General features: G+C 40.5%; 107 protein-coding genes (2 of these 107 cut by a window edge). 59 read left to right on the top strand and 48 right to left on the bottom strand.

Annotation, left to right across the window (positions count from 1 at the left end):
- From DMZ48_RS05945 to DMZ48_RS05935, 3 genes are all read left to right on the top strand, one after another.
- Positions 1–232 carry the end of a hypothetical protein gene (locus DMZ48_RS05945; RefSeq protein WP_242009136.1) on the top strand. It extends 401 nt beyond the left edge of the window, so the window shows 232 of its 633 coding nt (coding positions 402–633); its start codon lies beyond the left edge, outside the window; it ends in the stop codon at positions 230–232.
- Positions 233–938: 706 nt separating this feature from the next.
- Positions 939–3,410 carry a zinc-dependent metalloprotease gene (locus tag DMZ48_RS05940; protein WP_422395436.1) on the top strand — a complete coding sequence of 824 codons (2,472 nt, stop codon included), beginning with the start codon at positions 939–941 and terminating at the stop codon, positions 3,408–3,410.
- Positions 3,411–3,558: 148 nt separating this feature from the next.
- The gene (locus DMZ48_RS05935; protein ID WP_143954194.1) at positions 3,559–4,248 is read left to right on the top strand and encodes a hypothetical protein; all 690 of its coding nucleotides are present in this window, start codon (positions 3,559–3,561) and stop codon (positions 4,246–4,248) included.
- 60 nt (positions 4,249–4,308) lie between these two features.
- Here DMZ48_RS05935 and DMZ48_RS05930 read toward each other — a convergent pair whose 3' ends face one another.
- Positions 4,309–5,142 carry an OmpA/MotB family protein gene (locus DMZ48_RS05930; RefSeq protein WP_143954193.1) on the bottom strand — a complete coding sequence of 278 codons (834 nt, stop codon included), beginning with the start codon at positions 5,140–5,142 and terminating at the stop codon, positions 4,309–4,311.
- 409 nt (positions 5,143–5,551) lie between these two features.
- Between DMZ48_RS05930 and DMZ48_RS05925 the strand changes: the two genes are divergently transcribed.
- Positions 5,552–6,241, top strand: a complete 690-nt coding sequence (locus DMZ48_RS05925; RefSeq protein ID WP_143954192.1) for a fibronectin type III domain-containing protein — start codon at positions 5,552–5,554, stop codon at positions 6,239–6,241.
- A 325-nt stretch (positions 6,242–6,566) separates the two neighbouring features.
- Here DMZ48_RS05925 and DMZ48_RS05920 read toward each other — a convergent pair whose 3' ends face one another.
- Positions 6,567–7,478: a DUF5694 domain-containing protein gene (locus DMZ48_RS05920; protein WP_143954191.1), complete on the bottom strand. Its 912-nt coding sequence runs from the start codon at positions 7,476–7,478 to the stop codon at positions 6,567–6,569.
- 184 nt (positions 7,479–7,662) lie between these two features.
- Between DMZ48_RS05920 and DMZ48_RS05915 the strand changes: the two genes are divergently transcribed.
- Positions 7,663–8,691 (top strand): sensor histidine kinase, encoded by a 1,029-nt coding sequence (locus DMZ48_RS05915; protein WP_143954190.1) that lies wholly within the window; start codon positions 7,663–7,665, stop codon positions 8,689–8,691.
- Positions 8,681–9,373 (top strand): LytR/AlgR family response regulator transcription factor, encoded by a 693-nt coding sequence (locus tag DMZ48_RS05910; protein ID WP_143954189.1) that lies wholly within the window; start codon positions 8,681–8,683, stop codon positions 9,371–9,373. Before DMZ48_RS05915 ends, DMZ48_RS05910 begins: the two co-directional genes overlap by 11 nt.
- Before the next feature lie 16 nt (positions 9,374–9,389).
- On the opposite strand, the gene DMZ48_RS05905 is transcribed toward DMZ48_RS05910, so the two are convergent.
- From DMZ48_RS05905 to DMZ48_RS05890, 4 genes are all read right to left on the bottom strand, one after another.
- On the bottom strand, positions 9,390–11,525 hold the full coding sequence (locus DMZ48_RS05905) for an outer membrane protein assembly factor BamB family protein (protein WP_143954188.1): 2,136 nt from the start codon (positions 11,523–11,525) through the stop codon (positions 9,390–9,392).
- 68 nt (positions 11,526–11,593) lie between these two features.
- Positions 11,594–12,475 carry a helix-turn-helix domain-containing protein gene (locus DMZ48_RS05900; RefSeq protein WP_143954187.1) on the bottom strand — a complete coding sequence of 294 codons (882 nt, stop codon included), beginning with the start codon at positions 12,473–12,475 and terminating at the stop codon, positions 11,594–11,596.
- A 111-nt stretch (positions 12,476–12,586) separates the two neighbouring features.
- Positions 12,587–13,648, bottom strand: coding sequence for an NAD(P)-dependent alcohol dehydrogenase (locus tag DMZ48_RS05895; protein ID WP_143954186.1), 1,062 nt, complete (start codon positions 13,646–13,648; stop codon positions 12,587–12,589).
- Positions 13,649–13,866: 218 nt separating this feature from the next.
- Positions 13,867–14,214 carry a hypothetical protein gene (locus DMZ48_RS05890; protein ID WP_143954185.1) on the bottom strand — a complete coding sequence of 116 codons (348 nt, stop codon included), beginning with the start codon at positions 14,212–14,214 and terminating at the stop codon, positions 13,867–13,869.
- A gap of 145 nt (positions 14,215–14,359) precedes the next feature.
- Between DMZ48_RS05890 and DMZ48_RS05885 the strand changes: the two genes are divergently transcribed.
- The 9 genes from DMZ48_RS05885 to DMZ48_RS05845 all read left to right on the top strand — a co-directional run bounded on the left by DMZ48_RS05885 (position 14,360) and on the right by DMZ48_RS05845 (position 22,143).
- Positions 14,360–15,079 carry a response regulator transcription factor gene (locus tag DMZ48_RS05885; RefSeq protein ID WP_143954184.1) on the top strand — a complete coding sequence of 240 codons (720 nt, stop codon included), beginning with the start codon at positions 14,360–14,362 and terminating at the stop codon, positions 15,077–15,079.
- On the top strand, positions 15,063–16,430 hold the full coding sequence (locus DMZ48_RS05880; protein WP_143954183.1) for a sensor histidine kinase: 1,368 nt from the start codon (positions 15,063–15,065) through the stop codon (positions 16,428–16,430). Before DMZ48_RS05885 ends, DMZ48_RS05880 begins: the two co-directional genes overlap by 17 nt.
- Before the next feature lie 69 nt (positions 16,431–16,499).
- Positions 16,500–16,976: a hypothetical protein gene (locus DMZ48_RS05875; protein WP_143954182.1), complete on the top strand. Its 477-nt coding sequence runs from the start codon at positions 16,500–16,502 to the stop codon at positions 16,974–16,976.
- Between the two features lie 4 nt (positions 16,977–16,980).
- Positions 16,981–17,451, top strand: a complete 471-nt coding sequence (locus DMZ48_RS05870) for a hypothetical protein (RefSeq protein ID WP_143954181.1) — start codon at positions 16,981–16,983, stop codon at positions 17,449–17,451.
- Entirely contained in the window at positions 17,435–18,187 is a 753-nt protein-coding gene (locus DMZ48_RS05865; protein ID WP_143954180.1) for a YoaK family protein, read from the top strand. The genes DMZ48_RS05870 and DMZ48_RS05865 overlap by 17 nt, the downstream gene beginning before the upstream one ends.
- A gap of 274 nt (positions 18,188–18,461) precedes the next feature.
- Positions 18,462–19,664: a multidrug effflux MFS transporter gene (locus DMZ48_RS05860; RefSeq protein WP_143954179.1), complete on the top strand. Its 1,203-nt coding sequence runs from the start codon at positions 18,462–18,464 to the stop codon at positions 19,662–19,664.
- A 288-nt stretch (positions 19,665–19,952) separates the two neighbouring features.
- Positions 19,953–21,251 (top strand): dipeptidase, encoded by a 1,299-nt coding sequence (locus tag DMZ48_RS05855; protein WP_143954178.1) that lies wholly within the window; start codon positions 19,953–19,955, stop codon positions 21,249–21,251.
- 173 nt (positions 21,252–21,424) lie between these two features.
- A complete protein-coding gene (gene hpf, locus DMZ48_RS05850) occupies positions 21,425–21,727 on the top strand; it encodes a ribosome hibernation-promoting factor, HPF/YfiA family (protein ID WP_143954177.1) in 303 nt (100 codons plus the stop codon).
- Positions 21,728–21,741: 14 nt separating this feature from the next.
- Positions 21,742–22,143 (top strand): arsenate reductase family protein, encoded by a 402-nt coding sequence (locus tag DMZ48_RS05845; protein WP_143954176.1) that lies wholly within the window; start codon positions 21,742–21,744, stop codon positions 22,141–22,143.
- 8 nt (positions 22,144–22,151) lie between these two features.
- Here DMZ48_RS05845 and DMZ48_RS05840 read toward each other — a convergent pair whose 3' ends face one another.
- The 6 genes from DMZ48_RS05840 to DMZ48_RS05815 form a co-directional block, all read right to left on the bottom strand.
- On the bottom strand, positions 22,152–22,754 hold the full coding sequence (locus DMZ48_RS05840; protein ID WP_143954175.1) for a nitroreductase family protein: 603 nt from the start codon (positions 22,752–22,754) through the stop codon (positions 22,152–22,154).
- Between the two features lie 14 nt (positions 22,755–22,768).
- Positions 22,769–24,742, bottom strand: a complete 1,974-nt coding sequence (locus DMZ48_RS05835) for an aconitate hydratase (protein WP_143954174.1) — start codon at positions 24,740–24,742, stop codon at positions 22,769–22,771.
- 154 nt (positions 24,743–24,896) lie between these two features.
- Positions 24,897–25,742: a dienelactone hydrolase family protein gene (locus DMZ48_RS05830; RefSeq protein WP_143954173.1), complete on the bottom strand. Its 846-nt coding sequence runs from the start codon at positions 25,740–25,742 to the stop codon at positions 24,897–24,899.
- A 75-nt stretch (positions 25,743–25,817) separates the two neighbouring features.
- A complete protein-coding gene (locus DMZ48_RS05825) occupies positions 25,818–26,507 on the bottom strand; it encodes a YiaD family glycine zipper/OmpA-like lipoprotein (RefSeq protein WP_242009135.1) in 690 nt (229 codons plus the stop codon).
- 4 nt (positions 26,508–26,511) lie between these two features.
- The gene (locus tag DMZ48_RS05820) at positions 26,512–27,003 is read right to left on the bottom strand and encodes a lipocalin-like domain-containing protein (protein WP_242009134.1); all 492 of its coding nucleotides are present in this window, start codon (positions 27,001–27,003) and stop codon (positions 26,512–26,514) included.
- A gap of 223 nt (positions 27,004–27,226) precedes the next feature.
- Positions 27,227–29,230 carry an alpha-ketoacid dehydrogenase subunit alpha/beta gene (locus DMZ48_RS05815; protein ID WP_199287941.1) on the bottom strand — a complete coding sequence of 668 codons (2,004 nt, stop codon included), beginning with the start codon at positions 29,228–29,230 and terminating at the stop codon, positions 27,227–27,229.
- Positions 29,231–29,368: 138 nt separating this feature from the next.
- Here DMZ48_RS05815 and DMZ48_RS05810 point away from each other — a divergent pair, with 138 nt between their 5' ends.
- From DMZ48_RS05810 to DMZ48_RS05790, 5 genes are all read left to right on the top strand, one after another.
- Positions 29,369–30,319, top strand: a complete 951-nt coding sequence (locus DMZ48_RS05810) for an isopenicillin N synthase family dioxygenase (protein ID WP_143954171.1) — start codon at positions 29,369–29,371, stop codon at positions 30,317–30,319.
- A gap of 14 nt (positions 30,320–30,333) precedes the next feature.
- Positions 30,334–30,663, top strand: a complete 330-nt coding sequence (locus DMZ48_RS05805; RefSeq protein WP_143954170.1) for a translation initiation factor — start codon at positions 30,334–30,336, stop codon at positions 30,661–30,663.
- 70 nt (positions 30,664–30,733) lie between these two features.
- A complete protein-coding gene (locus DMZ48_RS05800; RefSeq protein WP_143954169.1) occupies positions 30,734–31,669 on the top strand; it encodes a DUF1835 domain-containing protein in 936 nt (311 codons plus the stop codon).
- Positions 31,669–32,532 (top strand): nucleoside phosphorylase, encoded by an 864-nt coding sequence (locus DMZ48_RS05795; protein ID WP_143954168.1) that lies wholly within the window; start codon positions 31,669–31,671, stop codon positions 32,530–32,532. Before DMZ48_RS05800 ends, DMZ48_RS05795 begins: the two co-directional genes overlap by 1 nt.
- A gap of 152 nt (positions 32,533–32,684) precedes the next feature.
- Positions 32,685–33,536, top strand: coding sequence for a substrate-binding domain-containing protein (locus DMZ48_RS05790; RefSeq protein WP_143954167.1), 852 nt, complete (start codon positions 32,685–32,687; stop codon positions 33,534–33,536).
- Here the strand turns inward: DMZ48_RS05790 and ung are convergent.
- A complete protein-coding gene (gene ung, locus DMZ48_RS05785) occupies positions 33,523–34,188 on the bottom strand; it encodes a uracil-DNA glycosylase (RefSeq protein ID WP_143954166.1) in 666 nt (221 codons plus the stop codon). The two genes, DMZ48_RS05790 and ung, sit on opposite strands and share 14 nt — an antisense overlap.
- Positions 34,189–34,281: 93 nt before the next feature.
- Here ung and DMZ48_RS05780 point away from each other — a divergent pair, with 93 nt between their 5' ends.
- The 3 genes from DMZ48_RS05780 to DMZ48_RS05770 all read left to right on the top strand — a co-directional run bounded on the left by DMZ48_RS05780 (position 34,282) and on the right by DMZ48_RS05770 (position 38,046).
- A complete protein-coding gene (locus DMZ48_RS05780; RefSeq protein ID WP_143954165.1) occupies positions 34,282–36,453 on the top strand; it encodes an endonuclease MutS2 in 2,172 nt (723 codons plus the stop codon).
- Between the two features lie 33 nt (positions 36,454–36,486).
- Positions 36,487–36,906 carry a thiol-disulfide oxidoreductase DCC family protein gene (locus DMZ48_RS05775; RefSeq protein ID WP_143954164.1) on the top strand — a complete coding sequence of 140 codons (420 nt, stop codon included), beginning with the start codon at positions 36,487–36,489 and terminating at the stop codon, positions 36,904–36,906.
- Between the two features lie 78 nt (positions 36,907–36,984).
- Positions 36,985–38,046: a VWA domain-containing protein gene (locus DMZ48_RS05770; RefSeq protein WP_143954163.1), complete on the top strand. Its 1,062-nt coding sequence runs from the start codon at positions 36,985–36,987 to the stop codon at positions 38,044–38,046.
- A 54-nt stretch (positions 38,047–38,100) separates the two neighbouring features.
- Here DMZ48_RS05770 and DMZ48_RS05765 read toward each other — a convergent pair whose 3' ends face one another.
- Positions 38,101–39,603, bottom strand: a complete 1,503-nt coding sequence (locus DMZ48_RS05765; RefSeq protein WP_143954162.1) for a DEAD/DEAH box helicase — start codon at positions 39,601–39,603, stop codon at positions 38,101–38,103.
- 313 nt (positions 39,604–39,916) lie between these two features.
- On the opposite strand from DMZ48_RS05765, the gene DMZ48_RS05760 reads away from it, so the two are divergent.
- The 5 genes from DMZ48_RS05760 to DMZ48_RS05740 all read left to right on the top strand — a co-directional run bounded on the left by DMZ48_RS05760 (position 39,917) and on the right by DMZ48_RS05740 (position 45,107).
- A complete protein-coding gene (locus tag DMZ48_RS05760; protein WP_143954161.1) occupies positions 39,917–40,780 on the top strand; it encodes a sigma-70 family RNA polymerase sigma factor in 864 nt (287 codons plus the stop codon).
- A gap of 89 nt (positions 40,781–40,869) precedes the next feature.
- Positions 40,870–43,131: a transglycosylase domain-containing protein gene (locus tag DMZ48_RS05755; RefSeq protein ID WP_143954160.1), complete on the top strand. Its 2,262-nt coding sequence runs from the start codon at positions 40,870–40,872 to the stop codon at positions 43,129–43,131.
- A 66-nt stretch (positions 43,132–43,197) separates the two neighbouring features.
- Positions 43,198–44,469, top strand: a complete 1,272-nt coding sequence (locus tag DMZ48_RS05750; protein ID WP_143954159.1) for a mechanosensitive ion channel family protein — start codon at positions 43,198–43,200, stop codon at positions 44,467–44,469.
- Between the two features lie 72 nt (positions 44,470–44,541).
- On the top strand, positions 44,542–44,760 hold the full coding sequence (locus DMZ48_RS05745) for a hypothetical protein (protein ID WP_143954158.1): 219 nt from the start codon (positions 44,542–44,544) through the stop codon (positions 44,758–44,760).
- A 152-nt stretch (positions 44,761–44,912) separates the two neighbouring features.
- Positions 44,913–45,107: a hypothetical protein gene (locus DMZ48_RS05740; protein WP_143954157.1), complete on the top strand. Its 195-nt coding sequence runs from the start codon at positions 44,913–44,915 to the stop codon at positions 45,105–45,107.
- A 72-nt stretch (positions 45,108–45,179) separates the two neighbouring features.
- Here the strand turns inward: DMZ48_RS05740 and DMZ48_RS05735 are convergent, their stop codons facing one another.
- Entirely contained in the window at positions 45,180–46,535 is a 1,356-nt protein-coding gene (locus tag DMZ48_RS05735) for an NAD-dependent succinate-semialdehyde dehydrogenase (protein WP_143954156.1), read from the bottom strand.
- A gap of 141 nt (positions 46,536–46,676) precedes the next feature.
- Here DMZ48_RS05735 and DMZ48_RS05730 point away from each other — a divergent pair, with 141 nt between their 5' ends.
- Complete coding sequence (locus DMZ48_RS05730; RefSeq protein WP_143954155.1) at positions 46,677–47,084, top strand: glyoxalase; 408 nt, start codon at positions 46,677–46,679, stop codon at positions 47,082–47,084.
- A 17-nt stretch (positions 47,085–47,101) separates the two neighbouring features.
- Here DMZ48_RS05730 and DMZ48_RS05725 read toward each other — a convergent pair whose 3' ends face one another.
- The gene (locus DMZ48_RS05725; protein WP_242009133.1) at positions 47,102–47,746 is read right to left on the bottom strand and encodes a DUF2461 domain-containing protein; all 645 of its coding nucleotides are present in this window, start codon (positions 47,744–47,746) and stop codon (positions 47,102–47,104) included.
- 136 nt (positions 47,747–47,882) lie between these two features.
- Here DMZ48_RS05725 and epsC point away from each other — a divergent pair, with 136 nt between their 5' ends.
- Both epsC and cysM read left to right on the top strand, forming a co-directional pair.
- Positions 47,883–48,671: a serine O-acetyltransferase EpsC gene (gene epsC / locus DMZ48_RS05720; protein ID WP_143954153.1), complete on the top strand. Its 789-nt coding sequence runs from the start codon at positions 47,883–47,885 to the stop codon at positions 48,669–48,671.
- Positions 48,661–49,548 (top strand): cysteine synthase CysM, encoded by an 888-nt coding sequence (gene cysM / locus DMZ48_RS05715; protein WP_422395435.1) that lies wholly within the window; start codon positions 48,661–48,663, stop codon positions 49,546–49,548. Before epsC ends, cysM begins: the two co-directional genes overlap by 11 nt.
- Here the strand turns inward: cysM and corA are convergent, their stop codons facing one another.
- From corA to hisG, 9 genes are read right to left on the bottom strand one after another with little or no spacing between them, the layout of a single operon-like run.
- Positions 49,549–50,643 carry a magnesium/cobalt transporter CorA gene (gene corA, locus DMZ48_RS05710; protein ID WP_143954152.1) on the bottom strand — a complete coding sequence of 365 codons (1,095 nt, stop codon included), beginning with the start codon at positions 50,641–50,643 and terminating at the stop codon, positions 49,549–49,551.
- Between the two features lie 44 nt (positions 50,644–50,687).
- Positions 50,688–51,287 (bottom strand): bifunctional phosphoribosyl-AMP cyclohydrolase/phosphoribosyl-ATP diphosphatase HisIE, encoded by a 600-nt coding sequence (gene hisIE / locus DMZ48_RS05705; protein WP_143954338.1) that lies wholly within the window; start codon positions 51,285–51,287, stop codon positions 50,688–50,690.
- Positions 51,288–51,292: 5 nt separating this feature from the next.
- Positions 51,293–52,048, bottom strand: coding sequence for an imidazole glycerol phosphate synthase subunit HisF (gene hisF / locus DMZ48_RS05700; protein ID WP_143954151.1), 756 nt, complete (start codon positions 52,046–52,048; stop codon positions 51,293–51,295).
- Between the two features lie 47 nt (positions 52,049–52,095).
- On the bottom strand, positions 52,096–52,833 hold the full coding sequence (gene hisA / locus DMZ48_RS05695) for a 1-(5-phosphoribosyl)-5-[(5-phosphoribosylamino)methylideneamino]imidazole-4-carboxamide isomerase (protein WP_143954150.1): 738 nt from the start codon (positions 52,831–52,833) through the stop codon (positions 52,096–52,098).
- On the bottom strand, positions 52,830–53,435 hold the full coding sequence (gene hisH / locus DMZ48_RS05690) for an imidazole glycerol phosphate synthase subunit HisH (RefSeq protein ID WP_143954149.1): 606 nt from the start codon (positions 53,433–53,435) through the stop codon (positions 52,830–52,832). The genes hisA and hisH overlap by 4 nt, the downstream gene beginning before the upstream one ends.
- Positions 53,435–54,568, bottom strand: a complete 1,134-nt coding sequence (hisB, locus tag DMZ48_RS05685) for a bifunctional histidinol-phosphatase/imidazoleglycerol-phosphate dehydratase HisB (protein ID WP_143954148.1) — start codon at positions 54,566–54,568, stop codon at positions 53,435–53,437. The genes hisH and hisB overlap by 1 nt, the downstream gene beginning before the upstream one ends.
- A 2-nt stretch (positions 54,569–54,570) precedes the next feature.
- Positions 54,571–55,620, bottom strand: coding sequence for a histidinol-phosphate transaminase (hisC, locus tag DMZ48_RS05680; RefSeq protein WP_143954147.1), 1,050 nt, complete (start codon positions 55,618–55,620; stop codon positions 54,571–54,573).
- A 12-nt stretch (positions 55,621–55,632) separates the two neighbouring features.
- Entirely contained in the window at positions 55,633–56,922 is a 1,290-nt protein-coding gene (gene hisD / locus DMZ48_RS05675) for a histidinol dehydrogenase (RefSeq protein ID WP_143954146.1), read from the bottom strand.
- Between the two features lie 17 nt (positions 56,923–56,939).
- Entirely contained in the window at positions 56,940–57,803 is an 864-nt protein-coding gene (hisG, locus tag DMZ48_RS05670; protein WP_143954145.1) for an ATP phosphoribosyltransferase, read from the bottom strand.
- Between the two features lie 365 nt (positions 57,804–58,168).
- On the opposite strand from hisG, the gene DMZ48_RS05665 reads away from it, so the two are divergent.
- Positions 58,169–58,705: a hypothetical protein gene (locus tag DMZ48_RS05665; RefSeq protein ID WP_143954144.1), complete on the top strand. Its 537-nt coding sequence runs from the start codon at positions 58,169–58,171 to the stop codon at positions 58,703–58,705.
- A 28-nt stretch (positions 58,706–58,733) separates the two neighbouring features.
- On the opposite strand, the gene DMZ48_RS05660 is transcribed toward DMZ48_RS05665, so the two are convergent.
- From DMZ48_RS05660 to DMZ48_RS05610, 11 genes are all read right to left on the bottom strand, one after another.
- Complete coding sequence (locus tag DMZ48_RS05660; RefSeq protein ID WP_143954143.1) at positions 58,734–59,549, bottom strand: prohibitin family protein; 816 nt, start codon at positions 59,547–59,549, stop codon at positions 58,734–58,736.
- Between the two features lie 84 nt (positions 59,550–59,633).
- Positions 59,634–60,437, bottom strand: a complete 804-nt coding sequence (locus DMZ48_RS05655; protein WP_143954142.1) for an SDR family oxidoreductase — start codon at positions 60,435–60,437, stop codon at positions 59,634–59,636.
- Positions 60,438–60,453: 16 nt separating this feature from the next.
- The gene (locus DMZ48_RS05650) at positions 60,454–62,490 is read right to left on the bottom strand and encodes a cupredoxin domain-containing protein (RefSeq protein WP_162558673.1); all 2,037 of its coding nucleotides are present in this window, start codon (positions 62,488–62,490) and stop codon (positions 60,454–60,456) included.
- Positions 62,491–62,575: 85 nt separating this feature from the next.
- Positions 62,576–63,322: a 3-oxoacyl-[acyl-carrier-protein] reductase gene (gene fabG, locus DMZ48_RS05645; RefSeq protein WP_143954140.1), complete on the bottom strand. Its 747-nt coding sequence runs from the start codon at positions 63,320–63,322 to the stop codon at positions 62,576–62,578.
- A gap of 129 nt (positions 63,323–63,451) precedes the next feature.
- Entirely contained in the window at positions 63,452–64,324 is an 873-nt protein-coding gene (gene sucD / locus DMZ48_RS05640; protein WP_143954139.1) for a succinate--CoA ligase subunit alpha, read from the bottom strand.
- A gap of 135 nt (positions 64,325–64,459) precedes the next feature.
- On the bottom strand, positions 64,460–65,389 hold the full coding sequence (locus DMZ48_RS05635; protein WP_143954138.1) for a UDP-3-O-(3-hydroxymyristoyl)glucosamine N-acyltransferase: 930 nt from the start codon (positions 65,387–65,389) through the stop codon (positions 64,460–64,462).
- Between the two features lie 13 nt (positions 65,390–65,402).
- The gene (efp, locus tag DMZ48_RS05630; protein WP_143954137.1) at positions 65,403–65,969 is read right to left on the bottom strand and encodes an elongation factor P; all 567 of its coding nucleotides are present in this window, start codon (positions 65,967–65,969) and stop codon (positions 65,403–65,405) included.
- A gap of 13 nt (positions 65,970–65,982) precedes the next feature.
- The gene (gene lpxA, locus DMZ48_RS05625; RefSeq protein ID WP_143954136.1) at positions 65,983–66,771 is read right to left on the bottom strand and encodes an acyl-ACP--UDP-N-acetylglucosamine O-acyltransferase; all 789 of its coding nucleotides are present in this window, start codon (positions 66,769–66,771) and stop codon (positions 65,983–65,985) included.
- 3 nt (positions 66,772–66,774) lie between these two features.
- The gene (locus DMZ48_RS05620) at positions 66,775–68,178 is read right to left on the bottom strand and encodes a bifunctional UDP-3-O-[3-hydroxymyristoyl] N-acetylglucosamine deacetylase/3-hydroxyacyl-ACP dehydratase (protein WP_143954135.1); all 1,404 of its coding nucleotides are present in this window, start codon (positions 68,176–68,178) and stop codon (positions 66,775–66,777) included.
- Positions 68,171–69,196, bottom strand: coding sequence for a UDP-3-O-(3-hydroxymyristoyl)glucosamine N-acyltransferase (gene lpxD / locus DMZ48_RS05615; RefSeq protein ID WP_143954134.1), 1,026 nt, complete (start codon positions 69,194–69,196; stop codon positions 68,171–68,173). Before lpxD ends, DMZ48_RS05620 begins: the two co-directional genes overlap by 8 nt.
- A 32-nt stretch (positions 69,197–69,228) precedes the next feature.
- Positions 69,229–70,449, bottom strand: coding sequence for an HD domain-containing protein (locus tag DMZ48_RS05610; protein ID WP_143954133.1), 1,221 nt, complete (start codon positions 70,447–70,449; stop codon positions 69,229–69,231).
- A gap of 43 nt (positions 70,450–70,492) precedes the next feature.
- Here DMZ48_RS05610 and porX point away from each other — a divergent pair, with 43 nt between their 5' ends.
- Positions 70,493–72,040 (top strand): T9SS response regulator signal transducer PorX, encoded by a 1,548-nt coding sequence (gene porX, locus DMZ48_RS05605; protein ID WP_143954132.1) that lies wholly within the window; start codon positions 70,493–70,495, stop codon positions 72,038–72,040.
- Positions 72,041–72,280: 240 nt separating this feature from the next.
- Here porX and DMZ48_RS05600 read toward each other — a convergent pair whose 3' ends face one another.
- Positions 72,281–72,589, bottom strand: coding sequence for a hypothetical protein (locus DMZ48_RS05600; protein ID WP_143954131.1), 309 nt, complete (start codon positions 72,587–72,589; stop codon positions 72,281–72,283).
- Between the two features lie 91 nt (positions 72,590–72,680).
- Here DMZ48_RS05600 and DMZ48_RS05595 point away from each other — a divergent pair, with 91 nt between their 5' ends.
- A complete protein-coding gene (locus tag DMZ48_RS05595) occupies positions 72,681–73,067 on the top strand; it encodes a hypothetical protein (RefSeq protein WP_143954130.1) in 387 nt (128 codons plus the stop codon).
- A gap of 12 nt (positions 73,068–73,079) precedes the next feature.
- On the opposite strand, the gene DMZ48_RS05590 is transcribed toward DMZ48_RS05595, so the two are convergent.
- On the bottom strand, positions 73,080–74,285 hold the full coding sequence (locus DMZ48_RS05590) for a hypothetical protein (protein ID WP_143954129.1): 1,206 nt from the start codon (positions 74,283–74,285) through the stop codon (positions 73,080–73,082).
- Between the two features lie 83 nt (positions 74,286–74,368).
- Between DMZ48_RS05590 and tsaE the strand changes: the two genes are divergently transcribed.
- The 5 genes from tsaE (at position 74,369) to DMZ48_RS05570 (ending at position 77,357) form a co-directional block, all read left to right on the top strand.
- A complete protein-coding gene (tsaE, locus tag DMZ48_RS05585) occupies positions 74,369–74,776 on the top strand; it encodes a tRNA (adenosine(37)-N6)-threonylcarbamoyltransferase complex ATPase subunit type 1 TsaE (RefSeq protein ID WP_143954128.1) in 408 nt (135 codons plus the stop codon).
- Between the two features lie 140 nt (positions 74,777–74,916).
- Positions 74,917–75,075: a hypothetical protein gene (locus tag DMZ48_RS18665; RefSeq protein WP_199287940.1), complete on the top strand. Its 159-nt coding sequence runs from the start codon at positions 74,917–74,919 to the stop codon at positions 75,073–75,075.
- A 138-nt stretch (positions 75,076–75,213) separates the two neighbouring features.
- Positions 75,214–75,744: a hypothetical protein gene (locus DMZ48_RS05580; RefSeq protein WP_143954127.1), complete on the top strand. Its 531-nt coding sequence runs from the start codon at positions 75,214–75,216 to the stop codon at positions 75,742–75,744.
- A 37-nt stretch (positions 75,745–75,781) separates the two neighbouring features.
- On the top strand, positions 75,782–76,981 hold the full coding sequence (locus DMZ48_RS05575; protein WP_143954126.1) for an alanine dehydrogenase: 1,200 nt from the start codon (positions 75,782–75,784) through the stop codon (positions 76,979–76,981).
- Position 76,982: 1 nt separating this feature from the next.
- Positions 76,983–77,357 carry a DUF4258 domain-containing protein gene (locus DMZ48_RS05570; protein ID WP_143954125.1) on the top strand — a complete coding sequence of 125 codons (375 nt, stop codon included), beginning with the start codon at positions 76,983–76,985 and terminating at the stop codon, positions 77,355–77,357.
- Between the two features lie 7 nt (positions 77,358–77,364).
- Here the strand turns inward: DMZ48_RS05570 and DMZ48_RS05565 are convergent, their stop codons facing one another.
- Positions 77,365–78,531, bottom strand: coding sequence for a proline dehydrogenase family protein (locus DMZ48_RS05565; protein WP_143954124.1), 1,167 nt, complete (start codon positions 78,529–78,531; stop codon positions 77,365–77,367).
- A 99-nt stretch (positions 78,532–78,630) separates the two neighbouring features.
- Here DMZ48_RS05565 and aroB point away from each other — a divergent pair, with 99 nt between their 5' ends.
- The 6 genes from aroB to DMZ48_RS05540 all read left to right on the top strand — a co-directional run bounded on the left by aroB (position 78,631) and on the right by DMZ48_RS05540 (position 83,603).
- A complete protein-coding gene (gene aroB / locus DMZ48_RS05560; protein WP_143954123.1) occupies positions 78,631–79,698 on the top strand; it encodes a 3-dehydroquinate synthase in 1,068 nt (355 codons plus the stop codon).
- 62 nt (positions 79,699–79,760) lie between these two features.
- Positions 79,761–79,922, top strand: coding sequence for a hypothetical protein (locus tag DMZ48_RS18530; protein ID WP_162558672.1), 162 nt, complete (start codon positions 79,761–79,763; stop codon positions 79,920–79,922).
- Between the two features lie 73 nt (positions 79,923–79,995).
- The gene (locus DMZ48_RS05555) at positions 79,996–81,393 is read left to right on the top strand and encodes an arginine decarboxylase (protein ID WP_143954122.1); all 1,398 of its coding nucleotides are present in this window, start codon (positions 79,996–79,998) and stop codon (positions 81,391–81,393) included.
- The gene (gene speB, locus DMZ48_RS05550; protein WP_143954121.1) at positions 81,386–82,267 is read left to right on the top strand and encodes an agmatinase; all 882 of its coding nucleotides are present in this window, start codon (positions 81,386–81,388) and stop codon (positions 82,265–82,267) included. Before DMZ48_RS05555 ends, speB begins: the two co-directional genes overlap by 8 nt.
- Complete coding sequence (locus DMZ48_RS05545) at positions 82,260–83,237, top strand: deoxyhypusine synthase family protein (protein ID WP_143954120.1); 978 nt, start codon at positions 82,260–82,262, stop codon at positions 83,235–83,237. The genes speB and DMZ48_RS05545 overlap by 8 nt, the downstream gene beginning before the upstream one ends.
- 69 nt (positions 83,238–83,306) lie before the next feature.
- On the top strand, positions 83,307–83,603 hold the full coding sequence (locus DMZ48_RS05540) for a hypothetical protein (RefSeq protein ID WP_143954119.1): 297 nt from the start codon (positions 83,307–83,309) through the stop codon (positions 83,601–83,603).
- Positions 83,604–83,701: 98 nt separating this feature from the next.
- On the opposite strand, the gene DMZ48_RS05535 is transcribed toward DMZ48_RS05540, so the two are convergent.
- A complete protein-coding gene (locus DMZ48_RS05535) occupies positions 83,702–84,250 on the bottom strand; it encodes a type 1 glutamine amidotransferase domain-containing protein (RefSeq protein WP_143954118.1) in 549 nt (182 codons plus the stop codon).
- 103 nt (positions 84,251–84,353) lie between these two features.
- Positions 84,354–84,875 (bottom strand): DinB family protein, encoded by a 522-nt coding sequence (locus DMZ48_RS05530; protein ID WP_143954117.1) that lies wholly within the window; start codon positions 84,873–84,875, stop codon positions 84,354–84,356.
- 157 nt (positions 84,876–85,032) lie between these two features.
- On the opposite strand from DMZ48_RS05530, the gene DMZ48_RS05525 reads away from it, so the two are divergent.
- The 3 genes from DMZ48_RS05525 to DMZ48_RS05515 all read left to right on the top strand — a co-directional run bounded on the left by DMZ48_RS05525 (position 85,033) and on the right by DMZ48_RS05515 (position 91,744).
- Positions 85,033–87,858 (top strand): gluzincin family metallopeptidase, encoded by a 2,826-nt coding sequence (locus DMZ48_RS05525; protein WP_143954116.1) that lies wholly within the window; start codon positions 85,033–85,035, stop codon positions 87,856–87,858.
- Positions 87,859–88,062: 204 nt separating this feature from the next.
- Positions 88,063–90,474 (top strand): alpha-ketoacid dehydrogenase subunit alpha/beta, encoded by a 2,412-nt coding sequence (locus tag DMZ48_RS05520; protein WP_143954115.1) that lies wholly within the window; start codon positions 88,063–88,065, stop codon positions 90,472–90,474.
- Positions 90,475–90,697: 223 nt separating this feature from the next.
- On the top strand, positions 90,698–91,744 hold the full coding sequence (locus DMZ48_RS05515; protein WP_143954114.1) for a GMP reductase: 1,047 nt from the start codon (positions 90,698–90,700) through the stop codon (positions 91,742–91,744).
- A 3-nt stretch (positions 91,745–91,747) separates the two neighbouring features.
- On the opposite strand, the gene holA is transcribed toward DMZ48_RS05515, so the two are convergent.
- On the bottom strand, positions 91,748–92,752 hold the full coding sequence (gene holA, locus DMZ48_RS05510; RefSeq protein WP_143954113.1) for a DNA polymerase III subunit delta: 1,005 nt from the start codon (positions 92,750–92,752) through the stop codon (positions 91,748–91,750).
- 81 nt (positions 92,753–92,833) lie between these two features.
- On the opposite strand from holA, the gene DMZ48_RS05505 reads away from it, so the two are divergent.
- The 3 genes from DMZ48_RS05505 to DMZ48_RS05495 all read left to right on the top strand — a co-directional run bounded on the left by DMZ48_RS05505 (position 92,834) and on the right by DMZ48_RS05495 (position 95,349).
- Positions 92,834–93,280: a type I restriction enzyme HsdR N-terminal domain-containing protein gene (locus DMZ48_RS05505; protein ID WP_143954112.1), complete on the top strand. Its 447-nt coding sequence runs from the start codon at positions 92,834–92,836 to the stop codon at positions 93,278–93,280.
- 66 nt (positions 93,281–93,346) lie between these two features.
- Positions 93,347–94,351 carry a glycosyltransferase family 2 protein gene (locus DMZ48_RS05500; RefSeq protein ID WP_143954111.1) on the top strand — a complete coding sequence of 335 codons (1,005 nt, stop codon included), beginning with the start codon at positions 93,347–93,349 and terminating at the stop codon, positions 94,349–94,351.
- Between the two features lie 134 nt (positions 94,352–94,485).
- Complete coding sequence (locus DMZ48_RS05495) at positions 94,486–95,349, top strand: OmpA/MotB family protein (protein ID WP_143954110.1); 864 nt, start codon at positions 94,486–94,488, stop codon at positions 95,347–95,349.
- A gap of 240 nt (positions 95,350–95,589) precedes the next feature.
- Here the strand turns inward: DMZ48_RS05495 and DMZ48_RS05490 are convergent, their stop codons facing one another.
- A complete protein-coding gene (locus tag DMZ48_RS05490) occupies positions 95,590–96,213 on the bottom strand; it encodes an L-threonylcarbamoyladenylate synthase (protein ID WP_143954109.1) in 624 nt (207 codons plus the stop codon).
- 64 nt (positions 96,214–96,277) lie between these two features.
- Positions 96,278–98,605 carry an ATP-dependent helicase gene (locus tag DMZ48_RS05485; protein ID WP_143954108.1) on the bottom strand — a complete coding sequence of 776 codons (2,328 nt, stop codon included), beginning with the start codon at positions 98,603–98,605 and terminating at the stop codon, positions 96,278–96,280.
- 385 nt (positions 98,606–98,990) lie between these two features.
- Here DMZ48_RS05485 and DMZ48_RS05480 point away from each other — a divergent pair, with 385 nt between their 5' ends.
- From DMZ48_RS05480 to DMZ48_RS05470, 3 genes are read left to right on the top strand one after another with little or no spacing between them, the layout of a single operon-like run.
- Positions 98,991–100,268 carry an amidohydrolase gene (locus tag DMZ48_RS05480; protein WP_143954107.1) on the top strand — a complete coding sequence of 426 codons (1,278 nt, stop codon included), beginning with the start codon at positions 98,991–98,993 and terminating at the stop codon, positions 100,266–100,268.
- 12 nt (positions 100,269–100,280) lie between these two features.
- Entirely contained in the window at positions 100,281–101,873 is a 1,593-nt protein-coding gene (locus DMZ48_RS05475; protein WP_143954106.1) for an FMN-binding glutamate synthase family protein, read from the top strand.
- Between the two features lie 12 nt (positions 101,874–101,885).
- Positions 101,886–102,401 carry a DUF7935 family protein gene (locus DMZ48_RS05470; RefSeq protein ID WP_143954105.1) on the top strand — a complete coding sequence of 172 codons (516 nt, stop codon included), beginning with the start codon at positions 101,886–101,888 and terminating at the stop codon, positions 102,399–102,401.
- Between the two features lie 6 nt (positions 102,402–102,407).
- Here the strand turns inward: DMZ48_RS05470 and DMZ48_RS05465 are convergent, their stop codons facing one another.
- Genes DMZ48_RS05465 through DMZ48_RS05455 form a run of 3 tightly spaced genes read right to left on the bottom strand, consistent with a single transcriptional unit; the run spans position 102,408 to position 106,386 of the window.
- Positions 102,408–103,331, bottom strand: coding sequence for a patatin-like phospholipase family protein (locus DMZ48_RS05465; RefSeq protein ID WP_143954104.1), 924 nt, complete (start codon positions 103,329–103,331; stop codon positions 102,408–102,410).
- A 1-nt stretch (position 103,332) separates the two neighbouring features.
- The gene (locus tag DMZ48_RS05460; protein WP_143954103.1) at positions 103,333–104,232 is read right to left on the bottom strand and encodes a patatin-like phospholipase family protein; all 900 of its coding nucleotides are present in this window, start codon (positions 104,230–104,232) and stop codon (positions 103,333–103,335) included.
- Positions 104,233–104,241: 9 nt separating this feature from the next.
- Positions 104,242–106,386 carry a M1 family metallopeptidase gene (locus DMZ48_RS05455; RefSeq protein ID WP_143954102.1) on the bottom strand — a complete coding sequence of 715 codons (2,145 nt, stop codon included), beginning with the start codon at positions 106,384–106,386 and terminating at the stop codon, positions 104,242–104,244.
- Positions 106,387–106,505: 119 nt separating this feature from the next.
- Between DMZ48_RS05455 and recG the strand changes: the two genes are divergently transcribed.
- The 4 genes from recG to DMZ48_RS05435 all read left to right on the top strand — a co-directional run bounded on the left by recG (position 106,506) and on the right by DMZ48_RS05435 (position 112,594).
- Positions 106,506–108,608, top strand: a complete 2,103-nt coding sequence (gene recG, locus DMZ48_RS05450; RefSeq protein WP_143954337.1) for an ATP-dependent DNA helicase RecG — start codon at positions 106,506–106,508, stop codon at positions 108,606–108,608.
- Between the two features lie 160 nt (positions 108,609–108,768).
- Complete coding sequence (gene pheT, locus DMZ48_RS05445) at positions 108,769–111,195, top strand: phenylalanine--tRNA ligase subunit beta (protein ID WP_143954101.1); 2,427 nt, start codon at positions 108,769–108,771, stop codon at positions 111,193–111,195.
- Between the two features lie 371 nt (positions 111,196–111,566).
- The gene (locus DMZ48_RS05440; RefSeq protein WP_143954100.1) at positions 111,567–112,283 is read left to right on the top strand and encodes a hypothetical protein; all 717 of its coding nucleotides are present in this window, start codon (positions 111,567–111,569) and stop codon (positions 112,281–112,283) included.
- A gap of 74 nt (positions 112,284–112,357) precedes the next feature.
- Positions 112,358–112,594, top strand: a complete 237-nt coding sequence (locus DMZ48_RS05435; protein ID WP_143954099.1) for a putative signal transducing protein — start codon at positions 112,358–112,360, stop codon at positions 112,592–112,594.
- Between the two features lie 70 nt (positions 112,595–112,664).
- Here DMZ48_RS05435 and DMZ48_RS05430 read toward each other — a convergent pair whose 3' ends face one another.
- Positions 112,665–114,290 (bottom strand): ABC-F family ATP-binding cassette domain-containing protein, encoded by a 1,626-nt coding sequence (locus tag DMZ48_RS05430; RefSeq protein WP_143954098.1) that lies wholly within the window; start codon positions 114,288–114,290, stop codon positions 112,665–112,667.
- 186 nt (positions 114,291–114,476) lie between these two features.
- On the opposite strand from DMZ48_RS05430, the gene DMZ48_RS05425 reads away from it, so the two are divergent.
- Positions 114,477–115,343, top strand: the 5' portion of a protein-coding gene (locus DMZ48_RS05425; RefSeq protein ID WP_143954097.1) for a TlpA family protein disulfide reductase. 558 nt of this gene lie beyond the right edge of the window; 867 of the gene's 1,425 nt are visible here — the first part of the coding sequence; it begins with the start codon at positions 114,477–114,479; its stop codon lies off the right edge, out of view.

The raw sequence follows: 115,343 nt of genomic DNA, 5'->3' as shown, positions 1-115,343 counted from the left end.
TGATATAGTCGTACAACCAAACGTATTGCTCGATGCTACCTATCGTGGCATTTATGTCGATCTTGAAAAAGGATTCAATAAAATAGAATTCCAGGCGCTCAATCAGGGAAGCTCGGGTCCAAATACTGCTGCATTGGCCGTCTTCGATGACCAGGGACAACTGATTTCCGCTAATGAATGGAATCTTTCTACCGGCGTAAAGGCCACAATGATCATCGTAAAAGATAATTAATATAGTCGCTTCTTCGATCACTCCCCACTCATCACTTACTTACTTTATCACTGACTAGCACTATCAGGTTTCTACACACCCATCACTAAGTCACAATGTTGACGTTGCAGAGAACTGTGTCACAACTAACCCAGTGTCGATCTCCTTTGCTGCGCATTCGTCGAGTGTCGATTCTCTGGCTTCGCCCGCGAGAAGTGTCGCCGCGATCATAGTGCTGACGCACGATGATGCTTGAGTGACGTTTTTTGTTATGTAAATTTATTAATGTTGGGACATGCTGACTAAAACTTATTATAAATTGCGATGCAAGGATCGCTATTTATAGTATTTTTTTGATTTTTTCAAAATGTTGCCTTTGGTAACATAATAGATACACAAAGTTGATCAAACTTATAGCCGAAGGCTAAAGGGCCTGAATAGCGAAGAACCCGACACCGCTGCAAGCAGGAGTCCCGATTGCTATCGGGAGACATTCCCCCTTCGCCGCAGGCTGAAGGCGGGATCCACACTGGGTTAGTAGTGAGCTAATTCTGTGCGACGGTGATATTGTGACTTAGTGATGGGTGCGTAGTATTATGGTTATATGTCCTATATAACGTTAAGAGTAACGGATTTATATTTCTTAAATATTAATAAGTTAAGAAGATATTAACAATTTTTTTCCGTAAAAAAGAAGTTATTTGAATAACTAAAATTTAAAGTATAAATGAAAAGAAATCTACACTATGTGTTTTTTATGGTTTGTTTTCTTTTAGCTGCTACTCCTGATGCACATGCTCAGTTGTTCGGGAAGAAGAAAAAGAAAGAAGCCGAAAAATCAGAACAAAAAAAACAACCTCCAAAAGACGGAATTCTACCTTATGGTCAGGTCATTACGAAAGATGCAAAAAGTGATGACGGACTCTTCACCGTTCATGAAGTAAAGGATAAATACTACTACGAGATTCCGGACAGCTTATTCAACAGAGATATGCTGATGGTAAGCCGTATAGCCAAGACTGCGAGTAACCTTGGTTTCGGTGGAGGTAAGGCCAACACACAGGTCTTGAGATGGGAAAAGAAAAATAAGAAAGTTAACCTAAAGGTGATTTCTTATAATGTCTATGCGGCAGATTCACTTCCTATCCACGAAGCGGTGAACAATTCTAACTTTGCGCCGATCCTTTACAGTTTTGATATCAAAGCGCTGGGTAAGGATTCTACAAGTACTGTAGTTGAGGCAACTCCTTTCCTAAATGACGACGTTCAGGCATTGGGTATGCCGGGTTACTACCGTGAGAATTTCAAAGTAACCCGTCTTGATAAGAACAGAAGTTATGTCGAAAGAGTAAGTTCTTATCCGATCAACGTTGAAATGCGTCAGGTACTGACTTATGAATCCAGAAATCCTCCTAGCAATTCAAGTGTTGGATCTATTACTATTGAAATGAGTAACTCTATGATTTTGCTTCCAAAAGAGCCGATGAAAAGACGTTATTTCGATCAGCGTGTTGGATGGTTTGCCAGAGGACAGGTAGATTACGGTCTGGAGGCTCAGGAAAGTAAAACGATCACCTATCTGGACAGATGGAGACTGGAGGTAAAGCCAGAGGATATTGAAAAGTTCAAAAGGGGAGAACTGGTAGAGCCGGTTAAACCGATCGTTTATTATATCGACAGAGCAACTCCTGAAAAATGGAGAAAATATATCAAAGAAGGTATCGAAGACTGGCAGGTTGCTTTTGAAGCTGCCGGATTCAAAAATGCAATTTTAGCTAAGGATCCTCCAACTGCAGAAGAAGATCCTGACTGGTCTCCGGAAGATGCACGTTATTCAGTAGTACGGTACCTCGCATCACCAATCCCAAATGCGAACGGTCCACACACCAGTGACCCGCGAAGTGGAGAGATCATCGAGTCAGATATCAACTGGTACCACAATGTAATGACCTTATTGCGTAACTGGTATTTTGTACAGACTGCTGCGATCAATCCTGATGCCAGAGGTGTGGCATTTAAAGATGAGATCATGGGGCGTTTGATCCGTTTCGTTTCTTCACACGAAGTAGGACATACACTGGGTCTGCCTCACAATATGGGAAGTAGTGTTGCTTATCCTGTTGACAGCCTAAGATCAGCTTCCTTTACCAATAAGTACGGAACTGCACCATCGATCATGGACTACGCACGTTTTAACTATGTGGCACAACCAGGTGACGAAGGAGTTTCGATGATGCCAAATATCGGTATCTATGATAAATATGCAATCAGTTGGGGGTATCGTCCGATACTGGATAAATCACCTACAGAAGAAAAACCGGTTCTTGACAGCTGGATCATGGAACACAACGGCGATCCGTTATATCGTTTTGGAAGACAGCAGCGTTTCGTAATCGATCCAAGCTCACAGACCGAGGATCTGGGTGACGATGCGGTAAAAGCAAGTGAATACGGTATTGCAAACCTGAAGAGAATTGTTCCGAACCTTATCGAATGGACGAAGGAAGACGGAAAGAACTATGATGATCTTGCGGCTCTATATGAGCAGGTATTTGCGCAGTATAACCGTTATATGGGACATGTTTCCAGTAATATAGGTGGTGTTTATGAGTATTATAAGACTTATGATCAGGATGGTGCAGTATATACGCATGTACCTAAGGAACACCAGGAGAAATGTATGGAATTCCTTCAGGATGAATTGTTCAAAACTCCGGAATGGATGATCGTTAAGGATATCACCGATAAGATCGAGCACGACGGTAGTGTGGAAAGAATTCGTACGCTTCAGGTACGTACCCTTGGTAATCTTTTAGAGCCGGGTCGTCTTGCCAGAATTATTGAAAACGAAACGTTGAACGGAAAAGAAGCTTATTCTCTGATCGAGATGATGAGTGATCTTAGAGGGGGTATCTTCAGTGAACTCAGCAGAGGAAGTGCGATAGACACGTATAGAAGAAACCTTCAACGTGCCTACGTGGATGAATTAGGAGCGCTTTTAGCTCAGAAGGATTTACGTTTTTCATCCAGTAAAGTTGACGTAAGTCAATCGGATATCAAAGCGGTGGTAAGAGCAGAACTGAATAACCTTAACAGACAGGTTTCTTCAGGTATCGCTCGTACTTCCGACAGAATGAGCAAGTATCATTTACAAGACCTTAAAGAGCGAATCGATCTTATTCTTAATCCTCAGGGATAGGTAAGTCTTCTTGAAAAGATTCAAATTTCAGAGCCCGGAAGTAATGCTTCCGGGCTTCTTTTTTTCCGGAATGTCCTCAAAATTATGTATCTTACGTATAGCGATTTTTCCCTTGCTATACCGCATAAACACTCAAATACACTTAAAAATGGAGACTGATTTCAAGCAATTAAGTGATGTGGATTTCGGCAAGATGGTATTACGTGTAGTACCTGATATCTATCCTTATATCAAACATCGTCTTTTCCTTGCAGAGACTTCTGGAGTGGTGCCAAAGAATATGTATAAGGCAGGCGGACTCCTGGATGATGCAATCCTCAGATTATATGAAAAAAGAGAAACCGTAAATAACCTTAAGGAACTTAAGATCCTGTTATTTACCTGTGTTGAAAAACGGCTGAACAAACTTTACAAACAGGAATCCTTTCACAAGGACACGGTCAGTACCAGTAAAATCCTCAAAAAAGAACTGCAGATGATGGATGAACAATATTTTCTGGATGCAGAGGAGGATATAGTGATGAAGGATGAACTCGATGATATCTCATACCATCAGGAAGGAGGGGAGCGCCCAGTATTTCTGTATGATGACACCGAAAAGAACATCGTCAGTATGATCGCCGAAAAAGATCATACGATCAAACTTGATACTGAAAAGCGACTCGCGATTCATCGGGTGTATAAATGGTTGCCCAGAAAAACTTCTAATATTCTGGATCTTTATTTGTTCGGCAAAATGGACTTCGAGGAGATCGCATTGGTACAAAAAGTAACCATCGATGAGATTCGGGAGATCATGATGTCGGTACGGAAGAGCTTTCGGAAGAATCTGGAATAAAAAAAGGCTGCCTTCCAAATAGAAGACAGCCCTGACATATAATCAAAATCAATAAAATACTTATTCGTTTGAAGCCATAAGCGCAAAGAACTTATCGATATTCGGAAGGATCACGATACGAGTTCTTCTGTTTTTAGAACGATTCTCTTTGGTTTCATTGTCAGCAACCGGATGGTAGCTGCTACGACCAGAAGCGATCAGTTTAGCCGGGTCAACACCGAACTCATTCTGCAACTTACGAACTACAGAAGTCGCACGAAGAACACTTAGATCCCAGTTATCAGAAACTTTTTCATTGTGGATAGTACGGGCATCGGTATGCCCTTCAACCATTACTTCAACACTTGGCTCAGAGTTGATCACGTCAGCAAGTTTCTTCAAGATATCATCAGCTTTATTACTAACTCTGTAGCTGGCAGTATTGAAAAGCAGCTTGTCAGAAATAGAGATCATTACTACGGTCTCTTCGATATTGATAGCGATATCCTCATCTTCATTAAGTTCATTGCTATCGATACTTTTCTGGAGGTTATAAGAAACAGCAAGATTCATAGAATCTTTAAGAGTTTTAGCTTGACTAAGCGCAGCAGGATCTACGTTTTTAAGAGTCTCTCGCATTCCTTTTTTAGCGTCTTCAGACATCACGGCTACATCTTCAACAGATACAAGCATTCCGTTCTTTTCTTCAGTAAGGGAATTGATACGAGAGTTATAGTCATCTACACGAGCCTGAATTGCTTCGAATTTACGTTCCAGTTCTTCTTTTTCAACGGTGGTTTTAGTCAATTCACTTTTAATTTCACCGTTTTCCTGCTGAAGGGCCACGTATTTCTTCTTCGATACACAAGATGCTAGCAAAACAACTGCAAGCAATGAGATTGATAGTTTTTTCATAATGATATTTATAGTTTGTTATACTTACGGTCAAATCGGAAGATCAGATCATATTGAAAGTCCAAAATCCCGGATTATATGGGGTTTTGTCAGATTAATCCACCGATAACACTATTATAATCAAAGTTCTACGGCGTTTGATTGAGGTGTTAAAATTTTTATAAAATTTCATCGATTAAGTGTTATGTATAGCCGATAAACGTCATTTGGTACAGAAAATATACCTTAAAAATAGTGCGAACAGGAGGGAAGGTTGACACATTAATGGAAGACTTTGTAATGCTTTAAATATCAGTTTATTCCGGATTTAATGCATTTTGACTGAAATTTATGGCAATCGCGTACTGAATGTTTATTTTGCTGGAAATAAGTCACTTTAAAGCTGTGTAAAAGCATTATACCAATCAAAGTGAAACAACCTAAACTACTATACCTGGTAATTTCTGCCATGCTTTTTTCATGTGCGGATGATGGCAATACGGGAGTGGTGGAAAATTTACCACCAGCGATCCCAGAATTGAACACTCCTGATAACTATGAGCTTATCAAAGGGGGTAATGTCGAATTCAGTTGGGATGAGTCGTTAGACCCGGAGCATGAGAGTGTTTCTTACAATCTACAGATATCCAGAAATATTGACTTCACGGATCTGTTTTATTCAAATCGATCTGAAACAAATTCCTATGAAACAGAACTGAAACGAGGAGTTCCGTATTACTGGCGTGTTCGTGCCATGGATCAAATGCGCAACACCAGCGATTTTTCAGGCTACCGGCAAATCTATCTCGATGATCCGACTTTAGCGAACTATAAGCCATTTGCACCGGAATTGATAAGTCCGGTTTTAAATGATACGCTTAGTTCAAATGCTGTATTGTTACAATGGAGTTGTTATGATATCGATGATGATCCGCTGACGTACGATATATTTCTTTCAGAGAATTATCCGCCGGATTATCTGATAAGCACCGGACAAAGCGGTACGAGTTTACATTTAAGTCTGGAAAGCAAACCGGTGTATTATTGGCGCGTAGTCGCAAAAGATCTTGACGGTGCAGAAAACAAAAGTCCGATCTGGTATTTTAAAACTGATCTTTAGTTTATTGATACGAATTACAATAAGGATACTGGTGACAATGGTGAAGGAAGGGTGTTATTTCCGTTACTTTCTAAATTTTCTATTTTACATAATATAAATTATAGGACAAAACAATAATCCCTCAAATACCACTAATAATTGTTCGAAAACAGAAATGCAGAAAACAGAAAGTTGTTTACTGCATCACTGCTCACTGCCTTAAATAACATGTATTGAGAATTGAGAATTGAGAAATGTGAATTGAATTCAGAAAACAGCTTCACTATGTCACTATTTCACACTGTAACAAGTAATTCAGAAAACAGTTTTCTGCGTTACTGTTTACCTAATTATAAGATTCCTTTACCAACGATTCCAGCGTTACTACTTTGAATTTCGGTGCGGCTTTAAAGCATTGGTTTAAGATCGACATATGACCGTTTCCGAATAAGACCAGGATTCTGTCGTTCTCTGTGGGTTGTGTTTTCAGAATATTGTTGAAGATCCTGAGATTACGGCTGTACCACCACATGGCCAATGCATCGGGACCCTGGTCATCTGTGGTATTGAAACCAGATGATAGATAATGACCATGCATACGTGTAAGTACGTCTGGCTTGGCCATCATCAAGAATGTTTCCAGCAGAGACATGTTCTTTTCCATTTCATCACTGGCATCATAAAGTTTTCGGTATCTGGCGTTCCAGAATATATCGGAGTCATCATTAACCGATTCTGAAGTGGTTCCATATAATTTTTCCGTAAAAGATGCCTGTTCCTCCTTGGTCAGATTATTACTGAATGCTGAAATCAGATTCGAAGCATCTACGGCATATAACTTTTTATGTCCCAATGCTGCACCTAAGCGATAGGCAACCTGGTATACTTCACTTCTTTTCAGTTCAAAATTTCCATTCAAATATGCTGCATACAATGAATCATGATACGATTGTTTAAAAGATTCGATATAGATCTTTGTGGGTTTGAACTTCTCGATCACCTCCAGCATCTCTTTTAATTCCTTTTGCTTTTGGTCTGAAAGGATATCCATTTTATCTTCTTCGGCTGTTTTATGGGAATCCAGGCCGGGATAGTTAAAATGGAAAGTTCCTAATAACAGTACCTCCGTAGGTTTTGTTCCTGCTACTAAAATTTTGTCCGGATCCGCATTTTCAATCTTTTCCCAGTTGACATTCTGAGCGCAAAGGCTCGCAGTAAGTAACATGGCTAAACTGATAATAATTAAATGATGTTTCATAGTTCGATTATTTTAATTGATACTGCAAGCTGTCACAAACTCTTATCATTATCAAATAAGTTCTGTATAACCATTAAACTACCCTGTAAACCTTAAAACTCGCTATTTCCGGATTCACCGACCGATTTTCAGGGTTTACAGATTTTATTAGTTTAATTTGACCTCACCCCTTATTTTTAGGGTTATGACCAAAAATCAAAGAATCGTCCTTTACAGTATCTGTATTCTGCTTTTCCTTTTCGGATTCGATCTGTTGAATAGCTTAAATTCGGGGAAACCTATTGTTTGGACTCGAATATTTAACTATTTCATACTAACGCAACTCCTCTATATTTCCGCCATCTTTTGGTTGAGCTATATGCTTTGGAATAACGTCTGGCCGCGGCGAAAATGGTATAAAATCGTTGGGGTGATCCTATTTCTCTTTACGTTCTTTATAAGCTTTCGGTATGTTATTGAAGAAGTGATAAGTCCGTTAGTTCTCGGTCATGGAAATTATTTTGAGGGTGTTTCCTTCCAGTATTATGTCAGTGATAATCTTTACTATGCCAGCATCTATATCGTGGTTGGGTTTTTACTGTTTCTACTCGATTATCAGATAAGGTTGCAAAAGGAGAAAGCTGAACTGGAGATCACTACCAAAAATGCTGAACTCGATTTTCTGAAATTACAGGTGAGTCCGCATTTTCTTTTCAACGCATTGAATTCGATCTACGGACTGGCTTACAAAAAATCAGATCATACCCATGAAGCTATTCTTCAATTGAGTAATTTAATGCGGTATATGCTCTATGAAAAGAATCAAATGGTCAGCCTGGATAAGGAATGGGAAATGCTCGAAGATTTTATTGCGCTTCAGGCTATTCGCCTGAATCTCCCATTACAGCTGGATATTCAAAAAAATGGAGATACTTCTCCGATCATGGTACCCCCCTATCTCCTGATCACCTTTGTTGAGAATGCTTTCAAGCACGGGAAATTAACCGGGACAGCTATGCCGTTTAAAATATTACTGGAAGTTAAAAATAATAATGTCCACTTTATTTCTGAGAATAGTAATGGCAAGATCAACAAGGATGAACAAAAAGGAATCGGATTGGACAATATTAAAAAGAGGTTGGAGCTATTATATCCGAATCGTCATACCTTGAAGATAGACCAATCGGAAGCGTTTTATAAAATCGACTTAACATTACAAGGGAATGAAAATTAGAACCGCCATACTGGATGACGAGCCCATAGCCTTAGAAATATTAAAGGACTATGTGGAGAAGACTACCGCACTGGAATTGGTTGCTGCTCAAACGGATGCTTTTGAAATTCTCGAATTGGTTCAGAATAATAAGGTCGATCTGGTGCTTCTGGATATTCAGATGCCTGAACTCACAGGTATTCAGTTTATGAAGATCATCGGCGATAAGTGTGCTGTGATCTTAACCACAGCCTATTCGGAATATGCGTTAGATGGCTATGAATTCAATGTGATCGATTACCTTTTAAAACCTATATCCTATGATCGTTTTGTGAAAGCGATCGACAGGATCAATCCTGTTGGTCGGTCTCAGTCTGTCGCAGGGAACAATGCTGATTTCATCTTTGTGAAAACCGGTTATATAACCTTAAAGATCAGTACTCAGGATATTGTTTATATCAAGGCAGCCAGTGATTATATCGAATATTATCTTTCCGATCAAAAAAAGATTTTAAGTCTGGATAATTTAAAGGATGTTCAGGGCCGCTTGCCTGAAAATTTCCATCGAATCCATAAATCCTATATCATTAATTTAAAGCATATCATTTCGATTGAAAGGCATCGTATCACTACGAAATTGACGCATCTCATTCCGATCGGAGACAGTTATAAAGATGGTTTCTTTGAACGCATTCAGTCCTGACCATGAATCGTGTGTATCAGAGTCCGAATACCATGATACTTCCGGCTGGATGGACATCGGTACCCCCCACACTAATTACGACATATTGTTTTTCGTCCCATTCATAGGTAGATGGCGTAGCATTTGCGATGGCCGGTAAGGGATACTCCCATAGCATTTCGCCGCTGCGTTTATCATACGCTTGTAATTTCCGATCCTCACCCCCACTGATAAATATAAGTCCGCCAGCGGTAACGATGGGTCCTGGCCTTCCTTCCAGTCCGGTCGCAGTTGTACCAGTTTGTAAGGAATCAATGGAACCTACCGGTACTTTCCAGAGGTATTCACCGGTAGCGACATTTAGCGCCTGTAAAGTGCCCCAGGGTGGTTTAATAGTTCGGTTCCCTTTATCATCCGTCCATATTCTATATGCGGTCTTATTGATGAAGTTTAAATTTTCACCAGAAGTGGCTACCTCGTGTTCTTTTGATTGTGTTTCGCTGATCACACGGCGGTCATCATAAACGAAATCGAGCAAAGCGTCTAATTCCTCCTCTAAAAATACATTTCCGAAAGCGGGCATAATCCCACTTCCATTTTCGATCCGTTTTTTGGCCTCCTCTCTGGAAAGGCGGCTATGGATTCCAGTAAGGGCTGGGGTCGTAGTACCTACCCCCTGTTTTTGCAGTCCGTGACAACTCGCGCAATGCCATTGATAGATTTCACTTGCCAGTTTGTCGGGGGGAGTATTTTTATCGTTTTTAACTGGTTGTCTGACCAGTGTGATCAGTTCCGGTGCATTATTACCTCTTATATATAAGATCCCGGTCTCTTTGTCATAGGCAGCACCACCCCATTCACCCCCGCCAAGGCTTCCCGGTAACGAAAGCGTACCTTTTAGATCCGGAGGGGTAAACAACCCTTCATGTCGGTAACTCCTGAACTTTTGAAGTAGGGAATCAAATGAAATCGCCGTTGAATTTTGAAGATCTGTTTCCCTGATTCCTTGTTTAACAAACGGATCTGGTTTTTCCGGAAAGGGTTGTGAAGGCCAGGCTTCTTCTCCCGGCAAATTTGAGGAAGGAACCGATCTTTCATGAATTGGATATAAAGAGACACCGGTTTTGCGATCAAAGATAAAGATGAAACCATGTTTGGTGATCTGGGCGACAGCCGGGATTTCCTGCCCGTCTCTAACAACAGTGACCAGATTGGGCGCTGCCGGCAGATCATAATCCCACAAGTCATGGTGTACGACCTGAAAATGCCATTTATAGGATCCGGTGGCTGCATCGAGTGCCAGTAATGAGTTTCCGTAGAGATTCGCTCCCTTCCTGTCGGCTCCATAATTATCATAGGTAGGAGAGCCCAATGGAATATAGACTATTCCCAATTCATCATCGAGGCTCATTCCAGCCCAGTTATTGACGCCTCCGGAAGTCTTCCAGGCATGTTCCGGCCAGGTTTCATTTCCCGGTTCACCGGGTAAAGGGATCGTATGAAAAGTCCATTCAAGCTTCCCGGTCAGGCAATTGTAGGCCCGGATATAACCCGGTGGTGCTCCCTTTTTATCCTGCAGACGATTTCCGAGTATGATCAGATCTTTATATATGATTCCGGGTGTTGATACGGTCATAAACATTTTATCCGGATCATCTCGTAATCCGATCCTGAGGTCAACTTTACCCTGGTTTCCAAAGGAAGAAATGGATTTTCCGGTGATGGCATCCAGTGCATAAAGCTGGTTGCCTCCGGCAAAAAGAATACGTTTATCAGATTTCTTTTCCCAATAGGTGACCCCCCGGTTTACACCACTACCCGCCCCTCCTTCAAAGGTCCATAACCGCTTGCCTGAAGTAATATCGATGGCATAAACCACAGCATTAGCAGATAGAGTATAGAGGATTTTACCAATTATAATGGGGTTACTTTGACTCATCCCGGACTTCTTTCCCTTGGGCAGATCGTCCATTGTGAATTCCCAGATCTTATGCAGTGAATCTACATTTTCTGAGGTGATTAGGTCTAAAGAAGAATATTTAGAGTTTTCCCGATCTGCATTATAAACAGTCCAGGAATTATTTTCATGAAGTTTTTCTTTACATGAGTAACACCAGAGTATTATCGGTGTACCTATCAAAATGATAGAAATAATTTTCCGGTTCAAATTCATACATACGTTTCTTCAAGCTGTTAAATTACTGAATTTGAATGATTTGAAAAACAGGTAATGTATTAGTTTCAGGCAAGGTCTAGTCTTGCTGCTCTGGGAGTGTTTCCGGTGGCTTTCTTAAAGTAATTGTTGAAGTAAGTGGCATATTCAAATCCAAGTGCATAAGCGATATCACTGATACTCCAGTCGGTGTGCTGTAAAAGTGCTTTTGCTTCAGTGATTATTCGTTCGGTTATCAATTCAGAGGTCGATCGTCCGGTGATCTCCTTTACTGATCTGTTCAGATGATTCACGTGTATGGAAAGATTATTGGCAAAATCTTTTGGAGTCCGGATGGCTAAGGGCTGTGTAAGATTATCAATCGGAAATTGACGTTCCAGTAATTCCATAAATAAGGAGGTAATCCTTGAAGAGGCATTACGGTGTTTAAAATACTGATCAGAGGGTTCCATTTTCATAGCTTCATGAATGATAAGTCCGATGGAATTCCGAATAAACTCATCCTTATAATGATAATCACCATTCTGCTCATCGAGCATCTTTTTAAAAAGGGAAGTCAAAAATATGCGTTGTTCTTCATCGATCTGAAAAATAGGCGTTCCCCCAATCTTGAATAGCGGAGAGTCTTGTACACTTTCAGACCTGTCGGAGATCTTTAGGAAATCTTCCGTAAAAACACAGGCATAACCATTGTAATCACTGGAGATTACTTCCCAGGAATAAGGAATGTAAGGGTTTCCAAAAAACAGGATACTTCCGGTAGTTTCAATTCCACGGTTCGCATAATGTATCCGGTTTTCACCGGTATTCATACATATTTTATAGAAATCTCTTCTACTGTAGTTGGGAACTGAACAGATTTTACTACCGATCTCGTAAACTTTAAAACCCTTTAACTGCTGCTCTTGTTGTCCTGTACCAGAAGCCTTCTTCTTTTCCAATTTGCTCATGGGTACAAGTTAATAAAATCAAACATAAAGATGAGGTTTCTAAATCTAAAAAAGGATCGTTCGGATTAATCTCTAATCCGAACGATCCTTTAAAATTTTAAAATCTTTTGATCAGGCTTTTTTGAGGGAAGCCATATCGATGACGAAACGATATCGTACATCACTTTTTAACATACGTTCGTAAGCCGTGTTGATATTCTGGATATCGATCAATTCGATCTCTGAGGTAATATTATGTTCACCACAGAAATCCAGAAGTTCCTGAGTTTCTGCTATTCCACCGATAAGTGAACCGGCAACTGATTTACGTCCCATGACCATCGGAGCTGTATTCAATAAAGGATCCAGGGGACCTAGGTATCCTACCAGTACGATGGTACCACTGACATTCAGCGTTGGGATGTAATGATTGATATCGTGTACATAAGGAACCGTATCCACGATCAGGTCAAAATATGCATTTACTTTCTTCATTTCTTCAGGGTCTGTGGAAATGATCACCTGATCGGCTCCCAAATCCAAGGCATCCTGGGTCTTTCCGGGAGATCTGGAGAAGAGTGTTACATGGGCTCCCAGTGCCTTTGCCAGTTTGATGGCCATGTGACCTAATCCGCCCAGACCTACCACAGCAACCTTACTATCCGGACCTACATTCCAATGACGCAGGGGTGACCATGTAGTGATCCCGGCACATAAAACAGGAGCAACTCCTGCGGGATCCAGATTTTCCGGTACTTTTAGTACAAAATGCTGGTCGACGATCACACGTTCAGAATACCCTCCGAAAGTGTGGGTGTTCAGGTGTTTATCCTTTCCATTGTAGGTGCCTACAAATCCATTTTCACAATATTGTTCAAGATCCTTTTTACAATTCGGACAAGTTCCGCAAGAATCCACTAAACAGCCTACTGCAACCAGTTCGCCTTCTTTGAATCGGGATACCTTGTCTCCGGTTCGTAAGACCCTACCGACGATCTCATGACCAGGTACTGAAGGATATCTGGTTCCTCCCCAGTCATTCCTCGCCGTATGGAGATCTGAATGGCAGACTCCGCAATAGAGAATATCGATCTCCACATCATCCGGTGTGGGTTCTCTCCGATCGATCTGCATCTGCTCGAGATCTTTTTCAGGAGCTTCCGTTCCATAAGCTTTTACATTCGTGACTTTCATCGTTCTTGTGATTTAGTTATTAATAAAAGATAGCCAAAGGAGTATGAGCTATACCATACAAAAGTAAGTGTAACGATCTGCAGAGGATAATACTATTCAAGTTAGAAATTATACTATTCAAACAATGGAGAGAAATGGCGGTAATCTGATATTAAGATAAGAAAAAAGCCGGATTCTTTTCAAAATCCGGCTCGGTAAATATGTGATATTTTAGGAGGCTATTGCCTGTTCTTCATGCCTTCCCGCATACGTTTACGGTTCTGTTCCTGTAATTCCTGGTATTTAGCGAACTGGTTTTCGTCCAGTATTCCCTTAATTTCCTCATCCCTTGCTTCCATCATGGAACGCATTTTATCGAAATCACGGGAACCGCGTTGTTCCATCATTTGATTATGATATTTTTCCTGGATAGCAATAAACTGATCTTTGGTCTCCCCTTCCAATCCGAGAGTGGTAACCTGTTCTTCGATCATTTTATTGAATCGTTCCTGAGGATCGCCTCCCCTTTGCTGTGCTATGGCCACCCCTTGTATAAGCAGTACCATAATAAATAATATTCTTTTCATTTTTAGCTGTTTAACATATTGATTAAAGTAAAGTTATAGGAATTGATTCGGACGATATATTTATTAACAAAATTTTTAGGATTCGAACATTTCATGCGGTCATCCTTATAATTTTTTATTCTGTATTTTAGCAAGCCGTGAAAAAATGGAAAAGAAAAAGATCAGAATATTATTAGTCGAAGACGACACTCGCGTTTGCTCCTTTATCAATACCGGACTAACCGAAGAAGGGTTTGAAATCACTATCGCACTGAACGGTCAGCAAGGTTATGCCATGGCCGCCACTGGCGATTTTGATCTGCTCATTCTTGACATCATGTTGCCTGAAATGAACGGACTCGATATCTGTAAAGCGATACGAGAACGTAAATCGGATATCCCCATTCTTTTCTTAACCGCGCTGGGAAGTAGTGAAAATATAGCTATGGGACTGAATAGTGGCGCCGATGATTATCTCACTAAACCTTTTAAGTTTATCGAATTGATCGCAAGAATCAATAGTTTACTACGAAGGTATAAGCAATACAGATCCGTTCCATCGCAAACCAACGATCAGTATGAGTTTCAGGATATCCTTGTAAATGATGCTGCAAAGACGGTTACTAAGAGCGGGATTAAACTCAATCTAACCAGTACAGAATATAAATTATTACTGGCATTTATAAAAGCTCCGGGTATTGTACTATCAAGAGCAGAACTACTGGAAAAAGTATGGGGTGTGGATTATGATATAGGAACCAATGTGGTAGATGTTTATGTGAACTATTTACGGAAGAAACTCGAAAAAGGCCATAGTGAAAGGGTGATACAAACCGTTTTCGGAATGGGTTATATTCTAAAAGACGGCGATGAAGACACCCAATAGGATCATATTACTGCTAACCGGACTCTTTTTTCTCATGCTTCTTGGTTTTGGAGGGTTCGTCTATTTTTTCATCAATAATTACCGATACACGGATTTCTATAAACGGTTAGAAATTCGTGCGATCACCATGGCAAAGCTAGAGCTCGAAAAGGATGAGGATCTCGATGTGGTAAAAGAGATCAGACAGGACTTTCTGGAACACCTGCCTAATGAAAAGATCATCGTTATCGACCTTGATGACCGGGATGAGGCAGAAATGGTTCGTTTAAAATATAATATTCCGGATGATTTTATCGAGGAGGTCAAACAAAAGGACCGTGCCTTTTATAAAAAACAGAATACATTCTATTCCGGAATCCATTATGTACAGTCGAATAAGAATCATGTTGTGATCGTTTCTGCTGAAAATTATGCGTCTCAAAACCAGCTGATCAAATTGAGAAACCTGTTGTTTATTTCGCTGATCATATCGGTTCTTTTCATCGCCTTTATTGAATTCTATTTTTCTAAAATGGTGATGAAACCTTTGCAGCGCATCATCGATGGTGTTAAAAAGATCGGCACAGAGAGTCTTAACTACAGGATCGAGGAATCCAAGCATAATGATGATATGCGTAGTCTGACGAATACGTTTAACGATATGCTGAACCGCCTGGAAACTTCTTTCGAATCTCAGAATAATTTTATCAGCAATGCTTCTCACGAATTGAATACTCCCCTAACCTCCATCATCGGAGAGGCGGAGGTTACTTTATCGAAACCCAGAACAGCTGAAGTGTATACCCAATCATTACAAACCATTCTGGAAGAAGCTGAAAAACTGAATAGAAAGACGCATGCCCTATTATTACTGGCACAAACCGGTTATAATGGAATGATCGATCAGAATTCCATATTACGAATGGATGAATTAGTGATCGAAGTTAAAGCAACGGTCACCAAATTATACCCGGAATCGGTCATTCATTTGGATTTTAATCTTCTCCCGGAGAATCCGGATAATCTTAAGGTCAAAGGAAATGAACAATTACTCTATCTTGCGATCTCAAATGTAGTTATGAATGCCTGTAAATATTCGGGTAACAAGCAGGTTGATGTAGTTCTCGGAGCTTCATATGAGAATGTGATCCTGGTGGTTAAGGATCAGGGGATCGGCATACCGGAACAAGATCAACCTTATATTTTCGACCCTTTCTACAGAGCTTCGAATACCATGGATTATTCGGGATATGGCATCGGTCTTCCTATCACCAGAAATATAGTAAAACTACACCGGGGAAGACTGATCATCAGTTCTAAGGAAAATGAAGGAACAACTGTTGAGATCTCTCTTCCTATAAATTCTAATTAAATTCTAATCTTATTTTAATTCGGTTCTAAAATCGGAAAAATAGTTTTGGTTAAAAATTGATCAAAGACTATGAATAAGATATTAGTACCAACCGACTTTACCGTAAAGTCGTTGTCATTGCTCCGGGAAACCATAGCTCGTCAGACCGAAAAAGTAAATATTGTATTGGTTTATGGAACCAATCTGTCGGACTGCACGGTAGATATGCTTTTTTATACCCGTACCGAGCAGATCGACAAATTACTGGAACCAAATTTCCTGGAATCCCTAAACATACTGAAAAATAAACATGCCTCTGTAATCAATGGTGTTTGCATGGATATCTATCATGGATATTCAGGAAATGCCTTCGAAAATTATATAACCGCACATGGCATTACCGATGCCTATATTCCCCTGGATAAGAGTTCGAGAGCTAAAAACTCCCGGTTGATCTCTTCTATAAAAAAATCAAAACTTCCGGTCTGTGAGGTCGCACTTCCTATGGAAGTAGTATATCAGACTTCCGGATCTTTCGCCAAACTCATGACTTCTAAAACTAATTAGAAACATGAACAGGATACTTGTCTTGTACCTATCAGGATTTTTGGTGATGTCAGTACTTGTCTATTTCACCTTCACCCGGTCTGAGGCCCCCGGTCAGAACATTCTGGGTGTTTGGGTTGAAAGTGAATGGAATTATGAAAAATTCCCGGATAAGGATACCCCCAACCTCGATCTAAGAACAAAGGAACGCATCACCAAAGACTTGATTATCCATAAAGCGGAAATCTGGGAGATCCATCCCAACGGTACCTTAACGTTACATGGAGAAACCAGTAAAAAACTCAACTGGACTTTAAAGGGTCGCGGACATATATTGAAAATAGAATACCCGGATAAGCGTCGGGAGCATTACACACTCCACAGGCTGAACCCTAATGAGATGGAGCTTCACTTTCATTCCGATATTGAAGCAAGGGGCATCGTTAAACTGGTTTTTAAGAAAAAAGAAAAGATTAGTTATGCTCAGAAAATTTGATAATAACCGAACGCTTAAAGATAATATACAGTTGGGAGCCCTTTCTGCCTTTTCTGCAGGGATGGTGAACGTTACCTCTGTGATCATTTTCTTTGCCTTTACATCTAATGTCACCGGGCATTATGCAATTCTCGCCGAGGAGATCGCCAAGGGAAACTGGAATGAGGTGATGGTGGTTATGACCTGGATATTTTTATTCTTTATGGGGAATTTTGTATCTAATCAGATCATTATCAATTTCGATAGGAATTCCTATGTTGCACACGCTCTCCCATTGCTACTTGAAATACTTTGCCTTTTTTCAGTAGGGACTTATGGGGCTTTCTTTTATGCCGAATCCCTTTGGGAAACCGAGGTAATGGTAGGACTGATGTTGTTTGCGATGGGACTGCAGAATGGCTTAACCGCAAGTATTTCCAATTTTTCCGTTAAAACCACACACCTTACTGGGTTGACGACCGATGTAGGCATACTGGCCTCCATGTATACCAAAAGAAGATATCGCGAAAATCCACATTTGGTAGCGAAAGGGAAAATTCTCCTTTCGATAGTAGCTTCTTATTTAAGTGGAGGGATTATTGCCGGGATCATTTATCTCAAAATAGAATTTCTGGTATTCTATGTGGTTTGCGGTGTGATCATGGTCATTATCGGTTATGAATATTATAAGTTAAAGATCAATAAACTTATGAGAAGCCAGCGCAGAATACTGCGTACACAATACAACAATCTTTAATTTTTTTTACAATAATTTTTATCTGGTTAGGTTTTGTACTTCGATCCCCCTTTTGCAGGTATGCAGGAGGGGGATTTTATCTGACTGTAACGCAGTGAATAGTACAGCAGTCTACTATGATTAATCATTAATCACTCATCGCTTACTACGCGAAACTCTCAACTCATAACTACAAAATTTATATAATTCCTATAGATCGTTATGCAATATTATCAGATGCTTAAATAATAGTGATCCGGATATAGGAACGGAATATTCGACTTAACTTTGCAGGATGCTTTTAAAGAAAAATCCCTCTCAACTTGAATTTATAACCCTGATGGCATCTTTGATGTCTATCGTTGCTTTAGCTATCGATGCTTTATTGCCTGCACTCGATATGATAGGTAAAGACATCGGGGTTACCGATACCGCAGATAATCAACTATTTATAACGATGATATTTCTGGGTTTGGGTCTGGGGCCGATGGTGTTTGGTCCGCTTTCAGACAGCCTTGGACGTAAACCTGTAGTTTTTATGGGCTTTGCACTTTTCTTTGTGGCCAGTCTCATCTGTGTTTTCGCGCACAATCTGGAAGTGATGATCGTAGGTAGGATTCTTCAGGGAATTGCATTATCTGCTCCAAGAACGATCAGTATTGCAATGGTCAGGGATAGTTATAGCGGCGATTTCATGGCGCGAATCATGTCATTTATCACAGTGGTATTTCTCCTGGTGCCTATTGTAGCACCGGCTTTCGGAAAACTTGTTTTAGATCATTCGAACTGGAAGTTCATTTTTTATATTCAACTATTTTTCAGTGCGCTGGTATGTTGGTGGTTCTGGAAAAGACAACCAGAGACTCTCCATGCAAAGGATAAAAAGCGACTTACGTACCGGATTTTTATCGATGGTACCCGAGAAGTCCTGAGCCATCGCAGAACCATGGTATTCACTTTGATTTCAGGGTTCATCACCGGATCATTTATGGTTTATCTGAGCTCATCTCAATATGTGTTTCAGGTTCAGTACGGCCTGAAAGAGGAGTTTCCCTTTATATTTGCCGGTTTGGCAATATCGATCGGTTTGGCAACCTTACTGAATGGAAATCTTGTGATTCGGTTTGGAATGCAAAACCTGGTTCGGGTAGCGCTAAAGCTATATTTTCTGGTATCTTGCTTATACATAATCATGTTTCATGATGCTGCAAATCCTCCTGTGTACATTCTACTTGCATTTTTTGCAATTCAGTTCTTTGCAGTTGGTTTTCTTTTCGGAAATCTTAGGGCTCTGGCTATGGAACCAATCGGACATATCGCAGGTATAGGTGCAGCAATAACTGGCTTGATCTCTACGTTAATGGCGGTACCCATCAGTACATACATCGGTAAATTTGTCACTCATGATACGGTATTACCGCTATTCATCGGATTTTCCGTATGTAGTTTTCTTTCTATTCTGCTTTTTTGGTATGTCAAGCTCTATCGAAAAGGCTGAAATATCTGGAAAAACGCGGTGAAGGTGAGTTATTGAAATGAGCATGGATATCAAAAAAACATTTAAAATCAATCTGCTCTAAATTTCGATCCTAATGAAAGTTTATAATGCCAAAAGGTGGGATAAGCGATAATTGCTTCACTGAACACTAATATTTGTATTATCGTAAAAAGTATATTGAAATTTATACGAATAATTCAATTCTGCAGACTCCCCTTATGGTTCATTTTTATTTATTCAACTAAATTCTTTATTTTCCGCTAAACAATCAAACCAATCCAATTACTAATGAAAAAATCTATTTTTTTTGTTTCTGCACTGGCTGCTCTGACCGGATGTAAAGAAGAACCTAAAACGACCGGAGAAGACGATCTTGTTGCAAAGGCGAAAGCAATTCATGAAAAGGTGATCACTCTGGATACCCATTGTGACATCAATGTATCTAATTTTACAGACAGTATAAATTATACACAGGATCTGAATACACAGATCACTTTGCCGAAAATGAAGGAAGGTGGACTGGATGTAGCCTGGTTCATCGTATATACCGGCCAGGACACACTTTCTCCGGAAGGTTATCAAAAGGCTTATGAGAATGCGATCAGTAAATTTGAAGCGATCCACAAATTGACGGAGGAGATCGCTCCGGAAGAGATCGGACTAGCCTTAACACCAGCGGAAGCCCGAAAGATCCATGCTGAAGGTAAAAAAGTTGCCATGATAGGAATCGAAAACGGGTACCCTGTCGGTGAAGATATCAGCAATGTGAAAAAGTTCTATGATCTGGGTGGACGTTATATGTCACTTGCACATAATGGACATAGCCAATTATCGGATTCAAATACCGGGGAGGCTGATGATGTATGGTTACATAACGGACTTAGTGAACTTGGAAAAGAAGTAATCGTAGAGATGAACAAAGTAGGGATGATGATCGATGTATCCCATCCATCCAAAGAAGCAATGAAGCAAATGCTGGAGATCTCTAAAGCTCCGATCATCGCTTCTCACTCTTCGGCAAGAGCTTTATGCGATCACAGCAGAAACCTTGATGATGAACAACTCGAATGGATGAAAGCTAATGGTGGTGTCGTACAGACGGTTGCTTTTACCTCCTATTTAAATACCGAAAAGGCTGAAAAATTCAATGAATTGAGCAAATCGGTATATGAGAAAAAAGCAAAAGAAATGGGCTTTGAAATGATCCCTCGTGACAGCGTAAACAAATTACCAGGTGATGAGAAAGAAGCATATTATGAAAAATTCATGGCGATGCGAGGTGCAGCAACTGCGGAAATCGATTCTTTAAAAGCGGTTTCGGATCCGGTTTCCGTAAAAGATTTTGTTGATCATATCGATTATCTTGTCGAAAAAATCGGAATAGATCATGTAGGTATCAGTTCTGATTTTGACGGTGGTGGAGGAATCTATCAGTGGAGTGATGCTTCTGAAACGTTTAATGTAACGCTTGAATTAGTAAAAAGAGGATACACAGAAGAACAGATCAAAAAATTATGGGGAGATAACCTTCTCAGAGTGATGGAAGAAGTTCAGAATGTAGCCAAAGAATTAGCGGCCTCTTCATAGAGACTTTATAGAAAGTAAAGGTCCTTCCCGGTTGAACACAGGAAGAATCTTAAAAAAAAGCCTGTTGGGAATTTTCTCCACAGGCTTTTTTTATTGTATAAATCAGATTTAAAAATCCTGAAAAACAGTGAGTTATCATAATTATAATCAGTATTTTTATAAAAAAGAATACGATGCAGTATAATTTTGAATATGATGATGTTTCTGCAAGTAGCCGCCTGGAGGATCTGGTCTCAAAGAAACTGAACAAACTGGTTGAAAAGTATGATTTTATAGTTCGTGCTGACGTTGCCTTCAAGAAGGAGAACACCTCCTCCACCGATTCCGGTAAGATTTGTAAAATAAGTTTAAGTGCACCAGGACCAAGGCTCTTTGCAAGTGCAAATTCAAAGAATTTTGAAACCTCGATCGCAGAGGTCACCGATGATCTGGCCATACAGTTACGCAAGCGAAAAGATAAATTCAATTCGAGATAATCAATTTTAAACCCATGGGAATTATCGCAACGAACGACCGACAAATTACCCTTATATATGATTCTTCTACCAAACTGGGTAGAGAATGCCAGGCTTATGCAGCCTCCTCAGATAAGAGGTTACTGACCATTGACATAAATAAAACCAAAATCGCTTCCACAGAATGGGCTGAGATCGCCCAAAAATTAGGGCTGTCAGTACCAGAATTGATTGCGACCAAACATCCTGCCTTCACCAATATTTATGGGGTTGATGTTGATATTGACGAAGAAAGCGCATTTAAGATTCTGGAAAAGCACCCTGAAACCGTAGTCTATCCGATCGCGATCAGGGGTGATAGGGCTATTATGGCTCATATATTTACAGATATTTTAAAACTGGTGGATCCGGATTCAGGAGAGGTGCCTATCCCCTGAAATCTGCGCTATTTCCATTCTTGATGATATACAAATTCCTTCTGTGGTTTCCTGACGCGTTCTGAGTTTTCCATTTCCTGGAGTTCTTCATTAAGAGTATCCATATCTCCTCCGTAATATCCCGCTGCGATTGCGGTAGCAACATGATATCCCTGTGGAATATCGAATTCTTTCTGTGCCTTTTTCCAGTCGATTCCTGCCATTTGATGCAGTGCGATACCCATGTATTGTGCCTGAATCGTCATATTACCCACACTGAGTCCGAGATCATGTAATGCATGGAAATTCTCCTGTCCTTCTTCTGTTTTTTCTTTATAGGCAGTGATTATCAGCAAAGGTGCATGAATCACCCAACTTTTATTAAAATCACTGAGACAGGATACTATCCGGTCAAAGGCTTTCTCTCCTTTATTTGCATACAGGAAACGCCATGGTTGCCTGTTAAATGAACTCGGTGCCCAACGGGCTGCTTCAAATAATTGATGGATTTCATCCTTCGGAATCGGTCGCTCACTGAACATCCTCGGACTCCACCGTTGCTTTAACAGCGGATAGATCTCATGATCTGGTCTTATAATTTTATCGAGTTGTAATTGTTCTAAAATATTCATCTTTGTAAATTGATTTAAATAGTTAATTCTTCTTTATAGGTATTAATGATTCCTCCTTTTAACAGAATCGCGATCTGTCGATCACTCAGACTGTGTTTTACCGATATGGTGATCAGGTCCTTTCCGTCAGATAATCCAATATCAAAAGTGCTGCTGTTGTGTATATGTTCTCTGAGGTTGACCGCGGTGATCATGTATCCTTTTTCGATTCTTTCATAATCATCCGGATTCGTGAATTCCAGTGGGATTATTCCAAAATTCACCAAATTCTGCCATGCGATACGGGCATAACTTTTCGCGAGTACAGCGATCTGTCCAAGATATTTTGGTGCAAGGGCAGCATGTTCCCTGCTACTTCCCTGAGCATAATTATCACCGGCAACCACTACATGACCTCCAAATTGCTCTTTTGCCTGCAAGGCCCTGTCATAGAAAGTTTCATCTATTACGGTATAGGCATATTTACTTATGGCAGGAATATTACTGCGATATGGTAGAACTTCAGCTCCTGCTTTAAGAATTTCATCAGTGGATATATTATCTCCCATTTTTAAAAGTACAGGAACATTGAATTTATTGGTCATAGCATCAAAATCAGGCAGTGATTTTATGTTAGGTCCTTTCTTTAAAGCTACTTTGGCATCCTCAGCAGGCTTTATAAGGAGTTCATCTTTGATAAGATCTCGCGCTGCTGCTTTGAACTGAGGGTAGGCCATTCCGTACAGTGATTCAAGCTTACGGGGATCAGTGATCTTTCCGGTTAAAGCCGAAGCCGCAGCGGTTTCCGGACTACAGAGATAAACCTGATCATCTTTGGTTCCCGATCGGTCCGGGAAGTTTCTGGGCATTGTCCTGAGACTTATCGTATTGCTTGCTGGTGCCTGTCCCATCCCTATACAACCCATGCAACCGGACTGGTGAAAACGTGCGCCTGCCTTGATGAGGTTGGCAAATGCCCGGTTTTTAATCATGTTCTGTATGATCTGTCGGGAAGTCGGATTGATATCAAAGGAAACTTCCGGAGCTATATTTTTATCGGCTACGATCGCACCGGCGATCCAGAAATCTCTAAGCCCTGGATTCGCTGATGAACCGATAACAACCTGACTGATAGATTTTCCGGACACCTCAGAAACTGGCACAACATTACCCGGACTGGTGGGTTTTGCGATCAGGGGTACCAGATCATCAAGAACAATTACTTCCTGAAGGTCATAGTTACAGCCCGGATCGGCTTTTAGTTCAATCCAGTCATGTTCTCTGTGCTGAGACCTGAGGAACTTCCTGGTTTCTTCATCACTCGGAAAAACGGTGGTTGTAGCCCCGAGTTCGGCGCCCATATTAGCGATCACATGTCGGTCCATTGCCGATAAATGACGAAGCCCTTCCCCATAATATTCAATGATCTTACCTACACCTCCCTTAACATCATATCTCCTTAACATTTCCAGGATAACATCCTTCGCACTTACCCATTCCGGGAGTTTTCCCTTTAGTTCAACGCCCATTATCAGCGGCATTTTTACAAAATATGGCTTTCCTGCTAAAGCTGCAGCCACATCTAATCCACCCGTACCGATCGCCAGCATACCCAGAGAACCTGCGGCCGGAGTATGACTATCAGAACCGACCATGGTCTTACCGGGGATTCCAAAACGCTCCATATGAACAGGATGGCTTACCCCATTACCAGGTCTGCTGAACCATAAACCGAACCGGGCAGCTGCAGTCCTAAGGAATTCATGATCATCCGCATTTTTATAATCGGTTTGTAAAAGATTGTGGTCAACATACTGTACTGCGACTTCTGTTTTTACCTGATCTATTCCCATGGCTTCAAGTTCCAGTTGAACAAGCGTTCCTGTCGCATCCTGAAGTAATGCCTGATCGATATGAATTCCTATCTCTTTACCCGGAATCATTTCACCTTGCAAAAGATGTGATTCGATCAGCTTTTGAGTTACGTTTCTTGGAAAATTGCTTTGCATGAACAGTGATTTTAAATTAGGATAATCAGTTCTTTATAAGTTACAAATCCAAATACGGAACTAAAGCCTGTTTTAGAGTATTTAACGCGTATTTTAAATTGTATTAACAAAAAAAGGCGCCCGCAGGCACCTTGAATAGAAAATTTAAGAAGGTTCAGAAAACCGATCGTAACAATTCTTTTAATGCTTCCCATGATTTCTCATCGGCTTCCTGATTATAGGCCAGTGGCATATTGAACTTTTTGCCTAGTGAATCTGCAGCCTTACTGGTAAAGGAATGCACTGCATTTTCATATGCGATATATTTATAATCGGCATGTATGCTATCCATGGCTTTTTTAAAGGCAGTTACGGTTTCCGGAGGAATGAAGGAATCGTTAGCACCGTTGCAAACCAGGACCTTTGCTTTGAGTTTTTCGTTAGGCATGATCGGCAGTTGAACCCCACTGTGAAATGCAGCAACAGCAGCGAGATCAGCACCTGCATCGGCCATAGTCAATACTACGGAACCACCGAAACAATAACCGATGGCTGCGATCTTTTGAGGGTCAACATGAGCGTCATTCTTCAAAACTTCCATCGCGGCATTGAACCGGGCTTCTGCTTCCTCCATATTCTTCATGACCATACCTGCAAATTTACCGGCTTCATCCGGGTGTTTTGCCTGTTTACCATCGCCATACATGTCCAGAGCAAAGGCAACATAACCAAGTTCTGCAAGCATTTCCGCTCTTTGCCGGCTATAATCATTATGCCCCCACCATTCATGAACTACCAGAATGCCCGGCGATTTTCCTTTTTTATTTTCATCCCATACAAGATATCCTTTCAGTTCTGTTGTATCCGCTGAATAAGTTACTTCTCTGGAACGAATATCCGGCGTCTCCTTTTGGATATCGTTGGGTTCACTCACTGCTGAACTTTCTTTTTTCTCCTGCTTGCATGCGATAAAACAAAGAAATAACAGTGATAGTATCATGAAATTTTTACTTGTCTTCATATGAAAAGGTTTTAAAATTTATTAGACAAAAAAAGCCCGAAATGATTCGGGCTTTTTAAAATATTCACTTGATTTTTATTGTTCGTTCTTAGCTTCGTTGATCATTTCCTGACTGGCAACGATACCTAATTCAACCCTTCTGTTCTTAATACGTCCTTCTTCGGTTCCATTATCATATTTAGGTTGAGTTTCACCATACCATTTGGTGGTTAGCCTACTCGAAGCTACACCTTTTGACTGTAGATAGTTCGATACTGATTGCGCGCGTTTTTGGGATAGCGACATATTATATTCCGCTGCCCCTGAACTATCGGTATGTCCTTCTACGAGAATGTTCGTATCATCATATTCTCTGAAAACTTCAGCCATTTTATCGAGGGTTCCTTTACCTTCCGTAGTAAGGTCAGCAGAATTAATTTTAAATTGTACACCGCTGTTCTCATCAAAGGTAACATTGATCCCCTCTCCTATTCGCTGTACTTCTGCTCCAGGTACTGCTTCAGAAATAGCTTCCGCCTGACGATCCATTTTATTACCGATTCGATTACCTACGGCACCACCTACGGCTGCACCGATTATCGCACCGAGAACGGAATTGTTCTTATCCCCTACATTATTACCGATAATTCCCCCGATCACAGCACCGGAGGATGCCCCGATCGCGGTACCTTTTTGTGTGTTATTGGAATTCTTGATAGCTTCACAACCGGTAAACATCATGGTTGATACTGCCAGTGCTAACCCTATACTTAATATTTTCTTCATGATCTTAATACGTTTTTTTGTTGAATTGGTATACTAGCTGAATGGATTCACCATCCACATTTTCGTTACTTGTTAATGTCATGCTGTTTTCGCTCAAGGAAGTAATGTCTAACACATAACCGACACCGCCATACAGATCATTCTTTTTCTCATCTATATATTTAAAGGTGAACTTTGAAGGTTGTCCATTGGCATCATCCTGTACTGACCATCGGATATTTTGGGTCCCTCCTGCGCATTCTCCCGCCGGCAAAGTATAGTAGCCGGTACTATTATTGGAACGGAAAAACCATTCGGAATTCTTAAAGCATTTGGAAGTTGCCATTCCGAACAATTCAGACTTGAAATATCCTTCATTTCCCTGATAGGAAATACTGGCTAATTCCCAGGTTCCGTTTATGGTGTCTCTGGAGGAACGATTATCCTTGCTTAAGCCACATGACAAGACTGTAAACAACACTGTCACAGCCATTAAAGTTTTAAAATGTTTTTTCATAATGTAAAGATTATCAGTAGGATAAAGTTAAACTATTACCAATCAAGAACAAAACACTTAATCTGTTCAGGAAAGACAAATCCTGTTAATTTTATGATAATTTTTTGAATTATGATTAAGACGTATTTAACAACTTTAGTGAAGGTAAGATTGTCTTACTTCCCTCTGAAGATTTGAACTTCCGTTACTTACAGGAAATACGTATGTCGTTAAGGCTTGAATGTTAATAATTCAATAATTCCTGAATTGCATTTACAATTTTTTTAACAGGCAGGTATTGATTCTCCAATACTTTGGCAAAGGGTATCGGTGTTTCCAGGGCTCCCAGTCTCTTAACGGGCGCATCGAGAAACTCGAAACAATGTTCTCCGATCTGAGCGGCTATTTCGGAAGCAAGACCACAAAAAAGACTGTCTTCGTGTACAATGAGCACCTTTCCGGAAATTTTTGAATAGCTAAAAATACATTCGGTGTCCAGTGGCTGGAGGGATCGCAGATCGATCAACGTCACGGAAGACTCTGAAAACTCCTTTAAAGCATCAGAAACCCAATGAACGGCAGCGCCATAGGTTATTATGGTCAACTGATCACCTTCTGATAAAACAGCAGCTTTTCCCAGAGGAATATTGTAATATCCTTCAGGGACTTGTTGACTAAGACTTCGATACAATGCCTTATGTTCGAAGAAAAGTACCGGATTAGGATCTTCAATGGCACTGATCAATAAACCTTTAGCATCTTTAGGAAATGCAGGATAAACCACCTTAAGTCCCGGTGTTTTCAAAAACCAGGCTTCATTGGTCTGGGAGTGAAAAGGCCCGGCACCCACCCCTGCTCCACAAGGCATACGTACTACTACATCTGCTTTTTGTCCCCAACGATAATGTGATTTTGCAAGATAGTTCACGATAGGATTGAAACCAGAGGAAACAAAATCAGCAAATTGCATTTCTATTACCGCTTTCATACCGTTTATGGACAGTCCCATGGCTGCAGATACAACCGCAGATTCGCATATAGGGGTATTTCGAACCCGCTCTGTACCGAAGGTCTTATAAAAATCTTTGGTAACCTTAAATACTCCTCCATATTCTGCAATATCCTGTCCCATGATCACCAGTTCCGGAAAAGCTTCCATCGCCTGAAATAAGCCTTCTGAAATGGCATCTACATAACGTTTTTCAAAGGTTTGCTCCTCTTCTTTTTTCAACACAGACTCGAAAGGATGATAGACGTCAGAGAGTTCGGATACTTCACTTGGTGTCAGCTCCTTTTCGGCATAGGCTACCTGAAGTTCTTCGTCTATACTAGCCTTGATTTTATTGCGCATTTTCTTTTCTTCCTTTTCAGTAAGTATCCCCTCATCGATCAGGAAGTTCGCAAAATTCGTCACCGGATCACGTTCTTCCCAATAGCTGATCAGGGAATCGGGTACATAAGCAGTGCCACTTGCTTCCTCATGCCCTCGAATTCGGAAGGTTTTAAATTCCAATAGCACAGGACGCGGATTTTTGCGGATAGAATTCAGAATTTCTGAAACTTTACGGTAAACAGCGACAACATTATTACCATCGATGATATGTGATTCCATACCGTAACCTATTCCTTTATCTGCAATGTCCTTACATCGGTATTGTTCTTCCGTGGGCGTTGAGAGTCCGTACCCATTGTTCTCCACACAGAATAATACGGGTAAATCCCAGACAGAGGCCAGGTTCAAAGCCTCATGAAAATCTCCTTCACTGGTACCCCCTTCTCCTGAAAAAACGGCAGTTGCCAGTGATTCACCCTTTAGTTTATGAGCCAGTGCAATTCCGTCTGCTACTCCCAATTGGGGACCTAAATGAGAGATCATACCTATGATTTTGAATTCCTGTGTACCGAAATGGAAACTTCGATCCCTCCCTTTCGTAAATCCGGCTTCCTTACCCTGCCATTGCGAGAATAACCGGTTCAACGGTATTCCTCGGGCAGTAAATACTCCTAGATTCCGGTGCATCGGTAAAATATATTCCTCAGGATGCATGGCCAGTGTCACTCCTACAGAGATCCCTTCCTGTCCGATACCACTGAACCATTTGGAGATCTTACCCTGTCTGAGCAGGATCAACATCTTTTCTTCGATGAGCCTCGACAACAACATATGGTAATAGAGTGACAACATTTGATCGTTATCGATTAGCCGATCATTATAGTCGAAAGTGAACGGAGTGGCTGTTCCTGACATAGATTTGAATATAGTTATTTCAAATGTAGGAAAATTTACGGTTTACCTATTTATACCCATATATTTTTAAACGGTTGATAAGTTCTCGTATACATAAGCCTTATAATTCCCTATTTTTGTATTAAACACATTTAAAAAATGAAGCAAATACCCAGTGTTGATCTCCGAGATTTCCTGTCGGACGATCCCGTTAAAAAACAAAATTTCACAGATGCCATAGGAAAAGCCTATGAGGATATCGGTTTCGTAGCACTAAAAGGTCACTTTCTTTCAGATGAACTCATTACTAATCTTTATGATCAGGTAAAACGATTCTTTGAATTACCTGAGGATGTAAAATCCAAATATGAGATCGAAGGAATCGGTGGACAACGCGGTTATACTTCATTTGGTAAAGAACATGCAAAAGGTCGTAAAGAAGGTGATCTTAAAGAATTCTGGCATTTCGGTCAATATGTTGAAGACAATCCGAAGCTGGAAAAGGAATATCCGCCAAATGTAATGGTATCGGAGGTTCCGGAATTCAATGAAGTTGGAAAGGAGACCTATAAAATGCTGGAAAAGACAGCAAAATATGTATTGAGAGCCTTATCATTACATCTCGGCCTCGAAGAGTATTATTTTGATGATTATATCAAGAATGGGAATTCAATTCTTCGTCCGATACATTATCCTCCGATAACTACAGAGCCTAAAGAAGCGGTAAGAGCTGCTGCTCATGGCGACATTAATCTGATCACCCTTCTGATGGGGGCTCAGGGTAAAGGACTTCAGGTTCAAAATCATCAGGGAGAATGGATCGACGCTATTGCCCAACCGGATGAGCTGATGATCAATGTGGGAGATATGCTTTCAAGACATACGAATAATCGTTTGAAATCTACCATCCACAGGGTTGTCAACCCACCTCGTGAACTTTGGGGAACTTCACGTTACTCTATACCTTTCTTTATGCACCCCGTCAGTAATATGCCGTTGGATGTACTCGATAGCTGTGTGGATTCCGATCATCCTAAACAGTTCGAAGATATTACGGCTGGTGAATTTTTACATGAACGATTAGTAGATCTCGGACTGATCAAAAAATAGTTAAATCTTACCCTATGGATTTAAAAGACCAGTTACGCAATTTATTTCCGGAACATGAGTTCCAGGAAGAGAGTGAAGCACCGGAAAATGATCCGGGTATATGGATACAGGATGATCCGCTATTGTGCAAATATGAAAAGCGAAAAGGCAAACCGGTTACGATCATAGCCGGATATAATGGCGCACAAACGGATTTCAAAACCCTGGCAAGCGAACTTAAAAGTAAGCTTAATGTTGGTGGTAGCTTTAAAAATGAAGAACTGATAATACAGGGAGATTACCGTGACCGTATCATGGAAATGTTAAAGGCTAAAGGCTTTAAAGTGAAGCGAGTCGGGGGATGATTTTATGAAAATATCTATTGCATTTTATAAGTTTATTTATACATTAGCTGCATAAACCTAACTAAGAAAAATGTCTAAGACCCTACACATTACTAACGGCGACAGCTTCACCAAAATGCTGGAACGCCTGGAAATTCAAGGTGAAATTATTACCTGGAGAGAGATGCTGTGTGAAGGAAAAACCACGAATGACGTGGGGAGTGAAAGTTTCTGGCGCAATCGCTTCGAGTTTCTTAACTCCTCCTATAAGGTAACCAAAAACACTTTTATCAATTTCACCTTAAAGGAATACAGAAATTTATGTAATCAGAAGAGTCAGGATGAGATCGTACTTTGGTTTGAGTACGATCTTTTTTGTCAGATCAATATGATCGCCGTACTGAGCTGGCTTAAAAAACACCGAAAGAATGCGGATATTTTCCTCGTTTGTTCCGGTAAGGAAGATGACTCTGAGAAACGCTATGCCCTTTCTGAACTTTCAAAGGAAAGAGTGAAAGAACTATACGACAATAGAGTTTTGTTGAGTAGTGACGACATTGAATATGCCGATTTTATCTGGCAGTTATATTGTGAAAATAATCCGATCCGTTTACAGAAAGCCGTTGCCAACAAGTCAAATACCAATCTCGACTATCTGGCTGATGCAGTAAATGCTCATATTTTACGTTTTCCAAGTGTAAAGAACGGATTGAATTTTATGGAAAACCGAATGATCGACATCGCATACGCCGATAAACCTGAATCCAAAGAGCAACTGGTCGCTACCATGCTAAAGAATCAGGGAATTTACGGATTTGGAGACAGTCAGTATTTCCATATGGCATCGCGCCTTAAACCGCTTTTCCGCTCGTTCAACCCGGTCAAATTGACCAATCTCGGCAAGAACGTCATGAATAAGGTTGAAAATTCATATCCTGTTTTACGAAATGAGAACGAATATCTTGGAGGAACACCAAAATATTCGTTTTTATTTTTTGAGGATAATGCTCAATTACTGAAGCTTTAATGAAAACATCTTCGGAATTAATCTTAAATCAGGATGGTAGTATCTACCATCTTGATCTTTTTCCGGAGGATATCGCAACTACTATTATTCTTGTCGGGGATCCCGATCGTGTCCCTGAAGTTTCCCGTCATTTCGATACCATCACAGTAAAAAAAGGGAAACGCGAATTCATCACTCATACCGGAACATTACGCGGAAATCGAATTACGGTGATCTCGACCGGAATCGGAACCGATAACATCGATATTGTTTTCAATGAACTCGATGCATTGGTAAATGTGGATCTCAAGACCGGAATCGCACATGATGAATTAAAATCACTGAATTTTATCAGGATCGGGACAACGGGTACCATGCAGCCAGATATTCCTGTCGATAGTTATTTACTCAGTGAATTTGGGATTGGGTTTGATAATCTTCTCCATTTTTATCAGAGTGAAAGGGTAAGAATGACCGAGTTGGAGAAAAAGTTGCTCGAACATATCAGTAGAAGTTCCTCAGAAAACAGCATACCCTACGCAATACCTTGTAGTAAAGAACTTTCCGAACGATTCATTTTTCCAGAACTACTTCGTGGAATTACCGTTACCAATAGTGGATTTTATGGTCCCCAGTACAGGAAATTGCGACTAAATCCGGTTGATATCGACATGCCGGCACGTTTACAAAGTTTTAAGTTCAACGACCTTCAAATCACCAATTTTGAAATGGAAACTTCCGGAATCTATGGTCTGGCAGCGTTGATGGGACATCATGCAATTTCACTGAATTGTATCCTGGCCAACCGGGCAACCAATACCTTTTCTGAACAACCCAAGACAGCGGTTAAAGAACTTATCAAACTGATTTTGGAGCGGATATAATCAGAGACATCAATCTCGGCCCTGCTGGGAATCCTATTATTTCGAAAAAATTGATCTTAGAAAAGATCAATTATAGTAAAATCCCACTAAACAAATCCGTACAACACTTTATTTTGTCAGGAAAGTGACTTAATTTTATTTAAAAAAGCAAGGTGAAGAAGGTAAATATCATCGGAGTCCCTGAACATTTTAACCTTCCATGGCATCTGGCCATTGATGAAGGTGCTTTCCGAGAAAGAGGATTCGATCTGGAGTGGACCGATATTCCGGAAGGAACCGGAAAAATGTGTGAAATGCTCAGAGAAGGATCTACAGATCTAGCCGTAATTCTTACGGAAGGGATTGTTAAGGATATCATTAATGGAAATGACAGTTCGATCATACAGGTGTATGTCGAGTCGCCCTTATATTGGGGTATTCATGTTGATTCACATTCAAAATTCAAAAACATCGAAGACCTGAAAGGAGCTACTGCAGCGATTAGTCGTTACGGAAGCGGCAGTCATCTCATGAGTTACATCAATGCCAGTGAACATGGCTGGCCTGTATCGGAATTGAAATTTAAGGTGGTTAACGATATCCAGGGCGCTGTGAAGGCTTTACAGGAGCAGGAAGCGGATTATTTTATGTGGGAGCATTTTACGACCAAACCCCTGGTTGATAAGGGAGTCTTTAGAAGAATCAGTGACTGCCCTACCCCATGGCCCTGTTTTGTTATCGCAGCCAGGAATGAATTCATAAATAATAATCTGCCGGTATTGAAACATCTGCTGGAAGTGATCAACGTATTTACTGCTGAGTTCAAATTTATCCCGAGTATCGACCGAATGTTGGCGAACCGTTATGAGCAGGATGTTAGTGATATCAGGGAATGGCTGGCTATAACTCGCTGGAGTCAGGAAGCCATGGATCCATTAACGCTTAAGAACATTCAGGAACAGCTGTTAAAACTTGGTATTATAGAAGACACCTTTGAATACAGTAGAATAGCTACCATATTATAGGAGCTTTCCCCATTTCCTTTAAAATAGTATTACATTTCGTGAAATGACCATTTCCGAACCAGAATCCTCTGTTGGCACTCAGCGGAGAAGGATGTCCGGAGATCAGTACATGGTGCTTCTCAGCATCGATAAGCTTTGCTTTTTTAGCGGCGTAACCACCCCATAAAAGAAATACGATACCTGAATTTTGCGATGAGATCTTTTTGATAACATTATCGGTGAACTTCTCCCACCCTTTTCGCTGATGGCTTCCAGCCTGTGATTGACGAACACTAAGCGTAGCATTTAATAACAGGACTCCCTGTTCTGCCCAGCGCTCAAGATTTCCGCTTTCCGGATATGATATACCTGTATCTTCACTGACTTCCTTGAGTATATTCTTTAAGGATGGAGGGTGTGGTATCCCTTCATTTACGGAGAAACATAAACCATTTGCCTGTCCCTCTCCATGATACGGGTCCTGCCCGAGAATCACTACCTTCAGTTGCTCCGGAGAACAGTGGTCGAAAGCAGCGAATACCTGCTCTTCAGGCGGATAGCATGTGTGTTCTCTATACTGAGTGTTCACGAAATTTTCAAGTTCCTTATAATAAGGAGCAGAAAATTCTTCTTTAAGACAGGGAAGCCAGCTTTCGGCGATTTTTACTTGCATCGGTTTCAGATTCAGATGGAATGATTCCTTACTGTTATCAATCAATAAAGTTGTGTAAATTTGTGCTGCTCAAATTTAGAGCAAATTGGCGCTATGAACAAAATTCACGATAAGACTTTAAGAGATCTGGAACTTTCAAAAGTACTTTTGCAGGTTGCAGATTTTTGTATTACAGAGCCGGGAAAGGAAAAAACGATGGCGATCAAACCTTTTACAAAGAGAAATGCTTTGTTTCGTTCGCTAAACCTTACCAATGAATACCTGGCTTCCTATGACAATAATAACCGAATCCCAAATCACTATTTCGATCCGGTTAACCGTGAGATTCGTTTGCTGGAGGTTGAGAATACTGTTATCGAGGTGGAAGGTTTTCGAAGAATTGCAGCTATTGCTCAAACGGTGAATCAGCACATCCTTTTCTTTAGGAAATTTGAAGAATACTACCCCTCCTGGACTCGCACTACCGAGAAGATCGAACTGACCAGGGAGCATGAGGATGCGATCAACAGGATCATCGATAAGTTTGGGGAGATAAGAGATGATGCTTCAGATCTGTTACAGCAGATCAGAAGACAGATCAATTCTGTACGCTCAAAGATCAACCAGAGCTTTAACAGTGCACTGAGTTCTTATGGAACCGCTGGATATCTCGATGATATTCGGGAAACCGTGATCGATAATCGTCGTGTACTTGCGGTTAAGGCCATGTATCGCAGAAAAATTAACGGGAGTATCATGGGAAATTCCAAGACGGGAAGTATCGTTTATATGGAGCCTGATGCTACGCAACAATACAGCCGCGAACTGAATAACCTTGAATATGAGGAAAAAGAAGAAATACAGCGTATTCTTAAGGAACTGACCAATTTTTTGCGACCCTTTCAGCCTTTGCTGGAAACCTACCAGAAATACCTGACTCTGACCGATTCAACAGCGGCCAAGGCTAAATATGCCGAAAGCATGAATGCCCTTTTACCGGAGATCACCGAAGAAAAAACAATGGAACTGCTGGAAGCCTATCATCCTCTCCTCTATCTTACCAATAAGAAAAGTGGAGCTAAGACCTTTCCGCAGTCCATAAAATTAAATCCGGATAACCGAATCATTGTAATTTCAGGACCCAATGCCGGAGGTAAGAGTATCACCCTGAAAACCGTCGGTCTTTTACAACTGATGCTGCAAAGCGGACTCCTGATTCCTGTGCATGAACGAAGCAAGACCTGTCTGTTCGATAGAATTCTTACGGATATCGGGGATAATCAATCTATAGAGAATCATTTGAGCACTTATAGCTATCGATTGAAGAACATGAATTATTTTCTTCGTAAATGCAACGAAGGCACTCTTTTTCTGATCGACGAATTCGGTACCGGTAGTGATCCGGAACTGGGAGGTGCCCTGGCGGAAACTTTTTTGGAAGTATTCTACGAAAGGGAGGCTTTTGGAATCATTACGACTCACTATGCAAATCTGAAAATGTTGGCGAATGAACTTCCGAATGCCACCAACGCAAATATGATGTTCAATAGTCGGACATTGGAGCCTGAATTTCGACTTATTCTGGGGGAAGCCGGTAGCTCCTTTACTTTTGAGGTAGCCCAGAAAAATGGTATACCCTATAGTCTGATCAATAAGGCTAAAAAGAAAATCGAACGCGGTAAGGTGCGTTTCGATGCCACTATCGCAAAACTCCAAAAGGAAAGAAGTAAGATGGAGCGCACTTCCGATCAGCTTAAAGAAGAGGAAACCCGTAAACGCGAAGAGGCCAGAAAACTGGAAGAACTCAACAGTAAAGTAAAAACCAAACTGGAAAGTTATCAGGAAATGTATGATCATAATCAACGAATGATCTATCTGGGTAATAAGATCAATGATATTTCTGAAAAATACTTTATCAATAAACAGAAGCGTCCGTTGATATCGGAATTCCTAAGAATTGTGGAAACCGAGAATTCTAAACGAAAAAAGGAATCTGCCGCTATAAAACGTGAGGAACGACAAAAGAAAGCTGCTGTAGCCAAAGAACTGGAAAAAGAGGTGAAAGTGATCCGGGAGAAAAAGAAAGAAGCGAAGGTTGCAGCCAGTAAATCTGCAAAGCCAAAACCACGTCCGATTCTTAAAATTGGAGACCGGGTAAGATTGATGGATGGGAAAGCTGTGGGCAGTATCGATGCTATCGAGAAGAATAAAGCGATCGTGAATTATGGTATGTTTACCACGAATGTGAATCTCGATCAACTGGAATTGGTCGAAGCAAAAAAATAAGGCTAAATTTGGAATACTAAACTCCGGTGACTCATGGATCTACCCGAAAACAAAAAGATAATCTTGTTTGATGGCGTCTGCAATCTTTGTAACGGCGCGGTAAATTATGTGATCAAGCGCGATAAAAAGGATGTTTTCAGGTTTGCCTCCTTGCAGGGGGAATTTGGAAAAAAATTCCTTACTGAACGCGGTTTAGACTCTGAAGAACTGGATTCCATCGTTGTTTACGAGCCCGGGGTAGCCTATTATAAGAAGGCCGATGCTGCCACTGAAATTGCCAAAGAGATCGGAGGTGGCTGGCAAATACTCGGACTTTTCAATTATATACTTCCACCGGTGTTTCGAAATGGTATCTACGACTTTATCGCGCGTAACCGCTATCGCTGGTTTGGAAGAAAAGATCAGTGTATGATCCCCACACCAGAATTACGATCCAAATTTCTTGAAGCGTAACATTCCTCTTTCTATTTAACGGTTCATATAATTTTTTGGATTCTCCTCCGTTTTAATGGAAACTCAAAATCAATTTTTATGCGTTTAATCAAAACCCCTTTGAATTTATTGATCCTGCTTATCCTTTTGGTAGCCTGCGGTAATGCCGATGACGATTTTGGTGGTGATGCGGGCATCGATAAATGTCTTGATCTGGGGACACAAGAGCTCAAGCTGACCATTCAGGATTCCTATACAACCCTTCCGGGAAAGGTTTCTGTTTTCTTTAAGGTAAATGATACTGACGGTAATCCTGTGCCCGGATTGACGGCAAGTAATTTTACGATCTATGAAAAAGGAAGGAATGATAATTGTTTCAATGTGATCTCTAATTCTGAATCCAATGGCAGAATTTCTCCTAACACGCAGATCTTTAATAACAATACCTTGTTGGTACTCGACCTTAGTAACTCTGTATTAAGTTCCAGTTTACAGGAATTAAAGAGTGCTTCGGTAAGCTTTATTCAAAATGTGATGCCTGATACAGCGAGTGATTCTTTTAAAATGGCGATCTACTGGTTTGATGGTGAGGATGTATTACATGAATTACATCCGTTATCTACCGATAAATCAGAGTTGATCAATTCAATCGAGGGAATTACCGCAGATATCAGCAACGACCCTTCGACCGACCTCTATGGTGCTGTAATAAAATCTACAGAGATAGCTTCTGATATCGTCGATGAATACGAACAGCAGGAGATCATTGCTGCTGCCTCTATCGTGATCTTTACCGACGGTACAGACCAGGCTTCGAGATATACCCGGGATGCTGCTTTAAATGCAGTGAACAGTGCAGATGAGAATATTTCTTATTTTACCATTGGACTTGGGTCTGAGATCGACGAAGCGGTGCTTGCGAACATCGGTAAGACCAGCAGTGTCTTTGCAGAGAATAAAGATGAACTTGAAGGAATCTTTAACGAGATCTCCATTGCGGTTTCCGGACAGGCACGCAGTTATTATCTATTTGAATATTGTAGTCCGAAACGGGATGGTAGTGGTATTAACCAGTTGGTGATACAGGCTACGAAAAGCGATAAAACCGGAGCGGTTCAGACCGAATTCGATGCGACCGGATTCACATCAGGCTGTAATTAGAATATAAAACTCACATATATAAAAAAAGCACCATTCGTGGTGCTTTTTTTATTTCTATTGATATTCTTTGACGATATTAATTCTGAGTTTACGGAAATAATCTTCGGCAAGCCAATCTCTGTAGTTTTTGGTACTCTTACTTATACATTGAGAGTATCTGCTGATACGACATTCTATGTCATCCTTGAGTTCCATGGCCAGCATGCGTGCCTCATAAGCATCTTCACTATTATCCACACACATTCTGGTATGTTGTTCCAAAGATTTTTCAAGGATCAGTTTTGATTTCTGCCCTCGCTTGAGAACCAGGTCATATTCTTTCTCTACATCAAACGTCACGCTATCTGTGTTCCCAAACTTCTCACGCAGTTTTGCGGGCATCTCATACATGAAATTACGTTCGATCTCCTCATCATCCTTGATGCTTTCCAGATAGAAATCCGGAAATTTGAAGATATGTTGCCAATCGACCGGTTCACTCCATACTCCGAAACGGGCAACATTGTTACCAAGGTCGATCACACTAAAGGTTTCTTTGTTGGGCAATACACGTGAACCTCTCCCGATCATTTGAAAATATAAGGTCAGGGAGCGGGTTGCACGGTTCAGGATGATACTTTCCACCGTAGGTTCATCGAAACCAGTGGTCAGGATGCTTACGGAACTGAGTATTGCGTCAGGCGTATTTTTGAACCATTTGAGGATCTCTTTACGGTCTTTATTACTATGTGTATTATCCAGATGTCTTACCGGATAACCTGCTTCCCTGAATAGTTCGTAGACATACCAGGAAGTATTAATACCATTGTTAAAAATAAGAGTCTTTTTTCCTTTACACTGCTCTTCATATGCGGTGAGTAATTTTTCCTGCATATCGAGATTGGAATAGAGGGCTTCGGACGATTTTACCGTATAATCTCCATTGATCCCTATTTTCAGGGAGGTAAGCCCTACATCATAGGTATGTGTTTCAGCTTTTGCAAGAAATCCTTTATCGATCAGGGTTCTTATCGCCTCACCAGTAATAAGTTCATTGTAATTGTCCTTCATGGGCAATTTGATATTTGAACTTAACGGGGTTGCAGTAACTCCCAGGATAAAGGATTTTTTAAAAAAACTTAATAATTTTCTGAAAGAGTTGTAATGCGCCTCATCGATAATGACGAGTCCAACATCTTTGATCTCAAGTTTTTTGTCGTATAAACGATTTTTAAGGGTTTCGACCATCGCGACGAAACACATATATTCATCCTGATCAGGAAGTTCTTTAACATGGCTGTTGATGATCTTGTTCTTTACTTTGAACCCTCTCAACATTTTGGAGGTCTGTTTGCTCAATTCAATTCGGTGCGTCAGCACAACCACCTTTTTTCCTCTTTCCTGAATATACCGTCGTACGATTTCAGAGAATATAACCGTTTTCCCGCCACCAGTGGGTAATTGATAAAGCAGGTGATAATTGGGAGGACAATTATTGATACGATCAAAGATCTGGTCTATCGCCCCTTTTTGATAGTCATACAGCTCTTTTTTCTCCTCTTCCTCGATCGTATACATAAGTCACTTTTGATAAAATTCCTAAACCAGCAAAAATAGAGAGAAATAACCTTTATCTGAAATTTTGACCCCTTAAATAAGCTATTTAACAGATGAAATGCGTTTTTGACATTGTAATGAATTGAAACCAGTGGTTTTGGCGTTGAAAATTAGTGTGATTTACCCGCTGCATATTCTGAACACAGTACATTTTGTTTGTTTTTTCTTAAAATATTATTAAAGTTTCGGCAATCACCATCATTCAGAAGCTTAATACTTGCTAATTAAGGAAAAAAATGTTATAAAGGGTGAGAGAAAACCTAATAGTGTATATATGAGACAACTCAAAATAATTAAGCAGGTAACCAACCGCGAATCCAAATCCCTTGACAAATACCTTCAGGATATCAGTAAGATCGACATGATCACTGCTGATGAGGAGGTAGAACTGGCGCAACGTATCAAGCAGGGCGATCAGGTAGCACTAGAAAAACTGACGAAAGCAAATCTTCGTTTTGTGGTTTCTGTAGCAAAACAATACCAGAATCAGGGTTTGAAACTTCCGGATCTGATCAATGAAGGAAATATGGGGTTGGTTAAAGCAGCCAAACGTTTTGATGAAACGCGAGGCTTTAAATTTATCTCATATGCCGTATGGTGGATCCGTCAGTCTATTTTACAGGCACTCGCCGAACAATCCCGTATAGTCAGACTCCCTTTGAACAAAATTGGTTCCATCAATAAGATCAATAAAGCTTACTCCTTTCTGGAACAGACGCATGAACGTGCTCCTTCTGCGGAAGAGATTGCGAAAGAACTGGATATGACTGTTAAGGATGTTCGTCAATCGATGCGAAGTTCCGGGCGACATCTTTCGATGGATGCTCCGCTCAAAGAAGGCGAAACTTCCAGTTTATATGATGTGGTTAAGTCGGGTGAATCACCGAACCCGGATAAAGAACTGCTGCACGATTCTCTCCATATCGAGATCAATCGCGCATTGGAAACCCTGACCACCCGGGAAGCGGATGTGATCAAGCTTAATTACGGGATCGGTAGTCAGCAACCCATGACACTGGAAGAGATCGGTGAGATCTTCGACCTTACCCGCGAACGTGTTCGTCAGATACGGGAAAAAGGAATCAGAAGGCTTCGTCATAATTCAAGAAGTAAAATTCTCAAGATGTATCTGGGATAAAATGAACTTTAACATGATTTTACAAATGTCAGGCAGAATTTAAACGTAAATTAATCGTTAGTTATGTTTGATCATTTAATGATTCGTCCATGTTAAAGAGGTTATTTAAGAAATATTGGAAAATACTGGCTATCATCACAGGTAGCCTTTTCTTTTTGGTTGTTGCTTTATTCATCAGTATCTATGCCGGCATGTGGGGCAAACTTCCCAGTGAAGAGGAATTAAAGCATATAAGACTTGATCAGGCAACTGAAATACTGGATGTAAACGGCGAATTGATCGGAAAACTTTTCATCAACGACCGGCAACCAGTACAGATGGACCAGATCCCCGAATCGATTACCAATGCATTGATATCTACCGAAGATGTGCGCTTCTACGAGCATGATGGCGTAGATAACCGAAGCCTGATGCGTGTTCTGTTTAAATCTATCTTAATGGGCGATGAATCATCCGGAGGTGGAAGCACAATAACACAGCAGTTGGCTAAGAATCTTTTTCCGAGGCAAAATCTTGGGAAGGCAGGCATTGTGATTCATAAGATAAAAGAGTCAATAATTGCCAAAAGGCTGGAAAAAGTCTATTCCAAAGATGAAATCCTGCTAAATTATCTCAACACGGTTCCTTTCGGAGATAATACTTTTGGGGTTGAGAGTGCTGCCAAACATTTTTTCAACAAACCGGTTAGCAAACTAGATATTCCAGAAGCCGCTACTCTGGTGGGTATGTTAAAAGCTACCTATACCTATAATCCACGTATCAATCCGGAAAAAAGTATTGAAAGAAGGAATGTGGTCATGTCGCAAATGGTTAAATATGACCGATTAGCTGAAGATTCGCTTGAAATACTTAAGAAAGACAGTCTTGGACTGGATTTGCGGAACTACAGTTATGATGAGGGAATTGCACCCTATTTTCGGGAACAGATACGAAAGGATCTTCAAAAATGGGCTAAGCAATATGAGGAAGAAAACGATACGGTTTTTAATATTTACACCGGTGGCTTTAAAGTGATCACTACTTTAAATTACGATATGCAGGTACTTGCTGAAGATGCGATGCAAATACATATGGAAAAACTTCAGGAGCAGTTCGAAAAAAGTTACGGCAAAAATGCGCCCTGGTCCGAGAGTTCGACCCTGATGAAATCAGTTGTCCTTCAGAATCCGATGTATAAGAAACTGATAAAAGATGGCCTATCAGAGAAAGAAGCGTTAGATTCACTTAAAGTAAAACATCAAGTATCGTTATTTAATTGGAACAAAAACAAAGAAATACAATACAGTACTATTGACAGTATTGCAAATTATCTTAAGATGTTGAACTGTGGCTCTGCTTCCGTCGATCCTCATACGGGGGCTATAAGAACCTGGATAGGCGGGATCAATTATAAGTCCAGAAAGTATGATCATGTTTCACAGAGTAAACGTCAGGTGGGATCTACTTTTAAACCTTTCGTTTACACGACTGCACTGGAACAGGGAATCAATCCTTGTACCTATTACGCGGTTAGGGCGGTGGAATATGAAAACATGGAGGGTTGGACTCCATCCAATGCATCCGATAAGGAAGACGAAGAATACATGAACTATTCTATGCAATATGCGCTGAGTCACTCGATCAATACCATTGCCGTGAAAGTTCTGGAGGATGCCGGAATAACAAATGTTATTGAGCAGGCAGAAAAAATGGGGATTACCTCTACGCTTCCAGAGGTTCCCTCACTGGCACTGGGTACTGCAGAGCTCGGTTTACTGGAAGTTGCGAAAGCTTATACCACTTATGTAAATGATGGTGCGCCTGCAACTCCCTATTATCTGGAAAGAATAGAAGACGAATCAGGTAAGGTGCTTTGGCAGAAGGAAAAATCAGAAAACGCCGCAAAGGTCTTGAGTGACATGAACCGCGAGATTATGCTGGAAATGCTGAAAAGCACGATTGATGAAGGAACTGCCACGAGAATTCGAAATACTTATGGCCTGAAGAATGACATTGCCGGTAAAACGGGAACCACGCAGTTGAATAAAGATGGATGGTTCGTAGGAATAACACCGGAGCTTGTAAGTGTGAGTTGGGTTGGTCTTGATGATCATCGTATAGGATTTAAAAATACAGCTATCGGACAGGGAGCCAATTCTGCTTTACCTCTCTTTGCACTTTGGTATCAAAAACTCAATGATTCTACCGAATTCGATGCGATCACTTCTGCAAAGTTTCCGGAACCTTCCGAAGAGGTACTCGAAGCGATGGCTTGCGATACGGAGAAAAGAGATGGCTTTTTCAAAAGGTTATTTTCAAATCCGGAAAAAACCAAAAAACGAAATTTCAAGACAAACAAAAGGGGTGAATAATCAGGCTTCATACTTTTTTTTCGGTACTAAAATTGCCTTATTTTTGTAGCGATTTTTAGTAGTATTATGGAATTAGAAAATTGGTTAAAGACCGCCTCCTGTTATATTCATGATGTTTTACTTGAAAACGGATATTCTCAGGATACCGCCGCTTATTTAAACCTGCTGGTAAATGTTGCGGTTGTTCTTGTTTTGATCTTTGTTCTTGATTATGTCCTGAGGCGTGTGATCATTCGCGCGTTTAATATTTTTTCTAATTCAACAAAGACTTCTTTCGATGATCATCTGGCGCAGAGTAACTTCCCGAAGTATACAGCTCATGTAATACCGTTCATTATCTTCGATCACCTGATCCCCTATACGTTCAGTGGTTTTCCTGCGCTTGAATTGTTCTTCAGAAAGGCTACGGATATTTATCTGATCATTTTGGTGGTCTGGATCATTCGGAGTATTATAAAATCAACCAAAGCCTATCTCCGCACCAAGCCCTACTTCCACGACAAACCTTTGGATAGTTATTCCCAGATCGTGATCATGGTGGTATGGGGCTTCGCAATTCTGGTGATATTTTCAGAGCTTGCAGATCAATCGATAAGAACCTTCCTAACTACTCTGGGAGCAGCTTCCGCGATTCTCCTATTGATCTTCAGAGATACGATACTGGGGTTTGTAGCGAGTATACAGGTTTCGGTAAACGACATGGTTAGGATCGGTGACTGGATCACTCATGAAAAATTCGGTGCCGATGGAGATGTGATAGAGATCAATTTAACCACCGTTAAGGTGCAGAACTTCGACAATACGATCACTACCCTTCCTACCTATTCACTTATCTCTGATTCCTTCAAAAACTGGAGGGGAATGCAGGTAAGCGGCGGAAGGCGAATCCGAAGAGCGATCTACCTCAAATCATCAAGTGTAAAATTTCTATCTGAAGAAGATCTCAACAGGTTTTCAGAGATTCAGGCGATTAAAAGCTATATCGATCACCGGCAAAGAGATATCGATAAATTTAACCGGGAAAATGAGATCGATAAACATCTATTTGTGAATGGAAGAAATCAGACCAATTTGGGTATCTTCAGAAAGTATTGCGACCTGTATCTTAATAATCATCCTGCTATCAATAAGGAACTGATGATTATGACCAGACATCTGGCTCCCACTCCACAAGGAATTCCACTTGAGATCTATGCTTTTTCTGCAGACAAGCGATGGGAGAATTACGAAAGGATTATGGCTGATATTTTTGAACATATCATTGCCGCTGTACCCTATTTCGATCTTGAAATTTTTGAATCACCTGCCGGCAGTGACCTCAAAGGTTTTAATGGCTGACATTGAATGTTAGCTGAACATTAACAGTATAAGTCATGGGTTTTCATTACTTTAATAATAAAAGAAATACTCATGAAAAGTTCTGTTATTCCACTGGTTGTGGTCGTGACTGCATTTCTGATCTGCTTTGTCTTTATGATACAGCTCAACCTGGCATTCGACCTTATGTTCTACATGATGGTTGCCGGACAAATCCTGATCATTTATATGGTGTACCGGGTTTTAACCGATAATTATACCACGACCCGTAACTTCGATGACTGGTATGAGGATCATCCGATGAACTCTTAAATTTGAATACCTTAAAGTTTTTATAATTATTTCCTAAAAAGATTATAAATACCTGAACTGCTGCGTTAATCTTTTGGTAAATAAATCTTAAGTAAAAGACTGTGTAACCAAAGAAGGAATACCTTTAAGTTGCTGACTAAAACTTAAATACGATGAAGACTATCATTTATTTACTCATCCTTCTGATGACCGCAGCCCTGAATTACACTCTTAAAATTACCGATTGTTCGGAATCGGAACTTGTAAAAACCGAAGCGATAAATAACAGTTCACAGGTATGTCCGATAGAACCCCAGCGTACAGGGTGTGAGATTTCTTGTCTAAAAAGAGAGATTACCTGCTCTTAGCGGCCAATTGTATTTCGCAGAAGCGACACTCCAACGTACTGTAATAAAACGCCTTATCACCTGAATATTAAGCTATCGCTTTATGTAAACAGTCTTTGCGTTCACAAACTCACGGATTCCGAGCTGACTGAGCTCGCGTCCGAATCCAGATCGCTTGACCCCTCCAAAAGGAAGTCTGGGATCAGATTTAACGAGGTCATTGATAAAAACAGCTCCTTCATTGAAATCACTCACATAATTTTCTATCGTAGATATATTACCGGTGCAGATCGTAACGCCGAGACCGAATGCGGAATCATTAGATAGGTCAATCGCTTCCTGAATATCTTTGAAACGATTCACTGTAAGCAACGGACCAAAAGTTTCTTCTCTGAATACAGGCATATCGACCGTAACATTATCCACTACCGTAGGTGCGAAGAAAGCGCCATCTCTTTTTCCACCCGTTAGAATCTCTGCCCCCATCTCAATAGATCTTTGTAATTGTTCTTCCATGGTTTTGGCAAGATCCTCTCTTGCCAAAACCCCGATATAGGTTTCTTTATCTGCAGGGTCACCAACTTTAAGATGTTCGACAGCCTTGATGAATTTCTTAAGGAATTTTGTAGCGATGCCTTCTTGTAACAATAATCTTTTGGCTGCGATACAGCTTTGTCCTGTATTCTGATAACGTGCATTCACAGCAAGAGCTACACTGGTGTCAATATCGGCATCATCCAGAACGATAAACGCGTTACTACCCCCTAATTCCAGGACGGATTTTTTGATTTCAGAAGCTGCGGTCGAAGACACAGCCTTCCCTGCTCCTTCACTACCGGTCAGCGTAACGGCTTTAACCAGGGGATTTCTGAGAATGCTTTCCACTTTATCACTTCCGATGACAAGATTTTGGAAACATCCTACAGGAAAGCCGGCATCAAGGATTACTTCTTCAATAAGGTTAGCGCTATGCATAACGGAAGAGGCATGCTTTAAAACTCCGGTATTACCCGCCATTAAAGCAGGAGCCACAAATCTGAAAACCTGCCAGAAAGGATAATTCCAGGGCATGACAGCCAGTATTAATCCAAGCGGATCAAAACGAATATAACTATGGTTTGCATCGGTCTTGATAGCCTCATCCTGTAAGAATGATACAGCATGCTCCGCATAATATTCACATACCCATGCGCATTTTTCAACTTCGGCTGCCGCCTGGGTAATAGGCTTACCCATTTCTTCGCTGATCACCTTTCCATATTCCTCCTTTCGTTCTTTCAAAAGTTCTGATAAACGGTACATATGTGAACTGCGAAGTTCGAAACTTGATTTACGCCATTTTAAAAAGGTCTCATTTCCAAGTTTCAGACGTTCTTTGATTTCATTTTGGGAGAGTTCTTCATATCGGGCAAGTTCTTTGCCTGTATATGGATTTATGGTAGTAATCATTTTATTTTTCCTCTAAATTAAGGGTATACAGCGCTTTTTTATATTAAAATTCTGTTATTGTTTATAAGATGGTTGAAAAGTTAGGTAAGGCTACTAACACACAGCGTTTATTATTCCTAAATTTAAGAAAACTTCTTTAATATGGCATCCAGAACAGAGGACCTGATTCGTCTGCGTCCTGAAATCCCAAGCGCAATTGTCTATGATTCCATGAGTAAAGATGAACGTTTTCAAAACCAAACGCTTCGTCCGGTGATCAAGATGCAACAAGAACTGCTTGTTGAAGCATTTAAGAATTATGCCAACAAACATAAAGGTGTATTCTTTTCATTAAGTCTCGAAAAGAAAATGACCTATATTGAAAATGCCATCCAAAAGGATATCAAATTTCGAAATTCTTTAAAGGGGATGGTTATCGGTCAGTTTACCGTAGAAGAATATTTATGCTATATCGATAATTCTTCCGCATTAAATAAGCGGATGATGAATCAGGTAGTGGAAATGTTGAAGGATCGACTACAACTCCTCGAAGAGGAATTCGTAGCCTGACCCTCTCCCACTTCCTTTTACTCGATAAGAGATATACCATTGAGATCGGTGGTTAATACTTCGCTCATATAATCGAAGAACGGCCGAATCACACGGAAACTTTTATTAACGACTTCGGCAAAATCCGGATCGAGAACTTCTTTGTCTGTAAATTTACGGGTCGCTATATATTGTTTCTTTCTGATAAGGTCTATCGCTTTGTGATCGCGATCATAGCCTTTTGGTGCCGTCTTGAGCTCATCACCTACTAAGGAGCCAAAAGTATTTTTAAATTCCGGTTGCTCCATGATGTGTCGAATTTCTTCATCATCCATAGCGAATTCACGGCGTATGCGTTCGAGATCGCTTTTTTCCGGGTTCCAGAATCCGGTTGCCAAAAACGAATTTCCAGGTTCAATATGCAGGTAATAGCCTCCTCTTAACCGTGGTTTTACTCTATGGAAACTGGAAGAAAAATGTGTTTTATAAGGTGTCTTGTCTGCTGAAAATCGCACATCTCTGTAGATCCTGAACATTTTCATTTTATCGACTTCATCATGTTGTTGTAATGCCTGATGTACGTTGTTGAAGAATTTCTTTGCTTTCTGTTCTTCCGTCTTGAACTCTTTTTTATTTGCCTCAAACCACTCTCGATTATTGTTGGTTTTAAGTGCCGTTAGCATATTTAAAATTGATATGTCAATTGTAGAATAGTCCATTATTTCTATAGATTTTATGTTTTAATATAAACTTGACTTAAATTAGCGACTTCGGAACATTAAATTAGTAAATTTGAATAACACATAATCCGTTAACCCGATGGATGATCTGATAAAAAACATAGAGCAGCATAAAAAGATTCCGAACCTTCGTTTCAGGTTAAAAGAAAAAGCTGAAGAATTTACAAATAAATTATTTTATACGCTATTCGATTCCGAAACAGATGTTCGTACGAACATGAAGGAATTAAGAGAGGATTTTGAAATACTTGTAGATCTTGCCTGCTGGAACATCGAACGCCCATGCATCAAACTTTGGGATAAATATACGAGTCGTTTGCCGGATATCCTGGAAAAACTAAATCTCGATGCTTGTTCCATAGCCAGAAACGATCCGGCTTCCCTATCTGTGGAAGAGGTTTACTTGTGCTATCCCGGATTCTATGCGATCGCGATCTACCGATTAGCGCATGAACTTTACAAGGAAGGTTTCCCTTTTGTTCCACGCCTGATGACGGAATATGCCCATAGAATTACAGGGGTCGATATCAATCCCGGAGCACAGATCGGTCGTTCCTTCTTCATAGATCATGCCACCGGTGTAGTGATCGGAGAAACCACCGTTATAAAAGACAATGTGAAAATATATCAGGGTGTGACACTGGGAGCACTTTATGTTGATAAGGACTTACAAAACACCAAACGTCATCCTACGATCGAAGACAATGTGACGATTTATGCGAATGCCACGATCCTTGGAGGTAAAACGGTGGTTGGTGCCAATAGTATCATCGGTGGTAACGTTTGGATCACCTCTTCTATTCCGCCGAATTCCATCGTATCACACACCCCAGAAATTAAGATCAAAACAGCCTCTAATGATAAATAAGACCATACTCGATGAGATCGGTAACACCCCGATTGTCATTTCACAAACCCTCAATAAAAAACCCGGAGTTAAATTATTTTTTAAGCTGGAAGGTAATAATCCGGGAGGAAGCGTAAAGGACAGACCGGCCTATAATATGATCAAAAGTGCTTTGGATCGTGGTGAGATCACATCGAACACTCCATTGATCGAAGCTACAAGTGGTAATACAGGCATCGCTCTGGCCATGATCGCCAGCTTATTCAAGCTGAGCATCGAATTGGTAATGCCTGAAAATTCGACCGAAGAACGGGTGCTGACCATGAGAGCCTATGGAGCTAAGGTTACACTGACTCCGGCAGACCGAGGCATTGAGGGATCCCGTGATTATGCCGAAGCGAAGGTGAAAAATGAAGGGTATAAAATGGTGAATCAGTTCGGCAATGATGATAATTGGAAAGCCCATTATAAAACTACGGGACCTGAAATCTGGAAAGATACCGAGGGGCAGATCACGCATTTCGTCTCTTCCATGGGGACAACAGGAACCATAATGGGTACTTCTGCCTATTTGAAGGAAAAAAAAGAAACCATAACCATTGTTGGGGTTCAGCCTACAGATAATTCTAGCATTCCGGGTATCCGAAAATGGCCTGAAGCTTACCTTCCGGGTATCTTTAAGCCGGAAAGAGTAGACCGTATCATCGAAGTTAGCCAGGATGAAGCAGCCGATATGGCGGTACGTCTGGCCAAAGAAGAAGGGGTTTTTGCTGGAATGAGCAGTGGTGGCGCAGTGGCAGCCGCTCTTAAACTTATCGAAGATTTGGAAGAAGGAATAATTGTAGTTATAATTTGTGATCGTGGAGATCGTTACCTTTCTTCCGATCTTTTCCGTTGATCAAAGCCAGCGTTTTCGTTTAAAATAGAGGATCATGATCACGAATACCAGAATCATGATACCCCATACGATATAGTAGCCGTAAGGACTGTTAAGTTCGGGCATATTGCGAAAGTTCATTCCATAGACACCGGCAATGAAGGTCAGCGGGATAAAAATACTGGCCATGATCGTCAATACTTTCATGACTTCATTCATCTTATTACTCACGTTACTCATATGGACATCCATCAGGTTCATTGCCATTTCCAGGTACATCTCGGTATTCTCTGCGATTTGTGTGATGTGATCATAGGCATCCCTGAGGAATAATTTGGTGTCAGGTTTCACCAGTGTATGTTCTGTCTTTAATAAGTGTCCGACCAATTCCTTAACCGGTCTGATATATTTGCGGATCTGCATCACTTCCTTTTTCAGCAATTGAATCTCGTTAACCGTATCCTTATCTGAATTCGAATCGCTGAAAACTCTGTTTTCAAGTGCTTCAATCTTGTCATAGACATTTTCCAAGACGATAAAATACTGGTCGATAACGGCATCCATAAGCACATAGAATAAATAATCGGCTCCGCGGTCCCTGATCTTGCCGAGCTTATTACTCAGTCGTGCTCGAACAGGATCGAAAACATCCATCTCAACTTCCTGAAAAAGGAGTAATACATCTTCCATGAGAACAAGTGCTATATGTTCTGTGATCGTATGATATTCATCGTCCAGATAGATCATTTTCAGCACCATAAAGATGCAATTATCGTATTCATCTATTTTGGGACGGGACCCGGTATTTACAGTATCTTCAAGAAGCAGCGGATTCAAACCGAATTGTTTACCGAGTTTCTCGATCTCATCCTCTTTACTTAAGCCCTGAATATTAACCCAGTTCACTTTGCCGGGTTCGATCGCAGCACTACAGTTTTGAAGATCTGGAATGTCCACTTCGGCATAGGATTCACTATTGTACTTTATAAGTTGTACTGAGAACACCCCTGTATTTCGTAATCCCTGATAGATCACAGACCCGGGCGCTTTACCCGCTTTTTGCTGTGATCTGAAAGATTTCTTCAGAGCGCTGCGTATATCGATTTTCTTTTTCACGTTCCGGATGTAAGATTTCTATAAAAATAAGGAAATTGCACTGATCATCGGTGTCTTTCCTCTAGAACTCCCACAATATCTTTTAATTTATATCCCTTAGCCTGTAATAAAATCAGGTAGTGGAATAACAGATCCGCACTTTCATTGAGGAACAGTTCATCATTGTTATCCATGGCCTCGATCACGGTTTCAACCGCTTCCTCTCCTACCTTTTGAGCCACTTTGTTAATACCTTTCGCAAACAGCGAAGAAACATAGCTCTTTTCCGGATCTGCAGAAAGTTTTCTACTGGCAATCACAGACTCCAGTTCTTCCAGAAATACTGTACTGCCTGTGTTTTCTTCGTCCCAGCAAGTGTCACTACCAGTATGACAAACCGGTCCGACAGGAAATACTTTAATAAGGAGTGTGTCCCGATCGCAATCAATCTTGTGTTCTGAAACATTCAGAAAATTTCCGCTTTCCTCACCTTTTGTCCATAATCGACCTTTCGACCTGCTGAAAAAAGTCACTTTCCCAATTTCCAGGGTCTTTTCATAAGCTTCCCGGTTCATATAGCCGAGCATCAGTACTTTTAATGTGGTTGCATCCTGTATCACTGCAGGCACAAGACCATCCTTGCTTTTTTCGAAATCTATCTTCAGATTTTTCATAGTCTAACGGGTATTCCCTGTTTTTTAAGTTCGATTTTAAGAAAAGGTATGCCGATCTCTTTATAATGGAAAACACTGGCTGCCAATGCAGCATCTGCTTTCCCTTCTATAAAGGTATCTGTAAAATGAGAAACGGCTCCGGCACCGCCGGAAGCGATCACAGGTATATGTAACATTTCTGATAACGCCGCCAGCGTTTCATTAGCGAAACCGTTTTTGGTACCGTCATGATCCATACTCGTAAACAATATTTCCCCTGCACCACGGTCTTGAGCTTCCTTTGCCCAGGAGAATAGCTCTATGGAGGTCGCTTTTTTACCTCCGACAAGATGTACAAGCCATTTTCCGTCCACCAATCTGGCATCAATGGCTACCACTACGCATTGCGCACCGAATTTTGAAGATAATTCGTTGATAAGATCGGGGTTTCGCACCGCAGCAGAATTTACGGAAACCTTGTCAGCTCCGCATTTTAAGAGAAGGTCCACATCTTCCACTGAAGAGATCCCGCCCCCTACTGTAAATGGTATATTTACTTTTTCCGCAACACGTAGTACCAGTTCCGCCAATGTTCTTCGCTTTTCTTCAGTCGCTGAAATATCCAGAAAGACCAGCTCATCTGCTCCTTCATTTGCATAGATCTCTGCCAGTTCAACCGGATCCCCTGCATCTCTTAATTCCAGGAAATTAACCCCCTTAACGGTTCTGCCGTCTTTGATGTCAAGACATGGAATTATTCTTTTTGTAAGCATAACGTATTTTTAAGATTGTAAAATTTTGAATGAATACACTTTTAAAGCTACCCGTTCACAATATATGATTCCAGTTGTTTGAGACTGATCCTGCCTTCATAGAATGCTTTACCTAAAATAGCTCCCTCACATCCCAGGGTTGCAAGCTTAGGAAGTTCACTGAATTCTGAGATGCCTCCGGATGCGATGAGAGAGATCTCCTGCCCTGCTTCCTTAGTGGCATTTAAAATCTTTTCATACAATGCAAAAGAAGGTCCTTGTAACATTCCGTCGCGAGCGATATCAGTACAGATAACATATTGTATGCCTTTATTCAAATAATCTTCAATAAAGGGCAACAAGTCCTTTCCGGAATCTTCTATCCATCCACTGATCGCAACTTTTTCATCATGTGCATCAGCTCCGAGAATAATACGGTCATTTCCCCATATACTGATCCAGTTTTCAAAGATCTCCGGATCTTTAACGGCAATACTCCCTCCGGTAATCTGTTTGGCTCCCGATTCAAAGGCAATTCGCAAATCTTCATCCGATTTCAAGCCACCACCAAAATCGATCTGTAATCCCGTTTTTCCAGCTATCTTCTCCAGTATCCTGTAATTCACAATATGTTTGCTCTTTGCGCCATCCAGATCCACGAGATGTAGGTTTTGGATACCATGAGCTTCAAATTGTTTGGCAACCTCCAGCGGATCGTCGTTATAGATCTTAGAGGTGCTGTAATCACCTTTTGACAATCTAACACATTTACCTTCAATAATATCTATGGCTGGTATGATCCTCATATATTTAATATTGGTTGATATTTCATTTCAAGAAAGTTTTGCAACAATACGGCACCCGCATTACTGCTTTTTTCCGGATGGAACTGTGTACCGTAGAAATTATCCTTTTTAAGTGCGGTGCTATAGCTAAGACCATAATCTGTTTTGGCGATCGTGTCTGCTCCCAGCGGTGCATAAAAACTATGGACCAGATACATATATTCGTTTTCATCGATACCTTCAAAAAGTTCCGAACTCAGATCGTAGACCTGATTCCAGCCGATCTGCGGCACTTTAACCGAATTGTCGAATCGTTTCACATCCAGATCAAAAATCCCTAATCCTGCTGTGTTACCTTCTTCCGATCGGTTGCACATGAGTTGCATTCCAAGGCAAATACCAAGCACGGGCTGTTTAAGATCCGGAATCAGGCGATCCAGATTATGCTCCCTTAATTTTCTCATGGCGCTGCTCGCCTCCCCAACTCCGGGAAAGATCACATGTTCTGCGGAGGCGATCACAGTTGGATCACTGGATAGTACTGCCTCAAGGCCTAATCTTTTAAATGCAAAGATGATACTCTGAATGTTACCTGCTCCGTAATCGATTATAACCAGTTTCATTATAGACTTCCTTTTGTTGATGGCAAAATCATTTTTTCTGTATCGCGTTTTACGGCCATTTTTATAGCTTTCGCAAAGGATTTGAATATCGCTTCGATCTTATGATGTTCGTTAATCCCTTCTGCTTTTATATTGAGATTTGCTTTGGCTCCGTCTGTAAATGACTTAAAAAAATGAAAGAACATTTCAGTTGGCATACCGCCGATCATTTCACGATTGAACTCAGCTTCCCACACAAGCCAGTTCCGACCTCCGAAATCTATGGCTACCTGAGCGAGGCAATCATCCATAGGCAAACAAAATCCATAGCGTTCAATTCCCAGTTTATCGCCAAGCGCCTTGTGAAAAGCATCTCCCAAAGCAATGGCTGTATCCTCGATCGTATGGTGTTCATCCACCTCAAGATCTCCTTTAACCTTGATCATCAGGTCCATTTGTCCATGACGGGACAATTGATCCAGCATATGATCGAAAAAAGGAATTCCAGTATCGATATCACTTTTGCCCAGACCGTCCAGATTCAATTCAATTGCGATGTCTGTTTCATTGGTCTTTCTGGAAATAGCCGAGGTTCTTGACCTTAATTTAAGGTACTCATAGATCGATTTCCAGGAAGTTGTTTCCAGTCCAATTAAAGAAGAAAGCTCTTTGTCGTTAAGTATTGTTTCCGATCGGCCCAGGTAACTTCCATCATTGATATAAATCGCTTTAGCACCAAGGTTTTTAGCGAGTTCTACATCTGTAAGCCGGTCTCCGATCACAAATGAATTTTCTAGATCATAAGCACCATTCATATAACTAGTCAATAATGCGGTTCCGGGTTTTCGGGTAGGTTGTTTATCTTTTGCATAGGTTCTGTCAATCACCTGTTCACTGAATTCGACACCTTCATTTTTAAAAGTGCGGATCACCAGATCATGTACAGGCCAGAACGTATCTTCAGGATAATTTTCAGTACCTAATCCATCCTGATTAGTAACCATAACCAACTCATAATCCAGTTCAGCAGCGATCTTTGCCATGTATTGAAGTGCTTTGGGGTAGAATATCAATTTTTCCAAAGCATCGATCTGTTCATCTTCAGGTTCTAAAATAAGCGTCCCGTCACGATCGATAAATAGTACTTTTTTCATTTTTACAGTGCGTTGAGTATGTTGATTAATTTTTGATTTTCTTCCGGAGTTCCGATAGTGATACGCAAAGTCTCTTCACATAATGGTTGTCTGGATCGGTTTCTCACTACGATACCGCTCGATAGTAATTCCTCATAACGTTTATCAGCAGCATCTACTTTTATCAAAAGGAAATTAGCGTCACTCGGAAATATTCTTTCTACAAATTTAACTTTTAGTAATACTTTAATTAATGTCTCTTTTTCACTTAATATCTGTGAGATATGATTTTTAACAGTTGTCGTTTCACTGATTCCTTTCAATGCCATTTCCTGTGTTAGAAGGTTGACGTTGTAGGGAGGTTTGATCTTGTTCAGGACTCTGATGATCTCCTCTGAAGCGATACCGATTCCAAGACGGATCGCAGCCAAACCATAAGCCTTGGATAAAGTTTGAATGACGATGAGATTAGGAAATTCGTCCAGTCTGGAGGCCCAGCTTTCTTCCGGGGAAAAATCGATATAGGCTTCATCGATCACCACGATCCCTTCAAAGTTGTGAAGGAGATTCTCCACCACTTCTTTCTTTGCTGAATTTCCTGTTGGATTATTGGGCGAACAAATAAATAACAGTTTTGAATGATCATCTGAAATTTGTAAAATCGCTGCGGTATCAGGCTGAAGCGCATCGTTAAGCAATACTTCTCTGTTTTCAATATTATTCGTAGCAGCAAGCACTGAATACATGCCATAAGTGGGTGGTAACGTTATTACATTATCAACTCCGGGCTCACAAAATGCCCGGAAGATGAGGTCCAATACTTCATCACTTCCGTTCCCTAATAATAATTGTTTTTCCTGCACGCCTTTGATCATGGCCAACCGTTCCTTCAGGCGTCTTTGCAGAGGATCGGGATAGCGATTGAGCTTATCGCCGTAAGGACTTTCATTAGCATCCAGGAAGACCATGTCTTTATCGAAATCTTTAAATTCATCTCGCGCGGAACTGTAGGGTTTCAATTTCTTTACGTTTTCCCTAATCAATTGATCTATATTTTTTTGAATTGCCTTCATTGTATTTTTAGTTTAGGTATTCCTAAGGTCGTTAAGTCGTAAACTTACTGCGTTTTTATGCGCATCCAGTCCTTCTGCAGCAGCCATAAGTTCGATCGTATTTCCGATGTACAGAATACCATCTTTGCTTATTCTCTGGAAGGTCATACTCTTCATATAGCTATCGAGATTTACGCCGCTATATTGTTTGGAATACCCGTTGGTCGGAAGTGTGTGGTTTGTTCCTGAAGCATAGTCTCCGGCACTTTCAGGGGTGTAATTCCCCACGAATACCGATCCTGCATTTCTGATCTTCTCTAGCAGGAAGTCTTCGTTTTTACAAGCGATAATGAGATGTTCTGGCCCGTAAAAATTGATCAGTTGCATCGCATTCTCCTCAGATTCCGCAACGATGATCCTTGAATTTTCAATGGCTTTTTGGGCGATCTGCCTGCGAGGCAGCTCTTTGATCTGTTGTTCGATCTCCTCATAGACCTTGACCGCGAAATCATCTGAAGTGGTCACCAGGATCACCTGGCTATCAGCGCCGTGCTCAGCCTGTGAGAGCAAATCGGCTGCCACATAGGAAGGTATTGCTGTTTCATCAGCAAAGACCAGTAATTCTGAAGGGCCAGCTGGCATGTCGATCGCAATACTATACCGGGTAGCGAGCTGTTTTGCTACTGTTACGTATTGATTTCCGGGTCCGAATATCTTATACACCTGCGGAATACTTTCCGTACCAAAGGTCAGGGCTCCGATAGCCTGTATGCCTCCCACTTTAAAAATTTTGCTAACACCACATAAGCCAGCAGTATATAAAATCACAGGATTTATAGTACCGGATCTATCTGGTGGTGAACAAAGAACGATTTCTTCACATCCGGCAATACTGGCGGGAACCGCAAGCATCAAAACCGTAGAAAACAGCGGAGCACTACCTCCGGGAATATATAATCCGATACTTTCGATGGGTCTTTTTTCCTGCCAGCACTCTATTCCTTTTGAAGTGCTAACACGTACCGGTTCTGTGCGTTGTGCAGCATGAAATTTTTGAATATTATCTTTTGCTCTTCCTATGGCGGCTTTCAATTCATCCGGCACCAATAATGCTGCTGCTTTCATCTCTTCGTCACTGACAACAAATGTATTCAGGTCGACATTATCAAAAAGTCGTGTGTATTTAAAAAGTGCTTCATCGCCTTTGATTCTAACTTCTCTGAATACTTCCTGCACCACCTCCTCGATATCCTCCACAGTTCGGGTCGGTCTTTTCAGAATTTCTGGCCAATCGGTTCTTTTTGGGTTAATGCTTTTTTTCATCTTTTTGATTTTTGACTTTAGAATACCATTTTTTCGATCGGGCAAACCAGAATACCTTCCGCCCCAACACTTTTAAGTTCATCGATAATCTCCCAGAACTTCTCTTTGTTAATTACGGTGTGGAGAGAGCTCCAACCTTCTTCTGCCAATGGAAGCACTGTAGGACTTCTCATTCCGGGAAGTATTCTGATAATATCCTGGATCTTATCGTTCGGCGCATTTAAGAGTACATATCGTGAATCCCGGGCATTAAGTACGGAACGAATTCTGAATTTCAGGCGTTCCGTCAGCGCTTTAAGTTCTTCATCCATCACCGGTGAGCCTGCCAACACTGCCTCGCTCATCAGAATGGTCTCCACTTCTTCGAGATTATTCTTAAAAAGTGTACTCCCACTGGAAACGATATCAACGATTCCATCTGCCAGTCCTATGTTCGGTGCAATCTCCACAGAGCCGTTAATGATATGAAGCTCAGCATCAACTCCATTCTTGTCAAGATATTCCTTTACTGTATTCGGATAGGATGTTGCGATCTTTTTTCCATTCAGATCTGCAAGAGAGCGGATCCTTCCACCTTTTGGAGCCGCCAGTGATACCCGGCATTTTGAAAAGCCGAGCCTCTCGATGATCTCGATATCCCTCCCCTTTTCAACCAGGAGATTTTCTCCGATGATGGCAAGGTCTACAACACCGTCATTTAGATATTGTGGAATATCACCATTTCTCAGGTACATAACCTCCAGGGGAAAGTTTCTTGCAGAGGCTTTCAGTTGATCACGACCATTATCGATGGAAATACCACAGTCCTTTAAAATCCGAAGGGAATCCTCAAAAAGGCGTCCGGATTTTTGAATGGCTATTTTTAATTTTCTGTTACTCATAATGATTTTTCAGTTTGTTTTTATTTGACAACCATTTGAGCATTCGGAAGGGTTAAAAACAAAAAACCCGTTTGAATACTCAAACGGGTTTTGTTTATGGTTTTTGTCAATCACGCATAATCATATCACCTCGCCTGAGCGCAGTAAATGAATATGATGATGATGATGTGACAGATTTGTGTTCATTGTGAAATTAATTCTTCACAAATGTAACGGATTAATATTTTAAAAAGCAAACATTAATTCATCATTTCATCGATTTTTTGGATATGATGTAGGATTTTTACTAAATTAGTAGCACCTAAATTGTTCAACCTTAACCATATCCGTAACTGTTACGGTCGATTAACCAAACTTTAACTGCTATGTACGAATTATTCAATTCATCCGTATTCTGGTCTTTGTCTGCCGGAATTGCATTCATCGGTTTCATCCTTGGTCGTATTACAACTGCAAATAAATACAGAAAAGAACTGGAAAAATGTCAGCTTGAAAAAAGTGCGCTGGTCAATAATCTTCAGTCAAATCCAGAGAATTATATCAACGCTCAAACTCAGGGTATTCGTGCTGTACAAACTCGTGGTCGCAGTGGTTCTGTTGTAGAAACCAATGAGCCCAAGGTGGTAAAAAAGGCTATCCGAAATGAAAAGCCTGATCTTGAACGAATGGGATTTGCTTCCGAATCGGAAAAGGATGATCTCAAACAGATCGAAGGGATTGGACCTTTTATTGAAAAACAACTGAATTCTTGCGGGATCTACACCTTTGAACAAATCAGTAGAATGGAGGAAGAAGATATGCGTCAGATCACCAGAATCCTGGAATTCTTTCCCGGTAGAATAGAAAGGGATAATTGGAAAAAACAGGCAGTCGACCTAATGTCAGTAAAGATTGAGGCCTGAACCACCTGTTCTTTTTCTTCAATTTATCTTACTGATCGCCCAGTATAATCGGTAAACCACTATCCCCGCTTCCGATGACGATCACTTTAGCATTCGATGATTCGGAAAGCTTCATCGTTGCTTCTATTCCTTTATCTTTAAGAATCTTATCGGTTAGTGATGCACTAAGTATTGTGTTTGCATCTGCTTTACCTTGAGCTTCAATTCGTTGTTTTTCTGCTTCTTTCTGAGCCTTTTCAAGTCTGAATTCATATTCAAGAGACTCTTGTTCCTGACGTAGTTTCCTTTCGATCGCATCCTTGATAGTAGCTGGAAGGGTTACATCTCGTATTAACACTTCATTCAATTGTACATACTGATCATCGATGATCTTCTTTGTTTCTGTATAGATCTCCTCCTGAATAGCATCGCGTTTACTGGAGTACAATTGTTCCGGAGTATAGCGTCCCACGACACTTCTTGCTGCAGACCGAATGGCTGGTTGTAATACTCTGGTTACATAGTCTTCTCCTTTTTCCTTGTGCAGGAGCCCTAATTTTTCATACATAGGCTGAAACCAGGCAGAAGCATCCAGTTTGATCTCCAGACCATTACTGGAAAGAACCTGCATCTTTTCCGAAACAGATTGCTGTCTCACTTCATAAACAAAGACTTTATTCCAGGGAGCAACCAAATGAAAACCTTCAGAAAGCGGTGGTTCATCGGTGACAACTCCACCGCTAAGGGTACGATAAAGTACACCTGCCTCTCCTGAACCGATGGTGACGGTGGATTTTGCGATAAAAATGATCAATGCGATCGCGATAATAATTACGGGAATCCCAATTTTGGGTAGATTGTTCATATTGATAGTTTAAAAATGTTTGAATTAATTAGCTTGTACTTCAGATGTTAAAATTACGGAAAACCTCGGTTTCCCGAAATCAAATCAGCCATTTCCTACGAAGCCGGGATATAAGGTCATACCACCATCGATGAATAAGGTAGTACCATTTACATATTCCGACTTATCAGAGGCAAGCCAAACGATTCCTTCAGCAACATCTTCAGGAACCCCGATCCGGTTATACGGTATAAGTTTTAGGAGTTCTTTTAACCGGGCTTCATCACTCCACACTTCCTTATTGATATTTGTTTTTATAGCACCGGGAGCAATACTGTTCACACGAATCATATCATCGGCGGTTTCCTGAGCAAGTGAACGCATCAGTTCCGTTAATCCTCCCTTCGAGGCAGCATAATTCACATGGCCTGCCCAGGGAATCTCCTGGTGTACTGAACTCATGAAAATGATCTTCCCTGCAGATCTGCTGATCCCTTCCACTACACCTCTTTTAAGGAAGTATTTAACGGCAGCACGGGCACAGAGAAATGCTCCGGTTAGATTGGTATTGATCACTTTGTTCCACTGTGCCAACGTCATTTTATGAAATGCAGCATCCTGTTGTATACCGGCATTACTGACCAGAATATCCAGATTTCCGAATTCTTCGAAAACAGCAGCAAACATGGTTTCCACAGATTTCTCGTCTCCTACGTCAGCCTGAATGGAAATAGCCTTCCCTCCTGATCTTTTTATTTCCGCTACTACACTAGCTGCACCTTCTCTATCGGAATGGTAATTCACTCCCACCATCGCACCTTCCTTAGCAAGAAAAATTGCCGCAGCACTTCCTATACCGGAAGAGGCTCCGGTAACCAAAGCTACCTGGCCTTTCAATAATTTACCCATAAATTTTAAATTTTGATCAGATCAAACCATTGTATTTGCGAAGCAGCCATTCCATCCCAAGAAAGAAAGTGATCCCAAGCAGAAGCCACCACCATTCTATTAAAGGTACGACATTTTCCGTACTGCGCTGAATCGGTTTGAATTGTGTACGGGTAAGCAACGTATCGGCGAGTTGTTGTACTTGCTCCGGATAGAATATAGAACCTCCGGAACGATTTGCTAAATTATTCAGATCTTCCAGATCAGGATCCAGAAACTGACGTTCCACATCGAATTCAAGTTTGGTGAACTTACCTTTTCTATACAGGTTCTCGGAAGGAACACCAACGGTAAAGTCATAATTCCCTGCAGGCAAATTACTAAGATCTACTTCATAGGTCTTGCCATTCAGACTCATCGGATAAACCCTTGACTCACCGGATTCCTCATTTTTGATATTGATCTCCACTCTTGCATTCGGATCAAAACTGAAATTTCGGTCAAAATAATCTGCCCTGATCCCGATAGGTTGATCACCATCATAAAAGGCATCATACTGAATGGTAAGTCGATCCTTTTTTTGATTGGATGCCAAATACTGAATCAGTCGGTTAAAGTAAGTATCGAATAATTCGAAATCCCCATTTTCTACATAGGACCAGCTTCTCCATTTCCAGAAACCCTCACCGTCGAGTAATGCTGTTTTACCTTCCGATCCTTCAGCGATTACAAGCATAGGATTTACAGATACAATATTACCTATTCTGGCCATTAGCATGATATCGGTATCCCCTTGTAAAACGAGATCCCCCAGTTGTATCTCAAGTGGAGGAAAATCATCGAATCCCGGATCTTCCGTTATGAAGGCAGAAAAATTGATCTCCGGCTGGCCAAAAACCTCTTCTGTACCGGCACCGGATTCCTTATAAAAGACACTTTGAACAGTATTGATGAAATTCCAGTCTGTATCTTTACCGGAGATTATCCAATAGTTGACCCCTTCCTTTTTCAAAGCATCCATGATCTTTCTGAAAGATGCATCCGGCTGATACAGAATACATAATTGATGGTCGGAAATCGAAGAAAGCATGTTTGCAGGTTTACCGGTCTGTACAGAATGCCGCTCACTGCTTTCGATCATCCTTTTCAGTGCACCGATATCCGGATGATTCATCGAAGAAATTATGGCTACCGATTTTTTCTGGTCGATCACCTCCACAGCAAAATTTCGGGTATTATTATTCTTGTTGCGTTCCTGTTCCAGGGGAAGTATTACCGCCCTGAACTTTTTTATTCCCGGAGCAACAGCATCCAGGTTTGCATGAATGACCTTAGCAGTATTCTCAGGCCCCATGGAAACCTTTTCACTGTAAACCTTACGATCACCGGAATATATAGCGAACTCAGACGTTATATCTTCCTTTCCCTTAAAGGTAATGATCGCCTCAACAGGAAATTGATTTTTGTAATAAGCATATCGATTTACATTGAGCTGACTGACCTGCAAATCGTTAAAAGAAGTTGTGTCGCCCAAAACCACTGGAAAGACAGGAAGTTTTGTTCCTGCGGTAGAATAGCTGTAATTACGGCCATAAGTTTGATTCCCGTCAGAAAGTAAGATGATAGCTGCATTATTTTGCCCATTGATCGAAGTAGTACTTTCCAGAGCACTTGTAATATCGGTTTGAGCTCCTTCGAAATTTAGTGAATCACCCGGACGCATGTCCTTATCAAAGGCATAACTATGAATGTCAAACTGCTCGGTTATAGCACTATTGCTTTGAATGGAGTTCAATAGTTCTCGCATCTGAGCTTGTTGGTTAAGATTGGCTATAGACGTAGAATTATCCAAAAGCAAATGAAGCGAGGGTTTCTGGGTAGTATAGGTATAAGTGCTGTATTTAGGATTGATAAGTAACAATAATACACAAAGAATCGAGAAGAATCGCAGTAGTAACAATCCCCAGAAATAGCGATGCTGACGTACCTGTTTGTTGTAAAAGAAATATGAAAGGGCTGCTGAGACCAAGACAGCAAGGGCAATCAACAAGTAGGTAGTGGTACCGATCATCAATTCTATTGGTTTTAAACGAAAAAAGTTCCCTGACAGAATTCAGGGAACTTCGAAAATACAAATAAAATTTTCGGATATCACAATATCAGGTCAACATTCCTCCATCAACGTTGATCACCTGTCCTGTGATGTATGCCGACATATCTGATCCCAGGAATACGCAGGCATTTGCAATATCTTCCGGGTTACCTCCACGCTTAAGCGGTATATTATCTCTCCATCCCTGAACGACTTTCTCATCCAGTTTTGCAGTCATTTCAGTTTCGATGAAACCAGGTGCGATTACATTACAACGAATATTTCTCGATCCAAGTTCCAGTGCGACAGATTTCGAAAAACCTATGATCCCTGCTTTAGATGCAGCATAATTGGTTTGACCGGCATTTCCTTTTACTCCAACTACGGAACTCATATTGATGATAGATCCTTTTCGCTGTTTTAGCATAGTGCGCTGTGCAGCCTTGGTCATATTGAATACAGACTTAAGATTGACTTCGATCACTTTGTCGAAATCTTCTTCAGATATTCGCATCAACAGGTTGTCTTTTGTGATCCCGGCATTATTGATCAGGATATCGATCGCTCCGAATTCCTTTACAACATCGTCTACCAGTGCCTGAGCCTGTTCAAAATTGGCAGCATCGCTTTTATAAGCTTTTGCTTTCACCCCCATATCGGTTAATTCCTTCTCCAATTCAAGAGCCGGCGCTTCAGAAGAGCTGTATGTGAATGCTACATTAGCTCCCTGTTGTCCGAATATCTGGGCAATTCCTCTACCGATCCCTCTACTGGCTCCGGTGATTATTGCTGTTTTTCCCTCTAATAGTTTCATCGAGTCTTTTTATGTTAGTTCATTAAGTTTTAAATATAGTCATAAGGAATACTTCACAACAAAAGACCCCGCAGCTTTGCAGGGTCTTTTGGTTTATATCTCAATATTGCAAAGCATTCGGTACAAAAATTAACCGAGTACCTCTGCAACTTTTTTACCGATTTCAGCCGGAGAGTCAACAACATGGATCCCGCATTCACGCATGATCTGTTTTTTAGCTTCAGCCGTATCGTCTGCACCTCCTACAATAGCTCCTGCGTGACCCATTGTACGGCCTTTCGGAGCAGTTTCTCCTGCGATAAATCCTACAACCGGTTTTTTATTACCGCTTTCTTTGATCCATTTAGCAGCATCAGCTTCTAATTGTCCTCCGATTTCACCGATCATTACGATACACTTGGTATCTTCGTCATTCATCAGTAATTCAACAGCTTCTTTTGTTGTAGTTCCGATGATAGGATCTCCTCCAATACCGATAGCTGTTGTAATCCCCAGTCCTTGCTTTACAACCTGATCTGCCGCTTCATAGGTAAGCGTACCTGATTTAGAAACGATACCTACCTCTCCTTGTTTGAAAACAAAACCTGGCATAATACCAACCTTCGCTTCACCCGGAGTGATAACACCCGGACAGTTAGGTCCGATCAGACGACAATCTTTATCCTTGATGTAATCAGCAGCTTTGATCATATCTGCAACAGGAATACCTTCAGTAATGGTAATGATCACCTTAATACCTGCTTCAGCAGCTTCCATGATTGCATCCGCTGCAAATGCAGGTGGTACAAAAATAATGGATACGTCTGCTGCTACTTTATCAACCGCTTCTTTTACGGTGTTGAAAACAGGTTTTCCCAGATGTTCTTGTCCACCTTTTCCGGGAGTTACACCTCCAACTACATTCGTTCCGTATTCGATCATCTGTTCGGCGTGAAATGTTCCCTCACTTCCGGTGAATCCCTGTACGATTATTTTAGAATCTTTATTGACTAATACACTCATTAGGATAAAATTTTATTTAAGCTTAGCAAAAATAGGTTTTTGCTTACGATTTAAGAAAAAAGGTAAACTAAAATTCTCACCTTTTTTGTTATTAATTACACTTTAAGCCGGCAGCGTACATGGCTGTCGAAAATATTAATTTAAATTTTTAATGATTTCCGGTAGCTGTCGTATTGCCGCAAGTTCCCGGTACTTCTTTTTAGCCTCTTCCGCCGGATACCCAAAATAGGTTCGGTTACCTTCCAGAGATTTACTGATTCCGGATTGCGCGAGCAGTACAGCCTTATCACCTATGGTAATTCCACTGGTCATACCTACCTGTCCCCAGATGGTTACTTCATTCCCAATCACTACACAACCGGCGATTCCGGTTTGAGAGGCAATGAGACATTTTTCACCGATTACAGTATCGTGTCCGATATGAACCTGATTATCGATCTTAGTGCCTTTTTTGATCGTGGTATCACCAGTAACTCCTTTATCGATAGTACAGGCAGCTCCAAGATCCACATAATCTTCGATGATCACACGTCCTCCGGACAGAAGTTTATCAAACCCTTCCGCACGTTTTTTATAATAAAACGCGTCTCCACCAAGCACGGTACCTGCATGTATTGTAACATGGTCTCCGATCACGCAATTGTCATAGATGCTTACATTGGCATGTATCAGACAATGCTCTCCGATAGTTACATTATTCCCTATAAAACAGCCTGGTTGTACCACGGTATTCTTCCCGATGTTTGCAGACGGGGCGATATAAGCCGTCGCCTTTTCAAAGGGTTTGAAATATCGTGTAAGTTTGTTGAAATCACGAAACGGATCATCAGAAACCAAAAGCGCCTTTCCTTCCGGACAGGCTACTTCCTTATTGATAAGTACAACGGTCGCCTTTGATTCCAGAGCCTTATCGTAGTATTTAGGGTGATCCACAAATACGATATCTCCCGGTTCAACAACATGGATCTCGTTCATTCCCAACACAGGGAAATCTTCAGAACCCACGAACTGGCATTCTAACAGATCTGCGATCTGCTTCAGACTATGAGGTTGAGGAAATTTCATTGACGTGTGACAATTATTCCTTAACTCGCTCTACATAAGTTCCTTTGTCGGTTTCGATCTTGATCTTATCACCTTCGTTGATGAACAATGGAACGTTAACACTGGCACCGGTTTCTACCGTCGCAGGTTTAGTGGCGTTAGTAGCGGTATTACCTTTTACACCAGGCTCAGTATGAGTAACCTCAAGAATAACACTCGCCGGCATATCTATCGATAAAGGCATATTATCTTCGGTATTGAAAAGTATGGTTACTACTTCACCTTCCTTTAAAAGATCCGGAGCATCCAGCGTATCTCTTTGAAGGGTGATCTGATTGTAATCATCTGTGTTCATAAAATGATAGGTATCCCCTTCTGGATACAAGTACTGATAATTTCTGGTTTCCACACGTACATCTTCAATCTTATGTCCGGCGGAGAAAGTATTATCGATCACTTTGCCGGTGGTTACACTTTTCAGTTTGGTTCTGACGAAAGCAGGTCCTTTTCCGGGTTTAACGTGAAGAAATTCAATAATTTTAAAAATGTCATGGTTATAACGGATACATAATCCTTTTCTGATGTCAGATGTTGATGCCATATTTACTGTTTAATTAGAACTTTGAACTAAAATAACCTTTCATGATACCGCGTTGTGAATCTCTCACGAACTGCAATATCTCATCTCTTTCTGAGGTGGCTTCCATTTCCGCCTCGATAATTTCCAATGCCTGAGAATTGTTATAATTCTTCTGATAGAGGATACGATATATATCCTGGATCTCACGAATTTTTTCAGTGGTATAACCACGTCTTCTCAAACCTACCGAATTAATCCCGGCATAGGAAAGCGGCTCTCTTGCCGCTTTGGTATAGGGAGGAACATCTTTACGAACCAGGGAACCACCGGTTACGAAGGCATGATTTCCAATCGTACAGAACTGGTGAACAGCGGTCATACCTGCCAATACTACATAATCTCCTACGGTGATGTGACCTGCAAGCGTACTGTTATTGGAAAATATACAATTGTTACCAATGATACAATCGTGTGCGATGTGGCTGTATGCCATGATCCAGCAATTGTTTCCGATAACAGTCTTCATTCGATCTGTTGTACCCTTGTTGATGGTAACACACTCCCTGATGGTTGTGTTGTCTCCGATCTCCACAGTGGTATCTTCATCATTATATTTCAAATCCTGAGGCACTGCGGAAATAACGGCACCCGGAAAGATACTACAGTTCTTTCCGATTCGCGCTCCTTCCATTATGGTAACATTGCTACCTATCCAGGTCCCTTCCCCGATCACCACATTATTATGGATGGTGGTAAAAGGCTCAATAACGACATTCTTTGCGATCTTAGCTCCCGGATGTACGTAAGCAAGGGGTTGATTCATATCTTAATTTTTTACTTTAACAATTTGAGCCATCAATTCTGCTTCTGTGGCTAATTTTCCGTTCGAATAAGCATAACCCTGCATATGGCAGATCCCTCTTCGAATCGGTGAGAGCAATTCCAGTTTAAATACCAGTGTATCTCCCGGATTTACCTGTTGTTTGAATTTAACGTTGTCCATCTTCATAAAGTATGTAAGATAGTTTTCAGGATCCGGAACGGTGTTCAGCACGAGGATCCCCCCGGTCTGAGCCATCGCTTCAACCTGAAGAACTCCAGGCATTACCGGTGCTCCAGGAAAATGACCGACGAAAAAAGGCTCGTTCATCGTCACATTCTTCATCCCTACGACATGACTATCAGACATCTCAAGAATTCGGTCAACCAGTAAGAATGGAGGTCGGTGTGGCAGCATGTTCATGATCTGCACTACATCCATCAATGGTGGTTTTGAAAGATCGAACTTAGGTACTTTATTACGTTTCTCGATCTTTATGATCTTTGAAAGTTTCTTTGCGAACTGAGTATTCACAAAATGTCCCGGTTTATTAGCGATAACTTTACCACGAATACGTGTTCCTACCAATGCAAGATCACCGATAACATCCAGTAATTTATGTCTGGCTGCTTCATTTGGATGGTGTAAGGTAAGATTATCGAGAATTCCATTTGGTTTTATAGCGATCGAATCCTTTTTGAAGGCAACTTTTAATTTCTCCAATGTTGGCTCTGAAAGTTCCTTGTCTACATATACAATGGCATTATTAAGGTCTCCTCCTTTGATCAATCCGTGCTCCAGAAGGGTTTCGATCTCATGTAAGAAACTGAATGTACGCGAATCGGAGATTTCATTTTTAAAATCAGCCATTTTTTTGAGGGTGGCATTCTGAGTACCCAATACTTTAGTTCCGAAATCAACCATCGTGGTCACCTGATATTCATCGGCAGGGATCACAGTAATTTCGCTACCTGATTCCTCATCGGTATAGCTGATCACATCAGTAACTACATATTCTTCACGTTCAGCCTCTTGCTCAACAATTCCCGCTTTCTCGATAGCTTCAACGAAATATTTGGAAGAACCGTCCATAATAGGTGGCTCAGCAGCATCCATTTCGATCAGAATATTATCGATATCCATTCCTACCACTGCGGCAAGAACATGTTCAGAGGTCTGAATCTTTACTCCTTTTTTCTCAAGGTTGGTTCCACGTTGCGTATTCACAACGTAATTAGCATCGGCCTCAATAACAGGATGACCTTCAAGGTCAATACGTTTAAAGGCATAACCGTGATTTACAGGGGCTGGTTTCAGGGTCATGCTCACCTCTTTACCGGTATGCAGTCCGACACCGTTTAAAGTAACCTCCTTAGCGATAGTACGCTGCTTGACGGTTTGATCACTCATCTTTATTTGCTTTTTCTATTTTACGAATAGTTTCTACGATCTTAGGAAGATTCTTAAAGTGCACATACGATTTATTATAATCGCCAAGATTCAAGGCAGGGGATCCCTGTATCACTTCATCATCGTTTACATTTCTGTGAACTCCTGTTTGTGCCTGGATACGAACGCGGTCACCTATAATAATATGACCAACGATTCCAACTTGTCCACCGATCATACAATTCTTACCCACCTTTGTGGAACCGGCAATTCCTGTCTGAGCAGCGATTACGGTATTTTCACCGATTTCGACATTGTGAGCGATCTGGATCTGATTATCCAGTTTAACGCCTCTGCGAATCACGGTTGATCCGAGTGTAGCTCTGTCGATAGTAGTTCCGGCACCGATCTCTACATGATCTTCCAGAATTACATTACCGGTCTGTGGAACCTTCTGGAACTCTCCGTTCTCATCAGGGGAGAATCCAAAACCATCTGCTCCCAGGATAACACCACTATGTATTACACAGTTGTCTCCGATAACCGATTCAGAATATATCTTCGCTCCTGCAAAGATGAAGACATTGTCACCGATGGTAACATTATCTCCGATATAAACGTTCGGATAGATTTTAACGTTCTTTCCGATCTTTGCATTATCACTGATGTAAGTGAAGGCTCCTACATAGATACCTTCTCCGCAATCTGCAGATTCTGCAATAAAAACCGGACTCTCGATTCCGGTCTTATTCATCTTGACCATATTGTAATACTCCAGTAATTTGGAGAATGCTTTATAAGCATCATCTACCTTGATCAGGGTCGTTTCCAATTCATGTTCCGGTTCGAATGTCCGGTTCACAATAGTAATAGATGCCTTGGTCGTATATATATAAGGAGTATATTTCGGATTTGCTAAAAATGTAAGGGTACCTTCCTCCCCTTCTTCTATTTTGGAAAGTTTCGAGACCTCGATTTCCGGATCTCCTACAATTTCACCTTCCAGTATACCTGCTATTTGTGCTGCTGTAAATTTCATTTCGACGCAAAAGTATAAAAAAATGCAATTTATTATTTAGGATGACACAGGTAATATTTGGTGACGGGCTTGGAAAGGGCTTTAATATTGAATTGATCTGAGGCTTTTGCCACATCTTTGATTTTACCTGATTTCATAAGGATCAATATGTTCTGTTTCTCCAGATTATAGGCCTGATTCCTAATTTCACCAGTAAAAACAAAGTAAGAGGCCTCTTGTTCAGACAGGTTATATCGCTCCATACAGAACTTCATCGCTTCCTCAATACGCGCTTCACTGATTTCTTTCTTTTTTACCCGGATTCGTAGCAGATCACGATTCAATAACATGGCCGAAAGGCTCTTTAAGACAAAATCTTCATGATCCAGCCATTTTTTCATGGCAGACATGATATCTACATCATCAAGGCCGGAAAAAATCTCCAGGGTATTACGATCGAAAGATTCCAGTCCGATATGATTGTCCATGAAAAATTTCAAAGTCTTGTCAGCAGGTACTTCCACACCTTTATCGATGAGCTCTTTGGCTCTTTTTAATACCTTTATTAGTAATTGTTCGGCAACCAGGCTTGTTTTATGTAGATAAACCTGCCAATACATCAATCTTCTTGCGACCAGAAACTTCTCTATGGAGTAGATCCCTTTTTCTTCTACGACCAGATGATCATCTACTACATTCAACATGGTAATGATCCTTTCAGAATTGATATTCCCCTCAGAAACACCGGTATAGAAACTATCTCTTTTCAGGTAATCTGCCCGATCCATATCCAATTGACCGGAGATCAACTGATTCATGAACTTTCGGTGATAGACTCCTTTGAAAATTTCAATAGCAAGATCAAGCTGCCCATGCATTTCCTCATTGAGTGCCTCCATGAACTTCAAAGAGATATGTTCATGCGAAACACCATTCACAATACTGTGCTCCATGGCATGAGAAAAAGGACCATGCCCTATATCATGCAGAAGAATGGCCGCTAACAAGGCTCTTTCTTCTGTTTCACTGATCTCAATCTGTTTAAATCGCAATACCTGAATTGCTTTGGCCATCAGGTGCATACAACCAATCGCATGATGAAACCGCGTATGATGTGCTCCGGGATATACCAGATAGGATAATCCCATTTGTGAAATTCTGCGTAAACGCTGAAAATATTTATGTTCGATGAGATCGAAGATAAGTTCGTTAGGAATAGTAATAAAACCGTAAATTGGGTCGTTGAATATTTTTAGTTTGTTAGTCGTATTCAAACTTTAGGATTGTAAATGTTAAATACAAATATACATCAATAGAATGAATGAAATAAACATACTTTGGGTTGATGATGAGATCGATCTGCTGAAGCCACACATCATGTTTTTAGAAGATAAAAATTACCGTGTGGATACCTGTAAAAGCGGAGCGGATGCTGTTGAGGAGGTTGACCGAAAGAATTATGATATTATCTTTCTGGATGAGAACATGCCGGGTTTAAGCGGGTTGGAAGCATTAAGTGAAATAAAAGCGAAAAGACCAAACCTTCCTGTGGTGATGATCACAAAGAGCGAAGAGGAATATATAATGGAGGAAGCGATTGGCTCAAAGATCGCCGATTATCTTATCAAGCCTGTAAATCCGAATCAAATTTTATTGAGTCTCAAAAAGAACCTGGACCATTCCAGGCTGGTTTCAGAAAAGACAACTTCCAGTTATCAACAGGAATTCAGAAAAATCGCCATGGATCTTGCGATGGTGAATAATCATGAAGAATGGTCTGATCTGTATCGAAAGCTGGTCTACTGGGAAATGGAGCTGGAGAACATCGAAGATGTAGGTATGATCGAAATCCTAGAATCTCAAAAGATCGAAGCGAATCGTCAATTCGGAAAATTCATCGAAAAACAATATCCTGGCTGGTTCGAGGATGAAGATGCGCCCGTAATGTCACATACACTTTTCAAGGAACTGGTGGTACCGGAATTTAAGGATGACAAACCTATTTTACTCGTTGTTATCGATAATCTAAGGTATGATCAATGGAAAGCTTTTGAATCAGTTATTACGAATTACTATAAAAAACAATCAGAAACCTCCTATTACAGCATACTCCCTACTGCTACACAATATGCCAGAAATGCAATTTTCTCAGGATTGATGCCTTTGGAAATGGAAAAATTACACCCGGACCTTTGGAAGAACGACACTGATGAGGGCGGCAAGAATATGCATGAATCCGATTTTCTGGAGCGCCAGATCCGGAGACTTGGATTAAAGATCAATTGGGAATATCATAAAATTTCCAGTTTAAGAGCAGGAAAACATCTCGCACAAAATTTCACCAGCCAAAAGAACAATGATCTGACGGTTGTCGTTTATAATTTTGTCGACATGCTCTCTCACTCTAAAACAGAGATGGAGGTGGTAAAGGAGCTCGCTTCCAATGATAAAGCTTACCGTTCCCTTACGTTAAGCTGGTTCAAAAACTCTCCGTTGCTGGAGATCATACAACAGGCACAACGTCTTGGCTTTAAATTATTGATCACGACCGATCATGGTACTATAAACGCGAAGAATCCTTCAAAGGTGATCGGAGACAGAGATACAAGCCTGAACTTACGCTATAAGACAGGAAAGAGTCTGACCTATGAAGATAAAGAGGTCTATGCGGTAAAACGTCCTGCAGAAATTCACCTTCCCTCTATCAACATGAGTAGTTCTTTCATCTTTGCCAAGGATGATCTGTTTTTTGCATATCCCAACAACTACAATCATTATGTAAGTTATTATAAGAACACCTACCAACATGGTGGAATTTCGCTGGAGGAGATGATCATTCCTTTTGTAGTACTGAATCCAAAATAAAAAACCTGTTTCTTGTATGAAAATATAGGAAACAGGTCTTATCGTTATTTTTCGATCATTCGTTAGAAATGATTATAAATCTGTGTAATACGCGTGGTCTGATAATGTTTTGCAATACGTCGAATTCAGACATAACAATCCCGGCCCGAAAAATAGAATTTATCAGGACCGGACTAAAATACTCGCTTTTTGTCGACTAACTTCTACATATATGATGATGAAGTGGCGACACAAAAAAGTTTAGCCTCTTTGGTTGATTTTTTTACCAAAAACTACTTTTAAGTAATCTTCAACAATAAATCTCATGGGAACATGTAAATATTCCGGGGTATTCTTAACCTCAAAAGGAAGACATTCATAGAGCGCAATTGTCGCTAACACAGGAAGTTCCTCAAAAGGGAGCATACCATCGGTACCCTGAAAGAACAGGTTGTCTGATTCGTCCATATAGAAAGCGATATAATCTGGCTCCCTATACTCCTTCAATGTGAGCAAAAACATCAGTTTTTTGCCATTGAAATTCTCAATGTTTAGTGGTAAGATAGGCATAAACAGGTTAATTAATTTGTTTTAATTGGATTTGGTTCTACAAGTATATAGATTTTTTTCTATTTTTGAAAAAAACTTTTAAAAAAATATCATGGCAAAAGCAATTGATCGGATTTTTTCTATAATAAAATCTTTGGGGATGAGTGCCAGACAGTTTGATATGTCCATTGGAGCCTCAAATGGATATACCCTCCGAATGAAAAAGAACAATGCCTCTGTAGGAAGTGATATTCTGGAAAGAATCGTAGAAAAGTACCCCTTTGTAAATATTAACTGGATCGTGACCGGGAAAGGAAATATGTTTGGGGTTGAAACTGAGGACAAAGGTCCACAGGAAATGAGCCTGGATGAGATCGAAGCGGTAATTGATGCTAAGATCAAAGCCTTACATAATGAAGATCTTAAGGCCCTTGCTGAGAAACTCAACAAGGAGATCGAAAAGACCAAATTAAAGATAGAAGAGGAAAACCAGGCATAGTTCCTGGTTTTCTTATTCCTCCCACTCCCTGATTCTGTACTTCAGGGACTCTAATTCTTGCAAATAATCTTCTAAAGCCAACCCCTCCCCTTCATGTTTTAGCCTGCAGAATTCCTCATGCAGCAAATGGTTTCTTTTCTTTTTTAGAGTGAAATTGATCAGTTTTTTATTAAGAGAGACCTCGATGAGATGGTAAAACTCTCTCACTGCTACATATTGATTGACTTTAAAGGAAATTATCAGCATTTTACCAAGTATTAAAAGCATAAGAGGAAGGATAAATACTATTTCACTTGTGTTAGTGATCCCATCCTGATTTACTAATAGCTCGGAGTATTGAAACAAAAAAATGGTGAGCGGCACCAGTATAACATACTTCCACCAATGCTTCGAAATAAAGAACCAGATACTCATCGGTAATACCATTGATAGATTGAACAAAAACCACTCCGATTGGACTTCAGGCCGGTAAAAGGAAGGCGTCATCAATAGTTCCTGAAACGGAATGGACGCTGCTGACACCTTAATAACCTTCTGAAGTATTACTGCTACAGGCAGCAGAATCATAATTAAAGAAACAACTATACCAGTTCGCCGACGCATACCAGAAACTGGAGCGTCATGACTGAAAGTTCTGATCAGGTTCATCCTGCTGCTTTGCCGGGTAAATTCAGCGATCAATTCTGATAACGTACTTTCTTCCAACTTCACATCCTTCAGTTTTTGATAGATTCTACGAAACTCTGTCAACTCTTTTTGAAGATCATTGATCATTGGCAGGTTCACAGAATTTAAATGCAATTTTTGCTGCAAAGAGAATTTGTAATAACCAACCTGCCATGAAGCGAAAAGCAAGAGTATATTATTAGAGGCCACTGACAAACCGATCAGAACCCCACCAAAATCAAGTCTCAGCAGTAATACGATCATTTGAAATACCTGAAAACTGAGAAGTGTAAAGGTTGGTAAAATCACATATCGCCACCTGCCGGATTCGGTAAAGAACCAGATCGCCAGAAAATGCAACAAGGATATACGCAGGATAACAATGCAAAGATCCTGACGTGTTTCAGGTACACTATACAGTGCATCACCCCAATTCGAGCCCGGTGGTATTAAAAAGAAAATAAACAGGGCCATTGCGAAGAAAACTACGCTATTAATTATTAGAAAATCAACGAATAAGATTCGATTATATAATAACTTTGCAAATGTCATAATGCTGTATTTGACAACCAATATAGTATATATTCTATATTATAACAAAAATTACTTATAAACATTAAGCTTATATACCTGCTATGAATACAATTGTATATGAACTGGATACAGTTAATGCAACCGCTGCTAAGATCCTGGACCTACTGAAATATAAAACGGTACTCTTTAAAGGCAAGATGGGGGCCGGTAAAACAACCCTGATAAAAGCCCTGGTTAAAGCGATGGGAAGTGAAGATATTGTATCAAGTCCAACCTTCTCACTAGTGAATGAATATGAAGGAGAAGAGGGTTCAATATATCATTTTGACCTCTATCGACTCGAAAATTCTTCAGATGCATATGATATAGGGTTAGATGAATACCTGGATAGTGGTCAGTATTGTCTTATTGAGTGGCCCGAAAGAATTTCTGACATTTTATCGAACGAGGTGTCGTTAATCGAGATAAAAGTGCTTTTTAACGGAAAAAGAGAGGTTTTGATTTCCTGAATCTCTAATTTCACCCCGATTTACTAGACCCCAAATCGTTGTATGTTAAAAAAAACACCTAATATACGACAAAGGTTTTTATTATCCATATTTTTTTTTTGGCTATGTTTGAACAACTGAAAACCAAAAAAACTAATATCATGTCTATCAAAAAAATTACTTTCGCTGTATTTGCTATTGCTTTACTTTCAACTTCTTTAATTTCCTGTTCCCCTAACAGTGTAGCTGATGAGGATAGTTTATATCAAACTCACCAGGGAATTGACCGTAACAAGATAAAAATCATTCCTGGAGCATAAGGATAAAAAATACTAACAATATTGTAGAAAAACTGATAATTCATACCGATTATCAGTTTTTTTTGTTTTTAAGTATATACAATTTATATTTGAGGGATGTAATTTTAACCCAAATTATTAATTACTAAACCTACAACTATGTCCCAATTACCAACTAACCTTAAGCAACAAGGCTCCAAATCCTTATGGTTGGGAAGTTTGGTTGCCTTTGTGATTGCTATTTCTCCCTATATATTCTATTTATATGAAGGCATACCTGATGTAAAGGTATGGGAGACTCCTTTTTTTACTTTTGAAAGCAATTATAATGAAAGCGTACAGGTCTTTGCCTGGGTATTTCTCAACAAATTCGTGCCGCTTTACTTAGCAATCATATGGTTCCTCACTTGTAAACATTGGTGGTATCATGTTATTCTGATACCGATAAGCATGTTTATATTTCAGACTATAACAGTAGTTAATATCGATATTAAATATGTGGATGAGATGGAATTCTACTACATTATACCGGTAATGATGATTGTTATTCCTGTGGTTTACCTTATCCGTCTAAAACTTTTTGATAAAGTGGTTCACGGTATTGACCTGAAAGAGATCGATCTGGAACTTAAGAAATATGAAGAGGAAGAAAAACACCTTGAAAAAGAGGCTAAGTTTTACCAGTCTTAAAAACTTTAGTTAAATTAGAGTTTTTAATTAACCGCTGATGTCGTATCCAAGTTCACCGTTTACCAAGCAGGAACTAATACCCCAGGAAGAAACCCTAGAGATTTTAAAGCAAAAAGGACAACTTTTTATTGGGATCCCCAAGGAAAGTTCCTATCAGGAGAGTCGTGTATGCCTCACCCCTGACGCAGTAAATGCTCTTACCGCTCATGGCCATCGCGTAATCGTTGAGTCAAATGCGGGGGAAGGAGCTAATTACAGTGATATTGAATATAGTAATGCCGGTGCTGAAATTACATCAGATACCAAAAAGGTATTCTCCTGCCCTATTCTTTTAAAAGTAGAGCCTCCTTCCATCAAGGAACTGGCTTATGTTAACCCACAAACCATCATTATCTCCGCCCTGCAGATCAAGACTCAAAGCAAGAGATACTTTGAAGAGCTGGCAAAAAGAAGAGTCACAGCATTGGCCTTTGAATTCATTAAGGACGAAGATGGAAATTATCCAGCAGTAAGAGCCCTTAGTGAAATTGCCGGCACAGCCTCTGTGCTAATCGCGGCGGAATTGATGACCAATGTCAATAAAGGAAACGGACTCATGTTTGGGAATATTACCGGAGTTCCACCAGTGGATGTAGTGATTCTCGGCGCCGGAACCGTCGGGGAATTTGCAGCAAGATCCGCTTTGGGACTCGGAGCTAATGTAAAAGTATTCGATAATTCGATCACAAGACTCCGAACCCTGCAAACGAACCTTAATCGTTTATTATATACCTCTACCCTACAACCTAAAAACCTTCTTAAAGCCCTGAAACGCTGCGATGTGTTGATAGGTGCCGTCCGAGGTGTCGATCGCGCTCCCGTCCTGGTTTCAGAATCGATGGTGGAGAATATGAAGAATGGATCGGTGCTAATCGATGTGAGCATCGATATGGGAGGTTGTATTGAAACCAGCGAAGTGACCACCCATGACAAGCCGACCTTTGTTAAACATGGGGTCATTCACTATTGCGTTCCTAATATTCCAGCCCGTTATTCCCGATCCGCTTCCGTTTCTATCAGCAATATCTTTACGCCTTATTTACTTAAAATAGGTGAAGATGGCGGACTTGAACATTCTTTAAGATTTGATAAGGGTTTGCGAAATGGTTTGTACTTTTACCACGGAATTCTGACCAGTAAGGCAGTTGCTGAATGGTTTGATCTATCCTATCGTGATATTAACCTATTGATTTTCTAATATGCCTTTTCTCAAAAAACTTGGTTTTTTCCTGATCGGATTATCGATCGGATTGGTCATTGTCGCTTATTTCATGAAAGAAAAGAAAGTTGAGTTTTGTTACTTTCCCAATTGCAGAGTATTGAAAGACCTGCGGGAAAAACAAATGACTTTTTCTCCCGAGGTCCGACAACTTATCGATAATAAAATAATTTTAAAAGAACAGATCGACACCGTACTTCTCGACGGAACTGTAGATTTTTCCAAAAGCAATACTGAAACCGATCCCTGTAAATCTTATTACATCAGTGGTTATATGGCTGAAAAAGAAGTAGCCTTAACCGTAGATCGTTGTGACAGTATCGCTGAAATCAAGAAGATTATGATCCTCGAATAATCGGGGATCACAATTTTCTTCTGCGTCTTTCTTCTGTGAGTAAACTTAGTTCACGCGTGGTCTGACCCGCAACCGAAGTATTTTCTTCAGCCCTCCTGATCAGGTATGGCATCACATCACGAACCGGTCCGAATGGGAGATATTTTGCTACATTATATCCATTTGCGGCAAGATTAAAGGTAATATGATCACTCATTCCATATAATTGTCCGAACCAAATTCCCGGATCATTTGAAGGAATTCCTTTTTCCTTCATAAGCCGCATCATCAAATAGGTGCTATCTTCGTTGTGAGTGCCTAAAAATACCGCGATACGATCCAGTCGTTCCATAATAAAATGAACGGTTTCATTATAATTATCATCCGTTGCCTTTTTCGAAGCACAGATCGGTGTAGGATATCCTTTCTCTTCAGCCCTGTCATTCTCCTTTTCCATATAAGCACCCCTGACAAGCTTCATTCCGATATAGAAACCTTCTTTTTCAGCTTTTGCGTATAATTCTTTCAGATAATCCAATCGATCCCACCGATAAAGTTGAAGGGTATTGTAAACGATAGCCTTCTCTTTGTTGTAGCGACGCATCATTTCCTCATTCACATCATCAGCAGCCTTTTGCATCCAGCTTTCTTCAGAGTCGATCAAAAGCGCTACATCCAGATCATGCGCTTTCTTGCAGATAAGGTCAAAACGCTTAAGAACACGGTCCCATTCAGCCTTTTCCTCCGCCGACAATTTCTCTTCATCCCCTACCTTTCGGTACAGATCGAATCTTCCAATCGCGGTAGGCTTGAAGACTGCGAATGGAATAGCATCTTTCTCTTTAACAAATTCCAGGATCTTTATAGTGCGCTCTGTTACGTCATCGAATTGCTTATCGGTTTCCTTTCCTTCTACCGAATAATCCAACACTGAACTCACACCCACTTCATACATCGCATCCACTGTTTTCAGGCAGTCTTTTTCATTAACACCACCACAAAAATGATCAAAGACCGTGGCTCTGATCAGGCCTTCAACCGGTAAATGTGCCTTAATGGCAAAATTGGTTACAGCGGTTCCGATACGCACAAGGGGCTGATTGGCGATCATTCGGAATAAAAAATAAGCCCGTTCAAGTTCTGAGTCACTTTTCGTTCTGAAAGCGATCTCTGTGTTATTAAAGATCTTATCCATGCTGATTTCTAAATTTTGCGCAAATATAGTATTTGAAATTCTACATTTTTAAATGAAAATGCTGTTATTTTGCCAGACACATCAATAATATTGTTATAAATGTTGGAGTCTATCAAAAGTGTAAGCAGCACTGTTCATTTTAATCAATTCGGATACGAAAACTTAAACAACTGGATAGCAGAAAGTTCCTATTCCGGAATCTTCGTTTTAGTAGATGAAAACACTCATGAGCACTGTCTTGCTATTTTTCTTCAATATTTAAAGACTACACTTCCAATTGAAGTCATTGAAGTGGAATCGGGAGAGATCAACAAACAACTCTCAACTTGCGGATTGGTTTGGGACACCCTTTCTGAGTTGGGCGCAGACCGAAAAGCACTGATGATCAATCTAGGCGGTGGCGTTATTACAGATATGGGTGGCTTCATAGCATCCTGTTTTATGCGAGGTATAGATTTCGTCAATGTACCCACCACCTTGCTTTCTATGGTCGATGCCTCTGTTGGCGGGAAAACAGGCGTTGATCTCGGCACCCTAAAGAATCAGGTCGGACTTATCATCGAACCGGTAATGGTCATCATAGACCCGGTATACCTGAACACACTGCCCCCACGGGAAATGCGTAGTGGACTTGCTGAAATCCTCAAGCATGGTCTTATCGCAGATGCCGCATATTGGGAACGCCTGAAACATCTTGAGAAACTCGACGCCTCTGAACTTGAAGGTCTCATCCATCATTCTGTGGGCATTAAAAATAATGTGGTGATCCAGGATATCAGGGAAAGCAACCTCAGGAAGATTCTCAATTTCGGACATACACTCGGACATGCTATCGAAACCTACTTCTTAAAAAGTGAAGACCGGGAAAGCTTACTTCATGGAGAAGCTATCGCTGCAGGGATGATCATGGAGTCTTATCTGTCACATGAACTTTTAGGACTTGATGCGAAGACGCTAGACTCCATCAATGAAACCATCACTAATTATTTTGAAAAAGTCCAGATCTCAAAAGAGGATTTCGAACAGATCATCGGATTGATGAAATTCGATAAAAAGAATCTTTCCGGAAATGTAAATTTTGTACTTCTCGAAGATATCGGAAAGCCTGCAATTGACGTAACTGTTGATAAGTCACTGTTAATTAATGCGTTAGAATACTACAATTAATTCATTTTTTGTTGGGATATTTTTAAAAAATATTCATTTTTGTAGTCGCATTAGTTAAGCGGATGAAGTTTAATTATTTTTCCGGATATGCTGAAAATTGGAAGCCGTTTCAGCGTATTGCTCTTCAGGAGGGTACCCGGGCTATTGCCATTACTTCCAATTTTAATACGACGCTCAAAGCTATTCAATTAGCCTCAAAATATCTTGCCTATTTGAGGATCTGATACCATTTTTATTTTTTAACGTTATCTTATTATCAGATCATTTATTTATTTTTAAAATTACAAAAAGGTAAGAATGAAGACCAAATACATAGATCTTATCGATCAAACCTACTATTTCCCTCAGGAGGAGTTCACCCTTGAAGATAATCATCTTAAATTTCACGGAATCGACCTGATGTCATTGGTTGAACAATACGGCGCTCCTTTGAAATTCAACTATTTACCACAGATATCGAATAATATTAAACGGGCAAAGTTCTGGTTTAAAGAAGCGATCGAAAAGCATGATTATAAAGGGAAGTATCATTATTGTTACTGTACAAAAAGCTCACATTTCGCCCACGTACTAAACGAAGCCCTGAAAAATGATATTCATATAGAAACCTCCTCTGCATACGATATTGACATTGTCAAAAATTTAATAGCGCAAGGAAAACTCTCCAAAGACAATTACGTTATCTGTAACGGATTCAAACGAGATAAGTATATCGAGAACATCGCGTCACTGATCAATGATTCTCATAAAAAATGTATTCCGGTGATCGATAATTACGAAGAGTTAAGCCTCCTCGACGAAGCGATCCATGAAAAATTCAATGTAGGTATCCGTATCGCTTCTGAGGAAGAGCCAAAATTTGAATTCTATACCAGTCGGCTTGGCATCGGATATAAGAACATCGTTCCTTTCTACAACAGAGAGATCAAAGATAATAAGAAGGTTTCCTTAAAAATGTTACACTTCTTTATCAACACAGGAATCAGGGATACAGCCTATTACTGGAATGAACTTTTAAAATGTCTGAAAGTATATATTCAGCTTAGAAAGATCTGTCCTACCCTTGATTCACTGAATATAGGTGGTGGTTTTCCGATCAAAAACTCTCTGGCCTTCGAATATGATTATATGTACATGGTGGATGAGATCATCAACCAGATCAAAGTTGCCTGTGAGGAAGCGGATGTCCCTGTACCAAATATCTTTACTGAATTCGGAAGTTTCACCGTTGGAGAAAGCGGTGGTGCCATTTATGAGGTATTATATCAAAAACAACAGAACGATCGTGAGAAATGGAATATGATCGACTCTTCGTTCATCACCACGCTTCCTGACAGCTGGGCGATCAGCAAACGTTTTATCATGCTTGCTGTAAACCGCTGGAATGATGAGTACGAGCGTGTGCTTTTAGGCGGACTCACCTGTGACAGTGATGATTATTACAATTCAGAGCAGAATATGAACGCCATATATCTGCCTAAGTTCAATAAGAATAAGCCTTTATATATCGGATTCTTCAATACGGGTGCCTATCAGGAGACTATCGGAGGCTTTGGCGGATTACAGCACTGCCTGATTCCTACTCCGAAGCATATTCTGATCGACCGGGATGAAGAAGGTAATCTGACCACTAAATTATTTTCGGAACAACAAACTGCTAAAGATTTTTTACAAATTTTAGGTTACAATGAATAAGAGAACTTACGCTGGTATTCCGGAGAAGTACGGTAGATTAGACGACGCTCAGGTTGTACTTATCCCTGTTCCTTATGACGGTACGAGTACTTGGCAAAAAGGCGCTGATAAAGGCCCTGAAGCTTTTCTGGACGCATCAGAAAATATGGAGCGATATGATATAGAGACTCGTTCTGAGCCTTATCGTAAAGGAATCTATCTGGCTCCACCGATCACCGAGAACAGTACTCCGGAAAAAATGGTGGAAGCGGTTTATAAGATCACCAAAAATTATATTAAACAGGATAAGTTCGTAACCCTGTTTGGAGGGGAACATTCCATATCGATCGGTTCCATACGTGCATTTAACGATTCGTTCAAGGATCTTACAGTTTTACATATCGATGCACATGCAGACCTTCGTGAATCGTATGATGGAAGTAAATGCAATCACGCTTGTGCAGTTTATGAAGCTAGTCAGAATACCAAATTGATACAGGTCGGCATCCGCAGTATGGATATTACTGAAGTTGATAATATGGTGGAGGATCAGACTTATTTCGCGAATAAAATGGTACAGGATGATGATTGGATAGACGATTCCATCAGTCAGATGACTGAAAATGTCTTCATCACCTTCGACCTTGATGCTTTTGATCCTTCGATCATGTCATCGACAGGAACCCCGGAACCGGGTGGCTTACTTTGGTATGAAACCCTGTATTATCTTAAACAGGTTTTCAAACAAAAGAATGTGGTAGGCTTCGATATCGTAGAGCTTTGCCCGAACAGTCAGGAAAAATCTTCAGATTTTCTTGCTGCAAAATTGTATTATAAGATGTTAGCTTATAAATTTAAATACGCGAATTCAAAAAATTCAGATGACGATGAGTAATCAACAAGGAGCAATCACTTCATTTATTGAAAAATATTATCTGCATTTCAATGCAGCTGCACTCGTAGATGCCGCCAAGGCCTATGAAGAACAGCTTGATAAAGGTGCAAAGATGATGGTCACTCTTGCAGGAGCAATGAGTACCGCTGAACTCGGTAAAATCTTTGCCGAAATGATCCGTCAGGATAAGGTGCAGATAATTTCATGTACGGGCGCCAACCTCGAGGAAGACATTATGAACCTGGTGGCACACAGTCATTATAAGAGGGTTCCTAATTATCGGGACCTCACTCCGAAGGAAGAATGGGCGCTTTTGGAAAAAGGACTTAACCGGGTTACAGATACCTGTATCCCTGAAGAGGAAGCCTTCAGAAGATTGCAAAAACATATTTATAAGATCTGGAAGGAAGCTGATGAGGCCGGTGAGCGCTATTTCCCTCATGAGTTCATGTATAAAATGTTACTTTCCGGAGTACTTGAAGAGTATTATGAAATCGACATTAAGGATTCCTGGATGTATGCAGCCGCAGAAAAGAATCTGCCGATCGTTGTACCAGGCTGGGAAGACAGTACCATGGGTAACATCTTTGCGTCTTACGTGATGAAGGGAGAATTGAAGGCTACAACCATGAAAAGCGGTATCGAGTATATGACCTACCTCGCAGATTACTATATGAAGAATTCAGACAATGGAATCGGATTCTTTCAGATCGGTGGAGGTATTGCCGGAGATTTCCCGATATGTGTAGTCCCTATGCTTTATCAGGACATGGAGATGCATGATATTCCTTTTTGGAGCTATTTCTGCCAGATCTCTGATTCGACGACCAGTTACGGATCTTATTCCGGAGCTGTTCCTAACGAAAAGATCACCTGGGGTAAACTCGATATCGATACACCAAAATTCATTATTGAATCTGACGCCACCATTGTAGCTCCATTAATTTTCGCTTACTTATTAGGCATGTAATTTTTAATGGAAATACTTGATTATAATATTTTTTTTCTTTTACATTTAGCACTGAATAAATAATCATTTATGAGACGAGTAATTGTTGATTATAAGAAACTTACCAATGAGATCCTGACAATGTTGGTGGAGAAATATCCCGATGGATATGGTGATGATGACATCATAAGGTTTAAAAATGCAAATAACGAAACCATCGAAGCGGTTGAAGTGAGGACAGACGACACCATATACCTGGTTAAGGTAAGTACCAAACTCGCTAATTCCATGGAGAATTTTGAAGATGATGATGATGAAGGATTCGATCACGACGATTCTATAAACACAGATGAATTACAGATCCCGGACGAAGACGACGAGGATTAAACAGGTTATCGTTAGCTGGCAACAGATTTTCGATTTAACCGTATAACATAGAAAAACCCTTCACTTTGAAGGGTTTTTTTATCGATGGATCTATCATTTTATGCCTGCTGCAAGGTATGCTTTCCTTCTTTGATTTCTTCGACAAGCTTTTTATTAAAAGCCGGAAGATCATCCGGGTTTCTGCTGGTTACCAGTGCTTCATCTACAACCACTTCCCGATCTACCCATAACGCTCCGGCATTCTCCAGATCCTTTCGAATAGACTTGTAAGATGTCATTGTTCTTCCATCTACAACACCAGCGTTGATCAGAGACCACGGACCATGACAGATCGCTCCCACCGGTTTATGCTGTTTGAAGAAATCCCGAATAAAGATCAAAGCGTCTTCATCGATTCGCAGTGCATCAGGACTGATCACCCCTCCGGGTAACAATAATGCATCATAATCTTTTGCATTGGCTTGCGATAACGGCTTATCCACTTTAAAGGTCGTTCCCCAATCGGTGTGATCCCAGGACTTTATAGTGTCCTTTTGTGGACTGACCACTTCGGCTTTCCAACCTTGATCCAATAATGCCTTTTGTGGTGAGGTGAGTTCTATTTCTTCAAATCCGTTTGTTGCTAATATTGCGATTCGTTTCATAATTTATATTTTGATGTTTAACAATTCAGTTCATCAATAATATAACCATCCTTATATACAACCCCCGTTATTGAAATTTTAAAATAATGATAATATATGTTAAACCTCAGGAATTGAGATATTTGTCTTTAATAACAAATTCATGGTGAAGCTGATGTCCGCTGATGATAAATCCGACAGCCCTTACCGACATCACTGAACCATTGGCGACACCCTTGAATTGAAGCGCCTCATCATTAAAGGACTGAAATAACCGTATCGAACTTTCCCGAACTGACAAATATTCTTTTAAAAGACTTTCTTTAGTACGTCTTGCGGCAAATGAATTCTTTACAAAATCATCCTGGTCAAATCCCGGAAGTTCCTGCTCACCATGTCGCGCAAACCAAAGCGCCCGTGTTTGAAAAATACGTTCGGCGTCGATAATATGTAAAATCAATTCAGCTAGCGTCCATTTATTTCTCGCATAGGAATAGTACATTTTTTCCTCGGGTATCTTTTTCATCAACTTACTGAAAGCGACCATTCTGGATTTTAATTCCGGTACTAACTCCACATTTCCAAGGGCATTGATATAAGTTGCGTAGAAATTGGCATATTCGGTATTTTCTAACAAAGTAATCTTCATTTGCTTTTTGCTTTTAAATGCAATTGAAATTACAATATTCTGTATACGAATCCATAATTTTTATGATTTTTTTGCCTATAATTGCAAGCAAGCAAGAATTCCTTGTATACCGCCTGATACGAGCGATTCCGAATGTTTAATTGTGTATTGAACTTTAATGTCTAAACCTTCCGTCCCATACATTCTGTTTTTGTTGCTTTTGCTGGTCTTCACCGGATATTCTCAAAGCAGTTATGAGATCAAGGCCCATTTATTACCCAATACCCATCAGATCAATATCGAGCACAAACTGGTTTTCCACAACCAGAGCAATGATACGCTCAATGAGATCTATTTCTATGATTGGAACAACTCATTTTCTAACAAGAATACAGCACTTGCAAAACGGTTTGGAGAAGAATTCAACAAGAACCTGCATCTTGCCAAAAGAGAAGATCGAGGCATTACAAATATCCGAAGTATCAACGATAGTAATTTCGATTACCTGGACTGGGAGCGAATGCCTTCCGGGGATATTATAAGAGTACAATTGAAATATCCGGTATATCCGGGGAAAGAATATACACTGCAGCTTTTTTATGTGATCAAATTACCTAACAGTTCTTTTACCGGATACGGTTTTACAGATGACGGTGATTTCAATTTGCGTTATTGGTATATGATGCCGGCGATCTATGATCACGGTTGGAAACTGTACAGCAACAAGAATCTTTATGATGTCAATCCCAGACACCGAAGAGTTCGGATAGAATTCACCTATCCGGAATCCTATATGATGTTCAGCGATCTGGATCTGGTGGAAAAAAACGAAGAAAACCTGTACACCCGTGAAACCGTTACAGGAAAAGACCGGGGAGACATCAAACTGTTCTTCAGAAAAAAGGGCCAGGGGAACTTTTCAATCTTCAGGAATAATAAGATGGAATTGATCACTGACCTGAGTTCAAAGAATATATCATTGGTTACCCGTGCCGTTTCCTCGGAAAAGGTTATCGATTTCATCAATGAAGAGCTTGGAAGTTATCCTCACGAAAAACTGCTGGTCAGTGAGATCGATTATAAAAATAATCCGCTGTATGGTCTTAACCAATTACCTTCTTTTCTACGCCCGTTTCCTGAAGAATTTCAATACGAGCTTAAGCTGTTAAAAACCACACTGGGAAGTTATCTGGAGAGTAGTTTATTTATGAATAACCGTAAAGAGAAATGGGTTACTGATGGTATTCAGACCTATCTTATGATGAAGTTTGTGGAAAAGTACTATCCGGATATGAAATTACTAGGCAATTTATCTGATAGCTTTTTATTACGGGGATTCCATTTTGCTAAAATGGACTTTAATGATCAGTATCCGTTTCTTTATATGCTTATGGTTCGTCGTAATCAAGACCAACCGTTGGTCACGCCAACCGATGAACTCGTAAAATTCAATCTGGAGATTGCAAACAAGTACAAGGCCGGAGTTGGACTTTCCTATCTGGACCATTATCTGGGAGAAGACTATATTTCTGAACGATTAAAGGCGTATTACAACCAGTTCAAGGGCAACTATACCACCGCCATGGATTTTGAAAATGTATTACAGGCCTTTCCTTCTAAAAATATCGATTGGTTCTTTGATAGCTATGTGAACAGTAATAAGCGAATCGATTTTAAGATTAAAGATTATGCCAGAGAAGGTGATTCTCTATTAGTAAGCATCAAAAATAAGACTGGTAACGATGTTCCGATGACACTTTTTGGTATCGATGATGAGAATCATATCACTTTTAAAAAATGGATCACAAACGTCGAACCGGAAAAAACCATCATGGTTCCTTCAGAGAATGTGAAGAAACTTGCCCTTAATTATGACAAGGTAATTCCGGAGATGAATCAACGTGATAACTGGAAAACCACCAGTGGCTTCTTTTCTACCAACAAACGACTGAAATTTGAATTCATGAAGGATATAGAAGACCCTGATTACTATCAGATCTTTTATGTACCTGTTTTCCGATATAATATCTATGATGGTTTTACACCGGGGATCAGACTTCATAACAAGACGTTTTTGGAACGACCGTTCATTTATGATCTTCAGCCGTCTTATGCCTTAAAAGAAAAAGCGATTACCGGCTCGGGAAGGCTTAATTTCAAACGTTATTTTCAGGAAGGCAATATGTATTACATCAATGCCGGACTTACCGGTTCATCCTTCCATTATGCTCAGAATCTTCGATATAGTACGATCACCCCTTCCCTGACCTTTGGATTCAGGAATAAAGATCTGAGATCCAATGAACGAGAATTTCTAAGTTTGCGATTTGTCAATGTTATCAGGCAGTATTCTCCATCGATCGATACAGATCCTGATTACAGTGTTTTCAATGCCCGGTATATCTATTCCAACAATGGTATAATTAATTACAAGGCATGGTTTACAGATGTTCAGGTGACCAGTTCTTTTGCGAAAATCTCATTAAACTGGGAATACCGAAGACTGTTTGAAAACAACCGCCAATTTAATCTGAGATTCTTTGCTGGAAAGTTTATTTATAATGAAACTAATTCAGATTTTTTCAGCTTTGCATTGGATCGTCCTACCGATTACTTGTTCGATTATGATTATTTCGGTAGGTCGGAAAGCAGCGGACTCTGGAGTCAGCAATTGATCGTTGCGGAAGGGGGCTTCAAATCAAAATTAGACACCCCCTACTCCAACGACTGGATTGCTACCGCTAACACCTCATTTAATTTATGGCGGTGGATCGAACTCTATGGGGATATCGGTGTGATCAGAAATAAGAATGAAAACGCAAAGTTCGTTTATGATTCCGGAATCAGGCTCAATCTGGTAACTGATTATTTTGAATTGTATTTTCCGGTCTATTCGAATAATGGGTGGGAGATCGCTCAACCGGGTTATGATGAACGCATACGCTTTATCGTTACACTCAGTCCCAGAACACTAACCGGATTATTTACACGAAAATGGTTCTGAGTTCGTTATAAAAACAGAATCAGCGATTTAGTCTAAATAAAATAATATTGAATGATTTTCAAGGAAATAGTTGAAATCGCTTAGTATTTTAAATTATATTCAAATTATTGAATTATTTTTAATAAATTTTAATTTTTATTACTTTTTTGCGATTGCATAAGCCACTGAATTTAACTACTTTTGTAAGCGTCTCACAAATTACATATGCAAACAAAGACCAATACACAGCCCGACATTTCCTTTGAAAATTTTAAAGAACAGGTGCTTAACGATTACAAGATAGCGGTTACCAGCCGTGAATGTAGTCTGCTAGGCCGACGCGAGGTATTAACCGGTAAGGCGAAGTTCGGAATTTTCGGAGACGGAAAGGAAGTCCCGCAGCTGGCAATGGCAAGAGCTTTCAAAAACGGAGATTTCCGAAGTGGATATTACAGGGATCAAACTTTTATGATGGCCATAGGTGAATTACAGATCACCCATTTCTTCGCCGGTCTTTATGCACATACAGACATTGAAAAAGAACCCATGAGTGCCGGAAGGCAGATGGGAGGTCACTTTTTGACCACCAGTAATAATCCGGATGGTTCCTGGAATGATCTTACTGCTCAAAAGAACAGCAGTCCTGACATTTCTCCCACTGCCGGGCAAATGCCTCGATTGGTCGGGCTGGCTCAGGCATCGAAGATCTTTCGAAATGTAGCGGAGATCGATCAATCAGGATTATCGGTAAATGGAAACGAAGTTGCCTGGGGAACTATCGGTAACGCCAGTACTTCTGAAGGCCTTTTCTTTGAGGCAATCAATGCAGCCGGTGTTATGCAGATCCCGATGGTAACCAGTATCTGGGATGATGAATACGGTATCTCCGTACACGCAAAGCATCAAACTACTAAAGAAAATATATCGGAGATCCTGAAAGGATTTCAACGTACAGAGGAAGAAAAAGGATTGGAGATCATGGTGGTTAAAGGATGGGATTATCCTGCACTGATCGAAACCTATGAGAAAGCTTCTAAAATAGCACGAGAAGAACATGTTCCTGTGCTGATTCATGTAGTGGAACTCACCCAGCCTCAAGGACACTCTACTTCGGGTTCTCATGAGCGCTACAAGGATGAGGAGCGCCTGCTATGGGAAAAGCAACATGATTGCAACCTCAAAATGAGGGAATGGATGATCGCAAGCGATATCGCTACTGAAGAAGAACTCAGCGACCTTGAGAAACAGATCAAAAAAGCGGTACGTGACGGTAAAAAACAAGCCTGGAGTGATTTTCTTACTCCGATCAAAGCAGATAAGAAAAGACTGGTAGAATTACTGGGAGATCTGGCAGGCACCAGTATTAACAAAGTTTTTATAAACAGGATCAAAAATGATCTTATTGCGATCGAGGAACCGGTAAAAAGAAATGTGATCAGTGCCGCCAGACAATCACTTCGCTATGTTACCGGAGAAGATACTCCTGAAAAGGAAGCGCTTCTGAACTGGATCAATACTTTCTATACCCGAACACAACCCGACTATAGTTCGCACCTATACAGTGAAACCCGTACCAATGCAACCAACATTGCTGAAGTAGCGCCTCAATATGACGCTGAAGCCGAGGAAGTAGACGGAAGGATCGTATTGAGAAACAACTTCGAATCGATCTTTACCAAATACGATAAAGCATTGATTTTCGGTGAGGATAGCGGTACGATCGGTGATGTAAATCAAGGACTTGAAGGCTTACAGAAAAAGTTTGGTGAATATCGGATCGCTGATACCGGAATCAGAGAAGCTACTATAATCGGTCAGGGAATCGGACTTGCTCTTAGAGGACTCCGCCCTATCGCTGAAATCCAGTATCTCGATTATATCCTATATGCGTTACATGTTTTAAGTGATGACCTTGCCAGCATGCTTTACAGAACCATGGGAAAACAAAAGGCTCCATTGATCGTTCGTACACGAGGTCATCGCCTGGAAGGTATATGGCATGCCGGTTCTCAAATGGGCGGACTCATCCATCTTTTAAGAGGTATGTATATCCTTGTGCCAAGAAATATGACCAAAGCAGCAGGATTCTATAATACACTTTTGGAAAGTGATGAGCCAGCACTGGTGATTGAAAGCCTGAACGGTTATCGACTAAAAGAAAAACTACCCAATAATATCGGGGAATTCAAAACTCCCATCGGAGTCGTGGAAACCGTTAAAGAAGGAACCGACATAACTCTGGTTTCATATGGTTCAACCCTCAGGATCGTGGAACGTGTGGCTAGAGAACTTCAGCAAGTGAATATCGATGCGGAAGTAATAGATGCGCAGACATTGCTGCCTTTTGATATTAATCATGACACGGTTCAAAGCCTTAAAAAGACCAATCGCCTGTTAGTGATCGATGAGGATGTTCCAGGAGGTGCATCAGCCTATCTGCTTCAGGAAATATTGGAAAATCAAGGAGGTTACCGCTACCTTGACAGTGCTCCGCAAACATTGACCGCTAAACCACATCGTCCGGCCTATGCAAGTGACGGAGATTATTTCTCTAAGCCGAATGCTGAGGATATCTTTGAAAAGGTTTATGCGATCATGCACGAAGCAAACCCCTCAAAATATCCTCGATTAAAATAGTTTACTCTTTGTAATTCAATTTAGGTGACTAAGTATACGATGATACATAAAGTCAGGGACACTAGTGTCAATAGTGCCATTAGGGACACTGGTGGCATAAGTGACCGTAGCATTACATCGTATTTCATGGGTGATTAACCTCAATTCTACATTCTTAATTCATAATTCTTAACCTTTATTCTCAAATATTTCCTAATTTACTCAGAAGATTAAACCAGGAAATATGCGAATTGAAAATGAGATAAAACTAGGGTTCAAGGATGTTATGATACGCCCAAAACGCTCTACCCTTAAATCACGGAAAGAAGTATCGCTGGAAAGAGAATTCAGTTTTATACACAGTCCTTATAAATGGAAAGGTGTTCCGGTCATGGCAGCCAATATGGATACTACCGGCACTTTTGAAATGGCCAAAGAACTTCTCAAGCATCAACTCATTACCGTTATTCATAAACACTATACGATCGAAGAATGGGCTCAGTTCCTGCAGCATATCGATGCTTCGATTTATGATCATATCGCGGTGAGTACCGGTACCGGTAAAAAAGATACAGAAAAACTCCAGAAATTAATGACCGCATTTCCCGATCTAAAAATCATATGTATCGATGTTGCAAATGGATATTCAGAGCATTTTGTGAATTATGTGAAAGCGGTCCGTAAGCTGTTTCCCGATAAGATCATCATGGGAGGTAATGTCGTGACTGGAGAAATGGTGGAAGAACTTTTACTCGCCGGTGCCGACATTGTAAAGGTTGGTATTGGTCCGGGCAGCGTTTGCACCACCAGGGTTAAGACCGGAGTCGGATATCCACAATTGTCCGCTATCATCGAATGCGCCGATGCCGCTCATGGACTTGGAGGGCAGATCATTTCAGACGGCGGATGCAAAACCCCGGGCGATCTGGCCAAAGCATTTGGCGGCGGAGCAGACTTTGTAATGCTCGGCGGAATGCTCGCCGGGCATGATGAAAGCAGTGGTGAACTTATTGAAAAAAACGGCAAACGCTACAAAAAGTTCTATGGCATGAGTTCAGAAACAGCAATGCAAAAGCATATGGGTGGTGTTGCTGAATATCGCGCAAGTGAAGGGAAAACGGTAGAAATTGCCTATCGTGGGGCCGTGGAACATACGATCAGGGATATCCTGGGAGGACTACGATCTGCCTGTACCTATGTGGGTGCTGCCCGACTAAAGGAACTGACCAAACGCACGACTTTCATCAGAGTGATGGAGCAGGAAAATGAAGTCTTTAATAAAGAAGGCTGATCATCAATACATCAGTTTCACCAGCATTTCTTTAAGCAGATCACCCTGAGTGGCACTTTGATTATTAACACCTTTACCCCTTACATCGATATCTCTGAGAGTGTCGATGGCGTAGCTTACTTTTTTCATCGGATAATGCCTGGCTGCGTTCGCGAACTCTTTAACGAAAAACGGATTCACTCTCAGTACTCCGGCTACATTTTCTCTGGATTTATCAGAAAGGCTATGATAATTTAATAATTGAATAAAGAAATTTGCCAAAGTTCCTATGGTTACTACCAGAGGGTTGTCTTTCGGATTCTGAACGAAATAATTAATGATTCTGAATGCTTTTTGCGCATCCCGCTCACTGATGGCGCTTTTCAACTCAAAATTATTGAAGTCTTTACTGATTCCTATGTTGGTTTCAACTGCTTCAGGAGTTATAGGTTGCTCTTTAGGAACCACTAATTTCAGTTTTTCAAGCTCGTTGCTGATCCGGCCAAGATCATTCCCCAAAAATTCCACAAGCATTTCTGCCGCCTTTGGATGAATCTGGTAACCACTACCGGCGAGCACTTTGCGTATCCAGTCGGCAACCTTATATTCCGGCAACTTCTTGCTCTCAAAGACAAGTCCGTTCTTGGCAAGTGTTTTGGTCACTTTCTTTCTTTTATCCAGCGTCTTATACTTATAACAAAAGACCAATACCGTAGTTGGCTGCGGATTGGATGCATAGGATTCCAGTTTGTCGATGGTCCTTGTCAAATGTTGTGCTTCCTTAACGATCACCACCTGACGTTCTGCCATCATGGGATATCTTTTGGCATTAGCAACGATATCCTCTACGGAAACATCCTTTCCGTAAAGCACCATTTGATTAAATCCTTTCTCCTCTTCACTCAGTACATTCGATTCTATAAATTCAGTGATCTTATCGATATAATAGGGCTCCTCTCCCATCAGAAAATAGATTGGCTTGAATGCTCCCTTTTTAATATCACTAACAATCTTCTTTACTTCGTCCATCTGAATAATTTATCGGGCTCTGGTATAACTTAATTGGGCCTGTGACTTTGTTAAATTGACCGATATTCCCATATTTGCTGCATGCAAAAACTCAATTTTCCGGAATACTCGTTTCGTTTCAAAAATAGTCAAAATAAGCTCCATATCTTTGACCGAATTCGTAAAAAGTTTGTAGTACTGCAACCGGAAGAATGGGTGAGACAACACACACTTTGTTACCTGATCGAAGTAAAGGGATATCCCGAATCACTTATCAACATCGAAAAAGAGCTGACGATCAACAATTTAAAGCGACGTTACGATATCGTGGTATTTAATACCGACGGAAGTATACGGCTTATGGTAGAATGCAAGGCACCTAAGGTAGCTATCACTCAGGCTGTTTTCGATCAGATCGCACGCTATAATTTAGTCGTGGACGCAGAATTCCTCATGGTCACTAACGGACTCAGCCATTACTATTGTAAAATGGATTATGAACAAGAAAAATACCTTTTTATTAGAGAGGTACCTGCGTATTCATCTTAATTTGTATATTTCGACACCATAACGGAATAATTTTTATAAAAAAGGCGGAACCTGCCCATAAATCACATGCGCTTTGCTATCGTCATATTGAATTGGAACGGAAAAGAGCTCCTCAGAAAATTTTTACCTGCGGTGGTTCGTTATTCCGGAAACGCTGAGGTGATCGTAGCCGATAACGCATCAACTGATGATTCGGTGGAATTCTTAAGGAAGTACTATCCTGAGGTAAGAGTGATCATAAACTCATGTAACGGAGGTTACGCCAAAGGATATAATGAAGCTTTGACTCAGGTGGATGCTGATATACTTTGTCTGCTAAACTCGGATGTAGAAGTTACCCCGGAATGGCTCACTCCTATCGAATCTTATTTCCGGGAACATAGCCGGATCGGGATCATGCAACCGAAGATCCTTGATTATAAGAACAAAGATAAATTTGAATATGCCGGAGCCGCCGGTGGATTTATAGACCGACTGGGTTATCCGTTTTGCAGAGGTCGGATTTTCCAATCACTGGAGAACGATAAGGGGCAGTATAATGACAATCGCCCGATTTTCTGGGCAACCGGAGCCTGTATGTTCATCAGAAAAAATGTTTTCGATGAGCTCAAAGGTTTTGATGAAGATTATTTTGCACATCAGGAAGAGATCGATCTTTGCTGGCGTGCACACAACAGAAATTATCAGGTGTACTATATCGGAGAATCGCTGGTTTATCATGTAGGTGGAGCAACACTGAATACGATGAATCCTCAGAAGACTTTTCTAAACTTCAGGAACTCATTATTCTCACTTACCAAGAATCTGCCGAAGAGAAAACTGATACCACTGCTGTTCGCCAGGCTTATACTTGATGGATTAGCCGGAGGGTATTTCCTGTTTCAGTTTAAATTCAGACATTTTACGGCTATATTAAATGCCCATTTCAGTTATTATATTAATTTTGTAAAGATGTTCAAAAAGAGGGACGAGATCAATAAAGACATTAAATATTTTGAATGTACATCCGTTGTTCTAAGTCACTTCGTATATAGAAAGAAACTCTTTAGTGAGGTAGTGAAATCTGACTAAAAAATAGTAGGAAAAATATTTAGTGATTTAATAAAAAATTAACTAAATAGGACTGTAGTCTACTTGCTTTTTATCTATTTTTGCGCTAAACTAAAACTGTTAAACCGTTTATTTAAGTAAAACTATAATCTATTATGAAAAAAATTCTTTTGTTCGGTGCTGTAGGTGCCATTTTATTATCTTCCTGTGTTTCTTCAAAGAAATATTCTGAGCTTGAAGCTAAACAAAAAGAGACAGAGGACCTTTTAAATTCTGCTACAGTTAAATTGAACAGCTGTCTGGAAGAAAAAGCTTCAACCACTGCACAGATGAATGCTTTAAAAGAGCAAAATGATGTATTGAGAGCTAACAACCAGGAGCTTATTAATAACATGGGTAATCTAACTACCCTTACAACTAAAGGTGCTGAAAACCTTGAAAAATCACTTGAAAGCTTAAGAGAGAAAGATCTTACTATCAGAAAACTTCAGGATGCTGTTACCAGAAGAGACTCTGTAAACCTTGCTTTAGTTCAAAGCCTTAAAGGTGTGTTAGGAAATCTTGACGATGAAGATATCAACGTTAGCGTAGAAAAAGGTGTTGTTTATGTAAACATCTCTGACAAACTTTTATTTGCCAGCGGAAGCACAAGAGTAACCAACAGAGCTAAAGAAGTTCTTGGTAAGGTTGCTACTGTAGTTAAGAACAAGCCTGATTTCGAATTCATGGTTGAAGGTCACACTGACTCTGATAAAGTTAAGTCTGGTGCTTCATTCAAAGATAACTGGGACCTGAGTGTTCTTCGTGCAACTGCTGTTGTTAGAATTCTTCAGGATGATTTCGGTGTAGCTCCGGCTAGAATGACTGCTGCAGGACGTGGAGAGTACGTACCAGTTGCAAGCAATGATTCATCTGACGGTAAAGCTAAAAACAGAAGAACTCGTATCGTAGTACTTCCTAAAATCGATCAATTCTACAGCATGATCGAAGAAGGAATGAAAGATCCTAAAATAAACTAAGCTATAAATAAGCTTAAATCAAAAAAGCGACTCAATTGAGTCGCTTTTTTTTATGCCTTAAATTAAATATGGATTTTCCTGGTTAAAATAATTTTATATGCTGGCGCACTGAAAAGTAACGAACCTGCTTGCAGCCCTAAGCGAAGGGAGTTTCTTCACTATTCAGAGCCTGTAACCCTAAAGGTTATTATAACCTCGTGTTAGTGTTCTTCGCTGACTCAGAATACTCGTACTTTGCATTTAAATGATATCCTCGATACTTCCCATTCCCTCTCTGACCACCACGGGTTCGTCGCCGGAAAGATCGATCACAGTTGATGCTACGTTGTTTCCGTAACCACCGTCAACCACGATATCCACCAGCTTCTCCCACTTTTCAAAGATCAGTTCAGGATCAGTGGTATACTCCAGCAATTCATCTTCATCATGAATGGAAGTAGATACAATTGGATTTCCCAATTGTTCCACAAGGGTTTTTGCAATATTATTTGCAGGTATACGGATACCCACAGTTTTTTTCTTCTTAAAGACCTTAGGTAATTGATTATTACCGGGCAGAATGAAAGTATAAGGCCCTGGAAGTGCTCTTTTAAGGATCTTAAAAGTCTGTGAATCGATCTGGCGTACATAATCCGAAAGATTACTAAGATCTGCGCAGATAAAGGAGAAATTGGCTTTTTCAAGTTTCACTCCTTTTATCCTGGCAATGCGCTCCAATGCCTTAGTATTGTGTATGTCGCAACCGAGGCCGTAGACTGTATCGGTAGGATAAATAACGAGTCCTCCATTTCGCAGGACATCCACCACCTGACTTACAACTCTTGGATTTGGATTTTCCTCATAAAGTCTGACCAGTTCAGCCATAGTATTCCGTTGTTTTAAATTGGTATTCTTTATGTAAAAATACTAATAAAACAACTGGCACACACTATTCTATGACGTTCAGTTTTGCAAAGCGCAGCAACAATTTTTTCAATCCCCCGGCCTCGAAATTGATCTCTGCTTTTTTATCATTACCGATACCTTCGATGCGAACCACTTTTCCACGCCCGAATCGTGAATGCTCCACCACAGTACCTGCAGCAAGATCGGAAATCGTATTATCGTTCGCTATCGGAACGCCCAGGTCCGGTTTAAGCTTTCTGAGCTTACGCAGCTTATCCTCCGATGGTTTTGGAGTTGACGGTGGGGTTCCTGTGACCGGTTTGCTCAGACGAAGTTTACTTTTATCTACCTCTCCGAAAATATCACGATCGATCAACGGCTTATACCTGTATCCGGATCCGGTAGGTGGTACCAGATATTCCACATACTTATCATCGATTTCTTCTATAAATCTACTAGGCTCCGCATCGATGAGTTTACCCCATCGATAGCGGCTCTGCGTATACGTAAGATACGCTTGTTTTTCAGCACGGGTAAGGGCCACATAAAACAGCCTTCGCTCCTCTTCCAACTCACTTCTCGTATTCATGCTCATAGCGGATGGAAACAGGTCTTCCTCCATCCCAACGATATAGACATAAGGGAATTCCAGTCCTTTTGCCAGGTGAATGGTCATGAGTGCAACTCTATCATCTTCTCCTGTATCATTGTCCAAATCAGTAGCCAGCGCTACATCTTCAAGAAATTCAGATAAGGCCCCTGTGGCATCTGCCAATTCTTTTTGACCTTCTACAAAATCCTGAATACCGTTTAACAATTCCTCGATATTCTCCATTCTGGCAATTCCTTCAGGGGTACCATCCTTTTTAAATTCCTGCAGAATTCCCGTTTTTTTAGCTACATGTTCAGCAAGTTGAAATGCATCTGCGGTTTGATTCATCACCTGGAAACTTTTGATCATCGCAACGAAATCCCCCAGCTTCCTTTTCGTGCCGGAGTTGATCTTCAGATCGATTCTGTCCAGATGCTCCATTACCTCAAAAATGGATCTTTTGTAATGATTAGCAGCGATGGTAAGTCGATCAAGAGTGGTTTGACCAATGCCTCTGGCCGGGAAATTGATCACACGAACCAAGGCTTCCTCGTCCTTTGGATTTACGATCAAACGCAAATAGGAAAGTACATCTTTGATCTCTTTTCGTTGATAAAAGGAAAGTCCGCCATAGATCCGGTAAGGAATATCTTTCCTTCTCAAGGCATCTTCTATGGATCTGGACTGGGAATTGGTACGATACAACACTGAGAACTCTCCATAATCCATCTGCTGCTGCATATGGTTCTCAAATATGGAGGAGGCAACGAAACGCCCTTCTTCTGCATCGGTTTCAGATCGATGTACTTTGATCAGGTTTCCGTCATCGTTGGCTGTCCAAACAACCTTATCGAGTCGACTTTTATTTTTTTCGATCACCGTATTTGCGGCCTGAACAATATTTCGGGTGGAACGATAATTCTGTTCCAGACGATACATAGCTACATTTTCATAATCTTTCTGAAAGTTCAGAATGTTATTGATATTAGCACCACGGAATGCATAGATACTTTGCGCATCATCGCCAACTACGCATATATTCTGATAGCGATCCGATAAAGCCTTTACAATCAGGTACTGAGAATGATTCGTATCCTGATACTCATCCACCAGAATATAACGGAATCGATCCTGATATTTAGCGAGCACCTCGGGAAAACGCGTGAGCAGCTCATTGGTTTTCAATAGAAGATCATCGAAATCCATCGCCCCTGCCTTAAAACAACGCTCACAGTATTCATGATAGATCTCCCCCATCCTCGGGCGCTTTGCCATGGCATCAGCTTCCACAAGATCCGGATTATTGAAATAGGCCTTCACGGTTACCAGACTATTCTTATAAGAAGAGATACGGTTTTGTACCTGCTTGTATTTATAAACATCCTTATCAAGCCCCATCTCCTTGATTATGGAATTGATTAGGCGTTGCGAATCCTGAGTGTCATAAATAGTGAAATTACTTGGATACCCAAGCTTATCAGATTCAAAACGAAGAATTTTAGCAAAAACGGAGTGAAAGGTACCCATCCAAAGATTCTTAGCCTCACTATTCCCTACGATATCCGCAATACGCTTCTTCATTTCCCGCGCAGCTTTATTGGTAAACGTCAATGCAAGAATATTGAACGGATCAACTCCCTGATGCATCAGATAGGCGATTCGATACGTCAAAACTCTTGTTTTACCGGAACCTGCTCCTGCAATTACCATCAATGCACCATCTTTATGTAATACAGGTGCACGTTGTGCGTCATTTAATTCGGCAATATAATTCTCCAAGCTGCTTTTTTTTGAATAATGCTAATACTATAATCAACTGAAATAAGGGACATTAAAAAAATTAGACCGCAAGTTTTCAGCCCGCTCAATTTAAACATTAACTACTTATTATTAAAGTGGATCCGTAATTTTTATGAACAGCAGCGAACAGTTTTATGAGATAGGTTTTGAGTTGTATGCTATCCATTCTTGTTAATAAGCTACACCCTACAAATTAGAACCACCCTGCTCTCTGCTTAACCACACATCTTATACCATTTAAGAAATCACAAATATTTCAGGATGGAGATTTTACACTATATTTATACAAGAAACCCGCTAAAGTCGGTAGCGATTTCAGAAGTATTGAATTTTCCAGTAAAAAACTTTAACCAATCCATTGAATATGAAAAAAATCTTTCTTCAGATTTCTTTGTTCGCCATGTGTCTGACGGTACATGCACAAAAAAAACTTCAAAAGGATATCGCCGATATCGAATCAAAAGTAATTGAATGGCGGCATTATTTTCATCAAAATCCCGAGCTATCCAACCGTGAGTTCAAAACTGCAGAAAAGATCGCCGAACACCTTTCTTCACTGGGAATCAAAGTTGAAACCGGTGTGGCAAAAACCGGAGTGATCGGAATTCTGGAAGGGAAGAAAAAAGGAAAAGTTATTGCCTTGCGTGCAGATATCGACGCCTTACCGGTAACCGAAAGGAATGACCTTCCCTTCAAGTCAACAATGAAATCGGAATATTTAGGTAAGGAAACCGGAGTCATGCATGCCTGCGGTCATGACACCCATATCGCAATATTGATGGGGGTAGCAGAAGTACTGTCTAAGAACAGAGATTTTGCCGGTACGGTGAAGTTTATATTTCAACCCGCAGAAGAAGGTGCTCCTCCAGGTGAAGAAGGTGGCGCTCAGCTCATGGTTAAAGAAGGGGTTCTCGATAATCCGAAAGTCGATGCCGTGGTAGGCCTACACATCGGATCTTATCTGGATGCAGGTACAATTGCTTACAAGCCGGGTGGTACCATGGCCGCTTCACAACGATTCGAAGTACATGTAAAAGGCAAACAAACACATGGTTCTGCTCCATGGGGTGGTGTTGATCCGATCATGGTCTCAGCAAAGATCATCGACGGACTTCAAACCATTATCAGCAGGGAAATGGAACTCACAAAAGAAGCAGCCGTGATCACGGTAGGAATCATCAATGCGGGCGTAAGAAACAATATTATTCCTGAGTCCGCTGAAATGGTAGGCACCATACGATCTCTGGACTACGATATGCAAAAAAAATTAAATCGCCGCATGGAAGAGATGGTTCCTGCTATCGCTAAGGCATATAATGCAGAAGCTACCATCACCATCGAAAAAGGTTACCCGATAACCTTCAATGATCTTTCTTTAACCGATCAACTCCTACCTTCCCTGAAAGCAGCTGCCGGGGATGATAATGTAAATCTGATTCATGCCACCACAGGAGCAGAGGATTTTTCCTTCTTTGCTCAAAAAGTTCCCGGATTCTATTTCTTTCTGGGAGGGAAATCACCGGAGACTGCAGAAAATGAATATTTCCCGCATCATACACCCGATTTCATGATCGATGATCGCGGAATGATCCTAGGAGTGAAGGCATTTACCCAGATCGTTTTTGATTACCTGGGAAACTAAAAATTAATTTATATGGAATTTATAACTAATATTCCCTGGTGGGGATGGGTAGGTATCACGCTTGTCATCATTGCTATCAGGGACATTTTCTTCAATAAAAAACACATTATAACCCATAATTTTCCTATTGTCGGACACCTGCGTTATATGCTTGAAAGCATAGGTCCGGAATTAAGGCAATATATTGTCGCTAACAACCGGGAAGAACTTCCCTTTAATCGAATCGAGCGAGGCTGGGTCTATGCATCTGCAAAGAACGAGAACAATTATGAGGGTTTTGGAACGGATAGAGATATTTATCAACCCCAATATATCTTCATCAACAATGCGATGATCCCTTTTAAACCCAAACCAGACCATATTCATCATTCAGATCCTTATTTTCTGCCTTGTGCCAAGGTTATCGGACTCCCTCATAACCGAAAAAAACCCTTTCGGCCGGCTTCCGTGATCAATGTTTCAGCAATGAGCTTTGGTTCACTCTCCGCTAAGGCCATAGAATCCCTGAATAAAGGCTGTATGAAGGCTTATGCCTATCATAACACCGGGGAAGGAGGTCTCTCCCCCTACCATAGTAAAGGTGCTGATGTCATATTTCAGATCGGGACCGCGTATTTTGGAATTCGAGATGATCATGGAAATTTCTCATTAGAAAAATTAAAAAAGTTGGTTGAGGCACACCCTCAGATCAAAGCCTTAGAGATAAAACTTTCTCAGGGAGCAAAACCCGGTAAAGGTGGTGTACTTCCGGCTGCAAAGATCACCAGGGAGATCGCAGCTATACGACATGTAGGCATGGGCAAAGATGTTATCTCACCTCCCTATCATTCTGCTTTTGGCAGTATAGAAGAAATGATCGATTTCATTGAGTTACTTGCGGAAGAAACCGGACTACCGGTGGGTATTAAAGCTGCCATTGGAAAACTCGATCAATGGAAGACACTTGCAAAATTGATGAAAGAAACCGGCAAAGGACCAGATTTTATAACTATAGACGGCGGCGAAGGAGGAACGGGCGCTGCTCCTCCAAGTTTTGCTGACCACGTTTCTTTACCCTGGGTATATGGCTTTAGTGATGTCTATAAAATCTTTAAATATGCAGGACTTAATGAACGAATCGCATTTATTGCTTCTGGTAAATTAGGATTCCCCGCCAAGGGTGCGATGGCTTTTGCCATGGGAGCCGATTGCATTAATGTTGCCCGTGAGGCGATGCTAAGTATCGGTTGTATTCAGGCTAAATCCTGCCATACAAATACCTGCCCGACGGGTATCGCCACTCAGAATAAATGGTTGCAGAATGGTATTGATATCGATGATAAAGCTATCCGGCTACAATTTTATTTTAAGAACTTCAGGAAAGAACTTTTACAAATCACCCATGCCTGCGGTTATGAGCATCCCTGTCAGCTTACTATGGATGATGTGGATATCAATCTTGGCGACAAAAGTCTTACAAAAACTCTGGCAGATACCTATGAATATAATAAATCAGAAGTTGCATTTAATGGAATTAATAGTATTTTAGACTGCCCGTATCTGGGAGGTAATTACGTACAACCGGATGCACTACGTGAAAATATTAAAACCAAAATACGTTATTAAACGAACCTATCTATGGAAGAAACCAAATTTATCGAATTACTATTCTATCTACTGCCTGCACTAATAACCGGTCTGATCGCTTATTATTTCTTTAATCTTCATACCAAGAATGAAGCTGGAAGAAGACGCTATCTATTACATCGGGAGAACCAACGCAATTCTTTACCTATACGACTTCAGGCCTATGAAAGAATGGCTTTATTTCTGGAGCGAATCAACCCTGCAAAATTGTTGATCCGCGTTAATCCGACTACGGCAGATAAAGAAACTTATGAAATACAATTGATCAGCGCTATCGAAAGCGAATTTGACCATAATCTTGCTCAACAGATCTACTTGTCTGATGAATGCTGGAATGTCATCAAAGCATCGAAGAACGCTACGATACAACTCATCAGAAAAGCAGGTATGCAAGCGGAATCTGCAGATAAGCTCAGAGAATTGGTATTAAGCGATATGCTGGATAAACAACCGCCATCTCATGCCGGACTTGCGTACATCAAAAAAGAAGTTGGAGAACTATGGTAAGCGATTTTAACCGGCAAGGTCTACTCTTTTAGACTTGTGCTTATTGAGAAATCTCTCCCTTTCTTCAGCATATTCAATTCCTTGCTCCCACCAGGCTGACATTAACTTTTTATTAAAATACAAAGAGTTCTCTGTAAGTCTTGTGGGAGTAAAATAAGTGTTCAGTTTCACATCCTTGTTAATAGCAGCAAGCCTTCCTTCAACAATATCATGAGATTCGAGTTGATCTAATACAAAACTGTAAAGATTAACCATTAAAGAGAAAGGGTTTTTCCCTAAAACCTTATTATGATCCATATTCTCAGTCTCCAAAATAATCGCATCTACCTCCGTCGCTCCTCTTTTAATGGCTTCCCGTATCGGAATCACACATCCCAGTCCACCATCTGCATATTCAAAACCATTTTTTTTAGCCAGTGACATAAATGGCACATAATTACAGGATATCCAAATCCAATCACAAAAATCATTATAGCTATAATCGAATATTGATTTATACTCAACACGATTCTTTGACAGGTTTGAAACGGTAACGATGATCTCCCTTTTATTTTGTTTCAGGAGTTCAAAATCCTGTTCTGAAAAAGCCTTACGGATATTCTTTCGAAGATTTTTACTCTCCCCGAAGGTTCGCTTTCGCTTTATTAATTGCCATAAAACGTTAATATAATTGATAGCAACATATTCCTTATCACCTTTTTTTCGGGTAACAAAAGGATTATTACTAAAGATACTACGTTGATTTACGTTGGTGTAGATATCATATATTTTTTGGATATGACCATTTGCCAAATGAGGTATCAACAGACTCCCCGTAGAAGTGCCGAGATATATATCGTAGGTTCTTTTCTGATTTTCAATAAGATACTGGGCTACACCTCCTGCAAAAGCTCCTTTACTTCCTCCGCCACTAATTACCAATGCTCGCATTTTATTCAAGTTGACTTGTTTCCTGACTTTTAAATTTAGCAAATTCATATCCACTTTCCCACCACTTTGTCATCTTTTCTTTATTAAAAATTAATGAATTGGTGGTTAGAACCGTTGGTGTATAATAGAAATTTATCAAGGCATCACTATGGTTAGCCGCATATTTGCCTATCCTTATATTCTGATTTTCAAGCCTGTCTAGCATAAAAGCAAACATGTTCGTCAACAGTGAAAAGGCATTCTTTGAAGGCAATCTATTAAATTGCGTCACCTCGGTTTGTAAAATCACGACATCTACTTCAGTCGCTCCCCTTTTGACTGCTTCCTCAATCGGAACCATACATCCGAGTCCGCCATCGGCATATTCACAACCATTTTTCCTCACCAACGACATAAATGGTGTGTAATTACAGGATATCCAGATCCATTCACAGAATTCCTCATAATCAAACTCTCGCAAGAGTTTATATTCTACCTGATTTAACGACAGGTTAGAAACGGTCACTAGCACATCTACAGCGCTTTCCCTTAGTTCCAGAAACTCTTCCCGGGTCAGCGTTCTTTTGATCAGGTCGAGCAGGTTATGACTCTCTCCGAAAGTTTTGCTGCCTGACAAGAAATTACGGATCACATTAAGGTGATCGATCGCGATCTGTTGCATTCCATACTTCTGACGAATCAGGAACGGACATCTGCTGAAAATATCTTCATTGGTAACTGAAGTATAGACCTCCCTTATCTTATCTATCTTCCCCAGCGCCAGGTGATTCACCAGTAAACTACCTGTAGAGGTTCCGACGAATAACTGGTAGTCTCGTTTAAGTTCTTCCATAAGGTATTGGGTAACCCCTCCGGCAAAGGCACCCTTGCTTCCTCCACCGGAAATTACAAGTGCTTTCATAGTAGTGAATTATTGGGTTTTCAAGGTAGATTTTTCGGTTTCGGCTAATCTGGCAGTCAGGAAATCCTTTTCAGAAGCGTCCAGTGTTTCCGTTAGATTTCTCAATAATTTCCGTATTTCAACATCTGCAAGCAATTGATCCAGCACCGATCTCGAAAATCTCGAGAACTGCCAGGTATGGTGCATACAACCCTCTATTAAATTGGATAAGCTTTCTTCGTTAAACCCCTTTATCTCCAACAAATACCTGAAGGCGTGTTCACGAATTTCAAAATGATAATTCGGAGCAGTGTATGTCGTTAATTCCTTATAATATTCCCGCTTGTCCGAATCGGTGATTCCCGGAGTGAGTAAAGCGAGCGTCAGCCATAGTGTACGTACGTTCAAATCACTGAAACCATATACCGATTCTGTTTTTTTAAGTGCTCTTAGTCGTTTGTCAGGCATCGTTATCCAGCTTCGATATAAAGCATTCTCAATGGTCACATAGCTTTTATCATCAAGAAGTTCCAGGTATTTCAACTGAAAGGAATCCGGAATATCAATCAAATAGGTTGCCAATGCCTGTCGAACCTTTAAATCTGAAGAAGTAAGCGCCTGCTCAATGATCTGACTTCGATAAGGCTCTTCCAGTAAAACCCCCTTCGCTACCGCAAGTTGTTTTAGGGGGAAGTAGCCATCACCGCTGAGAATCTCGGAAAACCTGGCGAAAGATACTTTTGCATCGCCTCCCAGTTCATCCAGTTCCAGATAAGTATTTATGAATGGATTCTTCTTAAGGGAATTCAACGATATTGCTTCCGGAAACGCTTCATTTTCAAGCCAGGTCTTTCTGAAAGACGAAATATCGACCTCTGATCCTGCCGCTACAACTTCGAGGAAATCATCGGTGGTGACATTTTTATAAGCATGCTTCTTTAAATACTTCGAAACGATCTCCCTAAACTTACTATGGCCGGTCATTTCCCGTAAAATATGTAGTGCCCAGGCTCCTTTTTCATAAAAGGTCAGACTACCCGCATGAGGGTCAAGAAGTCGTTCCCCTTTATCATCCTGAGACAGACCAAGCAATTGTTTTCTGCTTTGAAAAAGCTTCCAATAATAATAATCTTCACCAAAAATATCGCGCTCAGCCAGTAATGCATAAAAGGTTGCAAAACCTTCATGCAGCCAATGATGGGTTCCCGAAACTTCGGTAACCAAATCTCCAAACCATTGATGTGCGAGTTCATGGGCATTTACATTCACATAATTCTTGTCAATAAAGCCGATACTGTCGGTAACGAAGCTATCAGAAAATAAGGTGACCGAGGTATTCTCCATACCGGCATAAAGGAAATCTTTAACCGGAACCTGCTTGTATTCCTGCCAGGGAAAAGGATATCCGGTTTCTTTCTCGATAAGCTCAAGAATCCTTTTACTATACCGAAAAGTGGGTTCCACTTTCAGACTGTCTTCCGGATAATAATAGAATTTCAGATCCATTGTTTGCGAATACTTTTCTCGGTATTCCCTGTAATCTCCGATGGCAAAAGCCAACAGATAGCTACTCATTGGCTCCTTCATATTAAAATGCCAGTAAGTTTTATCGCCCTTAATTTCTTTCTCCATCAATACACCATTGGCGATCACCTGATACCCGTTTTTAAATCCAATGGTAAGATCAAAAACCACCTTCTCTGTCATATCATCGAAGCTGGGAACCCAATTGGAAGAATATTTCCCCTGCCCTTGTGTCCATACCTGCCTGCCACCTCTAACATGCTTTGTTTCAGCGTCATATATGTGACCCTCATTTTGCCAGCCAATAAAGTATACCGCTTTTTTTAAATTAGCTTTATATTTAATAACCAGTGAATTATACCTCCCTTTATTAAAGTTATGCTTTAATATTAAAGCATTCTCTTCTACTTCAAAATTTATGGATTCATTATGAAGTAACACTTCACTTATATCTATATTTCTAACTGATATAGAGATACTTGAGGTGTCTCTAGAAACTATAAATGAATAGTCCACTACTCCTTCAATTCGCTGTGAATCCGGATCGATATCAATCGTGATATCCCCTGTAATAAAGTCAACTACAGGTTCATTTTCAGCATGAACTAATTGAAGGTTAATAAACAGTAAAAGTATGGAGATCCATTTCATTGTAACACGAACATTTTGAGAACAAGGTAATCTTTTTATGTGAACCGTATCGAACTTTTAGAAGGATGCGTTTATAAAATCATGACGGATTTTGACTAAATTAATATATTCGTGTCATGGTGAACACGAATATACTGCAGACTCCAATAGATTACCTTAAAGGGGTAGGTCCGAACCGGGCCGATCTTTTAAGAAAGGAACTCGGTATACATACCTATCAGGATCTGGTGAACTTCTTTCCTAACCGATATCTTGACCGCACCTCCTACTATAAGATAAATCAATTAAACCAAAGCAGTGCTGATGTTCAGGTAATCGGAAAGATCACGCACCTGAAGACTGTTGAACAAAAGCGCGGAAAAAGACTGGTAGCCACTTTTTCCGATGAAACAGGCAGCATGGAACTGGTCTGGTTCCGCGGCCATAAATGGATCAGGGAATCTCTTAAGATCAATCAGCCTTATGTTATTTTTGGGAGAGTCAACTGGTTCAATGGTTTCAGTATGCCGCATCCCGATCTCGAGCTGCTCTCAGAACACGAACAGCGCATAAAACCCGGGATGCAACCGGTATATCCTTCCACAGAAAAACTGGTGAATAAAGGAATAACGAACAAGGTTATCAATAAAATAATGATTCAGTTATTTTCGGAGACGCATCGGTATTTCTATGAAACACTTCCCGACACGATACTGGATGAACTCAAACTGATTTCTAAACATCAGGCGCTTATAAACATTCATTTCCCAAAGAATAACGAACTCCTTGCCAAAGCACAATACCGGCTGAAGTTCGAAGAACTATTCTACATACAGTTACAACTGATCACCAAGAACATTTCCAGAAAAAATAAGATCAAAGGATTTGTCTTCGATCAGGTAGGAACCTGTTTTAATACTTTTTTTTCAAATCACCTTCCCTTCGACCTTACCAGTGCTCAGAAAAGAGTTATCAGGGAAATTCGTCAGGATATGGGAAGCCACGCTCAAATGAATCGATTGTTGCAAGGTGATGTAGGATCCGGTAAAACCATAGTCGCTTTACTAAGTATGTTGCTGGCGATCGATAACGGTTTTCAGGCCTGTTTAGTTGCCCCTACCGAGATTCTGGCACAACAGCATTTTAATGGAATTCAGGAATTGCTCAGTCCCATGGACTTAAACATCAGGCTGCTTACCGGTTCTTCCAACACACAGGATCGTAAGGAGATCCATGAAATGCTACAGAATGGAGAACTTCACATTCTAATCGGCACCCATGCAGTACTTGAAGATAAAGTAAAGTTTCAAAATCTCGGACTTGCCATTATTGATGAGCAACACCGATTCGGAGTAGAGCAACGTTCAAAATTATGGCATAAAAACAGTATTCCTCCGCACATTCTGGTCATGACCGCAACTCCCATTCCCAGAACACTCGCCATGAGTCTTTATGGAGATCTCGATATTTCTGTAATCGATGAATTGCCACCGGGGCGAAAAGCTATTAAAACCGTACATCGATTCGATTCCAACCGATTAAAGATCTTCCGGTTCATACGTGATGAGATCGGTAAAGGTCGTCAAATCTATGTCGTATACCCTTTAATCCAGGAATCCGAAAAGCTCGATTATAAGGATCTGATGGATGGCTATGCCAGTATAGAGCGCGAATTCCCTAAGCCGGATTACCAGATCTCTATCGTTCACGGGCAGATGAAGGCCGCCGACAAAGATTATGAGATGGACCGTTTCGTTAAAGGTGAAACCCAAATCATGGTTGCCACGACTGTTATCGAAGTAGGTGTGAACGTACCCAATGCCTCGGTTATGATCATAGAAAGTGCAGAGCGATTCGGATTATCTCAACTTCATCAGCTTAGAGGGCGTGTTGGTAGAGGTGCGGAACAAAGCTTTTGCATCCTGATGACCGGACACAAATTATCAGAAGACAGCAAAACACGACTGGAAACCATGGTCCGAACCAATGACGGATTTGAGATCGCTGAAACCGATTTAAAACTCAGGGGCCCTGGCGATCTTATGGGAACACAGCAAAGTGGTGTACTCGCGCTAAAAATAGCGGATATCGTTAAAGATAATGAGATCCTGAAAACTGCACGTTACTATGCCATGCAAGTTTTAAAAGAGGATCCCGGACTTAAACTGGAAAAGAACAAACGGCTGTTATTCACCTATCACCAACTGGTAAAACATAAGAATATCTGGAATTATATCTCTTAGAATTTCACTCATAAAGTTATCTGTAGATTTACCTGAGTAGCCCATATTCATTAACGAGTGACCGGAATGCGATTTTTTTAAAGATTATCCTATAAAGAATGCCTTCACCACTTCCTTTTAACTAAGGGATTATTATCTTTGCGCTTCAATAATTATCAGCATGAAAATTTCATACAACTGGCTTAAGCAATTCGTAAAACTTGATTGGGAACCTGAAAAAACAGGTGCGCTGTTAACAGACCTCGGACTCGAAGTTGAAGGTATTGAATCCTTTGAATCGGTAAAAGGTGGTCTTCAGGGAGTTGTAGTAGGTCATGTAATTGAATGTGTAAAACATCCTAATGCCGACAAACTTAAATTGACAAAAGTTGATATAGGTGATGACACTATCGTTCAGATCGTGTGTGGAGCTCCGAATGTGGATGCAGGACAGAATGTTCCCGTAGCGACCATCGGCACCGTACTTTATGATGATAAGGGTGAGCCATGGAAGATCAAGAAGGGTAAAATTCGCGGGGAGGAATCCCATGGAATGATCTGTGCAGAGGATGAACTCGGACTGGGGAAAAGCCATGCCGGAATCATGGTGCTGGCAGAAGACCTTATTCCCGGAACACCTTGCGCTGAGATCTTCAAAGTTGAGAGTGATCACATCTTTGAAATCGGACTCACTCCGAACAGAGCGGATGCTATGAGTCATTTTGGAGTAGCCAGAGACCTGCGTGCAGGTATGATTCAACAAGGTATTCATACAGAACTCATCACTCCTTCGGTAAGCAGCTTTCATGTTGATAACCGCACGTTACGAATCGATGTAGACGTTAAAGATAAAGAACTTTGTCCGAGATACTGCGGAGTGACAATCTCAGGTGTAAAAGTTGCGCCTTCTCCGGATTGGATCAAGAACAAATTAAAAGCTATCGGACTTACTCCCAAGAACAATGTGGTTGATATCACCAACTATGTACTTCATGAACTGGGACAACCGCTGCATGCATTCGATGCAACCCGGATAACCGGAAATAAGATCGAAGTAAAAACTTTACCCGCAGGTACAAAATTCACTACTCTCGATGAAGTTGAACGTGAACTGCATGAAGATGATCTTATGATATGTGACGCTGAGAAACCCTTATGTATTGCCGGGGTTTTTGGTGGGATCAGTTCCGGCGTTACAGAAACCACTACCAGTGTTTTTCTGGAAAGTGCATATTTCAATCCGGTATCAGTTCGTAAGACTGCCAAGAGACATGGATTAAGTACCGATGCTTCCTTCAGATTTGAACGAGGCATCGATATCGACAAGACAAAATATGCTTTATTAAGAGCAGCTCAGCTTATAAAAGAGATCGCAGGTGGTACCATCTCAAGTGAAGTTGAAGATTTTTACCCGGTGAAGTTCGAAGATTTTCAGGTTTTCCTAACCTTCGATAAGATCAATTCTCTAATCGGACAAAATCTGCCGACAGACATCATCAAGCGAATCCTGAGCTCTCTTGACATCAAGATCAACAATGTAACAGAATCCGGACTTGGTTTAACCATTCCATCGTACAGAGTTGATGTACAACGTGAAGTGGATGTGATCGAGGAAATCCTGAGAGTGTTTGGTTATAACAATATTGAATTCAGCACTAAGATCAATGCTTCCATCGCAACTACCTCTCGTTTCGATGATCATAAAATCCAGAATGTCACTGGTAACTTATTGGCAGCACAGGGATTCTATGAAATCATGGCTAATTCCCTGAGCTCTCCAAAATATGTAAACCTGACTGAAGGTCTCAAAGAAGAATACAATGTGACGATGCTCAATCCGTTGAGCAATGAACTCTCTGCCTTGAGACAATCGATGTTATTTAGCGGACTTGAGGCATTGAGCTATAACATCAACCGTAAGAATTCAGATCTGAAATTATTTGAATTCGGAAAAACCTATCATAATTTCAACGGAAATCGTGAAGAATATAAGCACTTAAGCTTATTTGTTTCAGGTAACCGTTCGATAGACAGCTGGATCCAGAAATCGGAAAAGAGTGATTTCTTCCTCATGAAAGGAATGCTCGATCTTTTGCTGGAAAGACTTGGTATAATCAATTGTAATTCAAAAGCTGTAAAGGACGATATCTTTAGTGAAGGCCTCTCCTATTCGCTGGGCAAGAAACAGATACTGAACTTTGGTGTGGTAAATAAAAAGATTTTAAAAGCTTTTGACATCAAACAGGAAGTGATCTATGCCGATGTAAACTGGGAAACAGTTCTTGAGCTGATCAGAGGTAATGCTATAACGTTCCGTGAGATTCCGAAATTCCCTGAAGTAAGAAGAGATCTTGCTTTGCTTTTGGATCAATCGATAGCTTTTGGCGAAATACGACAGGTTGCACTGCAGACAGAACGCAACTTATTAAAAGAAGTTAGCCTGTTTGATGTTTATGAAGGAAAGAACCTGCCGGAAGGAAAAAAATCATACGCGTTGAGTTTCACACTTAGCGACGAGACAAAAACACTTACCGACAAACAGATCGAGAAGGTAATGGATAAGTTACAGCAAAGCTTTGAAAAACAATTCGGAGCTACTTTGCGATAACGATCTACCCAACTAAACTTAAAAGGGATCTTCGGAATCAAACGAAGATCCTTTTTTTTTGGAAACTCTTGCTCAAAACGCTTAAAAAAGAACATCCCTAAATACTGTGAATCCATTTTAAAGATTTATTTACACACTATTTATCATTTCTGTCTCATTGTTGTGCACCCCACAGCATCCATACAAATAGTTTCAAAGAAACCAGTGCTTATAATTCATACCCGCTTTCTGCATCCTCTTAATACTTAACTCCACCTGTTTTCTGTTTGCTGCTTTTCAAAAACTATCAGATGTCATAAAACATTTAACATAACCTGTTCATCGGGAGCTCTATATTTTTAAGTAACTTGTAGAAACCAAATGCCTGAATTATGATCAAAAGGATTAATGTAGCTGATAAGCTGAGGAAATACAGGAAAAATAAGGGGCAGGAAGACACACTGTTACTTGCCGTAAAATCTATTCTTAACGACCATCAGACAAGGAATGAAGCGATCACAGCCCGATTAAATGAAGGCAACGATTCATCCCATAATAAATTTAACTTCGACCTGTTGGAAAGTTCTGGAATATATCATCTGGACCACATCAAAGAGATCTGTGTAGATTATCGTTTGAGATTTCTGGAAACACGCTATTTTAAAGGTGATCTACCTAATGAAGCTTTGGAAAGAATAAAGAAACTCGAGGAAGAACACCAAACCACACTTCAAGGCTTCAGGATCGTAGCCCCCTCAGGATCCTTCAGACTCAAGAATGCCGATGATCCGCTTTTATTCGCTCCTATCGGAAACGGCTATTATTACCTGATACATAAATGGGGGAACGATCTTCATCCGTTTAGAAAAATGATGGTACTCCCCTTCAGGAATCTCGGCAACATCATCATCACCACACTTGTCTTCAGCTTACTGGTAACAGCAATGATACCGGTCAGCCTATTTACAAAAGACGCTTCAAATGTCAGTTTCTGGCTATTGTACTTCTTCGTTTTTAAAATGATGGCAACTATCGTAATTTTTTACGGATTCGCCCTGGGTAAAAACTTCAATGAAGCCATCTGGAACAGTAAATATTTTAACGCATAAAATTATTTGGTTAAAAAAATAATGACCGTTTAAACCATATCATAAAATTTATATCTTCGAATAAAAAAGAAAGAATGTCACCTGATAATTACATCAAGATTTTTACAGGAAGTTTGGTACATGCCTCACTTCTTGAAACCAAGTTAAAGAATATCGATATCAATCCAGTGATCAAGAACGAGGCTGAATCGGGAAGACTGGCCGGTTTCGGTCCGAATATCGCCAATCTGGTTGAAGTTTATGTGCATAAGGATGAATATCAAAAGAGTATCCCGTTATTAAACGAACTGGATAAGGAGATCGAAAACTGATCGAAAAATCATAAAACAAAAAACCGGGGAAACCCGGTTTTTTTATGTTTTATATTTATGTGCGCCATGATTAAGCTTCTACAGCATACATTTTATCTCTTTGTTCACGAATCGACTTATCATTCATGTAATCATCAAAGGTCAGGTATCGATCGATGGCTCCGTTAGGGGTAAGTTCGATGACGCGGTTTGCAACTGTCTGAGCAAATTCATGGTCATGTGTTGTCAAAAGGACAGTTCCCGGGAATTTCTTCAATGAATTATTAAAAGCGGTTATACTTTCCAGATCAAGGTGGTTCGTAGGCTCATCGAGCATCAAAACATTTCCTCTCAACATCATCATACGGCTTAGCATACAACGTACCTTCTCTCCTCCGGAAAGCACGCGTCCAGTTTTTAAGGCTTCTTCTCCACTGAAAAGCATTTTTCCAAGGAATCCACGAATGTAAACTTCTTCCCGCTCTTCTTCTGTCTTCGCCCACTGACGCAGCCAATCCACTAAGGTGTTATCATTATCGAAGTATTCCGAGTTATCTACTGGAAGATAGGCTTGTGTGGTTGTTACACCCCATTGAAACTTTCCTGAATCAGGAGTCAGCTTACTATTGATGATCTCATAAAAAGCAGTGGTAGCTCTCGAATCTCTGGATATTACAGCAACCTTATCTCCTTTTGCCAGATTAATGTTTACATCTTTAAAAAGCACTTCACCATCGATCGATGCTGAGAGTTTCTCTATATTCAGGATCTGATCACCTGCTTCACGTTCTCTTTCAAAAATGATAGCCGGATAACGACGACTGGAAGGCTTAATGTCATCCACTTTAAGTTTTTCAAGCATTTTCTTACGTGAGGTAGCCTGCTTACTTTTTGCTACGTTAGCACTGAAACGCTGAATGAATTCCTGTAGTTCTTTCGCTTTTTCCTCAGCCTTTTTATTTTGTTGTGCTCTTTGTCTTGCTGCCAGCTGACTACTTTCATACCAGAATGTATAGTTACCACTGAACAGGTTGATCTTTCCAAAATCTATATCTGCGATACTCGTACAAACAGCATCCAGGAAGTGACGGTCGTGAGATACAACAATAACGGTATTTTCATAATTCGCCAGGAAATTTTCCAGCCAGTTGATAGTTTCAAAATCAAGGTCGTTCGTAGGCTCATCCATGATCAGTACATCAGGATTTCCGAAAAGTGCCTGTGCCAGTAACACCCGTACTTTTAGTTTATTATCAAGATCCTTCATCAGTGTATAATGAAGATCTTCACTGATACCCAGGTTTGACAACATCGCAGCAGCATCACTTTCTGCATTCCATCCGTTCATCTCTTCAAACTGAACCTGAAGCTCCCCTATCTTTTCCGCATTTTCGTCTGAGTAATCCGCATATAACGCATCCATCTCCTGTTTCACCGAGAATAAGGGTTTATTTCCTCTCAAAACGGTTTCCAGAACCGGAAATTCATCATAGGCATAGTGATCCTGTTCAAGAACTGACATTCGTTTTCCCGGCTCTAGATGAACATGGCCACTGGTAGCGTCCTGCTTCCCTGCAAGGATTTTAAGAAAAGTGGATTTCCCGGCACCGTTCGCCCCGATGATACCATAACAGTTACCGTCGGTGAAACTAACGTTCACTTCGTCAAACAAAACTCTTTTACCAAACTGGACTGATAGATTAGATACTGATAACATTACTGCTGTGCTTTATGTAATTTGGCGCAAAAGTAACAAATAAAGCGCAATAATCAGGAATTCAGACAAAAGTTAAAAACGCTTATTTAACTACATGTTAACACACTGCTTATCTCCGCTTTTATAGATTTGTTATAAGTGGTATCATAATATTTACTACAAAAAGTAATTAATTGATTTAGATTAATGAAAAAGCTTTTCATAGCGCTTACTGTCTTATTTACTTACAGCTGCAAAGAAACTCCCGAAATAACCTATTTCGGTGGGGAAATCGTAAATCCTTACGATGATACAATCTATTTGCTGTATGAAGATGACATCATAGATTCCGTCGAACTTGATGATAATAACAGATTCATGTTTGAATTGTCGGATATCAAGGAAGGTCTGTATCGCTTTGAAAATAATGAATACCAACATATCATACTCGAAAAAGGTGACAGTTTACTGATGCGTCTTAACACCATTGACAATAGTTTTGACGAATCTTTGGTATTCTCGGGAAGAGGTGCCGAAAAGAACAATTTTCTGATCGACCTTTTTCTATTGATCGAAGATGAAGAATACTGGCTTATCCCAAACTTTTATGATATCGATCCGGTCCTGTTTGAAAAGAAACTGGATTCACTTCGCGAAATGAAAATGGAGCTTTATGCTGATTTCGTAAAGGAAAATGATAATTCTGACCTTGTCAACCATATTGCTAAGGCTTCTATAGATTATCCATATTACCGAATCAAAGAACAATTCCCTCTTCGACATAAATACAGTAATAACCTGGATTCCGTTCCTCAAATGCCCGAGGGATACTATGGTTACCTGAAAGATATCAGTTACAGCGACTCCGTTCTGGTCTATTACCGTCCATACCTTCAGTTCATGGATAAACATCTGAACCGGCTGGCATTTATGTATTCTCAGAAGCACAGAAAGGACAAAGGCACTGTATGGCCTCTTCAATTCTTTGTTCACAAACTGGACCTGATAGACAGCCTGCTTTCTAAGGATGCTATTAAAGAAGATCTTTTTGAGAGCACGGCATTATCCTATTTC

Source organism: Robertkochia solimangrovi (genome assembly GCF_007279655.1).
Classification (GTDB): domain Bacteria; phylum Bacteroidota; class Bacteroidia; order Flavobacteriales; family Flavobacteriaceae; genus Robertkochia; species Robertkochia solimangrovi.
This window is presented reverse-complemented; position numbering and strand designations above follow the sequence as displayed.

What these genes read in the sequence shown, in the direction of transcription:
- hisB (WP_143954148.1), bottom strand. Translation starts at nt 54,568, where the DNA reads ATGAAAAAAGTACTATTTATCGATCGTGACGGGACGCTTATTTTAGAA.
- DMZ48_RS05820 (WP_242009134.1), bottom strand. Translation starts at nt 27,003, where the DNA reads ATGAAAAAACATTTTAAAACTTTAATGGCTGTGACAGTGTTGTTTACA.
- DMZ48_RS05900 (WP_143954187.1), bottom strand. Translation starts at nt 12,475, where the DNA reads ATGAGCAAATTGGAAAAGAAGAAGGCTTCTGGTACAGGACAACAAGAG.
- hisG (WP_143954145.1), bottom strand. Translation starts at nt 57,803, where the DNA reads ATGAGTAACAGAAAATTAAAAATAGCCATTCAAAAATCCGGACGCCTT.
- lpxA (WP_143954136.1), bottom strand. Translation starts at nt 66,771, where the DNA reads ATGAATCAACCCCTTGCTTACGTACATCCGGGAGCTAAGATCGCAAAG.
- DMZ48_RS05735 (WP_143954156.1), bottom strand. Translation starts at nt 46,535, where the DNA reads ATGATTACTACCATAAATCCATATACAGGCAAAGAACTTGCCCGATAT.
- DMZ48_RS05825 (WP_242009135.1), bottom strand. Translation starts at nt 26,507, where the DNA reads ATGAAGAAAATATTAAGTATAGGGTTAGCACTGGCAGTATCAACCATG.
- cysM (WP_422395435.1), top strand. Translation starts at nt 48,661, where the DNA reads ATGATAAATAAGACCATACTCGATGAGATCGGTAACACCCCGATTGTC.
- DMZ48_RS05830 (WP_143954173.1), bottom strand. Translation starts at nt 25,742, where the DNA reads ATGAAGACAAGTAAAAATTTCATGATACTATCACTGTTATTTCTTTGT.
- DMZ48_RS05430 (WP_143954098.1), bottom strand. Translation starts at nt 114,290, where the DNA reads ATGTTATCAGTATCTAATCTATCAGTCCAGTTTGGTAAAAGAGTTTTG.
- hisD (WP_143954146.1), bottom strand. Translation starts at nt 56,922, where the DNA reads ATGAAAAAAAGCATTAACCCAAAAAGAACCGATTGGCCAGAAATTCTG.
- DMZ48_RS05765 (WP_143954162.1), bottom strand. Translation starts at nt 39,603, where the DNA reads ATGTATACGATCGAGGAAGAGGAGAAAAAAGAGCTGTATGACTATCAA.
- DMZ48_RS05545 (WP_143954120.1), top strand. Translation starts at nt 82,260, where the DNA reads ATGAGTAATCAACAAGGAGCAATCACTTCATTTATTGAAAAATATTAT.
- DMZ48_RS05435 (WP_143954099.1), top strand. Translation starts at nt 112,358, where the DNA reads ATGTCACCTGATAATTACATCAAGATTTTTACAGGAAGTTTGGTACAT.
- DMZ48_RS05875 (WP_143954182.1), top strand. Translation starts at nt 16,500, where the DNA reads ATGAATAAGATATTAGTACCAACCGACTTTACCGTAAAGTCGTTGTCA.
- DMZ48_RS05530 (WP_143954117.1), bottom strand. Translation starts at nt 84,875, where the DNA reads ATGAAGATTACTTTGTTAGAAAATACCGAATATGCCAATTTCTACGCA.
- aroB (WP_143954123.1), top strand. Translation starts at nt 78,631, where the DNA reads ATGTTGGAGTCTATCAAAAGTGTAAGCAGCACTGTTCATTTTAATCAA.
- DMZ48_RS05845 (WP_143954176.1), top strand. Translation starts at nt 21,742, where the DNA reads ATGGGAATTATCGCAACGAACGACCGACAAATTACCCTTATATATGAT.
- DMZ48_RS05665 (WP_143954144.1), top strand. Translation starts at nt 58,169, where the DNA reads ATGTACGAATTATTCAATTCATCCGTATTCTGGTCTTTGTCTGCCGGA.
- DMZ48_RS05935 (WP_143954194.1), top strand. Translation starts at nt 3,559, where the DNA reads ATGGAGACTGATTTCAAGCAATTAAGTGATGTGGATTTCGGCAAGATG.
- DMZ48_RS05575 (WP_143954126.1), top strand. Translation starts at nt 75,782, where the DNA reads ATGTCGTATCCAAGTTCACCGTTTACCAAGCAGGAACTAATACCCCAG.
- DMZ48_RS05890 (WP_143954185.1), bottom strand. Translation starts at nt 14,214, where the DNA reads ATGAAAAGAATATTATTTATTATGGTACTGCTTATACAAGGGGTGGCC.
- DMZ48_RS05870 (WP_143954181.1), top strand. Translation starts at nt 16,981, where the DNA reads ATGAACAGGATACTTGTCTTGTACCTATCAGGATTTTTGGTGATGTCA.
- DMZ48_RS05655 (WP_143954142.1), bottom strand. Translation starts at nt 60,437, where the DNA reads ATGGGTAAATTATTGAAAGGCCAGGTAGCTTTGGTTACCGGAGCCTCT.
- DMZ48_RS05775 (WP_143954164.1), top strand. Translation starts at nt 36,487, where the DNA reads ATGGATCTACCCGAAAACAAAAAGATAATCTTGTTTGATGGCGTCTGC.
- DMZ48_RS05455 (WP_143954102.1), bottom strand. Translation starts at nt 106,386, where the DNA reads ATGAAATGGATCTCCATACTTTTACTGTTTATTAACCTTCAATTAGTT.
- DMZ48_RS05470 (WP_143954105.1), top strand. Translation starts at nt 101,886, where the DNA reads ATGGAAGAAACCAAATTTATCGAATTACTATTCTATCTACTGCCTGCA.
- tsaE (WP_143954128.1), top strand. Translation starts at nt 74,369, where the DNA reads ATGAATACAATTGTATATGAACTGGATACAGTTAATGCAACCGCTGCT.
- porX (WP_143954132.1), top strand. Translation starts at nt 70,493, where the DNA reads ATGAATGAAATAAACATACTTTGGGTTGATGATGAGATCGATCTGCTG.
- DMZ48_RS05475 (WP_143954106.1), top strand. Translation starts at nt 100,281, where the DNA reads ATGGAATTTATAACTAATATTCCCTGGTGGGGATGGGTAGGTATCACG.
- DMZ48_RS05595 (WP_143954130.1), top strand. Translation starts at nt 72,681, where the DNA reads ATGGCAAAAGCAATTGATCGGATTTTTTCTATAATAAAATCTTTGGGG.
- DMZ48_RS05465 (WP_143954104.1), bottom strand. Translation starts at nt 103,331, where the DNA reads ATGCGAGCATTGGTAATTAGTGGCGGAGGAAGTAAAGGAGCTTTTGCA.
- lpxD (WP_143954134.1), bottom strand. Translation starts at nt 69,196, where the DNA reads ATGAAATTTACAGCAGCACAAATAGCAGGTATACTGGAAGGTGAAATT.
- DMZ48_RS05930 (WP_143954193.1), bottom strand. Translation starts at nt 5,142, where the DNA reads ATGAAAAAACTATCAATCTCATTGCTTGCAGTTGTTTTGCTAGCATCT.
- DMZ48_RS05580 (WP_143954127.1), top strand. Translation starts at nt 75,214, where the DNA reads ATGTCCCAATTACCAACTAACCTTAAGCAACAAGGCTCCAAATCCTTA.
- DMZ48_RS05600 (WP_143954131.1), bottom strand. Translation starts at nt 72,589, where the DNA reads ATGCCTATCTTACCACTAAACATTGAGAATTTCAATGGCAAAAAACTG.
- DMZ48_RS05490 (WP_143954109.1), bottom strand. Translation starts at nt 96,213, where the DNA reads ATGGCTGAACTGGTCAGACTTTATGAGGAAAATCCAAATCCAAGAGTT.
- DMZ48_RS05460 (WP_143954103.1), bottom strand. Translation starts at nt 104,232, where the DNA reads ATGAAAGCACTTGTAATTTCCGGTGGAGGAAGCAAGGGTGCCTTTGCC.
- DMZ48_RS18665 (WP_199287940.1), top strand. Translation starts at nt 74,917, where the DNA reads ATGTCTATCAAAAAAATTACTTTCGCTGTATTTGCTATTGCTTTACTT.
- pheT (WP_143954101.1), top strand. Translation starts at nt 108,769, where the DNA reads ATGAAAATTTCATACAACTGGCTTAAGCAATTCGTAAAACTTGATTGG.
- DMZ48_RS05505 (WP_143954112.1), top strand. Translation starts at nt 92,834, where the DNA reads ATGCAAAAACTCAATTTTCCGGAATACTCGTTTCGTTTCAAAAATAGT.
- epsC (WP_143954153.1), top strand. Translation starts at nt 47,883, where the DNA reads ATGGATGATCTGATAAAAAACATAGAGCAGCATAAAAAGATTCCGAAC.
- hpf (WP_143954177.1), top strand. Translation starts at nt 21,425, where the DNA reads ATGCAGTATAATTTTGAATATGATGATGTTTCTGCAAGTAGCCGCCTG.
- DMZ48_RS05910 (WP_143954189.1), top strand. Translation starts at nt 8,681, where the DNA reads ATGAAAATTAGAACCGCCATACTGGATGACGAGCCCATAGCCTTAGAA.
- hisA (WP_143954150.1), bottom strand. Translation starts at nt 52,833, where the DNA reads ATGAGGATCATACCAGCCATAGATATTATTGAAGGTAAATGTGTTAGA.
- DMZ48_RS05750 (WP_143954159.1), top strand. Translation starts at nt 43,198, where the DNA reads ATGGAATTAGAAAATTGGTTAAAGACCGCCTCCTGTTATATTCATGAT.
- DMZ48_RS05795 (WP_143954168.1), top strand. Translation starts at nt 31,669, where the DNA reads ATGAAAACATCTTCGGAATTAATCTTAAATCAGGATGGTAGTATCTAC.
- DMZ48_RS05895 (WP_143954186.1), bottom strand. Translation starts at nt 13,648, where the DNA reads ATGAAAGTCACGAATGTAAAAGCTTATGGAACGGAAGCTCCTGAAAAA.
- DMZ48_RS05880 (WP_143954183.1), top strand. Translation starts at nt 15,063, where the DNA reads ATGAAGACACCCAATAGGATCATATTACTGCTAACCGGACTCTTTTTT.
- DMZ48_RS05920 (WP_143954191.1), bottom strand. Translation starts at nt 7,478, where the DNA reads ATGAAACATCATTTAATTATTATCAGTTTAGCCATGTTACTTACTGCG.
- DMZ48_RS05480 (WP_143954107.1), top strand. Translation starts at nt 98,991, where the DNA reads ATGAAAAAAATCTTTCTTCAGATTTCTTTGTTCGCCATGTGTCTGACG.
- hisF (WP_143954151.1), bottom strand. Translation starts at nt 52,048, where the DNA reads ATGCTTACAAAAAGAATAATTCCATGTCTTGACATCAAAGACGGCAGA.
- DMZ48_RS05495 (WP_143954110.1), top strand. Translation starts at nt 94,486, where the DNA reads ATGAAAAAAATTCTTTTGTTCGGTGCTGTAGGTGCCATTTTATTATCT.
- DMZ48_RS05780 (WP_143954165.1), top strand. Translation starts at nt 34,282, where the DNA reads ATGAACAAAATTCACGATAAGACTTTAAGAGATCTGGAACTTTCAAAA.
- DMZ48_RS05805 (WP_143954170.1), top strand. Translation starts at nt 30,334, where the DNA reads ATGGATTTAAAAGACCAGTTACGCAATTTATTTCCGGAACATGAGTTC.
- DMZ48_RS05905 (WP_143954188.1), bottom strand. Translation starts at nt 11,525, where the DNA reads ATGAATTTGAACCGGAAAATTATTTCTATCATTTTGATAGGTACACCG.
- DMZ48_RS05745 (WP_143954158.1), top strand. Translation starts at nt 44,542, where the DNA reads ATGAAAAGTTCTGTTATTCCACTGGTTGTGGTCGTGACTGCATTTCTG.
- DMZ48_RS05520 (WP_143954115.1), top strand. Translation starts at nt 88,063, where the DNA reads ATGCAAACAAAGACCAATACACAGCCCGACATTTCCTTTGAAAATTTT.
- speB (WP_143954121.1), top strand. Translation starts at nt 81,386, where the DNA reads ATGAATAAGAGAACTTACGCTGGTATTCCGGAGAAGTACGGTAGATTA.
- DMZ48_RS05565 (WP_143954124.1), bottom strand. Translation starts at nt 78,531, where the DNA reads ATGGATAAGATCTTTAATAACACAGAGATCGCTTTCAGAACGAAAAGT.
- DMZ48_RS05635 (WP_143954138.1), bottom strand. Translation starts at nt 65,389, where the DNA reads ATGAAATTTCCTCAACCTCATAGTCTGAAGCAGATCGCAGATCTGTTA.
- DMZ48_RS05835 (WP_143954174.1), bottom strand. Translation starts at nt 24,742, where the DNA reads ATGCAAAGCAATTTTCCAAGAAACGTAACTCAAAAGCTGATCGAATCA.
- DMZ48_RS05500 (WP_143954111.1), top strand. Translation starts at nt 93,347, where the DNA reads ATGCGCTTTGCTATCGTCATATTGAATTGGAACGGAAAAGAGCTCCTC.
- DMZ48_RS05515 (WP_143954114.1), top strand. Translation starts at nt 90,698, where the DNA reads ATGCGAATTGAAAATGAGATAAAACTAGGGTTCAAGGATGTTATGATA.
- DMZ48_RS05620 (WP_143954135.1), bottom strand. Translation starts at nt 68,178, where the DNA reads ATGAGTGATCAAACCGTCAAGCAGCGTACTATCGCTAAGGAGGTTACT.
- DMZ48_RS05915 (WP_143954190.1), top strand. Translation starts at nt 7,663, where the DNA reads ATGACCAAAAATCAAAGAATCGTCCTTTACAGTATCTGTATTCTGCTT.
- DMZ48_RS05755 (WP_143954160.1), top strand. Translation starts at nt 40,870, where the DNA reads ATGTTAAAGAGGTTATTTAAGAAATATTGGAAAATACTGGCTATCATC.
- ung (WP_143954166.1), bottom strand. Translation starts at nt 34,188, where the DNA reads ATGCAAGTAAAAATCGCCGAAAGCTGGCTTCCCTGTCTTAAAGAAGAA.
- efp (WP_143954137.1), bottom strand. Translation starts at nt 65,969, where the DNA reads ATGGCATCAACATCTGACATCAGAAAAGGATTATGTATCCGTTATAAC.
- DMZ48_RS05860 (WP_143954179.1), top strand. Translation starts at nt 18,462, where the DNA reads ATGCTTTTAAAGAAAAATCCCTCTCAACTTGAATTTATAACCCTGATG.
- DMZ48_RS05730 (WP_143954155.1), top strand. Translation starts at nt 46,677, where the DNA reads ATGGCATCCAGAACAGAGGACCTGATTCGTCTGCGTCCTGAAATCCCA.
- DMZ48_RS05865 (WP_143954180.1), top strand. Translation starts at nt 17,435, where the DNA reads ATGCTCAGAAAATTTGATAATAACCGAACGCTTAAAGATAATATACAG.
- DMZ48_RS05440 (WP_143954100.1), top strand. Translation starts at nt 111,567, where the DNA reads ATGATCAAAAGGATTAATGTAGCTGATAAGCTGAGGAAATACAGGAAA.
- sucD (WP_143954139.1), bottom strand. Translation starts at nt 64,324, where the DNA reads ATGAGTGTATTAGTCAATAAAGATTCTAAAATAATCGTACAGGGATTC.
- DMZ48_RS05800 (WP_143954169.1), top strand. Translation starts at nt 30,734, where the DNA reads ATGTCTAAGACCCTACACATTACTAACGGCGACAGCTTCACCAAAATG.
- DMZ48_RS18530 (WP_162558672.1), top strand. Translation starts at nt 79,761, where the DNA reads ATGAAGTTTAATTATTTTTCCGGATATGCTGAAAATTGGAAGCCGTTT.
- DMZ48_RS05815 (WP_199287941.1), bottom strand. Translation starts at nt 29,230, where the DNA reads ATGTCAGGAACAGCCACTCCGTTCACTTTCGACTATAATGATCGGCTA.
- DMZ48_RS05885 (WP_143954184.1), top strand. Translation starts at nt 14,360, where the DNA reads ATGGAAAAGAAAAAGATCAGAATATTATTAGTCGAAGACGACACTCGC.
- DMZ48_RS05740 (WP_143954157.1), top strand. Translation starts at nt 44,913, where the DNA reads ATGAAGACTATCATTTATTTACTCATCCTTCTGATGACCGCAGCCCTG.
- holA (WP_143954113.1), bottom strand. Translation starts at nt 92,752, where the DNA reads ATGGACGAAGTAAAGAAGATTGTTAGTGATATTAAAAAGGGAGCATTC.
- DMZ48_RS05940 (WP_422395436.1), top strand. Translation starts at nt 939, where the DNA reads ATGAAAAGAAATCTACACTATGTGTTTTTTATGGTTTGTTTTCTTTTA.
- DMZ48_RS05660 (WP_143954143.1), bottom strand. Translation starts at nt 59,549, where the DNA reads ATGAACAATCTACCCAAAATTGGGATTCCCGTAATTATTATCGCGATC.
- fabG (WP_143954140.1), bottom strand. Translation starts at nt 63,322, where the DNA reads ATGAAACTATTAGAGGGAAAAACAGCAATAATCACCGGAGCCAGTAGA.
- DMZ48_RS05525 (WP_143954116.1), top strand. Translation starts at nt 85,033, where the DNA reads ATGTCTAAACCTTCCGTCCCATACATTCTGTTTTTGTTGCTTTTGCTG.
- DMZ48_RS05760 (WP_143954161.1), top strand. Translation starts at nt 39,917, where the DNA reads ATGAGACAACTCAAAATAATTAAGCAGGTAACCAACCGCGAATCCAAA.
- DMZ48_RS05770 (WP_143954163.1), top strand. Translation starts at nt 36,985, where the DNA reads ATGCGTTTAATCAAAACCCCTTTGAATTTATTGATCCTGCTTATCCTT.
- DMZ48_RS05570 (WP_143954125.1), top strand. Translation starts at nt 76,983, where the DNA reads ATGCCTTTTCTCAAAAAACTTGGTTTTTTCCTGATCGGATTATCGATC.
- DMZ48_RS05855 (WP_143954178.1), top strand. Translation starts at nt 19,953, where the DNA reads ATGAAAAAATCTATTTTTTTTGTTTCTGCACTGGCTGCTCTGACCGGA.
- DMZ48_RS05590 (WP_143954129.1), bottom strand. Translation starts at nt 74,285, where the DNA reads ATGACATTTGCAAAGTTATTATATAATCGAATCTTATTCGTTGATTTT.
- DMZ48_RS05540 (WP_143954119.1), top strand. Translation starts at nt 83,307, where the DNA reads ATGAGACGAGTAATTGTTGATTATAAGAAACTTACCAATGAGATCCTG.
- hisC (WP_143954147.1), bottom strand. Translation starts at nt 55,620, where the DNA reads ATGAAGGCAATTCAAAAAAATATAGATCAATTGATTAGGGAAAACGTA.
- DMZ48_RS05555 (WP_143954122.1), top strand. Translation starts at nt 79,996, where the DNA reads ATGAAGACCAAATACATAGATCTTATCGATCAAACCTACTATTTCCCT.
- DMZ48_RS05810 (WP_143954171.1), top strand. Translation starts at nt 29,369, where the DNA reads ATGAAGCAAATACCCAGTGTTGATCTCCGAGATTTCCTGTCGGACGAT.
- DMZ48_RS05840 (WP_143954175.1), bottom strand. Translation starts at nt 22,754, where the DNA reads ATGAATATTTTAGAACAATTACAACTCGATAAAATTATAAGACCAGAT.
- hisH (WP_143954149.1), bottom strand. Translation starts at nt 53,435, where the DNA reads ATGAAACTGGTTATAATCGATTACGGAGCAGGTAACATTCAGAGTATC.
- DMZ48_RS05725 (WP_242009133.1), bottom strand. Translation starts at nt 47,746, where the DNA reads ATGCTAACGGCACTTAAAACCAACAATAATCGAGAGTGGTTTGAGGCA.